The organism is Streptomyces sp. JLSY215, assembly GCF_059682825.1.
This window is the reverse complement of the sequence record NZ_CM185022.1, coordinates 1897285-2010491: the sequence shown is the minus strand read 5'-3', so window position 1 is coordinate 2010491 and position 113207 is coordinate 1897285. Positions and strand designations below refer to the sequence as shown.

Genomic DNA, 113207 nt, shown 5'->3' with positions numbered 1-113207 from the left:
CACACACGAGTAGACGGTGTGTCCGGTCACCAGCTCATGGCCCGTGCGATCGGTCGGCATGCGGGCGATTGTCGCTGGTCGGGGCGGTGACTGTCACCGGATTTACGACGCTGGGCACACGGTTGTCGGTGCCGCTGGTTACGCTGATCAGTGCGTACGCAGTTGCGTACGCAGGCGCATACGCAGCGGCGTGTGCGGCACAGGACGCAGGGAGCGGTGACGTGGCGGTACGAGCGGTCCGGGGAGCCGTCCAGCTGGAGCGGGACGACGCGGAGCACATGCGGGAACAGGTCGCCGAGCTGCTCCTCGCCATCCTGGAGCGCAACGACCTCGTGCCGGACGACCTGATAAGCGTGTGGTTCACCGCCACCCCGGATCTGCACAGCGACTTCCCGGCGGCCGCCGCGCGCGGCCTGGGGATCACCGATGTGCCGTTGATCTGCGTCCAGGAGCTGGCGGTGACCGGCGCCATGGAGCGGGTGGTGCGGGTGCTGGCCCATGTGGAGACCGGGCTGTCGAAGGCCGGGATCGCCCATGTCTACCTCGGCGCGGCGGCGGCGCTGCGGAAGGACATCGCACAGTGAGAACCGCACTCGTCATCGGAACGGGCCTGATCGGGACGTCCGCCGCGCTCGCGCTGAACGCCCGGGGCGTCCAGGTCTACCTGGAGGACCACGACCAGGCGCAGGCCCTGACGGCCGCCGCCCTGGGCGCGGGCACCGCGGAGGCGCCGCCCGGCCCGGTCGATCTGGTCATCGTGGCGGTGCCGCCCGCCCATGTCGCGACGGCGCTGGCCGACGCCATCCGGCGCGGCGCGGCCCGCGCGTACATCGACGTCGCCAGCGTCAAGGGCGGCCCGCGCCGCGCGCTGCAGGCGATGGGCTGCGACCTGACCGGCTACCTCGGCACCCACCCGATGGCCGGCAAGGAGCGCTCCGGGCCGCTGGCGGCCACCGCCGACCTCTTCGAGGGCCGGCCCTGGGTGCTCACGCCCACCCGCGACGGAGACACCGAGGTCCTCAACCTCGCCCTGGAGCTGGTGGCGCTGTGCCGGGCCGTCCCGGTGGTGATGGACGCCGACGCCCACGACCGCGCCGTCGCCCTGGTCTCGCACACCCCCCAGCTGCTCTCCAGCCTGGTCGCCGCCCGACTCAAGGGCGCCGACGAGACCGCGGTCCGGCTGTGCGGCCAGGGCATCCGCGATGTGACGCGGATCGCGGCCTCGGACCCGGCGATGTGGATCGACATCCTCTCCGCCAATCCGGGCCCGGTCGCCGATGTGCTGGCCGAGATCGCCGCCGATCTGGACGACACCGTACGGTCGCTGCGCGCCCTGGAGTCCGCCGACGAGGACAAGCGCGGCGCGGGCGCCGGGGGCATCGAGGACGTCCTGCGGCGCGGGAACGCCGGGCGCGAGCGGGTGCCGGGCAAGCACGGCGCCGCCCCGGCCGCGTACGAGACCGTCGCCGTGTACATCGGTGACCAGCCGGGCGAGCTGGCCCGGATCTTCGCCGACGCCGGCCGGGCCGGGGTCAACATCGAGGACGTCCGCATCGAGCACGCCACCGGTCAGCAGGCCGGTTTCATCCAGCTCACGGTCGAGCCGGCGACGGTGCCGGGGCTGACCGCCGAGCTGCGGGAGCGGGGCTGGTCGATCCGGCAGTGAGACCGTGGACGGGGCGGTGCGGGTGAGCCAGTAACCTTGTCCGAGGCCTCTTATCGGCCATGGACCTCCGCCCCGTGCACAGGAAAGGTGTTCGTCACCGTGGAAACCGCCACCCGGACCGCCCCGGCTGCAGTGATTGTCGCCATCGACGGCCCCGCAGGCACGGGCAAGTCCAGCACCTCCAAGGCCGTCGCCGCCAAGCTGGGGCTCGGCTACCTCGACACCGGCGCCCAGTACCGCGCGATCACGTGGTGGATGCTGACCAACGGCATCGATGTGAACGACGCCACCGCGGTCGCCGACGCCGCCGCCAAGCCGGGGATCGTCTCCGGCACGGACCCGGCCGCCCCGACCATCTCGGTCGACGGCCTGGACGCCGCGGGCCCGATCCGTACCCAGGAGGTCACCGCCGCGGTCAGCGCCGTCAGCGCGGTCCCCGAGGTGCGCGCCCGGATCACCGGCCTGCAGCGCACCATCGCCGCCGAGGCCCCCAACGGCATCGTGGTCGAGGGCCGTGACATCGGCATAACGGTCCTGCCGGACGCCGATCTCAAGGTCTTCCTCACCGCCTCCGCCGAGGCCCGCGCGGCCCGCCGCAGCGGCGAGCTCAAGGGCAAGGAGGCCACCGATCTGGCCGCCACCCGCGAGGCGCTGATGAAGCGGGACGCCGCCGACTCCTCCCGCAAGACCTCCCCGCTGGCCAAGGCCGACGACGCGGTCGAGGTGGACACCACCGAGCTGACCCTGGAGCAGGTCATCGAGTGCGTGGTCACCCTCATCGAGGGCGCGCGCGCCGAAAAGGCGGGGCTCGCCCGGTGACCGACAGCGGCAAGGCCCCGAGCCCGGCCGGTGCCGCGGTCGGCCGGCGGATCGGCATCGGCCTGATGTACGGGCTGTGGAAGCCGCGGGTGCTCGGTGCCTGGCGGGTGCCGTCCGCCGGTCCCGTGATCCTCGCCGTCAACCACTCGCACGGCATCGACGGCCCGATGCTGATGGGCACCGCACCGCGGCCGGTGCACTTCCTGATCAAGAAGGAAGCGTTCGTCGGCCCGCTGGACCCGTTCCTGCGGGGCATCGGCCAGCTGAAGGTGGACCGCAGCACCGCCGACCGCAAGGCGATCACCGACGCGCTCGGGGTGCTGGAGCGCGGCGGGGTGCTGGGGATCTTCCCCGAGGGCACCCGCGGCGAGGGCGACTTCGCGTCGCTGCGGGCCGGGCTGGCGTACTTCGCGGTGCGCTCCGGCGCCCCGGTCGTGCCCGTCGCGGTGCTCGGCAGCACCGACCGCAGGAGCCGGCTGACCCCGGCCGTACCGCCGCTGCGCGGCCGCGTCGACGTCGTCTTCGGTGACGCCTTCGAAGCGGGCGACGGGAGCGGGCGGCGCACCCGTAAGGCGCTGGACGAGGCAACCGTACGGATCCAGGAGCGGCTGACCGCCCACCTGGCACAGGCCAGGCGCCTGACCGGGCGCTGACCGAACTCGAGTAGTGGTCCGCTTACGGGCGGTCCACCGATGACCACGCGGCGGCAGCCGCACAGTGAATGCGTGAGGAACGGACTTCATGAACGACCAGATCCACACCGGCGAGGAGCACGGTGCGCTTGGCGACGCCGAGTACGCGGAGTTCATGGAGCTCGCCGCGGAAGAGGGCTTCGACCGTGAGGAGGTCGAGGGCGACATCGCCGCGGCCGGCCACGGCCCGCTGCCCGTCCTCGCCGTCATCGGCCGCCCCAATGTCGGCAAGTCGACCCTGGTGAACCGCATCATCGGCCGCCGCGAGGCGGTCGTCGAGGACAAGCCGGGCGTCACCCGCGACCGCGTCACCTACGAGGCCGACTGGAACGGCCGCCGCTTCAAGGTCGTCGACACCGGCGGCTGGGAGCAGGACGTCCTCGGCATCGACGCCTCCGTGGCGATGCAGGCCGAGTTCGCCATCGAGGCCGCCGACGCGTGCGTCTTCGTCGTGGACGCCAAGGTCGGCGCGACCGACACCGACGAGGCCGTCGTCAAGCTGCTGCGCCGCTCCGGCAAGCCGGTGGTGCTGGTCGCCAACAAGGTCGACGGCCCGTCGGGTGAGGCCGACGCCGCCATGCTGTGGTCGCTGGGCCTCGGCGAGCCGCACCCGATCTCCGCGCTGCACGGCCGCGGCACCGGCGACATGCTCGACGCCGCGCTCGACGCGCTGCCCGAGGCGCCCGCGCAGACCTTCGGCGCGGCCCTCGGCGGCCCCCGCCGGATCGCGCTGATCGGCCGCCCGAACGTCGGCAAGTCGTCGCTGCTGAACAAGGTCGCCGGCGAGGAGCGGGTGGTCGTCAACGAGATCGCCGGCACCACCCGCGACCCGGTCGACGAGATGATCGAACTCGGCGGCAAGACCTGGAAGTTCGTCGACACCGCCGGTATCCGCCGCCGGGTGCACCTCCAGGAAGGCGCCGACTACTACGCCTCGCTGCGCACCGCGGCCGCCGTGGAGAAGGCCGAGGTCGCGGTCGTCCTGATCGACGCCAGCGAGTCCATCAGCGTCCAGGACCAGCGGATCATCACGATGGCCGTGGAGGCCGGGCGCGCCCTGGTCATCGCGTACAACAAGTGGGACACCCTCGACGAGGAGCGCCGCTTCTACCTGGAGCGGGAGATCGAGCGGGATCTCGTCCAGATCCCGTGGGCGATGCGGGTCAATGTCTCCGCGCGCACCGGCCGTCACATGGAGAAGCTGGTCCCGGCCATCGAGACCGCGCTGGCCGGCTGGGAGACCCGCATCCCCACCGGGCGGCTGAACGCCTTCCTCGGCGAGATCGTGGCCTCCCACCCGCACCCGATCCGCGGCGGCAAGCAGCCCCGCATCCTCTTCGGCACCCAGGCCGGCACGAAGCCCCCGCGCTTCGTCCTCTTCGCCTCCGGTTTCCTGGAGGCCGGCTACCGCCGCTTCGTCGAGCGGCGGCTGCGCGAGGAGTTCGGCTTCGACGGGACGCCGATCCACATCTCGGTGCGGGTGCGCGAGAAGCGCGGCACCAAGAAGAAGTAGCGGTGGCGGCGGCCGGCCGGGGGCTCAGCGCCCCTGCGACCGGGCGTCCCGCTGTCCCGGTGGCAGCGCCGCCGGGACATGCCCCCGCGGGTGGTAGGGCTGCCGCCCCACGACTTCCCACTGGCCGGTCGATGCCGTCGTCCGGCCCCAGCTCCCGTTGCCGCGCAGCGATTCCGGGATCTCCGGCTCGTCCGTACGGTCCCCGGGCAGCGCTCTGAAGGAGCGGCGGTACTCGGCGTACAGCGCGTCATAGATCGGCGTGGCCGAGGCGCGGTCAACGGTGCGCGTCGCCCCGGGCTCGTGCGACGGGCGCATGCCGGGGATCGGGTGGGGGTACTGGGCGCGAGGGGAGGGGTCGTATGCGTGCACGTATCTGCCAACGACCCTGATGCCCGCGGGATGCGGCTTTCGGCCGGAAATGGCTGATCGCGGGGGCAATACCGCCCATCGGGCGGTGCCGCTCCCGCGATCGGCGCAATCGTGTGGCTCAGGTGCCGGCCAGCGGCATCGCCGCGGCGACCAGGACGCCCCGCGCGGCGGCCCGCTCCAGCGCCTCGCGCATCAGGTCCTCCCGCGGCTGGTGACCGATGGAGCCCACCGGCGCGGCGTACATCAGCACGGTCTGCGCCTTGTTGGCGGCCGCCCGCCAGCCCTCGGAGACGGCCAGCGGCTGATGGGCCTGCCACCAGGCGGACTGGCTGCCGGCGGCGCCCGGCTGGAGGACGGCGTGCAGCTTGCCCATGGCGAGCAGCGCGGACCAGCCCGGGTTCGGGGCGGGGAGTTCGTTCATGTCCCGCACATCGCCGAAGCCCTGCTCCCGCAGCAGCGGGAGGAAGTCGTCGCCCGGGGCCGTCGAGCCGGGGCGGGCGATCGGGCCGTTGGGCTCGACGACCAGGGCCGGGCGGAGCTCGCCCTCGACCAGCACCAGGCCGCAGGTGATCCCCAGGGTCGCCTGGCGTTCGCCGGCGGGGGCAGGGGCGCCTGCCGCGGGGGCCGCCGCGGGGGTGTGGGCGGCGGCGTCCTCACCGATGATGGAACGCACGGCTCCCTGGAGCTGCTCCTCCGCCACCGGGACGACCTGCGAGGGGATGCAGGTCGCGTGCGCGAACGCGAGGACCGCGGTCTCCTTGCCCACGAACAGGACGGTGCTGGTGTGCTCCTGCTCGCTGTCGCCGGGGGTGCGGCAAGAGGTGCAGTCGTAGCTGCCGGGGGCGTCGCCACCGGCCAGCAGGCGGTCGGCTTCTTCGTCGCCGATCTCGGCGCGAACGTCGTCGCTGACGTCGAGCATGCGCGGCACGGGTGGCTCCTCGATCTCTGAGCGGTTGCCGGGGGGTCTCCCGGCTCGTACATGGACAACGGGTGACCTGCGGCCGGAGTCACGCGCGGACGGGAACAGAATCGAACCGACCCACGCACACGAGCGAACGGCGGGGAGCCTTCGCACCGCGGTCGCCCGCGGCCGGATCCCACGGTGACGATGCGGCAGATGGCCGCTTTCCCTACGCCGGACCGGGTGGCGTCGGCGGCCCCCGGGCGCGGCACGCGGCTCCGCGGCGGGCGGCTGCCTAACGTGACCGGCTATGTCCGACGACTTCCCGGCGCCCCGGCGCCGCGGCGCCGCCCTCACGGGTGTGCTCGCCGCGGCGGCCGCAGCCCTGGTGCTGTGCCTGCCCGGTGACGCATCCGCCGCGCCGCGCGACGAGGGCTGGGACGACGGGGGAGCCGTCGACTACGCCTGCGCCGGTGACCAATGGCCGTGGGGCTGCGTCGCCAAGTGCGAGAGCGGCGGCAACTGGCGGGCCAACACCGGCAACGGCTACTACGGCGGCCTGCAGTTCGGGCAGCGGACCTGGAAGGGCTACGGCGGCCTGGACTACGCGCGGCGCGCCGACCTCGCCACCCGCGACGAGCAGATCGCGGTCGCCGAAAAGGTCCTCGTGTCCCAGGGCTGGGGCGCCTGGCCCGTCTGCTCCCGGCGCTACGGGCTCATCGGGAAGTCGTACGTCCCGCGCCCCGATCCTCTCGACCCGGACCTCCCGGACGACATGTACCCCCCGATCGCCCGCCTCCTCGCGGGGCGGCCGCCCAGCGGCCCCGATCGCTGACGGGGATGCAATCCGGGGCCGGAAGGTTCCCTGACGTTGCTACCGATGACCTAACTTTTTCGGAACAACTTGGCGAAAGCCCCCAACCCGCAACCCCTTTTTGCGGTCCTACCGTTCGGCAGACGGATGCATGACGCCGCCGGGGGGCGCGCGGCATGGTCCATGGGCAGCTCAGGCATGACCGGAAGACCAGGGGACACGGGGACGGATGCACATCTCATTCCTGATTCACAACGCGTACGGGATCGGGGGGACGATCCGGACGACGTTCAACCTGGCCCGCACGCTCGCCGAACGGCACGACGTCGAGATCGTCTCCGTACTGCGGCACCGTGACACCCCGGTCTTCGGCCTCGGCCCCGGTGTCGCCCTGCGGCATCTCGTCGACATCAGGGAGACCGCCCCCGGCTACGACGGCGCCGACCCCGCCCACCGGCGCCCCGCCAAGGTCTTCCCCGCCGCCGAGGGCCGCTACGCCCAGTACAGCGAGCTCACCGACCGCCGGATCGCCCAGCATCTGCGCCGTATCGAGGCGGACGTGGTGGTCGGCACCCGGCCCGGACTGAACGTCCACATCGCCCGGCAGGCCCGCCGTGGCCCGGTGCGCATCGGGCAGGAGCATCTGACCCTGGACACCCACTCCCGGGAGCTCAAGCTGGCGCTGCGCGGCGCCTATCCGCGCCTGGACGCGGTCACCACCGTCACCGAGGCCGACGCCCGCGCCTACCGCCGGGCGCTGCGGCTGCCCGGCGTCCGCATCGAGGCGGTGCCCAACAGCGTGCCCGAGCCCGGCCTGCAGCCCGCCGACGGCAGCGGCAAATGGGTCGTCGCGGCCGGCCGGCTCGCCCCCGTCAAGCGCTATGACGTCCTGATCCGCGCCTTCGCCGAGGTCGTCGCCCGGCGCCCCGACTGGCGGCTGCGGATCTACGGCGGCGGCGCCGAGAAGGCCGCGCTGCGCGCCCTGATCGAGGAACTCGGCCTGTACAACCACGTCTTCCTGATGGGGCCCGCCAACCCCCTGGAGCCCGAGTGGGCCAAGGGCTCCATCGCCGCGGTCTCCTCCAGCCTCGAATCCTTCGGCATGACGATCGTGGAGGCGATGCGCTGCGGCCTGCCGGTGGTCGCCACCGACTGCCCGCACGGCCCCGGCGAGATCATCGAGGACGGGGTGGACGGCAGGCTGGTGCCGGTCGGCGATCCGCAGGCGCTGGCCGCCTCGCTGCTGGACCTGATCAACGACGACGACGCCCGCAAGCGCATGGGCCGTGCCGCGCTCGCCGCGTCCGGCCGCTTCGACCCCGCCACGGTCGCCGGACGCTACGAAACGCTCTTCGACGAGCTGCTCGCCCGCCGTCGCGGCAACCGCCTGCGCGGCACCTGGCACCGCGCCCGCGGGACGCTGCTCAGCGGCGCGTACGCCACCAAGGACGCGGCGCGTGCCGTGATGGGAGGGGTACGGACGGCATGAACGCCTCGACGCGGCCGGCCGCGACCGGAACGACGGCGCACACCACAGCGCACACCACGGCACACGCCACGACGGCCGTGACGGGTCCGGCGACGAAACCCACGAAGAAACCCACGAAGAAACCGACGAAGAAACCGACGAAGAAACCGATGAAGAAGGAGCGCTCGGCCATCGATCAGGAACCCGAGGTTCCGGAAGCCGTCCCGGACCGTGGCCGACGGCCCGCCCCGGTGGAGCTGCGGGCCGACTGCATCGCCGATTCCGCGGGCGGCCTCACCTTCGACCTGAACGCCCCCGCGGACACCCACACGTCCTGGAACGCCGCGCTGGTGCTGCGGCTGCGCGGCGGCGACGGCGCGGACGACGAGGTGCGCCTGCCGCTCGGGCCGAACGGCTCCGGGCGGCTGCGCGCCGTTCTGCCCAGCACCGTCGCGCTCGCCGAGGGCCGCTGGAACGCCTACGCGGACCTGGGCGACGGCCGCGACCCGCGGCGCCTGCTGCCGGGCGTCAACGACCTGCGCTCCCTGGTGGACCGCCGCCCGCTGGCCGGCATCGGCCGGCTCGGCGTGCGCATCCCCTACGCCACCAAGTACGGCAACCTCGCGCTGCGCAGCTGGCTGCGCGGCCCGCACGCCGAAGCCGGCGACATCCTGGTGACGCCGGACGGCATGACGGTCTCCGGCCGCCTCTACGGTGCCTCCCCGGCGGCCGGCGCCCAGGCCGAGGCCCGCGCCCGGCGCTCCCCGCGGTCCCCGGGCGCCGCCCCGGCCACGGTCACCGTCCCGCTGGCCGTCGAGGGCCCGGACTTCACCTTCACGCTGCCGTACGAGGAGCTGGCCGGCAGCTGGCGGCGCGGCAGCGAGCCGTGGGACCTGTGGCTGCGCCCCGCCGAGGGCGCCCGGCCGGTGCGCATCGCCCGCCTCCTGGACGACGTACCGGACAAGAAGCAGGTCTTCAGCTATCCGGCGCTCCCGGTGCAGGCCGCCGCCGCGCAGGTCCGGGTCGGCCCGTACTACACCCTCGACAACGACCTGGCGATACGGGTCGCGGGCCCGAAGGAGGACTCCTGACGTACGGCGCCTGACGTATGGCGCCTTACGTACGGAGCCTTACGTACGGAGCCTGAACGTGCGGAGCCTGACGCACGTCGTCCCGCGTACGGCGCCCGGCACCTGACGCCCCGCGTACGGCGGCTACCGTGAGCGGATGGAGCGCAGCGAGCGGGAACGGGCGGCCGGGCGGGGGCAGTTGCTGACCATCGGGGAGCTGGCGCGCCGCGCCGGGGTGACGGTCAAGACCGTGCGGCACTACTCCGAGGAGGGGCTGCTGCCGGACGCCGGGCGCAGCGGCGGCGGCCATCGCCGCTACGCCCCCGAGGCGCTGGAGCGGCTGCACCGCATCCGGGATCTGCGGGCCTTCGGACTGTCGCTGCCCGCCGTCGCCGACGCCCTCGCCGGCGGTTCCCTGGAGGCCGCCCTGGCCGAACGGCTCGCGGATCTGGGCGGCCGGCTGGCCGCGCTGCGCTGGCGGGAGGCCGCCCTGCGCGCCGTCACCGAGGCCCCGGCGGCCGAACGCCCGGCGCTGCTGCGCCTGCTGGGCGCCGTGCCGCAGCCGCCGACCAGCGAGGCGCTGGTCCGCTTCTGGCGCCGTCTGCTGCCCCGCGAGCTGCCGTCGTCCCTGCTGGCCGGCATCCTCGACGAGGCGGTGCCCGCCCCGCCCGCCGACCCCGAGCCGGCTCAGGCGGTCGGCTATGCCCGGCTGTACGCCGTGGCGTCCCTGGCCCGGATGAGCGCGGTCGAGCGCTGCGACCGGGTCCGGGCGGCGGCCGCGCTCCCGGGCCGTACGGACCCCGTCGTCCTCTACCGGGGCCTGGGCGAGGCCTATGCGCTCGCCGCCGTGGCGGCCGGCGCCGGTCGCCCGCCCGCGCCCGGCGCCGAGCTGGACGCCTTCGTGGCGGCGCATGCCCGCGCCTGGGGAGAGCGGGACTGCGACGCCTTCCGCGCCGGGCTGCGCGCGACCGTACGGGCGGGCGAGGACCCGCGGATGGCGGCGTACTGGCGTCATGTGGACGAGGTGACCGGCGGCGGGTACCCGACGATGGGGACCGCGCACGCCTGGCTGGTCGGCGCCCTCGGGGCGGCGGGCTGATCCGGCCCCGGCCCCGGCCGCCGCGCCTCGCGCAGAGCCGGGGAGGGTGAGGAGGGCAAGGAGGGCGGGGAGGGCGGGGAGGGCGGGGAAACGACGCACCGCCCCGCGGCGCCCGGCCCGGCCCGGCGGCGGGGCGATGTGCGGGAAATGTGTGTGGAGTGTGTCTCGTCGGTCGATTTCCCGGCGGCCGGTGAAAAGCGTCGGGTACACGGAATCGCCGTCCGGTGCGGCGGGAATTCAGGACGCCGGCCGATGCGCCGCGGCATGGTGACCGCCCCCGATTTCCCGTCGATCGAGGCGGAATTCCGGCCGCTTTGTTTTCCACCCGGATGCACCATCACCCGGCACGTACGGGTGACGGACGTTACTGCAAACGCGGCGCCCTTCGCTGTGACACAAGTGTGACCAATGAAGTACCGGGCGGACACCGGGATGTGCGCCGGACGGGCCTTCCGCCCTTCGGTGCGGACGCCTACGGTGGCTGTCATGGCACCTCTACCTGATCTTCCGAACGAACCCCAGGACGACATCGAGGCCTATGTCGGCCTCGCCCGGCAGGACGCCGAGGAGCGGGCCCGGGAGCGCGGCTGGAGCACCGTCCGGTCCCTGGCGCCGGGCACGATCATCACGATGGAATACGTCGTCGGCCGGCTCAATTTCGAGGTCAAGGACGGCCAGGTGCAGCGCAGCTGGCAGGGCTGACGGAGCGTCTCCACGACGAAGGCCCCGGCCGCTCGGAGGAGCGGCCGGGGCCTTTCGTTGCGGGAGCGCGGGTGTGCGTACCGGCCCCGCGGCCCGGGGAGCGGTCAGCCGGCCGCGTTGCGGCCGCGCCCGGAGGTCGGGCTCAGCGGTGCGGTGCGCGGGACGCGGTCGGCGTGCGGCGGCCGCCGGCTGCCCGCGGGCGTGACCGGGGAACGCTCGGAACGGATGGTGTACGGGCGCGCGGGGTGATGCGGCCAACCGTCCTGGGGGCGGGTGGCGGAGTGACCGCCCGTACCGGCGGCCGCTCCGATGGCCTCGCGTACGAGCACCTCGCCCTCGGGGGCGACGCGCTGCCGGGAGACCCCGGGGGCCAGCGTGCCGACCGGCAGCGGACCGCGCAGGGAATCGGGGCGCAGCCGCAGCCACAGCCGCAGGATGATGCCCATGAGGCGGTCCTCCACCCAGGTGACCCCGGGCTCCAGCCACGGCATCGCCAGCAGCACCAGCAGGCCCGCGGCCCAGCCGAGCAGCACATCGCTGACCCAGTGCGTACCGAGGTAGACCGTGGTCATGCCGACGCCCAGCGCCCCCAGCGCGGCGATCACCGACAGGGTGCGCCGGCGCAGCGGAGTGGTCGCCAGATAGGCCAGGACGCCCCAGGTGACGACGGCGTTCGCGGTGTGACCCGACGGGAATATATCGCCGCCCAGGTACATCTCGTTGGCGCCGACCGTCGTCGCGTAGTGCGGGCCGAGCCGGCCCATACCGAGCTTGGCGGCGCCCACCGTGATGTTCAGCAGCAGCAGCGAGGCGCCCAGCACCAGCAGCGGGTGGAGGTTGCGCTGGCGCCAGCAGCGCCAGCCCAGCCAGGCCGCGACCGCCACCGCGGTCGGGCCGCGCTGGCCCAGGACCACGAAGTAGTCGAGGAAGGCATGGATCTCCGGCCACTGCTTGTAGGGCCGGAAGAACATGACCTGCCAGTCGAAGGTGACCAGCCATGAAGAAACCAGCACTGCGACCACGATCGCGATGTACACCGCCAGCGTGCCGCCGAACAGCCACAGGCGGGTCCGGGTCATCTGGGGTGGTTGAACGCGGTCGGTCGGGCGCTCCTCCATCTGGTCGAGCTTGTCATCGGTACGCACTCAATCGACGTTACCGCGTGTGATGTAGGCGCTTGGTCAAACTGTGCGCTTTGTAATGACGATGTGATGTGGAATGGGTCTCAAGCGGAGCGGCGGAGCCGGGATTTCGAAGCGAATTCGGCGCGTTTCCGATTCACCTCCGGGCGCTCGCGTGTCGTCACTACGCGTGCTTATCTGTTTTTCTCCGGAGGAGTTTATCGCCGATTTCCCCGGACGTCGCGGGAAGTTTCCCTTCCGCGGACTTCACGGAGGAAGATCTTCCGGTCCCTTCCGCGGCCGTTCCCCTGCTCACGGCGGACCGGATCCGTTCAGCCAGAACGCCCCGTAGACCGCCGACCCCGCTGCGACCAGCGCGACGACCGGCCAGGACCGCACCGGCCGCCATTTCGCCAGCCCCGCCGCCAGTGGCAGCAGCAGCGGGTAGGCGGGCATCATCAGCCGCGGCTTGGAGCCGAAGTAGCCCTTGGCGGTCAGCGCCAGCAGCAGGACGACCCCGCCGTAGACGGCCAACGGCACCGGCTGGCCCCGCCGCACGCCGCGCACATACAGCCAGATCACCAGCGCGACACCGGCCAGCAGGCCGAGCCCGGCGAAGGGCGGCAGCTGCCACAGGAAGCGGGCGAAGGCGTAACCGCCGTCGAAGCCGTTGCCCCAGCCGCCCTGGACGTCCAGATAGCCGGTGAAGCTGCCCTGCCGCGCGCCCACCCACAGGAAGTAGCCGCACCAGCCCAGCGGCGCGAGCACCACGCCCGCCGCCATGCCCGGGTGGGCACGCAGCGTCGTGCGCAGCCGTACCCCGCCGGCCCGCTCGTTGCGCACCGTCACCGCGGCGGCGACCCAGACGGCCGCGACGACCGCGGCGCCCACCGGCCGGGTCAGCCCGGCCAGCGACGCCAGCGCGCCCGCCCACACCCAGCGGCCGGTCAGCACGGCGTACACGCCCCAGGCCGCGAGCGCGGTGAACAGCGACTCCGAGTACGCCATCGACTGCACGATGCCGACCGGCAGCGCCGCCCACAGCGCGGCCAGCGCCACGCCGGCCCGAGGGCCGTGCAGCCGCTCACCGGTCGCGTACAGCGCCCAGGCCGCGGCCAGCGACGCCGACCAGGCCACCGCCAGGCCCGCATTGGCGGCCGACAGCGGGGTGACGGCCGAAAGGCCCCGCTCCAGCCAGGGCAGCAGCGGAAAGAACGCCAGGTTGGAGTGCACATCGCCGTTGGGCAGATGGACCGCGTAGCCGTAGCCCTGCTCCGCGACCCGGGTGTACCAGAGCGAGTCCCAGCGGGCCGTCAGCAGCGTGTGCCAGTCCTTGCCGTTCGCCGCCGACCAGACGGCGAGCACGGCCACCCCCAGCAGCCGGACCGCCGCATACGCCGCGAGCGCGGGCGCGGCGCGGCGCAGCGCGGCCTGTAAGGCGGCGGTGCGGGTCCGGCCGGGAACTGCGGCGGAGGCAAGATCGTTCATTCGGACGATTATCGACGATGGTGCAGGTGGCCGAAGAACGACCATCGGCGGCGGGTGGGCAAACGCCGGGGGAACGCCGGGCGCTGCGATGAGCGTCTCACCGTGAGGTGGGCCACGCGGCACGCTGGGCGACTCGCGTAGTCTGACGTCTCAACTCGCCCGTGCCGCCGGTTTCCCCGGGGCGTTTTTCGCGCCCTGATCCACGGCCGCGAGAGCATGACAGGAGGAACTGCATGTCCGGGACGACCGCGTCCGGCAGTGAACGGACGGCTGGTGTTACCCGGCTTTCACGCGACGGAGCAAACCGCTGGACCGTGCTGATCGTGCTCTGCGTCAGCCTGCTCTTCGTCGCGCTGGACACCACGATCCTTTACGTGGCGGTGCCCTCCGTGACCGAGGACCTGCGGCCGGGCCCGGTGGAACTCCTGTGGATCGTCGATGTCTATCCGCTGATAGCGGCGTCCTTGCTGATCCTCTTCGGCACGCTCGGCGACCGCGTCGGCCGCCGGCGCATCCTCCTCCTCGGCTACGGGCTCTTCGGCCTGGCCTCCGCCGCCGCGGCGCTGGCGCCCAACCCGCAGATCCTGATGGCGGCCCGCGCGCTGCTCGGCATCGGCGGCGCGATGATCATGCCCGCGACGCTGTCGATCCTGCGGCAGGTCTTTCCCGACCGGCGTGAACGCGCGGTCGCCATCGGCGTCTGGAGCGCGGTGGCCGCCGTCGGTGCCGCCGTCGGCCCGGTCCTGGGCGGCTTCCTCGTCGAGAACTTCTGGTGGGGCTCGGTCTTCCTCATCAACATCCCGATGATGGCCGCCATGCTGCTGATAGGGCGCTGGCTGCTGCCGGAGTCACGGGGTGAGCGCAACGGCCCCTGGGACGTGGTCGGCGCGGTCATCGCGGCCTTCGGTGTGCTGGGCATCGTCCTCGGCGTCAAGCGCATCGGCGGCGGCACGGCCGTGCTGAGCGCGACCACGCTCGGCCCGATCCTGGTCGGTGCCCTGCTGCTGATCCTCTTCGTCCGCCGCCAGCGCCGCCGCGAGCATCCGCTGATCGACATGCGGCTCTTCGCCCGCCCCGCGTTCGGCACCTCCGTCGCCTGCATCGTGCTGGCCATGCTCGCCCTGGTGGGCCTGCAGCTGATCGCCGTCCAGTACCTCCAGCTCGTGCTCGGGCTGACCCCCTTGCAGACCGGCGTGCGGATGCTGCCGCTGGTGTTCTCCGCGATGGCCGCCGGCCTCACCGGCTCGAAGCTGCTGCAGGCGCTCGGCCCGCGCGCCATGGTCGCGCTCGGCTTCACCCTGACCGCCGTCGCCGTGCTGTGCCTGACGATGATGAGCGACCACGACCGCCCCTGGCTGCTCTCCCTCGGCTTCGTCCTGCTCGGCTTCGGCTTCCAGTCCACGCTGTTCGGCGCGTACGAATCGATGCTCAGCGAGGCGCCCGCCGAGCAGTCGGGCGGTGCCGCCGCCCTCGGGGAGACCTCCTACCAGCTCGGTGCGGGCATCGGCGTCGCCCTGCTCGGCAGCGTCATGAACGCCGCCTACGCGCCCGGCCTCGGCCGTGTCGACGGCGTGCCCGCCCGCGCCTCCGCCGCGGCCTCGCATTCGCTCGGCGAGGCGTACAAGGTGGCCGCCGGCCTCGGCCACTCCGCCCGGTCCGCGCTGCGCGAGGCCGCCCGCGACTCCTTCGTCCACGGGCTGCACGTCACCCTCGTCGCCAGCGCCGTACTGTTGCTGATCGGGGCCGGGATCGCGCTGCGCCTGCCCCGCCGGGCCGCGGAGTCCACCGAGCGCGCCGAGGGCGAGACCGCCGCGGCCGAGCAGGCGACGGGCCCCGGCTGCGACAGCGCACCGGCTCCCGCCGGCTCCACCGGCTGACCGGCCGGGCGGCTCCCGCGCCCCGCACCCCCGCCACACGGCGCCGACCCTTGCTGGGCGGCGCCGTGAGCCGTACCGTCGGACAGGCCATAACTACCACTGCTAGTTTTACGCGCGAGCGCTGAACCTGCCGGAGGCCCCGCATGTCCGCACCGCTGTCCTCGAAGCTCCCGCCGTTCGACCCCGCCGACCCGCTGGGCATCGACGATCTGCTCACCGACGAGGACCGTGCCGTCCGCGGCACCGTCCGGCAGTGGGCCGCCGACCGCGTCCTGCCGCACATCGCCGACTGGTACGAACGCGGCGAACTGCCCGGCATCCGCGACCTCGCCCGCGAACTGGGCTCCCTCGGCGCGCTGGGCATGTCCCTGACCGGCTACGGCTGCGCGGGCGCCTCCCCGGTCCAGTACGGCCTGGCCTGCCTGGAGCTGGAGGCCGCCGACTCCGGCATCCGCTCGCTGGTCTCCGTCCAGGGCTCGCTCGCCATGTACGCGATCTGGCGCTTCGGGTCCGAGGAGCAGAAGCAGCGGTGGCTGCCGCGGATGGCGGCCGGCGAGGTCATCGGCTGCTTCGGCCTGACCGAGCCGGACCACGGCTCGGACCCCGCGAGCATGCGGACGTACGCCAAGCGGGACGGCGGGGACTGGGTGCTCAACGGGCGCAAGATGTGGATCACCAACGGCTCGGTGGCCGGGGTCGCCGTGGTCTGGGCCCAGACCGACGACGGCATCCGCGGGTTCGCCGTCCCCACCGACACTCCCGGCTTCTCGGCGCCCGAGATCAAGCACAAGTGGTCCCTGCGCGCCTCGGTCACCAGCGAGCTCGTCATGGACGACGTACGGCTGCCGGCCGATGCCGTACTGCCGGAGGCCAAGGGCCTCGGCGGCCCGCTGCGCTGCCTCAGCCACGCCCGTTACGGGATCGTCTGGGGCTCGATGGGTGCCGCGCGGGCCTGTTTCGAGGCGGCCCTCGACTACGCCCGCACCCGCGAGCAGTTCGGCAGGCCCATCGGCGGCTTCCAGCTCACCCAGGCCAAGCTGGCCGATATGGCGGTGGAGCTGCACAAGGGGATTCTGCTGGCCCATCACCTGGGGCTGCGGATGGAGGCGGGGCGGCTGCGCCCCGAGCAGATCAGCTTCGGCAAGCTCAACAACGTCCGGGAGGCCATCGAGATCTGCCGCACCGCCAGGACGATCCTGGGCGCCAACGGGATCTCGCTGGAGTACCCCGTGATGCGGCATGCGACCAATCTCGAATCGGTGCTGACCTACGAGGGCACCGTCGAGATGCACCAGCTGGTACTGGGCAAGGCGCTCACCGGGCTGGATGCGTTCCGGTAGGCCGGGGGGTGTCCCCTGGGGGGTCGTCGAACGCATCCCCTAAGGGGCGCGAAGGCCCCCTGCGGGGCCACAACGCGGTGGTGCCGGGGAATGTTCCCGTTTCCCGGCACCACCCGCGTTCCCGGCACCATCGCGTTCCCGGTGCCGCCGAGTACGCGGATACGCGGACAGCGGGAGTACGGACCCAGGGCGCGGGAGCGCGGGCCCCGGGAGCGCGGCCCCTGGGCCCACGGGAGCACGGACCTCGGACGGGAGCACGGACCTGGGGCCCCCGGCGCGCGGACCCCAGGGGCGCCGGGCGCGCGGACCCCCGGCCGGAACACGCCACCCGCTCAGCTCTGGCTGCTGTATTTCCCGGGGGGCAACCCCCGGACCCCCGGCCGGAACACGCCACCCGCTCAGCTCTGGTTGAAGAACCCCCCGTTGCGGTGGTTGTCCTGCCCCCCGCTGACCACCTTGTAGTCGGGCGGGGTGAGCAGGAACACCCGGGTGGCGACCCGGTCGATCGAACCGCGCAGGCCGAAGATCAGGCCGGCCGCGAAGTCCACCACGCGCTTGGCGTCACCCGGTTCCATGGCCGTCAGGTTGACGATGACCGGGACGCCGGACCGGAAGAGCTCGCCGATGCCGCGGGCGTCGCCGAAGCCTTCCGGGGTGACGGTGGCGATACGGGTGCCCTGGTCGTGTGCGGTCCGGTCGGCCACCCGGACCCGGGGATCGGTCACCCAGGCGTCGCCGGCCGGGGCGGCGGACCCAGGTCCCTCGGCGTAGTCGTCGTCGTAGTAGCGCTCGTCATCGTTGTCGTCGACGAGGCCAAGCCAGGCACTCGCCTTGCGCACCGATCCCATTGACGCCTCCTCTCACCCGCGGTGGTGTTCCGTCTTTCCGTGTTCCGCCCCCTATCGTCGTGCATGATGCGGAGGGTGTGCCAAGTGGATAGCCGCCGCACGGGGGGTTCGTGACACATCTGGTGCAAAGAGGGTGGCGTGTCGTCAGTTCCCGCGCCCCTAAAAGGAACTGACAGTGCGATGGGCATCACGGTCGGTACCCGCCGGTGATGTCGACAAGTAGTCACAGGAAGCCGAATCCAACCCTTGGGTCGGTTCTGGCATAGGACCAGGGCAGATGTTCGCGACGCCCAGGGGTGCCCGCGATATAGACCGATCATCGGGTGACTGACCCACGGGAGGGTCGTTGACACGGATGCAGATTGACGTCTGCATCCCGAAAGATCCCTTCCGAAAGATCAGGACGTGGAAACTCAGACCACGGAAGCCAGGTCACAGCGCTTCCGCACGGCGTTCACGGCCACCGTCGTGGCACCCCGCACCATCCGCGCCAAGCTCATCCGCATCCTCACCGTGTCCCTGGTGATACTCCTGGCGCTGCTGGGCTTCTCCGCGGCCCGGCAGGTGGGCGACTACGGCAACGCCGGCGCCACCGCCGAGGACGCCCATCTCTCCGAGGCCCTCCAGGGCTTCATCCATGAACACCAGAAGGAACGCGGCCTGACCACCGGCTATGTCGGCGGTGTCCGGGAGTTCCGCGGCCGTATGCACGCCCAGCGGAAGCTCACCGACGCCGCGCGCAAGAAGGTGGACCGCGAGCTGGCGGGCCATCATGACAGCGCCGCCGACGCCGTACGCGGCGCCCTGGGGCGGGCCAACGCCCTCCAGGGCATCCGCGCCGCCGCCGACAACGGCTCCGGCGAGGTCACCCGGACGTACAACTACTACACCGACACCAACGTCGCCCTGAACCGCCTCGGCCTGGGCCTCGTCGAGGTCCGCGACGGCGTACTGCGCTCCGACTACCAGGCGCTCCAAGTCCTGGGCAGCGCGAAGGAGTTCATGGGCCAGGAGCGCGCCATCGTGCTCGGCTCGCTGCACTCCGGACGGTTCCACGGCGACGACTACACCCGCTTCATGACCGCCCGGTCCGGACGGCTCTCCGCCCTGGACACCTACCCCCAGTGGGCCGACGCCCGGCAGCGGCGCGAGCTCGACAGCGCGCTGCGGACCCCGGCCGCCCAGCAGGTCTTCGGATACGAGAAGGAGATCGTGGCCGGTCGCGGCCGGCTGCCCCGCGCCGGTGAGGTGCCGCCGACCGCCTGGTACGACGCGGCGACCGCCACCCTCAACGGGCTGCGCACCGTGCAGAAGGACCTGGGCAAGGACATCACGGACCGTGCGCACGTCCTCCAGGGCGAGGCCACCCGCACCCTGGTGCTCTTCGGGCTGCTGGCCCTCGGCTCGGTCCTGGCCCTCGGCGGGCTCGCGGTCGGCGCCGCCCGCTCGGTCTCCGGACCGCTGGGCGCCCTCACCCGGCAGGCCCGCGAGGCGGCCACGACCCGGCTGCCCGCCGCCGTCGCCCGGGTCCAGGCCGAGTCCGGCCGGCCCGAACCACTCGGCCCGCTCGCCGTCCCGCGGGGCGCCGGCACCGAGGTCCGCATGATGGCCGACGCCTTCGACCAGATGCAGAAGGTGGCCTACGACCTCGCCACCGAGCAGGCCGTACTGCGCCGCAACGCCACCGAGTCGCTGGTCAACCTCGGCCGCCGCAACCAGAACCTGGTACGCCGTCAGATCAGCTTCATCAACAAGCTGGAGCACGAGGACGCCGACCCCGCCACCCTCGCCAACCTCTTCGAGCTGGACCACCTCGCCACCCGGATGCGCCGTAACGCCGAGAGCCTGCTGGTCCTCGCCGGCGAGGCGAGCCCGCGGACCTGGGCCACCCCGCTGTCCGTCACCGACGTCATCCGCGCGGCGCTCTCCGAGGTCGAGGAGTACCGCCGGGTCAAGCTGCGCCGGGTCGACGCCGGCTTCGTCAGCGGCACGGTCGTCTCCGAGATCGCCCACCTGCTCGCCGAGCTGGTCGAGAACGCGCTGAGCTTCTCGCCGCCGGACACCGATGTGGAGATCGAGGGCCGCCGCACCAGCGCGGGCTATCTCGTCGCGATCGTCGACCACGGCACCGGTATGGGCACCCAGGCGATGGCCGAGGCCAATGTCCGGCTCTCCGGCAGCGCCAGCTTCATGGCCGAACCCACCCGGTTCCTCGGCCACTTCGTCGTCGGCGCGCTGGCCCGGAAGTGCGGCATCGAGGTACGGCTCGGCGAGGCGCCGGCCGCCGGCACCGTCGCCCGGGTGCTCATCCCCGCCACCCTCCTGGCGGACTCGGCCGCGGCACCGGCCGTACCCCAGGTGCCGGACGTACGGAAGGCACCGGAGGCGGCGCGGCAGAACGCCGGAGAGAAGGGCGCAGGAGAGAAGGACACCGGAGAGAAGGGGGAGTCCGCGGTGGCCGACGGGCAGGCCGGGCAGGCCGGGAAGGCCGACGGGGCGGGTGCGGCGGCGCAGGGGGAGCGGGCCGAGCGGCCCGCCGAGACCCCGCCGCGCCCCCGGGAGGCCCGTGACGCCGGACAGGGGGCGCCCGCCGGACCGCGCGGCTCCTCCGCCGCCCGTACCCGCAACGGTCTGGTCAAGCGTGCCAAGCGCAGCTCCATCCAGTCCGCGGTGAACGAGGCCGCGCCGTCCCGCTGGCAGCAGGAGGCCGCCCCGACGCCGGACCGCAGCCCCGACGAGGTGTCCGGGATGCTCGCCACGCTCCGCAGCGCTCATATGCGCGGCGGAATCAGCGTGGAGAAGGAGAAGGAGAAGGAAAAGGAAAAGGAGAAGGAAAAGGAGCGGGAGCGGCAAAGGGAGAAGGAGCAGGCGCGGGCCAACGCGCAGGGCGCGGAACCGGCGGGGGCCGCACGGAAGGGTGAGCAGAAGTGAGCGTCGATCTCCACAACGATTCCCAGACCTTCAACTGGCTGCTGGCCAACTTCGTCCGCAAGACGGACGGGGTGCGCGACGCCGTGGCGGTCTCCTCGGACGGTCTGCTGATCGCGGTGTCGGAGGGCCTGGGCCGTACCGACGCCGACCATCTGGCGGCCGTGGTCTCCGGGCTTTCGAGCCTGGCGCGCAGCGCCTCGCGCCGGTACGAGTTCGACGGCGTCAAGCTCATCATGATCGAAATGGGCCGCGGCTTTCTGCTGGTCTCCGCGATCCGGGACGGCAGCTGCCTGGGCGTGCTCGCCGACAGCACCGGCGAACTGGGCCTGGTCGGCTACGAGATGGCGGTGCTCGCCGAGCGGGCCGGGGATCTGCTCAACCCGGCGCTGATCGCGGATCTGCGGCAGGTTCTGCCGCGATGAGCGAGGAAGCCGATGAGGACGCGCTGTTCGTCCGGCCGTTCATCATGACCGGTGGCCGGGCGGAGCCGATGCACGACGGACTGCGTCTGGAGACGCTGGTGGTGGCGGTGCCCGATGCGCCGCTCGCCTCGCTGGAGTTCGAGCGCCGCCGGATCGTCACGCTGTGCGCGCAGCCGACGATGGTCGCCGAGGTCGCGCAGGGGATCGGGGTGCCGCTGGGCGTGGCCAAGGTCCTCATCGCCGATCTCGTCGTCGGCGGACTGCTGGTGTGTCAACAACCCACGGAGCTGCCGCTCCATGTCCTGGAGAGGATCAGGGACCATGTCCGGGCGCTCTGACAAAGCCGCACCGCTCGCCGTGAAGATCGTGATCAGCGGCGGTCTCGGTGTCGGCAAGACCACGTTCATCGGCGCGATCTCGGAGATCGAACCGCTCGACACCGAGGCCGCCATCACCCAGGTCTCCGTCGGGGTGGACTCGCTGGTCGGCGTGGAGAACAAGACCACCACGACCGTCGCGCTGGACTTCGGCCGGATCACCCTCGACCCGACGATCGTCCTCTACCTCTTCGGTACGCCGGGCCAGGACCGCTTCTCGTTCCTGTGGGACGACCTGGTCGAGGGCGGGCTGGGGGCCATCGTGCTGGTCGACACCCGGCGGATCGAGGACTCCTTCCCGGCGCTGGACTACTTCGAGGAGCGCGCCACGCCGTTCGTCCTGGCCGTCAACCGCTTCGACGGGGCCCAGCACTTCGAGCTGGCGGAGGTCCGGGAGGCGCTGGGGATCGACGCCGGGGTGCCGGCGATCGCCTGCGACGCCCGCGACCGCTCCTCGGTGCGGGACGTGCTGGCCGCGCTGATGGACCAGGTCGTACGGCGGCACACGGTCGGCGGCCCGGCGAAGGCGAAGGCGGGGGCGACGGCCCGGTGACGTCACGGGGCGGGCGGGCCGTGCCGGAACGGGCCGCCCGCCCCGCGCTCACCTGATCTCCGGCGGACTGATCCGCGACTCCTTGACCGCCGACGCGCCGGTGCCCCACTTCTTCAGGATCCGGTCGTAACTCCCGTCCTTCTTCAGCCGGTTGACCGCCGCCTGGACGGCGGGCGCCAGCGGCGTCCCCTTCTTGAACGCGAAGCCGACGTCCAGCCGCTTGAACTCATTGAGGAACCGCAGCCCCGGCTGCTGCTTCACCGCATAGCGCAGCCCGTTGATGGTGCTCATCACCACATCCGTCCGGCCCTGTTGCAGCGAGATCCACAGCGCACCCGATTCGGCGTACGTCTTCACGTCGTACGGCTTCCTGCCCGCCTCCTCGCACAGGTGCCGGTTCTCCTCCAGCGTCGCCTCGAAGGTGGTGCCGGCGCCGGTGGCGACCGTCAGCCCGCACAGCTGCCGCAGCGAGGTCACCTTCTTCAGCGGGCTGTCCTTGCGGGCCGCGAAGCCCTGGCCGTCGTTGATGTAGGTGACGAAGTCGATGGTCCGGCGGCGCTCGTCGGTGACACCGAAGTTGCCGGTGCCCAGGTCGTACTTGCCGCTGCCGAGGGCCGGCAGGATCGCTTCAAAGCTCGCCACCTCGCGCCGCAGCCGGATGCCGAGGACCTTCGCGACGGCGTCGGCGAAGTCGACGTCCTGGCCGACCAGGGTCTTCCCGTCGGGCAGATAGGTGGTGCCGGGCGGGGTGCCGACGCTGGTGGCGAGGGTGAGGGTGCCGCGCCTGCGGACCTCGGCGGGCAGCAGCCGGGCGGCGGCCGGGTCCTTCTTGATGCCCGACACCACGTCCGTGGTGGGGATCTTGGCGGCCGCAGGTCCCGCCTTGCCGTCGGCCGGCGGTTCGCCCGAGCCGCAGGCGGTGAGCGCCAGGACCGCGGTGGCCAGGAGGGCGGCGGCGCGCAGGGCGGCGGTGCGGGGCGTGGTGGTGGTCATGGGCGCGAGCCCTCCAGATGCGCTGGGTGTTCCGGATGCGTCAGATGCTTGGTGAGTTCCTCCAGCAGGGGACGGGCTGGGGGAGGGCCTGTGACGGTGGTGGGCCGCACCGTCGGGCCGCCGGCCGGCCGGGGCGCGGTGGTCACCGGGCGCCCTCCGTGGCGAGCGGCGGCCGTGCGGGCGCGGGCGCGGCCGGCCACGGCAGCGGGTCGGGCAGCTCCGCGCGCAGCTGCGGCAGCACCTCGGCGGCCGTCAGCCGCAGGACGTCGGCCTTGCGGTCGAAGGGCAGCCCGGCGCTCTCCACGGAGAAGAACTGCAGCGCATGCCCGTAGGCGTCGTGCTGCTGGAGGATCTTGTCGGCGATCCGCCCGGGGGAGCCGACGAGCACCGGGCCGTGGTCGGCGGCGTCGTCCAGGGTCCGGAACGGGGTGTTGTTCCCGGGCACATCGCGGGCGGCGACGGCCGTTTCGTAGTACGGCGCGAAGTCACGGCGGGCGGTGCGGTCGTCGGCGGCGGCGTAGAGGATCCCGCCGGAGGCGACCAGGGCCGCCGAGGGATCGTGCCCGTACTCCTCCCAGCGTGCCCGGTAGTGGTCCAGCAGCCTGGCGTAATTGGCCACCGGCTGGATGACGTTGGCGGAGAAGACCGGATCGCCCCACAGCGCGGCCAGCTCCACCGAGCGTTCGCTGGTGGCGCTGCCGTGCCAGATGGTGGGCGGCTGCTGGTACGGGCGGGGGAGTGCGGTCACCTCCTCCAGCGGCGGCCGGAAGCGGCCGGACCACGTCACCTTCTCCTCGCTCCACAGCCGCCGCAGCAGCTCGTAGTTCTCCTCCTGCAGCGCGTACTGGTCCGAGGCGTCGCGGCCGAAGAGATGCCAGGGTTCGGGGGCGTTGCCCTTGCCGATGGTCAGTTCGAGGCGGCCGGCGGAGAGCTGGTCGACGGTGGCGTAGTCCTCGGCGACCCGAACCGGATCGAGGGTGGAGAGCACCGTGACGGTGGTGAACAGCCGGATGCGATGGGTACGGGCGGCGATCGCGCCCAGCACCGCCGGCGGCGAGCTGGACAGGAACGGCGCGCCGTGCCGCTCCCCGACGCCGAAGGCATCGAACCCCAACTCCTCGGCCAGTACGGCGAGTTCGACCACCTCACGGAGGCGTTCGGAGGGGGACGGAAGGCGCCCGGACAGCGCATCCGGGACATTGTCGATCAAGGTCATGACGCCGAAGCGCATACCGCGCCCTTCTCTGAGCGGGGAGGGAACCGCGCGGGCGGCACCCGGGAGGGAGCCCGTGCGGGAAAGGGGAAGGGGGAAGGGGGAAGGGGGAAGGGGGAAGGGGGAAGGGGAAAGGCAAAGGTGACAGGCGAGGGGAGGGGTGTGCGTCCGCACGGCGGCGCACGGTGTGAAGGCGCGGTGACAGGAGGAAGAACCGCGAAACGGCCCGGCCTCAGGGGCGACGGGCTTCAGGGCAGGGCGTCAGCTCAACAGGACGACGACCACACGCGACCGAAGTCGATGTGGTCGCGGGTGACCAGCCGCTGCCATGAGTACATGGACACAAGTGGAACAGGCATCCGTTTCCGCGTCAACTGTCTCCCGGTGCGCCGTTCACAGTGTGGACGGCCTTGACAACCGGCCGTGTCGACCCCATAGCCTCAAGGGCCGGTTCGTGCTGAGGGGCGCGGCCCGGCGGCGTTCCGCGGAACGCGCTCCGCCTGTGTGAAGGCGCTCAACTCCCGTGTTCGATCACTGAATCCACGGAGCCTTCGCATGTCCTTGGCAGACTCAGCCTCCGACACCCTCGCCGAGCCGGCCCCGCCCCCGGCCCCCACCCCACCAGGCCGTACGAGCCCCACGGACGCCGACGGGGCGGTGCGCATCGTGCCCCGCCGCCGCACCGGCCAGTGGGCCGCGGCCGCCGCCGTCCTCGTCCTGCTCGCCCTGGCGGCCCTCTCCGTGATCCGCAACGACGCCTTCCAATGGGACGTCGTCGCCGACTACTTCCTGACCGCCGCGGTACTGCGCGGCCTCGGCCTGACGCTGTGGCTGACCGGGCTCGTGATGGTGCTGGGCTTCGCGCTGGGCACCGTGCTCGCCACCATGCGGCTGTCCGCCAACCCCGTGCTGCGCGGCGTCAGCTGGGGCTATGTCTGGCTGTTCCGGTCGATGCCGATCCTGGTGCAGCTGCTGTTCTGGTTCAACATCGGGGCGCTGTACCCGACGGTCCTCGGCATCAAGACCGTCAATCTCCTCGGCCCGGTCGCCATCGCCGTCATCGGCCTCACCCTGCACGAGGCCGCCTATGCCGCCGAGGTCGTCCGCGGCGGCATCCTCTCCGTCGACAAGGGCCAGCTGGAGGCCGCCCAGTCGCTGGGCCTGGGCGCCTGGCGGCGGCTGCGGCGGATCGTGCTGCCGCAGGCGATGCGGGCGATCGTCCCGCCGGCCGGAAACATGCTGATCGGCACCCTCAAGGGCACCTCCATCGTCAGCGTCATCGCCGTCCAGGACCTGCTCTACTCCGTCCAGCTCGTCTACCACCGCACCTACCAGGTCATCCCGCTGCTGCTGGTCGCCACCCTCTGGTACGTCGCCGTCACCTCGGTCCTCGGCATCGGCCAGTACTACGTCGAGCGGCACTACGCCCGCGGGACGGCCGGTGCCCGATGAGCCGTGCCGCGCGCCCCTCCGTGGTGATCGTCGGCGCCGGGCCGCGGGGCACCGGACTGCTCGGCCGGATCGCCGCCAACGTCCCCGAGCTCTACCGCGACCGGCCCCTCGACCTGCACGTCGTCGACCCGTACCCGCCCGGCGGCGGCCGCATCTGGCGGCATGACCAGTCGCCGCTGCTGTGGATGAACTCCACCGCGGAGGACGTCACCATGTTCACCGACGAGAGCGTGGAACAGGCGGGCCCGGTATGGCCCGGCCCCTCGCTCGCGCAGTGGGCCCAGGCGGTACGGACCGGCGAGATCCGCCTCCCGCCCGGGGCCGGGGACACCCCCGCCGCACCCGGCCTCGCCGACGCCGTCGCCGCGCTGGGACCGCGGGACTTCCCCGGCCGCCGGCTGCAGAGCGCGTACCTGGGCTGGGTGTACGAGCGGTCGGTGGCCGCGCTGCCGCCGGGGATCGCCGTACACGAGCACCGCGACACGGCCGTACGGATCACCGGGCCGCGCGACGGCCGCCAGGAGGTATGGCTGCGGGGCCGCCCGACGCCGCTCGCGGCCGACCTGGTGGTCCTCACCCTGGGCCATCTGGAGTCCGAACTCACACCGCAGGAAAAGGAGTTGGGTGACTTCGCGGGGCGTCACAGCCTGACGTACCTGCCGCCCGCCTTCACCGCCGACGCCGATCTGAGCGCGCTGCGCCCCGGCGAGCCCGTCCTCGTCCGCGGCTTCGGGCTGGCCTTCATCGACCTGATGGTCCTGCTGACCGAGGGGCGCGGCGGCAGCTACACGACCGCCGCCGACGGCACACCGGTCTACCGGCCGTCGGGACGCGAACCGGTCCTGTACGTCGGGTCGCGGCGCGGCGTCCCGTACCACTCCAAGATCGGATACGAACTCGACGGCGAACGGCCGCCGGTGCCGCGCTTCTTCGGGCCGGAGCAGGTCGATGCGCTGCTCGCCCGGTCCGGGGAGCTGGACTTCCGCCGCGACGTCTGGCCGCTGATCGACAAGGAACTGGGCTTCGCCCACTACCACCGGCTGTTCACCGCCCACCCCGATCGCACCCGGATGCACTGGCCGGACTTCGAGGAGAAGTACGCCGCCGCCGACCCCGGCAGCGCCGAGCTCCAGGCCCTGGCGAGCGCCGCCGTCCCGGACCCCGCCGACCGCCTCGACCTCGAAGCCCTCGACCATCCGCTGGCCGGCGTCCGCTACCGGGACGGCGAGGCCCTGCAAGAGGGGCTGCGCGGCTACATCGAGGCCGACCTGGCCCGCCGCCACGACCCCGCACACAGCCCCGACCTGGCGGTCTTCCTCGCGCTGCTGTCCGTCTACGGCCAGCTGATCCGGATCGGCGACCGCGGGCCCTGGTGGCACGGCTTCTTCAGCTATCTCGCCTCCGGCCCGCCGGGACCACGGCTGCGGCAGCTGCTGGCGCTGTCCCGCGCCGGGGTGGTGCGCTTCCTCGGCGCGGACACCACCGTCACCGCCGATGGGCGGCGCGGGGTGTTCCGCGCCGGGAGCGCCGGCGTGCCGGGGGAGTCCGTCGAGGCCCGTGCTCTGGTGGAGGCCCGGCTGCCGGAGCCGACCGTCGCGCACACCCGCGACGCGCTGCTGCGCGGCCTGTACGCCCACGGCGCGGCCGTGACGACCGGCGGGCTGCTGGCCGTGGACCCCGCCGACGCCCGGATCCTGGACCGCTCCGGCCGCCGCCCGCACCCGCGCCGCTTCGCCCTCGGCCCGCACACCGACGCCCGCTCCGCCGGCGCCTTCGCCCGCCCCCGTACCAACGCCCCCGCCTTCCGGCAGAACGACGCCACCGCGCGCGCCCTGCTCACCTTCCTCCGGGACGGCACCGCCGAGCCGGCGTCCGCCCCCGTATCCGCCCAGGGAGCCACCCGATGAGCACACACGGCGCAATGGTCGAGGTCCGCTCGGTCCGCAAGAGCTTCGGCCCGCTGGAGGTGCTCAAGGGGGTGGACCTGGACGTCCGCAGCGGCGAGGTCACGGTCGTCCTCGGCCCGTCCGGCTCCGGGAAGTCCACCCTGCTGCGCGCCATCAACCACCTGGAGAAGGTCGACAGCGGCACGGTCAGCGTCGACGGCGCGCTGGTCGGCTACAAGCGCTCCGGCGACAAGCTCCACGAGCTGCGGGAACGCGACATCCTCAAGCAGCGCACCCAGATCGGCTTCGTCTTCCAGAACTTCCACCTCTTCCCGCATCTGACGGTCCTGGAGAACCTCACCGAGGCACCGGTCTCCGCGCTCGGCCGCCCGAAGAAGGACGCCGTGGCGACCGCCGAGAAGCTGCTGCAACGCGTCGGGCTCGCCGACAAGGCCGACGCCTACCCCCGCCGGCTCTCCGGCGGCCAGCAGCAGCGCGTCGCCATCGCCCGCGCGCTCGCCCTGGAGCCCAAGCTGCTGCTCTTCGACGAGCCGACCTCGGCGCTGGACCCGGAGCTGGTCGGCGAAGTCCTCGACGTCATCAAGGACTTGGCGCACCAGGGCACCACCATGATCGTCGTCACCCATGAGATCGGCTTCGCCCGCGAGGTCGCCGACACCGTCGTCTTCATGGACGGCGGACGCATCGTCGAACAGGGCCCGCCCGGCCAGGTCCTCGACAGCCCGCGCCATGAGCGCACCAAGTCCTTTCTCTCCAAGGTCCTTTGACCACGGTCCTTTGACCAAGGCCCCTTGGGCGACCCGACCCGACCTGGCTCATTCCCCTCCGACCCGACCCGACCCGACCCGTCCTGACCCTGAGGAGTCCCACGGTGAACAGCCGTCGCCCCCTCCCGCTCGCCGTCGCGCTGGACACCCCCGCCCCGTCCCACGGCCCCTTCGACGCCGCGCACTACGTCGCCCTCGCCCGCCTCGCCGAGCGCGGCGGCCTCGACTTCCTCACCCTCGGCGACGGCTTCGCCCGGCCCGGACCCGACGCGCTCGCCGTACTGGCCCGCGTCGCCCCCGCCACCCGGCACATCGGCCTGGTCCCGACCGTCACCACCACCCACACCGAGCCGTTCCACGTCTCCACCGCCGTCGCCACCCTCGACTGGGTCAGCCGCGGCCGGGCCGGCTGGCACGTCGAGGTCTCCACCACCGAGGCCGAGGCCGCGCTGACCGGCCGCCGCCGGGCCGCGCCGCCCGCCGAGGCCTGGCGGGAGGCCGGCGAGGTCGCCGATGTGGCCGCCCGGCTGTGGGACAGCTGGGAGGACGACGCCGAGATCCGCGACCGGACCACCGGCCGCTTCCTCGACCGCGACAAGCTGCACCACGTCGACTTCACCGGCACCGCCTTCACCGTCCGCGGCCCCTCCATCGTCCCCAGGCCGCCCCAGGGCCGGGCCGTCATCGTCGTCGACGCCACAGGTGCCGGCGACGCGGACGACGGCGCGGACGGGACCGACGCCGCCGGCGAGGCCGTACGGGAGGTGGCCGCGGCGCACGCCGATGTCGCCCTCGTACGGGCCGAGGACCCGGTCACCGCCGCCGCGGCCCGCGCCGCACTGCGCGAGCGGGCCCGGCTGATCGTGCTCGCCTCGCTGCCGGTCACGCCGGCCTCCTCTGGCGACGCCGCCGGGCTCGCCGACCTGATCGGCGACTGGCACGCGGCCGGCGCCGCCGACGGCTTCCATCTGCGCCCCGCCGACCCCGCCCGCGCCCTCCCCCTGATCGTCGACGGCACCGTCCCGCTGCTGCGCCGACGCGGCCTGCTGCGCCGCTCCTACACCGGCACCACACTGCGCGACCACCTCGGCCTGCCGCGCCCCGCCGGCCGCTACGCCCCCGCCCGAGAGGCCTCGTGATGAGAACGGCCCGCAGCGGACCGCACCGCAAACAGATCCATCTGGCCGCCCACTTCCCCGGCGTCAACAACACCACCGTCTGGGCCGACGCGCCCGCCCGCCCGGCCACCACCCCGGCGGCAGAGGCCCCGCCCCACCCCGCCCTCGGCAGCCAAATAGCCTTCTCCTCCTTCGAGCACCTCGCCCGCACCGCCGAGCGCGGCCTGTTCGACTTCTTCTTCCTGGCCGAGGGGCTGCGGCTGCGCGAACACAAGGGCCGCATCCACGACCTCGATGTGGCCGGCCGCCCCGAGTCGATCACCGTGCTCTCCGCGCTGGCGGCCGTCACCGAACGCCTGGGCCTGGCCGCCACCGTCAACGCCACCTTCAACGAGCCCTATGAACTCGCCCGCCGCCTCGCCTCCCTCGACCACCTCAGCGGCGGCCGCGCGGCCTGGAACGTCGTCACCACCTCGGACGCCTTCACCGGCGAGAACTTCCGCCGCGGCGGCTACCTCGACCGCGCCGACCGGTACACCCGGGCCGCCGAATTCCTCGGACTGGCACGGGAGTTGTGGGATTCCTGGCCGGACGGCGGCGCGCCCCGCACGGTCGACCACCGCGGCGAGCACTTCACCGTCCGGGGCGAGTTCACCGTCCAGCGCAGCCCCCAGGGGCACCCCGTCGTCATCCAGGCCGGGGACTCGCCCGAGGGACGGGAGTTCGCCGCCGCCCGCGCCGATGTCGTCTTCACCCGGCACAGCGGCCTGGAGGCGGGCCGCGCCTTCTACGCCGACGTCAAGGGCCGGCTCGCCGCGTACGGCAGACGGCCCGAAGACCTCAAGATCATGCCGGGCGTCACCTTCGTCCTCGGCGACACCGCGGCCGAGGCCCAGGAACGGGCCGCGGAGATCCGCCGCCGGCAGGTCTCCCCGCAGAACGCCCTGCTCGCCCTGGAACAGATCTGGGGCGTCGACCTGTCCTCCTACGACCCCGACGGGCCACTGCCCGACATCGACCCGGACCCGGACAGTGAACTGGCACAGGGCCGGGTCAAGATCGCCGACCCCAAGGCGGTCGCCGACCGATGGCGGGCCCTCTCGCGCGCCAAGGGCCTGTCGATCCGGGAGACCGTGATCGAGACCACCGGGCGCCAGTCGTTCATCGGGACACCGGAGGCCGTCGCGGCGGAAATGACCGAATTCGTGGAGAGGGACGCGGCCGACGGCTTCATCCTCGTCCCGCATCTGACGCCCGGCGGTCTCGACCCGTTCATCGACCGTGTCGTCCCGCTCCTCCAGGAGCGCGGGGTCTTCCGCACGGCGTACGACGGCCGGACGCTCCGCTCCCACCTGGGACTACCGGAGCCGACGCGCCCGGCAGGGCAGGACGCACGGTCATGAGCACCCCGCTCCGGTGAACGGAACCGCCGCGCGTGCCGGTCCGTCCCACCTCCGACCGAGGGGGTCAACCCACCGCCCCGGCAGCCGCAAGAAGGCTGCCGGGGCGGTGTGCCGGGTGCGGCGCCCGCCACCGGGGCGCGGCCGACATATTTCCGAGGCCCTCTTGCGCTGCGGGGGCGGTGCCCCCGACACTCCGGACCAGCGCTTGTCAGGGGCACGCTGAAAACAGCACCGTGCGGATTGCCGCGTTCCCCTCGGCTGCGCCTCACCGGGCCGCCCACAGGCGGCCCATCCATCCCCCTCGGAGGAATCACGTGAGGAACGAGCGCACCACCCCACGCAGCGGCGTAGCGAGACGCACCCGGCTGATCGCCGCGGCGTCCGGACTGGTCGCCGTCGGTGCCATCGCCGTCCCGACCGCCGCCAGCGCCCAGAACACCGCCCCCGCAAGGACGTTCAGCGCCACGCAGCTCTCCGCCGCCGGCAGCGCGGTACGCGCCGCGGATGTCCCCGGCACCGCCTGGTCCGTCGACCAGAAGACCCACACCCTTGTGGTCACCGCCGACCGCACCGTCTCCCGGGCCGAGATCGCCCGGATCGAGCGGGCCGCGGGCAGCAACGCGGGCGCACTGCGCATCGAGCGCATCTCCAGCACCCTGCGGAAGTTCATCTCCGGCGGCGACGCCATCTACGCACCCAGCTGGCGCTGCTCGCTCGGCTTCAACGTCCGCAGCGGGAGCACGTATTACTTCCTGACGGCCGGGCACTGCACCGAGGGCAAGCCGCCCTACTACACCAACTCCTCGCACAGCACGAGCATCGGGCCGACCACCGGCACCAGCTTCCCGGGCAACGACTACGGCATCGTGAAGTACACCAACACCTCCGTCGCGCACCCGGGGACGGTCGGCAGCCAGGACATCACCAGCGCCGGCACCCCGACCGTCGGCCAGTCGGTCACCCGCCGCGGCTCCACGACCGGCATCCACAGCGGCACGGTCACCGGCCTGAACGCCACCGTCAACTACGGCGGCGGCGACATCGTCTCCGGCCTCATCAAGACCACCGTCTGCGCCGAGCCCGGCGACAGCGGCGGCCCCCTCTACTCCGGCACCAAGGCGCTGGGCCTCACCTCCGGCGGCAGCGGCGACTGCACCTCCGGCGGGACGACGTTCTTCCAGCCCGTGACCGAGGCGCTGAGCGCATACGGCGTGAGCGTGTACTGAGCGCCTGAACGAGGAGTGACCGGCCGGGGCCGATCGGGTCCGGCCGGGCTCCGTTGAGGGCCCCTGTCCGCCGGCGGACAGGGGCCCGACCGCGCTCGGGGACCTTTTCGACCACCCGCCGATCCGGGCATACCATGGCAATCAAGCGCCATTCGGACGGTGTACGCGGGTGCGCGAGGGTGCGTGACCGTGGATCGCGGTGCATGACGGTGCACGGCCGTGGATGCGGACGCCGGAACGGCTGGCGGAGGGCTTACGGCGCATGTCAGGGGGCCGTGATGGTCGCAGAACTGGTGACGGCCGGGGTCGCGCTGGCCTGCACGGGGGTCGTGTATCTCATGGCCGCGGCGCGCGTGGTCAAGCAGTACGAGCGGGGTGTGGTGCTGCGGCTCGGGCGGCTGGTCTCCGATGTGCGGCAGCCGGGATTCACCATGATCGTTCCGGGCGTCGACCGGATGCGCAAGGTCAACATGCAGATCATCACGATGCCGGTGCCCGCCCAGGAAGGCATCACCCGCGACAACGTCACGGTCCGGGTCGACGCGGTGGTCTACTTCAAGGTCGTCGACGCCGCCGACGCGGTCATCCGGGTCGAGGACTACCGCTTCGCGGTCTCGCAGATGGCGCAGACCTCGCTGCGGTCGATCATCGGCAAGAGCGAACTGGACGATCTGCTCTCCAATCGCGAGAAGCTCAACCAGGGGCTGGAGCTGATGATGGACAGCCCGGCCATCGGCTGGGGAGTGACCGTCGACCGGGTGGAGATCAAGGACGTCTCGCTGCCGGAGACGATGAAGCGGTCGATGGCCCGCCAGGCGGAGGCCACCCGCGACCGCCGCGCCCGGGTGATCAACGCCGACGCCGAGCTGCAGGCCTCGAAGAAGCTGGCCGAGGCGGCCGCGGCGATGTCCGACCAGCCCGCGGCGCTGCAGCTGCGGCTGCTGCAGACGGTGGTGGCGGTCGCCGCCGAGAAGAACTCCACCCTGGTGCTGCCGTTCCCGGTGGAGCTGCTGCGCTTCCTGGAGCGCTCCGGCCTCCAGGCGCAGGCGCAGACCGCACAGGCCGAGGCGCGGACGGCGCAGGCCGAGGCGGAGCTGCAGGACCACACCGAGCGGGCGACGGCGGAGCGGGCGACGGCCGTGGAGCCCGACGGCGTCGCCGACATGGCGGAGGGCGCGCTGCCCGCGGAGCTGGCGGATCTGCCGGACCTCGGGGGAACCGGCGGCCTGGACGCGGCACGGGGCTCCGAGCGCGGATGACCGCCGACGGCGGCAACCGGCCGCATCCGTAACCGGCCGCAACCACAACCGGCTGCATCCGTGGTCGAGCGCGCCCGCGGTCGAGCGCGTCCGTGGTCGAGCGCGCCCGCGGTCGAGCGCGTCCGCAGTCGTGCGCGTCCGCAGTCGGGGCTCACCCGCTGCCGCCCGGCGAGGACCGTATACAAGGACCGCCGGGCAGGGGGCCGCGGGCGGGCGCCGACAGGCACCGACGGGCACCGACGGGCGCCGACCGGCACCGGCAGGGACCGATTCCGGCCAGACGCCGCCTGCCGTACCGATATCCGCCGGTCCGTACCGGGGGACTCCGATATGCGGAAAGCGACGCGACCGGCGTGACCGCCATGTGATGGAACCGTGAACTCCCGTATGTGAGACCGGAACTCGGTCTTGTGCGCGAGGGAGAGGGATGGGGATACTCGGCCCCGCACGTTGACATGGACGCGACTCCCCGGAGCGCTGCTACGAAGTGCTGCTTCGCCGGGCCGGCCGTTCGTGTCCCGATTCCTCATACTCTCGGGCCCGCGTATCCCCCCACGGAACGGGCCCGTCCCCCCCACGGGAGGCACTGAGTTGAAGCACCGACGCATACCCAACCGGCGGGCGGTCCTGGCAGGCGCGGGAGCGCTGGCCCTCGCCGCCACCGCCACCGTCACCCTCGCCAACGCCAACGCGGCCCCCGCCCCGGCCATCCCGAAGGCGGCCGAGCTGACCTCCGGCGCGGCGACCGCCCTGGCGTCCCAGCTCAAGAGCGGCACGGCCGGTGCGTACTACGACGCCCAGGCCAAGAAGCTCGTGGTCAACGTCGTGGACGAGGCGGCGGCCAAGGCCGTACGGGCGAAGGGGGCCGAGGCCAGACTCGTCAAGCACACGCTCGCCCAGCTCGACGCGGCCCGGCAGACGCTGAAGTCGAAGGCGACCATCCCCGGCACCGCCTGGGGCGTCGACCCGGTCAGCAACAAAGTCGTGGTGACCGCGGACCGCACGGTCAAGGGCGGCAAGCTCGACCGGCTCACCCAGGTCACCAAGAGCCTCGGCGACAAGGTCGAACTCCGCCACAGCAAGGGTGAGTTCAAGCCCTTCATCGGCGGCGGCGACGCGATCTGGGGCAGCGGCGCCCGCTGCTCGCTCGGCTTCAACGTCGTCAAGGACGGCCAGCCGTACTTCCTGACGGCCGGGCACTGCGGCAACGCCGTCAAGAGCTGGTCCGACCAGCAGGGCGGCTCGGAGATCGCGACCACCGAGGACTCGAAGTTCCCCGGTGACGACTACTCCATCGCCAAGTACACCGGCGACACCGCGCACCCCAGCGAGGTGGACCTCTACAACGGCAGCACCCAGAAGATCACCAAGGCCGCGGACGCCACGGTCGGCGAGAAGGTGCAGCGCAGCGGAAGCACCACCCAGGTCCACGACGGCACGGTCAAGGCGCTGAACGCCAGCGTCAACTACCAGGAGGGCACGGTCGACGGTCTGATCCAGACGGACGTCTGCGCCGAGCCCGGCGACAGCGGCGGCGCCCTCTTCGACGGCGAGTCCGCGCTCGGCCTCACCTCCGGCGGCAGCGGCGACTGCTCCGGCGGCGGCGAGACCTTCTTCCAGCCGGTCCCGGAGGCCCTGCAGGCCTACGGCGCGCAGATCGGCTGACCGGTACGGGCTTGCAGGGAACGGCGGAACCGGCCGGCCCCGGACGCGCTCGGCGTCCGGGGCCGGTGTGACGAGGTCCCCGGGCGCCGCCGTCCGGCGCCCGGGGACCCGGTCCATACGGTCAGAAGCGGAACACCGCGTCCTGACCACCGTTCATCGTGCACGAGTTGGCGTAGGTGTAGGTGTACGACACCCGGTGGCCCTGCCAGACACCGTCCGCGGTGACCACGACCGGGTCCCACTCCTTGGTGCACACGCGCTCCGTCGCCGCGCCGGTCACGGCCGAGAAGTCGCCGTACACCGAACGCAGTTGGCTACAGGCGCCTCTCGGGTCGGGGTGGCTGCCGGTCGCCCGTGGCGCGCAGCTGAGGCTGACCGCGCGCTCCACCGTGGCCGTCGCGCGGCTCTCGCCCCGGCCGACGGTGAGCACCAGCTCCGTCGGGGCGTACAGCCCGCCGGACCGCACGGGCTGCGCCGGAGCCGTGGCCGCCTGCGCGGTGGTGGCCAGTGTGCCGAGAACCAGCGCCGCGCCGATGGCGATCGCTCCAGAGATGTACCGCATGACGAACACTCCCTTGCTCGTAGGTGCAGATGCCGGACGGGAGTCTGGCCCCAACCGCGCCCCGGCCGCACCTCCGGCGATTGCTTTGAGTCGATAGATGAAAGCGGTGGGTAATGGCGCGAACGAATGCGGCGGAGTTGTGACGACGATGTAACGGGATGATGTGCGGCCAGCGGGGATGCCGTACCCGCGGCCGCGGGCGAAAGGCGGCCGGGCGCGCTCGGAAGGGAGGAATCCGGCCGCCGACCGGTCGTTCGGGCGGGTGTCGATCTCCGCCCGATTGGCCGAAGAGGGGGGCCGGAGGCCCTCTCCGTCTGGGTTTCCGGCCGGTTTCGGGGCGGGGTCCGGGTTCGGTTTCGGGTTCGGGTTCGGGGTCGGCTCGGGGGTGCTACTCCGTGCGGCCGTCCAGCTCCGGCAGTCCCGCCGTCAGCGCCCGCATCCCGCGGGTCACCAGCTCCGCCGGCCCCTGCGGCCCGTCCTCGGGCTCATCGCCCGCGGCCCACTCCTCCACCGCGACCCGCATCGCGGTGTTCGCGGCCGCCGCGGCCAGCCGTACGGACAGCGGACCGGCGTCCGTCAGCCGCGCCAGGACCGGGATCAGGGCCTCCTCGGAGTCGTGGTGCACCCGGTGCCAGACCGCGCGCAGCGCCGGGTCGCCGGGCATCGCCCGCAGCAGCCCCCGGGTCACGTACAGCGCCTCCGTCGCCGGTGCGTCGGCGGGGGTCAGGGCCCGGCGCGCGGCCCGTTCCAGCGCCTCGCGCACCGGCGGCGCGTCCGGTCCGGTGGCGGGCGCGGCCAGATCGTCGATCCACTGCCGTACGCCGACGGCGAGCAGCGGCGCCACCGCGTCCTCCTTGGTGCGGAAGTAGCGGTAGAAGGTGCGCAGCGCGACGCCGGACGTGCGGGCGATCTCGTCGGCGGTGACCGCGGCGCCCCGCTCGGCGAACAGGGCGGCGGCGGTGCGGGCGATCTCCAGCTGGGTCTCGGCCTTGCGCCGCTCGGTCAGCGAGGGGCGGGCGGCGGTGGCGGGGCGGGGCGCGGTCGGCATGGGGCCAGCTTACGGAGTGGGGTGTCAGAAAGGCGTGACGCGCGAAGGTGGCACATCGTGCCATGTAGGCGTACGGTGCGGCTGAACCTCACGAATGGAGCAGCACCATGAACCGCTTTGACGGACGCCGCGTACTGATCACCGGAGCCGGCTCGGGCATCGGCCAGGCCGCCGTTCACCGGATCCTGGCCGAGGGCGGCCGGGTCGTGGCGGTGGACATCGACGAGGCGGGCCTCAAGCTCACCGCCGACCGCGCCGCCGCGGACGGCGTCGCCGACCGCCTGGTGACCGCGCCGCTGGACATCGCCGACGAGGCGGCGGTCCGGGCCGGTGTCGCCGCCGCCGTCTCCGGTCTCGGCGGCCTGGACGTCCTGGTCAACGCGGCCGGCATCCTGCGCTCCTCGCACACCCACGAGACCAGCCTGGACTTCTTCAACAAGATCATCGCGGTCAATCTGACCGGCACCTTCCTGATGATCCGTGAGGCGCTGCCCGCCCTCCTGGAGGGCGACTCCCCGGTGGTGGTCAACTTCAGCTCCACCTCGGCCTCGTTCGCGCACCCGTACATGTCGGCGTACGCGGCGAGCAAGGGCGGCATCCAGTCGATGACGCACGCCATCGCGAGCGAGTACAGCAAGCAGGGGCTGCGCGCGGTGTGCGTGGCGCCCGGCTCCATCGCCAGCAACATGACCAGCGGCCGCGGCCCGGGGCTGCCCGAGGACGCCGACATGAGCCTGTTCACCAAGCTCGCCCCGGCCATCGGCCAGGGCTTCGCGGGCCCGGAGACCGTCGCGGGTGTCATCGCGATGCTGGCCTCGCAGGACGGCGCGTTCATCACCGGCACGGAGATCCGCATCGACGGCGGCACCCACATGTGAGCCGGCTGAAACCTCCGCGGAGGTGACCGGGTGCCGGCGGGAAGGGCGCGGTGCCCGCGCGTGTGGCGTCGGGAGGGGCGCAGCACGTGCGGGTGCCGTGCCCTTCCCGGGTGCGCGGGGCGCGCGGCGCTGTCCGCCGGGCACGCGGCCGCCCGGCGCACGGCCGCCCCGGGCTCAGGCGGGCCGCCGCGCCCCGCCGCTGTCCGTGCTGTTGCTGTTGCTGTTGCCGGTGCCGTTGCCGCCGTTCCCGCCGTCGTCCTTCGTGCGGAGCATCGCGAGCACCATGGTGACCACGACGCCGCCCACCGCCCAGGCGGCCGGCACCAGCAGCGGCCCGGTCGTCGCATGGCCCGGGAAGTACGCGACGGAGCGCGCCGCCCAGGTGCCCGCGCCCGGTGGCAGCGCGGGGCCGATCGACCGCCAGAACGGTGGCAGCAGCGGGTACGGATAGGCGCCGCCCGCGCTCGGGTTGCCGAACACCACGATCACCAGGATCGCCAGGCCGATGCCGATGATGCCCAGCAGCGCCTGGAAGGCCAGCGTGGTGGCCCCGACGGCGAAGACGATCAAGGCGCCCAGCCCCCACAACTCGGCGATGCCGCCGGGCAGCGCGCCGAGGACCGGGCCGACGACGATCGCACCGGCCAGCCCGGCGACGACCGCATAGACCGCCAGCGCGGCCAGCCGGATGACCGCCCGCGCCCCGTTGGCGGGGCGGGCGCCGTGGCTGATGGCGAGGATCGCGGCGCACAGATAGCCGCCGACGCACCAGCCCACGACAAGGTAGAAGGACGTCAGACTGCGGGCGTCACCGCCGGCGGCCGGGACGATGTCCACCGTCCGCACGGTGCGCCGCTGTGACTTCTCCGCCGCCCGGACGACCACCTCGACGGCCTGGGAGAGCGAGGCACCGCCGCCGCTCGCCACCAGCAGCCGGTCACGGGTGCCGCGCGGATCGACGATCAGCGCGGCATCGATCGTCCGGTCCGCGATCCCCCGGCGCGCCTCCCGCTCCGAGGCCACCGTGCGCGGATCGAGCGGCGACCCGGGCAGCCGGTCGAGCTGCGCCACCACCCGCCCGCCGGCCTGCGCGGGGGCGACCACGCCGAGCGGCACATCCGTCGGCCGGGGGTGGTGGAAGGCGCCCGCGTACGACGTGATGAACGCGACCATCAGCCCCAGAACGCCGACCACCAGCAGCGCGGCCCGGGTCGTCACCGCGCTTTTGACCTCCTCGAGGAAGGTCATGCGGGTACGGGTGCCGTCGTCCGTGGTGGCCATGGCCCATATCTTCCGGGCGGTGGCGGGGGTGCGCAGATCGGACGGGGCCGATCGACGGAAGGCCGGGGCGGGGGACCGGGGCGGCGGGGACCGGGGTGACGGCGCGCCGTGCGGGCATATGTTCGTACGAATGTTCGAGTTACGCGTTATGGTGGAGGAAGAAACCAGGGGTACTCAGGATTAGCCGGGGGGCAGATGAGGCGCAGGAGGTGTAGATGCCCGGGTTCACGCATCTGCACACCGCTTCGGGGTTCTCCCTGCGCTACGGCGCCTCCCACCCCGAGCGGCTCGCCGAGCGGGCCGCCGAACGCGGGATGGACGCCCTCGCGCTGACCGACCGGGACGGCCTCTCCGGGGCCGTACGGTTCGCCAAGGCCGCCGCCGGGGCCGGTGTCCGCCCCCTGTTCGGCACCGAACTCGCCGTGGCGGAACGCGAGCCGGCGCGCGCAGCCGGCGCCGCCACCGCCCGCCGCCGTACCCCGGTGCGCGGCGGCGCCTTCGTCGACGAGTCCGGCGCCCGTGTCGTCTTCCTCGCCCGCGACGGCGCAGCCGGCTGGGCCGCCCTGTGCCGGCTGATTTCCGCCGCCCATGCCGGCCGCCGGGAGCGGCCCACGGTCCCCTGGGACGCCCTGGAATCGGCCACCGACGGTCTGACCGTCCTGCTCGGCCCGGACTCCGAGGTCGGCCGGGCGCTGACCGCCGGCCGCCCGGACCGCGCCGCCCGCCTCCTCGCCCCCTGGCGCGAGCTGTACGGCGACGCGCTGCGCCTGGAGGTCGTCGACCACGGCCGTCCCGGCAGCGGCCCCGGCTCCCCGCGGCTGGCCGCCCGCACCCTCGGCTTCGCCGTCGATCGGGGCATCCGCGCCGTCCTGACCAACGCGGTCCGCTACGCCGACCCCGGCCAGGGCCCGGTCGCCGACGTCCTGGACTCCGCCCGCCGCCTGGTCCCGGTCGACCGGCGCCGGCCCGAGGCCCGGGACGGCGGCGAGCGCTGGCTCAAGGGCGCCGCCGAGATGGGCCACGCCGCCGAGCGGATCGCCGAGGCGGCCGGGTTCCGCCGTGACCTCGCCCACCGGCTGCTCGCCGTGACCGAGGAGACCGCCGGCGAGTGCCTGGTCGACCCCCAGGACGACATCGGGCTCGGCCGCATCCACTTCCCCGAGCCCCGCCTGGTCGGCGCCGACCGCCGCACCGCCGCCCGGGTGCTGCGCTCCCGCTGCGCCGGCGCGATGGTGCTGCGCGGCTACGACCGCGACCGCGCGCGCTGGGAGCGGCTGCACGACGAACTCCGCACCATCGAACGGCTCGGCTACCCCTCGTACTTCCTGACGGTCGCCCGGGTCGTGGACGACGTACGGGAGATGGGCATCCGGGTCGCGGCCCGCGGGTCCGGCGCCGGGTCCCTGGTCAACCACCTCCTGGGCATCGCGCACGCCGACCCCGTCGAGCACGGGCTGCTGATGGAGCGCTTCCTGTCCGAGCGGCGGGCGGCGTTGCCGGACATCGACATCGACGTGGAGTCCGCCCGCCGGCTGGAGGTCTACCGCGCGATCTTCGACCGGTTCGGGGAGGAGCGGGTCGCGGCCGTCTCGATGCCCGAGACCTACCGCGTGCGCCATGCCGTACGGGACGTGGGCGCCGCGATGGGCATGGACCCGGCGCGGGTGGACCGCCTGGCCAAGGCCTTCCCGCACATCCGCGCCCGCGACGCACGGGCCGCGCTGGCCGAACTCCCCGAACTGCGCGGCGTACAGGAGGCCGGCGGCGAGCGGCTGTGGCAGCTGGTCGAGGCGCTGGACGCGCTGCCGCGCGGCATCGCCATGCACCCGTGCGGGGTGCTGCTCTCCGACGCCACGCTGCTGGACCGTACGCCCGTCGTGCCCACCGGCGGCGAGGTGTCCCGCGGCCTCCCGGGGGCGGGCGGGGGTGCCTCCGGCGGCGGCCTCGCGATGTCGCAGTTCGACAAGGAGGACGTGGAGGAGATGGGGCTGCTCAAGCTCGATGTCCTGGGCGTGCGGATGCAGTCCGCGATGGCGCATGCGGTCGCCGAGATCGGCCGGGCCACCGGACGCCGCATCGACCTCGACGACCCCGCGCAGGTGCCGCCCGGCGACCGGGCCACCTACGACCTGATCCGCTCCACCGAGACGCTCGGCTGCTTCCAGATCGAATCGCCCGGCCAGCGCGACCTGGTCGGCCGGCTCCAGCCCGCCACCTTCCACGACCTGGTCGTCGACATCTCCCTCTTCCGGCCGGGGCCGGTCGCCGCCGATATGGTGCGGCCCTTCATCGAGGCCCGGCACGGCCGGAAGGCGGTCCGCTATCCGCACCCCGACCTGGAGGAACCGCTGCGCGAGACGTACGGGGTGGTGGTGTTCCACGAGCAGATCATCGAGACGCTGCGGATCATGACGGGCTGCGCCCGGGACGAGGCGGACGAGAAGCGGCGGGCGCTGTCGCATCCGGAACTCCAGGGGCGGGTGCGCGCCTGGTTCGCGCAGCGGGCCGAGCGGCGCGGCTACCCCTCCGACGTGATCGCGCACACCTGGGAGATCGTCGAGGCCTTCGGCGCGTACGGCTTCTGCAAGGCCCATGCGGTCGCCTTCGCGGTGCCCACCTACCAGTCCGCCTGGCTCAAGGCCCACCACCCCGCGGCCTTCTACGCCGGGCTGCTCACCCACGACCCCGGGATGTACCCGAAGCGGCTGCTGCTCGCGGACGCCCGGCGGCGCGGGGTACCGGTGCTGCCGCTGGATGTGAACCGGTCGGCGGTCGCCCATCGAATCGAACTGGTGTCCGGTGCGGGGGGTTCCCGTGGCGTCTGGGGGCTGCGGCTCGCGCTCTGCGACGTCCACGGGATGAGCGAGGCCGAGGCGCGGCGGATCGAGGCCGGGCGGCCCTACCGCTCGCTCCAGGACCTGTGGCAGCGGGCCCGGCCGTCCCGCCCGGTGGCCGAACGCCTCGCCCGGGTCGGCGCGCTGGACTCCTTCGGCGCCAACCGGCGCGATCTGCTGCTGCACATCGCCGAGCTGCAGCACCGTCAACGGAGCGCTCCCGGAGGACAGTTGACGCTGCATACGGATCAGGAGGCGCACACCGATCCGGTCGAGCCCGCGGGGCTGCCCGACCTGAGCGATGTGGAACGGCTCAGCGCCGAGCTGGGCGTCCTCGGCATGGACGCCTCCCGCCATCTGATGGCCGACCACCGGGAGTTCCTCACGGAGCTGGGTGCCCTGCCGGCCCGGCTGCTGCGCGGTGCCCGGCACGGCGAGACGGTGCTGGTCGCCGGGGCCAAGGCGGCCACCCAGACCCCGCCGATCCGCTCCGGCCGCCGCGTCATCTTCACCACCCTCGACGACACCACCGGGCTGGTCGACTGCGCCTTCTTCGAGGACAGTCACGAGGCGTGTGCGCACACCGTCTTCCACTCCTGGCTGCTGCTGGTCCGCGGGACGGTCCAGCGCCGCGGGCCGCGCAGCCTCAGCGTGGTCGGCGCGGCCGCCTGGAACCTCGCCGAACTGGCCGAACTGCGCCGCGAGGGCGGCCTGAAGGCGGTCACCGCGCGGCTGGCCGCGGGCCCGGACCGCCCGGCCGCGGCGCCCGCGGAGGAACCGGGAAGGGAACCCGGGCCGGACGCCGCCCCGTCCCCCGCCCCCGGCCGCACCATCCGCCTGGAGACCGGCTACGAAATGCACCCGTGGGCCGACCTCCAGCCGGCCGGCGAACGCGCCGCCACCGGCCGCAAGCTGTGGCACTCCAGCCCGGGGAGCGCGGGATGAACACCACATCGCCCGCCGTGCCCCCGGGCCCTCCCGGTGCAAGCACGCTCCACGTCCGCTTCCGGACCGCCGACGCCACCCCCGTCGGCGCCGGCCGGTACGAGCAACTGCTCCGACTCCTCGCGCAGTTCACGCCGGTGATCGAGGCGCTGCCGCCGGACGCCGCGCTGGTCGACGTCCGTGGGGCGCTGCGCTATTTCGACCGGGACGCGGCGGGCATCGCCGAGCTGATCCGGCTGCGCGCGCTGGCGTGGTACGGCATGCGGTGCACGATCGGCATCGGCGCCAACCCGCTGCTCGCGCGGATGGCGGCCCAGGGCGCGCCGCCCGGCGAGATCCGGTCCGCCCCCTCGGACGGCGCCTCCGTCGCCTCCTTCCTCGCCCGCCGCCCGGCCTCGGCGCTGTACGGCGTCGGGCCCGCGACCGCGCGCACCCTGTGCGCGTACGGACTCGACAGCATCGAACGGATCGCCGCCGCGCCGCCCGCCACGCTCCAGCGGATCCTCGGCGCGAAGACCGGCCGCGCGGTGTACGAGCGGGCCCGCGGCATCGACCCGACGCCGGTGACGCCCAACGCCCCGTCCCGCTCGATCGGCGCCGAACACCGCTTCGTGCACGACGAACTGGACCCCGTACGCCGCCGCCGCGCCCTGCTCTCGCTCGCCGACGACCTCGGGGCGCGGATGCGCGCGGGCGGGCGGGTGGCCCGTGCCCTCACCCTCACCGTCCGCTACGCCGACGGCTCCACCACGACCCGCACCCGCCGGCTGGCCGAACCGACCGCGCACGGCCCCGCGCTCACCGCGGCGGCCTATGCGCTGCACGCCGCGCTCGGCCTGCAGCGGGCGCGCGTGCGGTCCCTGGCGCTGCGGGCGGAGGATCTGTGCCGGGCCGAACGCGCCGCGCGCCAGCTGACGTTCGACCCCGTCGACGACAAGGCGCACCGCATCGAGGCGGCCGTCGACCGAGCCAGGGCGCGCTTCGGGACCGGCGCCGTACACCCGGCGGCGAAGCTCGGCGGCGGCGCCGGGCCGGGAGCCGGCGCCGGACCCGGCCGCGGGGCCCGGTGGGCGTAGGGCTCCTCAGCCGCCGTAGAGCAGCTCCGTGTACCGCGGACCGTAGTGAGCCTCCAGCTCCTCCAGTGGTATCTCCGTGGCCTCGAGCTGCTTCACCATCCGGGCTCGCGGGGGCAGGGCATCCGGCTCCCAGGTCTCCGGCTTCCACAGATCGGACCGGAGAAAGGCCTTCGAGCAGTGGTAGAAGAGCTCCTCGATCTCGACCAGCAGCGCCAGCCGCGGGCGGTGGCCCTTGACCGTCAGCTCGTCGAAGAACGGCGCGTCCCGCAGCAGCCGGGCGCGGCCGTTGATCCGCAGGGTGTCGCCGCGCCCCGGAAGGACGTAGAGCAGCCCGACCTGCGGATTGGCCAGGACGTTCAGGAACCCGTCCACGCGTCTGTTGCCGGGGCGGTCCGGGATCACCAGTGTCGTGTCGTCCAGGACATGGGTGAACCCGGCCGGGTCGCCCTTGGGCGAGACATCGCACCGGCCCTGCGCGTCCGAGGTGGCGATCAGGCAGAAGGGTGACCGCGCCAGCCACTGCCGGTCGAGGGCGTGCAGCCGATGCCGGGTCTTGTGCGCGGCGTGTGCGCTCGGTTCGCCGACCAGATCCCGCAGCTCGGCCGCGGACGTCACCTCCGTGAGCTGTGCGGTGTCCGTGCCCTGTGGCTGCCGAGCCGTCCCCATCACCGTCTCCCCTCGTCACGCGCGGTCGCCCGTGGTCGCCCGCATCGTCTTCGACCCTACGGGACATCTCTGACAATCGGCCCGGCCGCGACGCCCGGGGCCGCCCTGCGTCGGAACGTCGCATACCTGTACGTCCGGTGAAGGTTGCGTGTCGCTTCCTTCACCGTCGTGCGACTGGTCCATTCTGCTTACCCAGCCGTAACTTACTAGACAGTCAACTGCGTTGGCCCTTGCGATCCGGATCGCAGGTGAACGGCTCACCGAGCACTTCGGAGTCCCCTCACCCCGCAAGGAGCATCGTATGAAGCTGCGCTGGTCACGAACGCTGGCCCTGTTGCCCGCCCTTGCCCTGGCACTCGGCGTCACCACCGCCCCCGCATCCGCAGCAACCGCCCCCGCACCCGCCGCCGCGGCCGGCAGCGGCTGGAACAACTTCTCCTGCAAACCCTCCGCCGCGCACCCCCGCCCGGTGGTCCTCGTGCACGGCACGTTCGGCAACTCCGTCGACAACTGGCTGGGCCTCGCGCCCTATCTGGTCGCCCGTGGCTACTGCGTCTTCTCCCTCGACTACGGCCGGCTGCCCGGCGTCCCGCTCTTCTACGGCCTCGGGCCGGTCGACGCGTCCGCCCGGCAGCTCGCCGCCTACGTCGACCGGGTGCTGGCCGCCACCGGTGCGCCCAAGGCGGATCTCGTCGGCCACTCCCAGGGCGGCATGATGCCGCGCGTCTACCTCAAGTTCCACGGCGGCGCGGACAAGGTGAACACGCTGGTCGGCCTGGCCCCCGACAACCACGGCACCGACCTGAACGGCCTGACCCGCCTCCTGGACCACTTCCCCGACGCCAAGAAGTACCTCGGCGAACTGACCCCCGGTCTGACCGACCAGATCGCCGGCTCCGACACCCTCAACCGCCTCAACGAGGGCGGCGACACCGTCCCGGGCGTGCACTACACGGTCATCGCGACGAAGTACGACGAGGTCGTCACGCCGTACCGCTCGGGCTTCCTCGACGGCCCCGATGTCCGCAACGTCGTGCTCCAGGACCTGTGTCCCGTGGACCTGTCCGAGCACGTGGCCATCGGCACCGTCGACCGCATCGCCTTCCACGAAACGGCCAACGCCCTCGACCCCGCCCACGCCACCCCGACGACCTGCGCATCGGCCTTCTGACCCGGGCCGGCGCACCGCATCCACCACTGCCGCCCGGCCGGGAAGCCGCCCGCGGACTCCTCCCGGGAGGCGCGGGCCCCGCCACGGGAGCCGATCGCCGCCCTCGGCGGAGCCCAGGCGCCGGGTTCGCCCGCCTGCCCGGCGCCGAAGCCCTGCCGTACGGGGCGGCGCGGCGGCCGGAGCCCGGCCGTCGGGTCAACCGGCCGGCGACGCCCCCTCGGCGGCGCCCAGCACCGCATCCGTGCACCGCTCCGCCAAGCCTGCACGGGCACCGTCGCCCGCCCGCCCGCTGGAGCCCGTACGTCCGACTGCTGCGCCGGCTCAGCCGCTGACCCGCCGCCCCGTTCCCCCGCGCACCCGGCGCAGCGTCAGAAAGGAGAACGCGGCCACCGCCAGCAGAACGGGAATCAGCAGCAGCCGTCCCGAGAACGCGAGCACCACCGTCGTCAGCACGGCACTGGCGGCCACGCCGCAGCACAGGGGAGTGCGGCGCGGCAGCAGCACCAGCGCGGCGGCCAGACCGGCCAGCGTCACGGCCGCCAGGCAGGTGGCGGTCGCCTCCATCAGCACGGGAAGACCGGCGCCGCCCCACCGGGCCGCCGCCGCCACGAGCACGGCGGCGATGCCCAGCACCGCGAGCGAGCGGCGCGGCACCTCGCCCGGCCCGCCGCCCTCGGCCAGCCAGCGGGGCGCCGCCCCGTCCCGGCCGAGCGCGGCACCGAGCCGGGAGGCGCCGGCCAGATAGGAGTTGACCGCCCCGAAGGTGAGGAAGAGCGCCGCCGCCGCGGCGACGGGGCGGGCCGCGACGCCCACGCTCTGCGCCAGCAGATCGGTCAGCGGGGTGTCGGTACCGGCCGCGGCCGGACCCAGCGCGCCGATCGTGGCGAGGGCCAGACCGAGGTAGAGCACGCCGACGACGGCGAGGGTGTTACGGGTCACCCGCGGCAGGTCCCGCCCGGGGTCGGCGAATTCGCCCGACAGATGGCTCGCCGCCTCCCACCCCGCGAACGCGAAGAACAGCACCGAGGCCGCCGAGCCGACCGACGTCCAGCCACCGGGCATGAAGGGGGTGAAGTGCGCGGCGGTGACGTGCGGGGCGGCCGCCGCCACCGCGCACAACAGCACCGCCGCCAGCACACCGCCGAGCATCAGCTGCACCCGCCCCGACATCCGCAGCCCGAACGCATTGGACGCCAGCGCCCCGGCCAGCACCAGCCCGCCGACCGCCGCCGCGCCCGCCTGGCCCCAACCGGCCGCGTCGGCCACGTACTTCCCGCCGATCCAGGCCGCCGAGACCACCCCGATGGGCACCGCCCCGTAGAACCACCACCCCACGACGGCCGCCGCCCGCGGCCCGATCGCCCGGTGGACGAAGGTGGCCACGCCCCCGCCGTCGGGGAACCGTACGCCGAGCGCCGCGAAGGAGGCGGCCACCGGCACACACATGGCCAGCAGGACGGCCCAGGCCAGGACCGAGGCGGGGCCCGCCGCGTCGGCGGCCAGGGACGGCAGGGTCAGCACACCGGGGCCGAGCACGGCACCCGCGCACAGCGCGGTACCGCCACCGACGCCCAGCCGCCGTACATCCGGCCGTGCAGAAACGGGAAGGGTTGTCTTTTGTGCGGTCACAGTTGCCGAACGTAACCGTCAACATGATCGACTTGGCTTCTCGTCGAACGAAATTCGGTGCAGCCCGCACCATGGACACCATGGACGACATTGATTCGGCGATTGTCCGCGAACTGCAGCGCGATGCACGGCAGACCAACCGCGAACTGGCCCGCAAGCTGAACATCGCCCCCTCCACCTGCCTGGAGCGGGTCCGCGCGCTCCGCGCCCGCGGCGTGATCACCGGCTACCGCGCGACGGTGGACCTGCGCGCCCTCAACCGCCCCGTACAGGCCCTGCTCAGCATCCGCATCCGCCCGCTGAACCGCGAACTCATCGAGCGCTTCAAGGCGTTCCTGGTCTCCCTGCCCGAGGTGCTCAACGTCTATGTCGTGGCGGGCGGCGACGACTTCCAGGTCCATGTCGCCGTACCGGACGTCGACCGGCTGCACGGGCTGCTGATGGACGAGATCTTCAAGCGCCGCGAGGTGGTCGACTGCCGTAGCTCGGTGATCTATCAGCATGTCGCCAACGACATCATCGGGCCGCTGCCGCCCCAGGGTCCGGGCGGGGCATGACGGTGCGGCGCCGCCCCCTGCGAGGTGGGGCGGGGGCGGCGCCGCGGGGCGCCGGGGACCGTCGCAGTGGGCCCCGGCGCGCGTGCCGCCGGCCGGCGGACCGGCGGCACGGGATCAGCCGCGCCGGGCTGCCTTGCGGCGGGTGGTGGCGAACAGGAGCGCGGCGCCCGCGGCCAGGACGGCGGCGCCGCCGATCGCGACCGGCGCGGTCGAGGCGTCCCCGCCGGTCTCGGCCAGCCGCGTGCCGTCGGCCGGGCGGGCGGCGCCGTCGGGGTGCGCACCACCGGGGTGCGTGCCACCGCCCTGGGCGCCACTGCTCTGGGCACCACTGCCCTGGGCGGCGTCGCCCGGCGCGTGGCCGTCCGACGGGGCCGCGTCGGTGTGCGCGGCGCCCGCGCCATGGCCGTGATGGCTCATGTCCATCGACGACTTGTCCGCCCCGGCCGCGATCTGGGAGTCCGTCGGCGCGGACGCGGTCGGCGCGGGTGCGGCGGCGGAACCGGCCCCGCGCCCGCTGTCCTTCCCGAACACCACGTCGGAGCAGGTGTAGAACGCCTCCGGGCTGTCCGAGCGCTGCCAGATGCTGTAGATCAGATGACGCCCGGACCGCTGCGGCACCTTCCCGTCGAAGACGTACTCGCCGTTCGTCAGCGTCGGGTCGGTCACCTTCACGAACGGCTTGGCCTCCAGGTCCGACCACTTCAGCGGCTTGGTCGGGTCATAGCCTGCCTTGGTGAGGTACAGCTCGAAGGAGCCCTTGTGCGGGGCGGTGGCCTTGTAGTGGAAGGTGCGGTTGCCGGCCCGCATCGCGGACGACGGCCAGTCGGCACGCGGCAGATCCAGCCCCTTGTACTTGTCGTCGCCGCCGCTGCACAGCTTCCCGTCCGGGATCTTCGTCTTCGACCGGCCGCCGGCGTTGCCGTCCCGCACCGCGTTCCAGTCGTAGAAGGCCTGTGCGCCACTTGCCTGCACGGCGGCCTTGCACGCCGCGGACTTGGGGCTCTCGGGCCCCTCCGCGTAGCACGCCGAGACGCGGCTGACGGGGTCCGACATCGAACCGTGCGCCGCGGCCGGAGTCGCGCTCACGACGGTGAGCGCGAGCGGCGCGAGGCCGGCCAGCGCGATCCCGGTGGCCTTGCGACTGGCCTTGCGACGGGCCGTGGGACGGGCCGTGCGACGAGCGGTCATCGTGGGGGTCTCCTTCATCAGGTACGTCGAGCGGGGAGGGCGGCAAGACGGGCCGTGGGGGGTCGGGACACATACCCTGCGCCGTCCCCCGGTGTACGGCGCAGACGGCACGCAGCCCCGCCTTGCGAGAAGCACGCTAGCCCCGCTGAACAGCGAATTTGAGGGCCGAAGGCCGATCCTGGAGATCCTTATGGTCGCTTTAAGGAAGGGCTAAGCGGGGGCACAGGAAGGCTCCCCCAAACCGGGCATCCTGAGCCGGAGTTGCCTGAGCTGGAGTTGCCCCACTGTCCGTCCGGGTCTCCTCCTGCGCCCCCTTTGCGTACTTGCATGCCTCCCCCCGCACACCGCACGGTGGTGCGCATGCTGCTCTGGCACTTGGTGCCCGGAGGGGAAGGGCGGTGAGGACGTGACCACGTTGACGCCATGGGCACGGGAGACGTTTGCCAACCTGGCCGGTCCGCTGGTCGAAGCCATCCCTGCATGCCTGGCACGAGCACACGATAGGGCGCGGAACGGCCATCAGGGCGTGCACACTCAAACGCTTGAGGCATACGGACACGGTCTGCACGCTGTCCAGTTCGAGGAACTGTCCACCGGCCTCGAGCATCTGGCCGGTGCCACGGCCGTACGCCTCCAGGGCCGAACCGTCATGATCGTCGCTGATCATGTGATCTACCCGATCCGCTACGCCAAGACGGACGTGCCGGTCACCGCCGCGCGATTGCGCCGTGCAGCCGGCCTGCGCGCCGATCTGATCCGCCGCCACGGACCGGATCCCATGCAGGGCGAACTGGACCTGGGCCTCGAAGACATCGAAGAGCCAGAGGTGCACCGCGACTTGGGGCAACTACCTCCCGACGTCGGACTGGTACTCGTCGCCTACGCCTGCTCCATGGACCGAGGGGTGATGCGGCTCGAGTGGGGCACCGCGGAACTCCGCCGCGAGGACCGATACCTGATCTGGCACCATCACGAGCCGCTGCACGTCCCCGATCAGCGCCATTCCGCCTGAGCCGGTGCCCGATGCCACGACTGCCACGACGCATCTTCGCCGGCGGCCGACTCGGAGGCCCCGGAGCCGGCCTGTCCGAACCGCCCCTGCGGCGCCCCGGTCACCGCAATACACGTTCGATCCGAGTCCGCTCCGGCCGCTGCCGCCGATTGGTTGCGACGGCCGGACGGAGGCGCTGGTGTACGCCTCCGTCCGGCGTTGTCGGTACCGCGCTGCCATGCCGCGCCGCTTGTCACCCGTCGCGCGCCGGTTGCGTCATGCTCCACGCCTGCCATCATTCGCGGACTTGCCAATCATCGCCCATGCTGGTAATAGGGCGCCCTTGGCTTCAGGAACTGGTCGTCCTGAGAGGGGACCGGGCCGGGGCACCGGAGAGGTAGTGAGTCATGCGCACACGACGACTGCTCGGCCTCGCTCTTGCCACCGCAACCCTCGCTGGCGTGAGCGCCATTGGTGCCGCCGCCCAGGCAGCGACATCCCCGACCCTCACGCAACAGGAGTGCACGGCTCAGGGTGGAACGGTCAGAAGTACCCCCTACGCCGGATACTCATGCGTGCTGCCCGACGGGAGCACGGTAAGGATCAGCTGATCGCGGTCGGTGGAGCGGCTTTGAACTGGAGTCGCTTCGGCGCGAGTGATCAGGGCCCATTCCGCCGGCCCGCGGATCGGGCAGGCTTGAACCGGCAGAGAACTGCCTGCCCGGGGAGGAGGTGTGGTCGCCTGCCCATCGGCAGATGCTAGCCGTCCAAAGCGCTGTGGCTGCCCCTTTGTCTGCCTTCGCTGTATGCGCTGCCCGTGTACCAGTCGTCGTCATGGACGGGCTTGACGCGGCAACGGCTGTGGAACCCGAGAACGCTCTCCGGGTGGCGACAGCCTCTCGGTCCCCGGATGCGTCGCGTATCGGCTGAAGGGTCCACTCTGTGGGCGGCGTTGCGTCGGCCGTCCAGGGATGGTCCAGGCCGCCAGGTGTGGACCACCGCGTCAGGAGTTCGGCCAACCGGGCGCCACGGCATGCGGCATGTGAGGACTCAAGGGCACGGCGGACTGTGGGGACCACGGGCGTGCACCGCTGTTGATGTCCGCTGTGGATGTTCGCTGTTGGTGCCAGGTGTTCGTGTCAGGTGTGGATGTGGGTGTGGGGGTCAGGCGGACCGAGGCACGATGGTCACCGCTCGGTAGTCGTACCCGTCCTGTTGGAAGCCCGGGGCTTCCCATGTGAGGTCGACCTGCTGTCCGGGCGACAGCGTGCGGAAGCCGGGCATCCGGATGTCGGAGAAGTGGCCGAAGCAGCCGCCCGGTGTCTCGGGGGAGTCGAGCACGCCCCACCCTTCCTCGTCGTGCCACTCGCGGACGGTCGCAGTTGCCATGGGGAAAGGCTACGGGCCGCCCGCTCGGCCCGGCGTTGTCAGTGCGTCCTGTCACCATCGGGACATGAGCATCGAGCAGCCCGCCGACCGGCCCGAACCTCCCCTGCCCGCCGCCGACGCCGCCTACTGGGAAGCCGCCGCCGAGCGCTTCGACGACGAGCCCGACCACGGCCTGCGCGATCCCGGGGTGCGTGCCGCCTGGGCCGCCCGGCTGCGGTCCTGGCTGCCGTCCGGGCCCGCCCGGATACTCGACCTCGGCTGCGGGACGGGAAGCCTGGCGCTGCTCGCCGCCGAGCAGGGGCACCGGGTCACCGGAATCGACCGCTCGCCCGCCATGATCGCGCGGGCGCGCGCCAAGCTCGCGGGGCGCGCGGACGGCCTCCTGGTCGGGGATGCCGCCGAACCTCCCGTGGGGGAGCGGCGGTTCGATGCGGTCCTGGTGCGGCATCTTCTGTGGGCGTTGCCCGATCCGGCGGCCGCCTTGCGCCGTTGGGCCGGGCTGCTCGTGCCCGGAGGGCGTCTGGTGCTGGTCGAGGGCCGCTGGGGGGAGGTCGATCCGATGGGGATAGCCGCCGACGAACTGACCCGCCTCGTGGCCCCGTTGGCCGGCCGTACGCGGCTGGAGCGGCTGTCCCGCGACGCCGCCCTGTGGGGCAAGGAGGTGACGGACGAGCGGTATGCGCTGATCGTCGAGGCTTTGCCGTGAGGGGTTCCGGTCCGTGGGGTGGCCGCCGTGGATGGTGTGCCCCAGATGCGGATTTACCTCTCCTTTTCCTAGGTCAGGCCGGTGATTTGCCATCGCTTTTCCGTAATACGGCGCCCGTGTGGCTCATTCCGGACGGTCGTCCTACGCTATAGGTGGCCTCTGCAACTATCTGGGCGTACGGTGACGGCCGCGGGTCGCCGCCCCGATGCGCAGGCCCGCCGCCCAGGCAAGGAGAGGAGCCGCGCGCATGTGCGGAATCACCGGATGGATCTCCTACGACCATGATCTGACCACCCAGCGCCCCACGCTCGAAGCGATGACCGCGACCATGGCCTGCCGCGGCCCGGACGCCGCCGGCATCTGGCTCGACACGACCGCCGCGTTCGGCCACCGCCGCCTCGCCGTCATCGACCTCGACGGCGGCAAGCAGCCCATGGCCGTCGAGCGCGACGGCCGCACCGTGCTCGTCACCACCTACAGCGGCGAGGTCTACAACTACCGTGAGCTGCGTGCCGAGTTGACGCAGCTGGGGCACACCTTCCGCACCAGCAGCGACACCGAGGTCGTCCTGCACGCCTACCTCGAATGGGGCGAGGCGTTCGCCGAGCGTCTCAACGGCATGTACGCCTTCGCCCTCTGGGACCCGCGTACCGAACGCCTCCTGCTGATACGCGACCGGATGGGCATCAAGCCGCTCTACTACCACCCCACCCCCGACGGCGTGCTCTTCGGCTCCGAGCCCAAGGCCATCCTCGCCCACCCCTCCGTACGGCCCACCGTCGACGCCGAGGGCCTCGCCGAGCTGATCACCTTCACCAAGACTCCCGGCCATGCCGTCTACAAGGGCATGCACGAGGTGCGCCCCGGCCATATCGTCCGGGTGGGCCGCGGCGGCGTCACGGTCAAGCGCTACTGGTCCCTCGAGGCCCGCGAGCACACCGACGGCCTCGACACCACCGTCGCCCGGATCCGCGAACTCCTCGACGACATCGTCGCCCGCCAGCTGATCGCCGATGTGCCGCTGTGCACCCTGCTCTCCGGCGGCCTGGACTCGTCCGCCATCACCGCGCTCGCCGCCAAGGCGCTGGCCGCCCAGGGCGGCGGCCCGGTGCGCTCCTTCGCCGTCGACTTCACCGGCTACACCGAGAACTTCACCCCCGACGATCTGCGCGGCACCCCCGACGGGCCGTACGCGCACGCCCTGGCCGAGCACGTACGCTCCGACCACCGCGACATCGTCCTGGACACCGCCGCCCTGATGGACCCCGGACACCGCGCCGCCGTCCTGGCCGCCCGTGACCTGCCCAACGGCTTCGGCGACGGCGACACCTCCCTCTACCTCCTCTTCAAGGCCGTCCGCGAACGCTCCACGGTCGCCCTCTCCGGGGAGTCCGCCGACGAGGTCTTTGGCGGCTACCGCTGGTTCCACGACCCCGAGTCCGTGCACGCCGACACCTTCCCCTGGATCGCCGCGGGCCTGTCGGAACGCTTCGCAGGCGGCAAGGCCTCCCGCCAGGCACTGCTGGACCGGGCCCTGCTCACCAAGCTCGACCTGCGCGGATACCAGGACCGCCGCTACCGCGAGGCGCTCGCCGAAGTCCCCTACCTGGACAGCGACACCGGACTCCAGCGCCGGATGCGCGAGATCAGCTACCTCCATCTGACCCGCTTCGTGCAGATACTCCTCGACCGCAAGGACCGGGCCAGCATGGCCGTGGGACTGGAGGTCCGCGTCCCCTTCTGCGACCACCGCCTCGTCGACTACGTCTTCAACACCCCTTGGTCCATGAAGACGTTCGACGGCCGCGAGAAGTCCCTGCTGCGCGCCGCCACCCGCGACGTCCTGCCCGACCTGGTCGCCGACCGGGTCAAGAGCCCCTACCCCAGCACCCAGGACCCGCGCTACAAGGAGGCGCTGCGCGACGAGTTGCGGAATCTGAGCGGCGACCGCAACGCCCCCGTACGCCCCCTGCTGGACTCCGGCGCCCTCGCGGAGGCCACCGCCGCCGGCGCCACCAATGACGTCCGTGCGGGCGCCGAACTCGTCCTCGGCATGAACACCTGGCTGCGGACGACGGGCACCACCCTCGAGCTGTAGCCCCGGGCAGCCGTCCCGAAAGGCTACCGCCGCGAATCCGGCACGGCGGCCGCTCCTGGCGCACAATGGGTCCCCCGCCCCACCATCAGCACCAGGAGCGCCACCGTGTCCCCGCAGACCCTCACGATCACCATCGATCCGGACGCGGCCGACGCGCCATTCGAGCAGGTACGCACCCGGATCGCCGATCTGGCCCGGGACGGCGGCCTCCCGGTCGGCTACAAACTCCCCACCGTCCGCGGACTCGCCGAAGACCTCGGCCTCGCCGCCAACACCGTCGCCAAGGCCTACCGCGCCCTGGAGTCCGACGGCGTGATCGAGACCCGCGGCCGCAACGGCAGCTTCATCGCGGCGGCCGGCGACGCCGCGGACAAGGAGATCGCCGGGGCCGCCGAGACCTACGCGCGCCGCGCCAAGCGCCTCGGCCTGGACCGCGCCGCCGCCCTCGCCGCCGTCCAGGACGCGCTGTCCGCGACCTACGGTCCGCAGGCCTGACCCGACGGCATCCGCCCGCCCCGGCCCGAAGGAGTCCCCGCATGCCCGGCCCACAGGCCCTCGTCCGCCGCCCCGGCCCACGCATCGCCGAAGGCCTGGTCACCCATATCGACCGTCGGCCGGTGGATCCCGCACGCGCCCTGAGCCAGTGGGAGGGGTACGTCCGGGCGCTGCACGACCACGGCTGGCGGACCACCGAGGTGGCACCCGCCGACGACTGCCCGGACGCGGTGTTCATCGAGGACACCATGGTCGTCTTCCGCGGGGCCGCGCTGATCGCCCGCCCCGGCGCGGAACCCCGCCGCCCCGAGACCCCCGCCGCCCGCGCTGCGGCCGAGGCGCTGGGCTGCACGGTCACCGAGATCCGGGCCCCCGGCACGCTCGACGGCGGCGACATCCTGAAGATCGGCGACACCGTCTACGTCGGCCGCGGCGGCCGCACCAACGCCGAGGGGGTACGCCAGCTCCGCGCCGCCTTCGAGCCGTTGGGCGCCCGCGTCATCGCCGTACCGGTCAGCCGCGTCCTGCATCTGAAGTCCGCGGTCACGGCCCTGCCGGACGGCACCGTCATCGGCTACCCGCCGCTGGTCGACGACCCCGCCGTCTTCCCGGCCTTCCGCCCCGTCCCCGAGGAGGCCGGCGCCCATGTCGTCCTCCTGGGCGGCGACACGCTCCTGATGGCCGCCTCCGCCCCCAGGACCGCGGAACTCCTCGCCGGCCTGGGATACCGGCCGGTCCCCGTGGACATCGGCGAATTCGAGAAACTGGAGGGCTGCGTGACCTGCCTGTCGGTGCGCCTGCGCGACCTTCCCGCGTAACCCGCGGCCGGTACGCAACGGGGCACCCCCGGCGCCGCCCGACCGCGTGCGGCGGAACGGGGCACCGGACCGGTCAGGAATGAACAGGAATGAAGAAGCGCGGTCACCGGGCCGCGCCTAATCTGACCGGCATGGACCGGCGACGGACGCCCGGTGGCCACCGCCACCGTGCCCGGAGGCGACATCCCCGAGCCGCTCGAGATGCCCACCGGGCCGGACCGCACCGGGCGACACCGACAAGGACCGCGCAGGCGGCCCCGCCCCACCGAGGGAGACACGATGAGCAAGTCGACGAGGACGGATCCGCGGACGGATCCGCAGCCGGCCGCGGCGCACCCCGCCGACAGCCACGATCTGATCCGCGTACACGGCGCCCGTGAGAACAACCTCAAGGACGTCAGCATCGAGATCCCCAAGCGCCGGCTGACGGTGTTCACCGGCGTCTCCGGCTCGGGCAAGAGCTCGCTGGTGTTCGACACGATCGCCGCGGAGTCGCAGCGGCTGATCAACGAGACCTACAGCGCGTTCGTCCAGGGCTTCATGCCGACGCTGGCCCGGCCCGAGGTCGACGTGCTCGACGGGCTGACCACCGCGATCATCGTCGACCAGCAGCGGATGGGCGCCGACCCCCGCTCCACCGTCGGCACCGCCACCGACGCCAACGCCATGCTGCGCATCCTCTTCAGCCGGCTCGGCACGCCGCATGTCGGCCCGCCCGGCGCGTTCGCCTTCAACGTCCCCTCGGTCTCGGCGTCCGGCGCGATCAAGGTGGAGCGCGGCGCCAAGAAGGCGGAGAAGGTCAGCTTCAAGAAGGTCGGCGGCATGTGTCCGCGCTGCGAGGGCCGGGGTGCGGTCTCCGAGCTCGACCTGACGCAGCTGTACGACGACACCAAGTCGATCAACGAGGGCGCCTTCACCGTTCCCGGCTACACCGGAGGCGGCTGGAACTCCCGGCTGTACGCGGAGTCCGGCTTCTTCGACCCGGACAAGCCGATCCGCAGGTTCACGAAGAAGGAACTGCACGACCTGCTGCACCGCGAGCCGACCCGGATGAAGATCGCGGGCATCAACATGACCTACGAGGGTCTGATCCCGCGCCTCCAGAAGTCGATGCTGTCCAAGGACAAGGAGGCGATGCAGCCGCACATCCGGGCGTTCGTGGAGCGCGCGGTCGCCTTCGCCACCTGCCCCGACTGCGACGGCACCCGCCTCGCCGAGCACGCCCGGTCCTCGAAGATCAAGAAGATCTCCATCGCCGACGCCTGCGCGATGCAGATCAGCGACCTGGCCGACTGGGTCCGCGGCCTCGACGAACCGTCGGTGGCGCCGCTGCTCGCCGCCCTTCACCACACCCTCGACTCGTTCGTGGAGATCGGTCTCGGCTACCTCTCGCTCGACCGGCCGGCGGGCACGCTGTCGGGCGGCGAGGCCCAGCGCGTCAAGATGATCCGCCACCTCGGCTCCTCGCTCACCGACACCACCTACGTCTTCGACGAGCCCACCATCGGCCTGCACCCGCACGACATCCAGCGGATGAACGACCTGCTGTTGCGGCTGCGGGACAAGGGCAACACCGTGCTCGTCGTGGAGCACAAGCCGGAGACGATCGCGATCGCCGACCACGTCGTCGACCTCGGCCCCGGCGCCGGTACGGCGGGCGGCACCGTCTGCTTCGAGGGCACCGTCGAGGGGCTGCGGACCGGCGGCACCCTCACCGGCCGCCACTTCGACGACCGGGCCACCCTCAAGGAGACGGTGCGCAAGCCCACCGGGGCGCTGGAGATCCGCGGCGCGACGACGCACAACCTGCGGGGCGTCGACGTCGACATCCCGCTCGGCGTGCTCGCCGTCGTCACCGGCGTCGCCGGTTCCGGCAAGAGCTCGCTGGTGCACGGGTCGCTGGCCGATGGCAGCGCACCGGACGGGGCGCCCGTGGTGTCGATCGACCAGAGCGCGATCCGCGGCTCCAGGCGGAGCAACCCGGCGACGTACACCGGGCTGCTCGACCCCATCCGCAAGGCGTTCGCCAAGGCCAACGGCGTGAAGCCGGCGCTGTTCAGCGCCAACTCCGAGGGCGCCTGCCCCACTTGCAACGGCGCCGGCGTCCTCTACACCGACCTGGCGATGATGGCCGGCGTCGCCACCACCTGTGAGGACTGCGACGGCAAGCGGTTCCAGTCGGCGGTCCTCGAATACCGCCTCGGCGGCCGCGACATCAGCGAGGTGCTCGCGATGTCGGTGACCGAGGCCGAGGAGTTCTTCGGCGACGGTGAGGCGCGGATGCCGGCCGCGCACCGCATCCTGGTCCGGCTCGCCGACGTCGGGCTCGGCTACCTCACCCTCGGCCAGCCGCTCACCACGCTGTCCGGCGGCGAACGGCAGCGGCTCAAGCTGGCCACCCACATGACCGAGAAGGGCGGCGTCTACCTCCTCGACGAGCCGACCGCCGGGCTCCATCTCGCCGACGTCGAGCAGCTGCTCGGTCTGCTCGACCGGCTCGTCGACGCGGGCAAGTCGGTCATCGTCATCGAGCACCACCAGGCGGTCATGGCGCATGCCGACTGGATCATCGACCTCGGACCGGGCGCCGGCCACGACGGCGGCCGGATCGTCTTCGAGGGCACCCCCGCCGACCTCGTCGCGGCCCGTTCCACCCTCACCGGCGAGCACCTCGCGGCCTACGTCGGGGCCTGACCGCGTCCCCCACCCGCGGTACGCAGGGAGAGTTCCGGGCCGGTCGGGCGGCAGCGCCGCGTTCCCACCGGCCCGGGGCCGCCTACCGGCCCTCGTCCCACGGCTTGCCGAGCCAGCCCTCATGGCTTTTGACCAGGGCGGCCAGGGCCGCGGTGACCCGCGGGTCCCAGCCCTCGGCCGCGGTGCTCACGGCGAAGTCCTCCCCGCCGCCGCCCCAGGTCAGCACCTCTTTCCCGGACGCCCTCCAGCGGATGGTGCGCGGCATCCGGGCGATGTCACCGCTGCCGCCGACGATGCTGCCGACGGCGATGGCCACCCACAGCGGAAACAGCAGCCACCACACGTACCACCAGAACAGATTGCCCTTGAAGCCGATGGCGTCCGGGCCGCCCGCCTGCTGGACGACCCAGCGCGATCTGCCGTGCCCGCCGCTCATCGCCCGGTCGTGAGTGATCAGCGCCAGGGATTCACCGGCGCCGGCCAGCACCTCGAAGACCGCGCTCTTCCCCTTCGTCGCCGACCTGGTCACGACGCGCGCCAGCAGCTGCCGGCGGGAGGTGTCCGTCCACAGGAGGAAGGCACGGGCGCCTTCCTTGCGCGCCGCGAGATAGGCGTCGCTGCCACCGGAGGACAGATCGCGCTCCAGATAGGCCAATGCCGACGGCCCTCCGTCACCGCCCGCCCCGGCCGCAGGGGCCGGTGCGGTGGAGCCGCTGATGCGTATCTTCCACCAGTGGCCCTCATCGTTTCCCGGCTCCGCCGATGTCCCGGTTTTCCGGCCCGCCCGCTGGAGCCATACCGTGGTGCTCAATCCGTTCCCCTCGTCGTACCGAGCCGTGCCGCGCCGTGCCGGGCAGTACCGAGCCGTGCCGCAGGCCCGTCGGTGTCCGGGAGCGGACTCTACCGACGCGGCCGGGCGCGATCACTTCGCGGCGGCGCCCTGGCCGGGCGGCGTCAGAGATACAGCCCCGCCTCCTTGCCCGCGTCCTGGGCCGGGACCGACGCGGGCCGGGTGCCGCGGCGCAGGGCGTACAGCTCGGCGAGGGAGGCGCCGTCGCGGCCGATGCCCTCTTCCGTGCCGAGCCAGTTGACCGCTTCCGTACGGGTCAGCGGGCCGACCTCGATACGGGCCAGACAGCGGCCGGGCCGGACCACCGCCGGGTGCATCCGCTCCAGGTCCTCGTTGGTGGTGACGCCGACGAGGACGTTGCGGCCCTGGCCGAGGAGACCGTCCGTCAGATTGAGCAGCCGGGACAGCGCCTGGCCCGCGGTGTGCTTGGCCTCGCCGCGGATCAGTTCGTCGCAGTCCTCCAGGAGCAGCAGCCGCCAGCGGCTCCGGCCGGTGCTGTCGTCCTCGCCGATGGCGATGTCCATGAGGTAGCCGACGTCGTTGAAGAGCCGCTCGGGGTCGAGGACGCAGTCCACCTGGCACCAGTCGCGCCAGGAGCGGGCCAGCGTGCGCAGCGCGGAGGTCTTGCCCGTGCCGGGCGGGCCGTGCAGCAGCAGGAGGCGGCCGGCGATCTCCTCGGGTGCGACCTTCATCAGCGCGTCCATCGCCGAGGCCACCGGCGCGGTGTAGTTGGGGCGGATCTCCTCCCAGGTGCCCGCCGTGATCTGCCGGGAGGTGCGGTACGGCCCGCGGCGCGGCGAGAAGTACCAGAAGCCCATCGCGACATCGTCCGGCTGCGGCTCCGGCTCGTCCTCCGCGCCGTCCGCCGACTGCCCCAGCACCTTCTCCGTCAGCTCGTCGGTGACGGCGGTGACCGCGATGTCCGCGCCGCGGTTCCAGCGGGAGATCAGCAGCGTGTAGCCGTCGCCCTCGGCGAGGGTCGCGCTGCGGTCGTCCTCGCGCGCCGAGCGCAGCACCCGCGCACCGGGCGGCAGCAGGCTGGCCCCCGGCTTCACCCGTTCCACCGAGCGGCTGCGGGCGTACGGCTGCTCGCCGTTGGCGAAGCGTCCCAGGAACAGCGCATCGACGACATCGGACGGGGAATCGCTGTCGTCCATGGTCAGACGGATCGCGAGGGACTTCTCGGCGGCGGACGGCGGCACGGCGGACGGCTGCACGTGATCGGCACACATGCCGCCATGATCCGCCAGACCGGCCCGCCGCGTACATGGAATAACCCGGCTGCTCCTGTCCGGTGTGCGGCGTCTTGGCCGAGAGCGTCCATGGGTGGCCGTGTTCGTCACGGCTGCGGTGGTGGCCCCGTGCTCGGGCGGGGCGCCCACAGACGGCGCAATGGCGGCGCTGCGCGGCGGCCGTCCGGACACTGTGAGGACGTGTCCGCCGGGAAGGAGCCGGGTCAGTGGAGCCGCCGAGCGGAACCGCGATGACGGTGATCATGGTGTGCCTCACCGTGGCCACCGGAGTACTCGACGCCGTCAGCTTTCTGGCGCTCGGTCATGTCTTCACCGCGACCCAGACCGGCAATCTGCTCTTCCTCGGCTTCGGTATCGCGCGGCAGGGCGGCCTGTCGGTCGTGACGACCGTGGTCTCGCTCGGTGCCTTCGCCCTCGGCGCGGCGCTCGGGGCGCGCGTGGAATCGACGCTGGCGGACCGGCGGCGGCCGTGGTTCCCGCTCGCGCTCGTCACCGAGGCCGCGCTGCTGGCCGCCGCGGCGGTGACCGCCTGGCAGCCCGGCACGACCGGGGACCTGACCCTCGGTCAGCGCTGCGCGGTCGTCGGTCTGATGGCGGTGGCGATGGGCATGCGGAACGTCACCGCCATACGGCTCGCTGTCCCCGACCTCACCACCACCGTGGAGACCCGGGCGATGACGGCGCTGGTCAGCGGGTCCGTGCTCGGCCGCGACAGAAGGCTGGGCTATGGCACGCACGCCGTCCCGCGCCGGCTGATGTCCGTCGGGTCGATGTTCGCGGGCGGCCTCCTCGGCGCCTGGCTGATCGGCCTGGGGACCCGTCCGTCGCTGGTGCTCCTGCTCGTCGCGGTGTCGGTCGCGGCCACCGCGCTGCTGGTGCCGGGGCTCGCGCGACGGCAGAACGGCGAGGAGTGAGCGACCGGCCCCGGGGCCCGGGGCCGGTCGACGGCGGACGGGGGATTACGGGACGAGCTTCAGCAGCTTGTTGGGCGATCCGGCGCCCGGATCGGTCACGACGCCCGCGGTGGCGCCGTTGGTCAGCGCCGTGGCGACCTGCGCCGGGGTGGCCGTCGGGTGCCCGGCCAGGTAGACGGCGACCGCACCGGTCACATGCGGGGTGGCCATCGAGGTGCCGGAGATGGTGTTGGTGGCGGTGTCGTTGGTGTTCCAGGCGCTGGTGATGGAGCTGCCGGGCGCGAAGAGGTCGATGCGGGAGCCGTAGTTGGAGTAGGAGGCGCGGGCGTCGGTGGCGGTGGTCGCGCCGACCGTGAGGGCCTCCGGGACCCGTGCGGGGGAGTAGTTCTGGGCGTTGGCCCCGGAATTGCCGGCGGCGATGGAGTACGTCACCCCGCTCGCGATGGAGTTCTGTACGGCCTTGTCCAGGGCCGCGTCCGCGCCACCGCCCAGCGACACATTCGCCACCGAGGGGCCCTTGTGGTTCTTGGTGACCCAGTCGATGCCCGCGACGACCTGGGCCGTGGTCCCGGAACCGGAGTTGTTCAGCACCCGCACCGCCACGATCTTCGCCTTCTTGGCGACGCCGTACGACGTGCCCGCCGCGTTCGCCGCGACATGGGTGCCGTGGCCGTTGCCGTCCTGCGCCACGTTGTCGTTGTCGACGGCGTCGTAGCCGTTGACCGCGCGTCCGCCGAAGTCCTGGTGGGAGATGCGGACGCCGGTGTCGATGACGTAGACGGTGGCGCCGCCGCCCGCGCTGTCGGGGTAGCTGTACTTCTTGTCGAGCGGCAGCTTGGCCTGGTCGATCCGGTCCAGGCCCCAGGACGGCGGGTTGGTCTGGGTGCCCAGGGCGTGCAGGGTGCGGTCCTGGAAGACCTGGTCGACGGCCGGGTCGGCGGCCAGTCGCCGTGCCTGGTCCGCGGTGAGGCGGGCCGCATAGCCGTTGAGCGCCGCGGTGTAGGTCCGCCGTACGGTGCCGCCGTACCCGGATATCAGGCTTCTGCCGTCCGCCGAGGCGGCCTTGAGGCCGGAGCCGCGCTTGAGTGTGACGAGGTAGCTGCCGTGCACCGCGTCCGCGGCGCCGGCGCCGACGACGGTGCCCCGGGCGGGCGCCGCATGGGCGGGGAAGGAAAGGGCACCGAGGGCCGCGACCGCCGTCGTCGCGGTGAGCGCCGCGGCGATCCGCAGCGTGGCCGAACGCCGCGGGGCGGCCGGGCCGGTGGTGGTACGGGGTGTGGTGGAACGCATCACTGCCATCGCGAGGGAGTCCTCCTCATCGGTGGCGCGCCGTGGTGCGCGCGCGGGGGGACGTACGGGGTCGTACGCCTTGGGCGGTGTCTGGGGATTTCTTGACCCGTTGTTGACCGTCCGTCAAAGAGGTTCGCGGGTCATGCGGGTGGACATCAAGACTTCTGCCGAGATGTCATGCGCGCGACACAGATGTCATGCGCCCGACACGGATGTCATGCGCCCGACATGGTGCGGCCATGGCGCGCCACGATCCGGCGCCGTGCGGCGCGACCGGGCAGGGGTCCGGCGAGGCCGGTGCGAATGGCGATATCTACGGCGAATCCGGTACGACTTTTCCCGAGCTTTGGCATGGACACTTCCGGTTACCCGCGGGTCCTGCTACCACGAATAAGGCAGAGATCCTGCTATGGGAGGTTCTATGAGACTGTCCCGACCGGCGGCCCTGGTGTCCGCCTTCCTTGTCACCACGGCGCTCGCGCTCACCGGCGCGAGCGCCGCCGCGTCCGCCCAACTCCCGCTCGCCACCGGCTATGTGGCCCTCGGCGACTCCTACTCCGCAGGCGTCGGAGCCGGCAGCTACGACAGTGGCAGCGGCTCCTGCAAGCGCAGCACCAAGGCCTACCCGGCCCTCTGGGCCGCCGCGCACTCGCCCTCGTCCTTCTCCTTCGCGGCCTGTTCCGGGGCCCGAACGGGTGATGTTCTCAACGGTCAGCTCGGCCCGCTCAACAGCTCCACCGCGCTGGTGAGCATCACCATCGGCGGCAACGACGCAGGCTTCGCCGACACCATGACGACCTGTGCGCTCCAGGGTGAGAGCGCCTGCCTGGCTCGCGTCGCCAAGGCCCGGCAGTACGTCGACAACACCCTGCCCGGTCAGCTCGACGGGGTGTACAACGCGATCAGCCAGAAGGCCCCGTCCGCGCGCGTCGTGGTCCTGGGCTATCCGCACTTCTACAAACTCAACGGCAGCTGCGTCGCCGGCCTCTCGGAGAAGTCCCGGGCCGCCATAAACGCCGCGGCCGACGACATCAACGGCGTCACCGCCAAGCGCGCCGCCGACCACGGCTTCACCTTCTCCGACGTCAACTCCACCTTCACCGGCCACGAACTGTGCTCCGGCAGCCCCTGGCTGCACAGCGTGACCTATCCCGTCGACGAGTCCTACCACCCCACCGCCGCCGGTCAGTCCAGCGGCTATCTCCCGGTGTTCGCCTCCGCTGCGTAACCGTCCGTACACGTGACGCCGAGGGGGAACCGCCCACCCGGGTCCTCCTCGTGCGTCCCGCAGGCCCGTCAGATGGCCTCCGATGGCCCGACGGGCAGTCAACTTGCCCTGATGGGTGCCCTGTAGGCGTCATTACGTATGGTGTTCGTCAACGTCAAGGCGAGACAGGTGAATCCGTTGACCGGTCTGCACGCGCGTCCTCCAAGAGAGATAGGGTTACCCTGCCCGTGCCGGGTGCCCTCGTCAGGGTGGGGAGAGTCATGGAACAGATAACAGTGCGGAGCAGGGCAAGAGTCCCTGCGATCAGTTGCGGAAGCGTCGCGTCCAGTACGCGTCTGGACCGCCATCTCGCGGTGCTGGGTGGCCCTGCCATACCGCAGCGCGAGACGGAGGGCGCGACGTCGCTGATGCGGGAGCTCACGGCCCGTGATCACTCCCGCACGAGGAAGAGCCGTGGTGCCAGGGTGTCGCTGTTCGCGCCGCTGCGCAGGCTGCGGCGTTCGCTGTTCGGCGGACACGGCTGACGCGTCCCTGAAGCGAGACCTCGGGCGACCACACCGTCCCGGCACAGCGTTGCGATTCACCACCCGTCAGGTACTGACCCGTCAGATCCTGATCCGTCAGGTACGGACCCGTCGGTTCCCGCGGGCGTCGCAGCGTGTCGGTGTGCTCGCCCAGGCACGCACCACCCGGCTCTTCCGCCACCACCCGTTCTTGTGACGGGTGGTTTTTTGTTGCTGTCTCCTTGCCGGCCTAGGGCCTGCCGCACGCCGAGCGGCGGACGCTGAGCGGGATCAGCAGGGCGAGGAGTACGGCCGACCGGAGCAGGGTTGCGGCGACGCGGTGCTGGAGGGGCCAGGCGGCGTCGCCGGCCGCCGCAGGCGCATTGCCGAACAGGTCGCGGCAGGCGGCGACGACCGAGCTGATCGGGTTCCAGTCGGCCAGGAAGCGCAGCCGGCCGGGCATGCCCTCGGTGGGCACATAGGTGTGGGAGACCATCGGCAGCATGAAGGTCAGGCTCGCGAGCTGGGCGGCCGTTTCCTCGTTCTTCGCCGGCAGGCCAGGTAGTACCCGAGCCACGCCGTCACCCAGCGGAAGAGCAGCAGCCCGAACGCACCCAGCGCCGCCCCCAGTCCCTCGCGGATCCGCCGGCCGACGGCCAGCCCGACCAGCGCCAGCGGTACCAGCCCGGCGGCGGCCACCAGGACATCGCAGACCGTCCCTCCGACGGGCACCGCGAGGCGGCTGATCGGCAGCGTACGGAAGCGGTCCATGACGCCGCGCCCCTGATCCTGGGCGGTGGAGGGCGTTCGAGGAGCTCATCGGCCCGGCGCACGGCCGCGGCGCCGAGCAGCCGGTGGAGCCGGCCGAACAGCCGGAGGTTCTCCCGGCCCGTCAGATCCCCGTCGACGGAGGCGTACTGGCCGGCGAGGCCGATGGCGCGGCGGACCGCGTGCGGTGCGCGGACGACGTCGTGGCCGGCGACGCGGGCGGTGCCGGCGGTGGGTGTGCTGAGCGTGGTCAGGATCCGCACGGCCGTGGTCTTGCCCGCGCCGTTGGGGCCGAGCAGTCCGCAGACGCTGCCCGCCGGTACCGCGAGATCGAGCCCGCGCAGCGCACGGACCTCGCCGAAGCGCTTCTCCAGACCTTCACTATGTACAGCGTACGTAGAAGGCGTAACGGCACCGTCGTACCGCACTACGTACGGTGTACGTAACTAGGATGGTGGCGAGGTGATCGATCCATGGCAGCAAGCGGCCGCGCGGCCGGACCCGAAGTGATCTGGGCGCGCCCCGAGCGCACCGGCCGTGGCCCCCGGCCCGCCTTCACCCGCGACGAAATCGCCGAGGCGGCCGTGCGGATCGCCGATGAGTCGGGGCCGGCGGCGGTCTCCATGCGGCGCGTGGCGACGGCGGTCGGCTGCGCCACGATGTCGCTCTACAACTACGTCCCGGGCAAGGGCGACCTCGTCGATCTGATGGTCGACCGGGTCAGCGGCGAGTACGAGCTGCCCGCCCGGCCGTCCGGCGACTGGCGCGCGGACATGCTCCAACTCGCCCGCCAGGGACGGGGCATGATGCGCCGTCATCCCTGGCTTCCGGGCGCCGTGCTGTCCCACAACTTCCTCGGCCCCAACGCCCTGCGCTACATGGAGTTCTGCCTCGCCGCGCTGGAGAGCTCGGGACTGGACGACGGGCTCAGGATGGAGCTCGTCTCCATGGTCAACGGCACGGTGATCACGATGGCCTCGTCCGAGCAGGCGGCCGCCGAGCGGGCCAAGGAGTCCGGGCACACCGTCGAAGCGCACCGGGCGGCGCAGGCCGGGTATCTCGCGGCGGTGGTCGCCGGCGGGCGGTACCCGCTGGTGGCACGGGCATTCGCGCAGAGCGCGCCGCTCGCGGATCCGGAGGCGGTCTTCGACCGGGTGATCGACCGGGTGCTGGCTGCCTATGCGGGGCGGACGGCGGACGGCGGGCCGGGGGCAGCGGCTCCGGAGTGACGCCGCCACCCGCCGCATCGAACCACGTTTTCGCAGGTCAACGGCGATTTCGGCGGCCGGGTGATAGCGTCGGGGCATGACTCCGGAAGAGCTTGCCCAGCTCGCGCATCTGCGCCGGGCACGGGATCTGATCGACCGGGAGTACGCCCAGCCGCTCGATGTCCCGACGATGGCCCGCCATGCGCTGATGTCGCCGGCGCACTTCTCGCGACGGTTCCGGGCGGCCTATGGGGAGACGCCGTACAGCTATCTCATGACCCGCCGGATCGAGCGGGCGATGACGCTGCTGCGCGGGGGGATGAGCGTGACCGACGCGTGCATGGCGGTCGGCTGTACCTCGCTCGGCTCGTTCAGCTCGCGGTTCACCGAGATCGTGGGGGAGACGCCGAGCGCCTACCGCAGCCGGGAGCACCCCGCCGTGGCGGCGATGCCCGCGTGCGTGGCGAAGGTGTACACCCGCCCGGCGAGAAATCCACCGAGCAGGATTCGAGAAGCGGGCGGCGACGCCGCTGTCTAACGTTGACGGCATGACCATTGCACTCCAGTACTGCCACATCACCGTCAACGACGTGGACGAGTCGATCGCCTTCTACGGCGGCGCGCTCGGCCTCGAAACGCGCAACGACGTCGCGTCCGGCGAACACCGCTGGGTCACCCTCGGCAGCGCGACCCAGCCGGGCCTCGAGATCGTGATCTCGGAACCGCACGCCGGCCGCTCCCAGGCCGACGGGGACGCCCTCCAGGAACTGCTCACCAAGGGCGTCCTGCCGATGACCGTCTTCAGCACCGACGATCTCGACGCCACCTTCGAGCGGGTGCGGGCATCCGGCGCCGAGGTGCTGCAGGAGCCCATCGACCAGCCCTGGGGGCCGCGCGACTGCGCCTTCCGCGACCCGTCGGGCAACATGGTGCGGATCCAGCAGGCGTCGAAGGAGTAGCGCGCCCCAGGGGCGGCCCGGCCGCCCTCACAGGAGGGCGAACTGGCCCTCCGGGCCCTCCTCGTGATGGTCGAGGACGGAGGCCGGGCGGTGCGCGTCGGCCGGCGCCGGGAGGATGCCCGCCTCCCGTAGCCCGGCCGCCGTGATGACCGGCCCGCCCGCCGTCCGCTCCCTCAACTCTGCGCATTCCGGGCCGAGTTCGGACAGCAGCGCCAGTACGGTGATCAGCTCCAGCAGCTCCGACGTCCACTCCTGCGGCCAGGCCGTGGTGCGCACCGCCGCCAGCGAACCCGCCTCCGGCGGATCCACCGGAGCCGTCCTCTCGGCGAACCACGCCTGAAGGACCCGTACGCCGCCCGCAGGGAAGTCCCAGGCGCCCGGCGGCACCGGCGAGATCCGGCCGTCGCCGAGCAGCAGCGCCTCCTCGGCGGCGTCGTAGCCGAGGGCGTCCGGCAGGCCGCGGGTGGGCAGCGCGGAGCGTACATAGGGGCGGCGGCCGCCCGGCATCCGCGGCCGCTCGCCGGGGTGCGACCCGTGCGCGCCCCAGGTGTGCAGCCACAGCAGACGCTCGCCGAGGGCGACGCCGGCGTCCCAGACGGCCGGGTCGGCGGTGAGCGGGACGCGCGTGCCGTCGGGGGAGTGGCGGGCGCTCGCGGTGATCCAGGCGAGCAGGCCGGCCGGGCGGACCGGGCGGTCCAGGCGGCGGGCGAGGAGGCCGAGCAGGCCGGGCGCGAGGTTCGGTTCGGTGCCGCCGGGGCGCCGGTAGAGGGGATGGATCCGGCCGGGCCGGCCGGCCGGTGCGTGCCCGTCCGGCAGCAGGGCGGAGCAGACCACGGCGGGGCCCGGCACCTGCGGCAGCTGTCCCGGTTCGACCGCGAACAGCTGCCGCTCGTCCGCCACCCGCCACAGCTCCGGACGCGCCGCGTCGATCAGCCGGTGGTCGGGCAGCAGCCACTGCCGGTCGAAGGGGCCGTGCAGGATCCGTACCGGCTCGGGGCACGGGCCGCTCGCCCGGTACAGCCGCCCGGTGGACGTGGCCTGGCCCGGCAGCTGGCCGACGGCGGAGTGCAGATGCCGGGACCGGGACGGCCGGAACAGCCGCTCGCGGGCGGCCGCGTCCTCGGCCGCCACCAGGGCGTTCCACCGGGCGCGCAGCATCGCCGGATCCGGCGAGCGCACCCAGGAACGGCCCAGCCGCAGCGGCGGCACGGACCACGGCATCAGTTCGGACAGCAGTGGCGCGGTCGGCCGTGGCGCGTCCTGCTTCGCCGTCACGCGGAGCCCCTCCCGGACCGTTCGGTTGACCCCGGCATGGTATCCACGGGCGCCGGCACCCCGGGGCGGGCCGCCCGGTCCGCGCTCGCACCCTTCCGCTTACTGATCTTGGAGCGGTACCGTCCCGCCGTACGCCCGACGGCATCGCGCGGACCTGGCTGCGCGCTGCGCGCCGGGACCTGCTCAGGGGAGGACCGTATGACGGACACCGCCTCCCCCGCGCCGCAACGGCGCGGGGCGACCCCCATCCCCGCGCGGGCCGCCGCGCGGCTGGACCGGCTGCCGCCGTCCCGCTGGCACCGCCGGCTCACCCTCGTCGTCGGCATCGGCGCCTTCTTCGACCTCTACGAGATCTTCCTCGGCGGAGTGCTCGCCGCGGTCCTCGCCGCACAGTGGGACCTGGGGCACCTCGCGAAGTCAGGGGTGATCGCGGCCGGGTTCCTCGGCATGTTCGTCGGCGCGAACGTGCTGTCCGTGCTCGCCGACCGCTTCGGACGGCGCCGGATGTTCCTGGTCAATCTGGCGGCGTATTCGGCGTTCTCGCTGCTGTGCGCCTTCGCCCCCAACCTGCAGTGGCTGCTGGCGCTGCGCTTTCTCTCCGGGCTGGGGCTGGGCGCCGAACTCGTCCTCGTGGACACCTATCTCGCGGAATTCCTGCCCCGGGCGGTCCGCGGCCGCTATATCGCCCATGCGTACACCTTCGGGTTCATCGGTGTGCCGGTCGCGGCGCTGCTGGGTGCCCGGCTGGTGGCCGGGCACCAGCTCTGGGGGATCGACGGCTGGCGCTGGCTGCTGGTCGCGGGTGCGCTCGGGGCCGCCTTCATCCAGCTCATGCGGCGCCGACTGCCGGAATCCCCCAGGTGGTTGACCGTGCACGGCCGGGAGGAGGAGGCCGCCGCGATCGTGACCGCCATCGAGGAACGGGTGGCGCGCGAGCGGGGCACCAGCCTCCCCTCCGTACCGGAGGCCGAGACCCTCCCGGAGCGGAAGGTGCCGCTGCGGGAGATGTTCCGCGGCGACTTCCGGCGGCGCACCCTGATGTGGTGGATCTTCCAGGTGCTGCAGACCGTCGGCTATTACGGCTTCGGTTCGCTGGCGCCGGTGGTGCTGACGGCGAAGGGCCACACCGTCACCGCCTCGCTGCTGTACGCGGCGCTGAGCTTCTGCGGCTATCCGATCGGCTCCGCGCTGTCCGTCCCGCTCATCGACCGCATCGAGCGCCGGACCCTGATCATCGCCTCGGCGCTCGGCATGGCGGCGTGCGGCCTCGCCTTCGGCTTCGCGGCCGCCACCTGGGCGATCGTCACCTTCGGCGTGCTGCTGACGGTGTGCAGCAACGTCTTCTCCAACGCCTTCCACGTCTACCAGACGGAGATCTTCCCGACCGGCCTGCGCAGCAGTGCCATCGGCATTGCGTACTCGCTGTCCCGGCTCACCTCGGTGGTGCTGCCGTTCGTCGCGCTGACGGTGCTGGACGATCTCGGCGCGACGGCGGTGTTCGGCGGGTCGGCGGTGCTGATGGTGTTGTTGTGCCTGGATGTTGCGCTGCTGGGGCCGCGGAGCACGGGGCGGAGCCTGGAGCGGATCTGAGGCCGGGGAGCGGGCCGGTGATCCGGGGCCGGGGCGGTCGTGCGGCCGTACGGTCAGTGCGCGTCCAGCGTGACCGTGAACGAGAACCGGTCCCCGCGGTAGTGGATCCGGGCGACGTCGACCACCCGCCCGGCCTCGTCGTACGTGATGCCCGTGTAGTGCAGGATCGGGCTGAGCAGCGGCACCTGGAGGAGGCGGGCGGTTTCCGGGTCCGCCAGGCGGGCCTCGACGGTGTCGGTGATGCGGCTGATGCGTACGCCCACCGCGTCCCGCACCACCTTGGTCATCGGCCAGCGCTCCAGGTCCGCGGGGTCGATCAGCGCGGCGACCTCGGGGCGGACGTAGTTGCGGGCGTGGTTGGTCGGTTCGTCCGTCTTCTCGTCGCCGCGGAGCCGGCGGAACCCGGCGACCTCCGTCAGGTCCGGGAAGTACTCGGACAGCTCGGCGGGCACCGGCAGCGGCCCGTGTTCCAGCAGCTGGGTGCGCATCCCGGACTGCTGGGCCACGATCGCGTCCACCGAGCCCAGCAGCCGCACCGGCGCGCCCCGCTGCGCGCCGGGCTCGATGAACGTGCCGCGGCGCCGGTGCCGGCTGATCAGGCCCTCCGTCTCCAGTTCCTTGAGGGCCTGGCGCATGGTCAGCACGCTCACGCCGTAGTGGGCGGCGAGGGCGTCCTCGGTGGGCAGCCGGAGCGGCGCCTCGGGGGAGCGGCCGAGTATGGAGGCGCGCAGCGACTGCGAGACCTGGTACCACAGCGGCAGCTTGCGGTTCAGGGCGAGCGAGTCGGGAGCGAAGGTGGTCACAGGGCGTTCCCCGGTCTTACGGGCGGACGGCTTACGGGCGGACGGGCGGCCCGGCGCTCACGGGCGGAAGTGGCGCTGGAGACCCTGCCACACGTCGTCGTATCCGCGCTGCAGATGCCCGGCGTCCCGGGCCTGTTCGGTGAGCGTCAGCGGCCAGCGGGTCTCGAACATGAAGGCCAGACCGTCGTCGATCTTCTGCGGGCGCAGCTCGGCGGCGCTGGCGCGGTCGAAGGTCTCGCGGTCCGGGCCGTGCGCGGACATCATGTTGTGCAGCGAGCCGCCGCCGGGGACGAAACCCCCTTCTCCGGCCGCCTTCGCGTCGTAGGCGCCCTCGATCAGGCCCATGTACTCGGTCATCACATTGCGGTGGAAGTACGGCGGCCGGAAGGTGTCCTCGCCCACCAGCCAGCGCGGCGCGAAGACCACGAAGTCCACGCCGGCCAGCCCCGGGGTGTCGGAGGGGGAGGTGAGGACGGTGAAGATCGACGGGTCGGGGTGGTCGTAGCTGATGGACCCGAGGACATTGAAGCGGTGCAGGTCGTAGACGTACGGGACGTGGTTGCCGTGCCAGGCGACCACGTCCAGCGGGGAGTGGTCGTAGGTCGCCGTCCAGAGGTTGCCGCAGAATTTGTTGACGACCTCGACGGGGCCCTCGACGTCCTCGTAGGCGGCGACCGGGGCGAGGAAGTCCCGCGCGTTGGCCAGGCCGTTGGCGCCGATCGGGCCGAGGTCGGGGAGCTGGAAGGGCCGGCCGTAGTTCTCGCAGACATAGCCGCGGGCGGTGGCATCGAGCAGCTCGACGCGGAAGCGCACGCCGCGCGGGATCAGCGCCACATGGCCCGGCTCGGCGCGCAGCAGGCCCAGTTCGGTACGCAGCAGCAGCCCGCCGCGCTCGGGCACGATCAGCAGCTCGCCGTCCGCGTCGCTGAACACCCGGTCGGTCATGGGGGAGTTGGCGTAGTAGAGGTGGACGGCCATGCCGGTGCGCTGGGTGGCGTCGCCGTTGCCGCCCAGCGTCCACAGGCCGTCGAGGAAGTCGACGGGGCCGGTGGGCTCGGGGAGCGGGTTCCAGCGCAGCCGGTTGGGGTCCGCCGCGCAGTCGGTGAACGGCGCGGAGCGCAGGGCGCCCCGCTCGGCGCGGACGAACGGCGGGTGCGCCGCCGAGGGGCGGATGCGGTAGAGCCAGGAGCGGTGGTTGTGGCTGCGCGGTTCGGTGAACGCCGATCCGCTGAGCTGCTCGGCGTACAGGCCCAGCGGCGCGAGCTGCGGGGAGTTGCGGCCCACCGGCAGCGCGCCGGCGACGGCCTCCGAGCTGTGCTCGTTGCCGAACCCGGAGACGTAGGAGAGCCCCTCGGCGGTCTTTCGCGCCTGCTCGCTGCCCGTACCTGTCATTGCGCGCTCCCGCCCATCGGTAACCCGTACAAGACCCACACCTGTGCCGGACCGGATCCCGTACGGATCGAATCCTATGCAAGACCTTAGGATTGCCGTCGCGGCCGCGCCCGTCAACGGAGACCTTCGGCCGCGCTGGCCGGATTCCGGCGTTTGCGGACTCCCTGCGCGGACGCCGGGCAGGATGTCCGGGTGCAGCAGCCGAACCCGCTCCGACGCGTCCCCGTCCAGCAGCGCAGCGCCCAGCGCCTGGCGCGCATCCTCGATGCCTGCGCGGAACTCCTGGAGGAGACCGGGTACGAGGACCTCAGCACGCGCGCCGTGGCCGGCCGCGCCGACGTCCCGATCGGCTCGGTCTACCGCTTCTTCCCCAACAAACGCGCCATGGCCGAGGCGCTCGCCCGGCGCAATCTCGACGCCTACGCGGACCGCATCAGCGCCCGGCTGACCGCTCCCGCCGACGAGCGGCTGGAATGGCGCCGTGCGATGGACGTGGTGGTCGACGAATACCTCGCCATGAAACGCACGGTGTCCGGCTTCGCCCTGGTGGAGTTCACCGTCCCCGCCCCGCACGCCGCCCGCCGGGCCAACTACGAGGTCGCCGACCGGCTGCTGGCGCTGCTGGCCGGCCCGCTCGGCCTGGACGCCGCCGAGGAACGGCTGCGGATCGCCTTCCTCGTCGGCGTCGAGACCGCCGACGCGCTGCTCCAGCTGGCCTTCCGCACGGATCCGGCCGGTGACCCGGCGATCGTGGCGGAGTGCAAGGTGTTGTTGCGGGCGTATCTGGCTCGGTACCTGGACGGTGCCGCGGGCTAGGCCCCACGTTGTCGGCTTCCCCGCCGTGGGGGTTTCTCTGGGTGCGCCTGCGGCGGGCGGTGCCGCTTGCGCGGGGCTGTTCGGCTGCGGGGCCGGGCCTCCGGACTCCGTCCTGCGGCCCGGCCCCTCCCCGTTGGGGGTAGGGAGGAGGGCGGTGGGGGTGTACGTCGGTGGTCGGGTGTGCCTGGTGGACACGACCACCTGCACCTGAACACGAGACGTCCGCCCCTACCGGCCTTTCCCACCCACCCACGGGAGGGGACGGCCCGTAGCGGCGGAGCCGTGTAGGGCCGTCACCGCACCCGACAAACCCACGCCCGCCGCAGGCGCAACGGCGACAAGCCCGCCACGGCGGGACGGCCGACAACGTGCGGGCCAAAACAAAACGCCGCGTTGAGCAGGCGTTTTGCTCGTATTGCTCGCGTGTCAAGGTCTTGTTAACAAAAGTTTGCGGGACCTAACGTCGCCTGGGCCGCCACCCCCCGGCAGTTGTTCAAGGGCGAACGTGAGGTACCCCCAATGCTGACAATCCTCGGATTTGTCATGATCGCCAGCTTCCTGGTGCTGATCATGATGAAGAAGATGTCACCGATGGCAGCGCTTGTGCTCATCCCCGCGCTGTTCTGCGTCCTGGTCGGCCAGGGCGCGCACCTGGGCGATTACGTCCTCAAGGGCATCGGCGACCTGGCCCCGACGGCCGCGATGCTGATGTTCGCCATCATCTACTTCGGGGTGATGATCGATGTCGGGCTCTTCGACCCGGTCGTCCGCGGCATCCTGAGGTTCTGCAAGGCCGACCCGCTGCGGGTGGTCGTCGGTACGGCGCTGCTCGCCGCGATCGTCTCGCTCGACGGCGACGGCTCCACCACGTTCATGATCACCGTCTCCGCGCTCTACCCGCTCTACAAGCGGCTGAAGATGAGCCTGGTGGTCATGACCGGTGTCGCCGCCACCGCCAACGGCGTGATGAACACCCTCCCCTGGGGCGGCCCGACCGCCCGCGCCGCCACCGCACTCAAGCTCGACGCCGGCGACATCTTCGTCCCGATGATCCCCGCGCTGGCCGTCGGCCTGGTCGCCGTCTTCGTCCTCGCGTACGTCCTCGGGCGGCGCGAGCGCACGCGGCTGGGGGTGCTGACGCTCGGCGACGTCCGCGTGGTGACCGAGGAGGCCGAGGCGAAGGAGACCGAGCGGGTGCTGGCCGGCGCGGGCGGCGGTCCGGTTGTCACCCGGCGTACGGTCCCGGCCGGCGGCGCGGACGGCGGCTCCGGGGAGCGGGCGGAGGACGTCGACCTCCAGGGCCTCGACCCCCTGCGTCCCACCCTGCGTCCCAAGCTCTACTGGTTCAACGCCGCGCTCACCGTCGCGCTGCTCACCCTGCTCATCCTGCAGACGCTGCCGATTCCGGTCCTCTTCCTCCTCGGTGCGGCCATCGCCCTCACCGTCAACTTCCCGCAGATGAAGGACCAGAAGGCCCGCATCGCCGCGCACGCCGAGAACGTCCTGAACGTCTCCGGCATGGTCTTCGCCGCCGCCGTCTTCACAGGCGTCCTCACCGGCACCGGCATGGTCGAGCACATGGCCCGCTGGCTGGTCGCCGGCATCCCCGACGCGCTCGGCCCGCACATGGGCATCGTCACCGGCGTCCTCAGCATCCCGCTGACGTACTTCATGTCCAACGACGGCTTCTACTTCGGCATCGTCCCGATCCTCGCCGAGGCCGGAGCCGCGCACGGTGTCGCCCCCATCGAGATCGCCCGCGCCTCCCTCGTCGGCCAGGCGCTGCACATGTCCAGTCCGCTGGTTCCGGCCGTCTACGTCCTCGTCGGCATGGCCAAGGTCGAATTCGGCGACCACACCAAATTCACCGTGAAGTGGGCCGCGCTGACCTCGCTGGTGGTGCTGGGCGCCGGGTTGCTGTTCGGCATCATCTAGGCGGCCGGACCGGGGGAGGGTGGCAGGGGCGCCCGCCGTACGTCATGCCCGGCCGGTCAGGGCGGTGCGCGCGGTGCGTACCTCGTCGATGGCCTGGAGATGCCCGCCCTCCTCCGCGCAGCGCTCGGCCCGGTCCAGGAGGCGGGCGCTGCCGGCCGGGTCGGGGGCGTGCCGTACGCGGGCCAGGGCGATCAGGGCGAAGGCGAGGGCCGTGGCCCCGAAGGGTTCGGCCAGTTCGACGGCGGCGCGGGCCAGGCGTTCCGCGTCGTCCCGCTCGCCGAGCAGGAGGTGCAGTTCGGCTAGGTTGGCGCGCTCGAAGGCGGTGGCCGTGGGCCGGCCGGCCTGCTCGGCCAGTGCCAGGGCGCGGCGTCCGTACTCCAGCGCCTGCCGGTGCCGGCCCGCCCGGCGCGCGTTCTCGCGCAGCACGGACAGCACGGTGGCCAGCAGCGCCGGGTCACCGGACTCCTCGGCCGGCGCCAGGGCGCGTTCGGCGGGGCCCGCCGCCTCGGCGGAGCGGCCGGACAGGCCCAGGCAGACGGTCTGCTGGGCGAGCGAACGGGCCAGCAGCACCGGCCGGTCGGCCCCCCGTGCGGCCTCCGCGGACCGCTGCGCCGCCCGCGCGGCCGCCAGCGCCTCGTCGTACCGGCCCGCGTACGACAGCACCGCGGAGCGCGCCATCCGGTGTGCCGCCCGCACCTCGTCGGGGGTCCCCGGCCCCGGCGGATGGGCGCCCAGCACGGTGAGCGCCTCCTCGCCCGCGCGGCTGCGGCACAGCACCTCCGCCAGCCGGGCCGCGGCCAGGACGCAGGCATCGCCCCGGCCCTGGCGCTCGTACGAGGCCAGGGCCTCCCGCAGCACGCCGAGCGCTTCCCCGGAGCGTCCCGAACGGTCCAGGGCCAGCGCCCAGTCCAGCCGCACCCGCGCCGCATCCGCCTCGGGGGCCGCCCCCTCGTCGGGCGTCACCCGGGCAGCGGTCTCCTGCGCCCGGGACAGCGCGTCGCGCACCTGGCCGCGCAGCTGCCGCAGGCGCTCGCGGGGCGGGCCGGCCCAGGCCGCGTACCGGTCCTCCGGGAGCAGTTCGCCGCTCAGCGCCTCCAGCGCGGCCGCCAGCCCGGGGGCCGCGCCGTCGGCCAGGGCCTGCCGGGCGAGGGTGCCGGCGTGGTCGGTGTCGACCCACACCGCGCCGGGCGCCAGCCGCAGCAGCGCGCCGTCGCCGGTCAGATACGAGGAGACGGCGCGAGGCCGCCGTTCCGGCTCCAGCGCGTGCCGGGCGGCGTGCAGCGCGACCCGCAGGCTGCGCAGCGCCGCGGGGAGTTCGGCGTGCGGCCAGCACACGGCCATCAGCTGCTCGCGGTGCAGCTGATGGCCCGGCGCGATCGCGAGCAGCTTCACCAGCGTCCGGGCGCTGGGCCGGGACCAGCGCTCCGCGAGCGGCGCGCCGCCGTCGCGTTCCAGCCGGAACCCGCCGAGGAGGCGAATGCGCAGCAGTGGGGGATTCATCAGGCCGGACACTCTAACCGGTCGCGTTCCAGGGGCTGTTACCGGTGAATTACTGGCCGGAAACGCTCGTCCGTCGGAGCACGTCACGGGCCGTTCGCCGAAGTGATCGCGTCAATGTGGCCGGGGGCGCGGGGCAAGGACGGGGCGGGCGTTGACGCTGTGCCGCGCGCTGCGAAGGATGTGCCCGTGCGCACGGGTGCGACCAGCGGCGATGCGCCGCGCGATCACCACCCGATCACCGCTCGATCACCGCTCGGACCGCCCTTCCGGCCCGCTCCCGGGCCTTCTCCCGGGCCCGCTCCCGGACCCTCTTTCGACGATCCCTCAGGAGGAAGCGTGAAGCGCTCCCACGCCCTTGCCGTCTCCGTTCTCGTCCTCGTCTCCGGTACGGCCGTGGCGGCCCACGCGGCCGACGGCACCCCGCCCGCCGGGCGGCATGTCTCCGCGGCCGCGTCCTGGTGCGAGGAGAAGGGCGGGGTGGCACAGACCCGGGTCCCGTACTTCACCGGCTCCGGGAACGTCATCACCCCGCTGGGCGGCGAGCGGGAGATGTGCCTGTTCACCGCGAAGGACGGCAGCCAGATCATGATCGCGGCGGACACCCTGGCCGCCGACAAGCCGACCCTGGCCGCGCTGGCCTACGTCCGTAAGCCCACCGGCCCCAGCAGCCCCGGAAATCCCTCCATCGCCTACTGCCAGGGCATCAACGGCACCGCGATGTTCGGCAACCGGCCCACGGACGGCGGCGGCTGGGGCCTGAAGGGCGAGACGAAGCCGGACAAGGTGATGTCCGCCTGCATGTTCGGCGACGGGTCGGTGATCGATGCCTGGGGGCTGAAGTACCACCAGGGCGGAGTGATCCGCGGCGCCGATCTGACCGAGAAGTTCCGCGCCCGGATCCCCGGCGCGTGACCGGGCGGGCGACACCGCGGGCGGCCGTGACCGGGGCGCGGGCCCGGGTGATGATGGCCGGGTGACGCGCTCCGCTCCCGCCGGGAGTGGCGCCCCTCAAACTAGCGCCGCTAGTTTGAGGGGCGCGGCACACCGCCGCGCGGACTCTCGGGAGGACGGCTTGATGAAGGCACACGACGGGATGTACATCGGCGGCGTATGGCGGCCCGCGGTGGGAGGCGACACCATCGAGGTGCGCAACCCCGCCGACGAGCAGGTGATCGCGACCGTCCCGGCCGGCACCGCCGAGGACGTGGACGCCGCCGTCCGCGCCGCCCGCGCCGCGCTGCCCGGCTGGCGCGCCACCGCCCCCGCCGAGCGCGCCGCCCGGCTGACCGCGCTGCGCGACCGGCTCGCCGAGCGCGCCGGGGAGATCGCCGAGACCATCACCGCCGAGCTGGGCTCAACGCGTACCTTCAGCACGCGGGTGCAGGCCGGTCTCCCGGTCGCGGTGGTGGGCTCGTACGCCGAACTGGCCGCCTCGTACGCCTTCGAGGAGAAGCTCGGCAACTCCACCGTGCTGCACGAGCCGGTCGGCGTGGTCGGCGCGATCACCCCCTGGAACTACCCGCTGCACCAGATCACCAACAAGGTCGCCCCGGCGCTCGCCGCGGGCTGCACGGTCGTGCTCAAGCCCGCCGAGGACACCCCGCTCACCGCCCAGCTCTTCGCCGAGTGCGTGGACGCGGCGGGCATCCCGGCGGGTGTCTTCAACCTCGTCACCGGCCTCGGGACGGTCGCGGGCCAGGCGCTGGCCGAGCACGAGGGCGTGGACCTGGTCTCCTTCACCGGCTCGACGGCCGTCGGCAAGAAGATCGGTGCGATCGCGGGCGGCGCGGTCAAGCGCGTGGCGCTGGAGCTCGGCGGCAAGTCCGCCAATGTCATCCTGCCGGGCGCGGACCTCGCCAAGGCCGTCGAGGTCAACGTCGCCGATGTCATCCGCAACTCCGGCCAGTCCTGCAACGCGCTGACCCGGATGCTGGTCCACGCCGACCAGTACGACGAGGCGGTGGCGCTCACCGCCCAGGCCGTGGCCGCCTACGTCCCCGGCGACCCGCGGGACGAGGCCAGCCGGCTCGGCCCGCTCGTCAACGCCAAGCAGCGCGACCGGGTCCGTGGCTTCATCGCCCAGGGGGTGGCGGACGGCGCGCGCCTGGTGGCGGGCGGCGCGGAGGCCCCCGAGGGCCTTGAGGCGGGCTACTACGTCCGCCCGACGGTGTTCGCGGACGTGACGCCGGAGATGACCATCGCGCAGGAGGAGATCTTCGGCCCGGTCATCTCGATCCTCAAGTACGAGGACGAGGAGGAGGCCGTACGGATCGCCAACGGCACGGTCTACGGTCTGGCCGGCGCGGTATGGGCCGCCGACCAGGAGACCGCGGTCGCCTTCGCCCGCCGGCTGGACACCGGGCAGGTCGACATCAACGGCGGCCGCTTCAACCTGCTGGCGCCGTTCGGCGGTTACAAGCAGTCCGGCGTGGGCCGCGAGCTGGGCCCGCACGGTCTGACCGAGTACCTCCAGACCAAGTCCCTGCAGCTGTGAGACCGGGCCGCCGCCCGCCCCGTCCGTCCCGTACCTCCCGATAGAGGAGACCGCACCGTGGTCCGCGCCGCCGTACTGCCCGCCGTCAACGCCCCACTGGAGATCACCGAGATCGAGCTGCCCGCACCGGGTCCGGGCCAGGTCCGGATCCGGCTCGCCGCGGCCGGGGTCTGCCACTCCGACCTGTCGCTGTCCAACGGGACGCTGAAGCAGCCCGCGCCCGCCGTCCTGGGACACGAGGGCGCGGGCACCGTCACCGCCGTCGGCGAGGGCGTCACCGACGTCGCGGCCGGGGACCAGGTCGTACTGAACTGGGCGCCGTCCTGCGGCGGATGCCACTTCTGCGGCCTGGCGGAGCCCTGGCTGTGCGTCAACGCGGGCGCGGCCGCCGCGAAGCCGTACGCGCGGCGGGCGGACGGCACCGATCTCTACCCGGGCCTGGGCACGGCCGTGTTCGCCGAGGAGACGGTGGTGCCCGCGCGGGCCGCGCTGCCGCTGCCGGACGGCGTGCCGCTGGCCGATGCCGCGCTGCTGGGCTGCGCGGTGCTCACCGGCTGGGGCGCCGTCCACCACAGCGCGCGGGTGCGGGCGGGGGAGTCGGTGGCGGTCCTGGGCGTCGGCGGGGTGGGCCTGGCCACCCTGCAGGCGGCGCGGATCGCGGGTGCGGGCCCGATCGTGGCCGTGGACGTCTCCCCGGCGAAGGAGGAACTGGCGCGGGCGGCCGGGGCCACCGAGTTCGTGGTGGCCGGTGACGACACGGCCAAGACGATCCGCAAGCTCACCGGGGGCGTCGGCGCCGATGTCGCGGTGGAGTGCGTGGGCCGCGCCGACACCATCCGCACGGCCTGGTCCGCCACCCGCCGCGGCGGCCGCACCACGGTCGTCGGCATCGGCGGCCAGGACCAGCAGGTCACCTTCTCCGCCCTGGAGATCTTCTACTTCGGCCGTACCCTCTCCGGCTGTGTCTACGGCAACAGCGACCCGGCCCGCGACCTCCCGGTCATCGCCGAACACGTCCGCTCCGGCGCCCTCGACCTCTCCGCGCTGGTCACCGACCGGATCGGACTCGACGGCATCCCGGCCGCGTTCGAGGCGATGGTGGCGGGGAAGAGCGGGCGGGCGCTGGTGGTGTTCTAGGCGGACGGACCGGGGCGGGGCCGGGGGCGCGGTGAGCGCCGCCGGCCCCGCGCGCCGGGGCGGCCGGAAACTCGTAGTGCGCGGTCCGCTGACGCCGTACCTCCGGTCGGTACGTTCGCCCGGCATCACCGGCGCCGGGCCGGGCGGCGGGGCCCGCTCAGCCCGTGACCCTGCGCAGCCGCGGGAACGCCGGTGCCGCCACCAGGAAGACCAGCGAGACCAGGACGAACGGCCAGGTGAAGATGTGGCCGCCGGACGGTGCGAAGACGGCCGCCAGGGCCGGACTCAGCGCGGTCGCGGCCGCCGCGCCGACGACCGCATAGGCCAGGCTCCAGCCGTCCGCGACGAGGAACACCCCGCACAGCGCCATCGCGACGAGTACGGCGTTGTAGCCCATCGTGCCCTCGGCCACCTGCTCGGCGGGTGCGCCGAGGGCCCAGGCGGTCAGGATGCCGACGGCGCTGCCGACGCAGGCCAGGGCGGCCGCCCGGCGGGAGGCGAGGAAGATCCCGAGCAGGAAGATCAGGCCGATGTGCCACTGCGGGATGAAGAAGATCTGGCCGATATCGGCGAAGAAGGCGTGCCAGAGGTCGGTGAAGGTGAGGGCCGTGGGCCCGGCGGCGGGCTGCGAGAGGGCGGCCGGGCCCGCGTCCTGGTGCCAGACGCGCTGGAAGCCGGGTGCGGCGATGGTCATCGCGCTGGCCGTGATGCAGAACGGCAGGGTGAAGGCGGGCAGTTCCCAGGTGGCCAGGATGCGGACGGCGGCCGCGGTGAGCACGGTGACCGCCGCGCTGCCGGCCAGCGCGAGCAGCGCGGTGGACGGATGCCCGGCGCCGAGGAAGACCGCGCAGCCGACCGCCACCAGGCAGGCGTTGAACCCTTCGAGGCCGGCGGTGATCCGGTCGTGGTCCACGCCCAGGATGCGGGCGGTGGCGGTTCCGACGGCCGTGCCTATCAGCCCGTACAGGCCGAATTCCCAGCCCGCCGCGAACAGCGCGACCGAGAACACCACACCGGCCGGCGCGCTGGGCAGGAAATCGACCTGCGCCTGACCGCGCAGCACCTCGATGACGAATCGTCCGTACCGGGTCCGGAAAGGGCCGTTCAGAGCCATACCCGACGCGTGCACGCAGCCTCCCGCTTACGCACATATGGCCTCTGTCCGCCAGAGGCGGGCGCACTTTACCGCTCTTGCCGGGGATGCGGCGGAGGTGTCCATTCCTCGGGTGACCCGCGCGGATCCCTGCGCACCTGTACGGGTCCGGGTGGCTTCGTCAGGCGTCGCCCGGGGCGCCGTCCGGCGGCAGGAGCTGCGGGTGCTGCAGCGCCAGACCGTCCACCAGCGCGCGCAGACCGGTCTCGAAGGCACCCTCGTCGACCTGGCGTTGGTGCTCGGCCAGGAGATGGGCCTGGCCCAGATGCGGGTAGTCGGCGGGGTCGTACGCGCTCGGGTCGGCCACGAAACCGCGGGCGAACGAGCCCAGGGCGGAGCCGGCCACGAAGTAGCGGACCATCGCGCAGATCCGGGTGGCCTGGGCCGGCGGCCAGCCCGCCTCGACCATGCCGCCGAAGGCCGCGTCGGCCATCTTCAGCCCGGCCGGGCGGCGGCCGGGGCCCTGCGCGAGGAACGGCACGATGTGCGGATGCGCGGCGAGCGCGGCGCGGTAGGAACGGGCCCAGTCCAGCAGCCCGTCCCGCCAGTCGCCGCCCGCCGCGAACGCCGATACGTCGACCTCGGCGATGACCGTGTCGGCGACCGCGTCGAGGATCTCGTCCTTGGTGGTGAAGTGGTTGTAGAGGGAGGGTCCGCTCACGCCCAGCTCCGCCGCCAGACGCCGGGTGGAGAGCGCCGGCAGGCCTTCCGCGTCGATGAGCGCCAGCGCCGTGGTGACGATGCGTTCGCGGCTCAGCAGGGGCTTGCGGGGTCGGGCCATGACGCACATAGTAAGGGCCGTCGGAAGAAAACTAGCACTGGTAATTAACCAGCTGATCAACTGTTCTCGTCGACAGGGAGCCCTCGATGGACCTGAAGCTCAGCGCGGAGCAGACGGCGGTGCGCCGCCTCGCCAAGGACTTCACCGAGCGCGAGATCATTCCGCACGCCACCGCCTGGGACCGCGCGGAAGCGGTCGACCGCGGCATCGTCAGGAAGCTCGGCGAGGTCGGATTCCTGGGACTCACCGTCCCCGAGGAGTACGGCGGCTGCGGCGGCGACCATCTCTCCTACGCCCTGGTCACCGAGGAACTGGGGCGCGGCGACTCCTCCGTGCGCGGCATCGTCTCGGTCTCCCTCGGTCTGGTGGCCAAGACCATCGCCTCCTGGGGCGACGAACGCCAGAAGCGGGAGTGGCTGCCGCGGCTGACGTCCGGCGAGGCGGTGGGCTGCTTCGGGCTCACCGAGCCGGGCACCGGATCCGACGCGGGCAATCTGGCCACCCGGGCCGTCCGCGACGACGACGGTGACTATGTCATCGACGGCGCCAAGATGTTCATCACCAACGGCACCTGGGCCGATCTCGTGCTGCTCTTCGCCCGCACCGGCGACGCGCCCGGACACCAGGGCGTCAGTGCCTTCCTCGTACCGGCCGACACCCCCGGGCTGGCGCGCCGGGAGATCCACGGAAAGCTGGGACTGCGCGGCCAGGCCACCGCCGAACTGACCCTGGACGGCGTGCGGGTCCCCGCCACGGCCCTGCTCGGCCCCGAGGGCAAGGGCTTCTCGGTGGCGATGTCCGCGCTGGCCAAGGGGCGGATGTCGGTCGCCGCCGGATGCGTGGGCATCGCGCAGGCCGCCCTGGAGGCCGCGCTGGGCTACGCGGGGGAGCGCGAGCAGTTCGGCAAGCCGATCGCCCGGCATCAGCTGGTGCAGGAGCTGATCAGCGATATCGCGGTGGATGTGGATGCGGCGCGCCTGCTGACCTGGCGGGTGGCCGATCTGATCGACCGCGGTGAGCCGTTCGCCACCGAGGCCTCGAAGGCCAAGCTGTTCGCCTCCGAGGCCGCGGTACGCGCCGCCAACAACGCCCTCCAGGTCTTCGGCGGATACGGTTACATCGATGAGTACCCGGTGGGCAAGCTGCTGCGGGACGCCCGGGTGATGACCCTCTACGAGGGCACCAGCCAGATACAGAAACTGCTCATCGGGCGGGCGCTGACGGGCGTCTCGGCCTTCTGACCGCGCCGCCGCGCGGCATCCGGCCCGCGCCGCACCGGCCCCCTAAGCGCTTGCTCAGTGACGCGGTATGGTGTTCGATCCGTCAGGGGAACGTCCCTGACGGATCGAGGAGCGGGGTACGGGATGGGTGCTGCGGCGGAACGGGCGGACGCGGAGAACGCCGTGGGCGCCGAATGGGACGGGGTGACCCCGGACGCCGCGCGACGGCTGGTCGGCGCGGCCGTCGAGGCGTTCGCCGAGCGCGGCTACCACGCCACCACCACCCGCGACATCGCCGGCCGGGCCGGGATGAGCCCCGCCGCGCTCTACATCCACTACAAGACCAAGGAAGAGCTGCTCTACCGCATCAGCGGCATCGGCCACGAAAAGGCGCTGCGCATCATGGGCGCCGCCGCCGAGGCGCCGGGCAGCGCCACCGACCGGCTCGCCGACGCGGTCCGCACCTTCGCCCGCTGGCACGCCGAGCACCACACCACCGCCCGGGTCATCCAGTACGAACTCCAGGCGCTGAGCGCCGAGCACTACGCCGAGATCGCCGATCTGCGCCGCCGGACCGACCGGCTGCTGCGCGGCATCATCCAGGACGGCGCCGACAGCGGGGAGTTCCGTGCCGACGACGTCCCGGGCACCACGCTGGCCGTGCTGTCGCTCTGCGTGGACGTCGCCCGCTGGTTCTCGGCGGACGGCCCGCGCACCCCCGACGAGGTCGGCGCGCTCTACGCCGGCCTCGTCCTGCGGATGGTGGGGGCCCAGGAGCGCCCCGCTACAGATAGAACCGGCTGACCGACTCCGCGACGCACACGGGCTTGTCGCCGCCCTCGCGCTCGATCGTGACGAGCGTGGTGAGCTGCACCCCGCCCTTCACCTCGGCCACCTCCGCGATCTTCGCCGTGGCGCGCAGCCGCGAGCCGACCGGGACGGTGGCGGGGAAGCGCACCTTGTTGGTGCCGTAGTTGATGCCCATCGTCACGTTGTCGACCCGCATCAGCCGCGGTACGAGGGTGGGCAGCAGCGAGAGCGTCAGATAGCCGTGCGCGATGGTCGTGCCGAACGGGCCGGCCGCGGCCTTCTCCTGGTCCACATGGATCCACTGGTGATCGCCGGTGGCGTCCGCGAACAGATCGATCCGCTTCTGGTCGATCTCCAGCCAGTCGCTGGGGCCCAGCTCCTCGCCGACCGCCGCCCGCAGTTCGTCGACCGACGCAAACACTCGGGGCTCTGCCATCTCCGTCTGCCTCCTCGGTATGTCCCGCTCGGTATTTCCTGCCCGACAAGCAGTTACTAAGCGCTTGCTCATTGCCTGGTGAGCATGCAGAGTGCGGGCACCCACTGTCAACGCCTGCGGAAACGTTGCGCCGGGTGTGCGGGCTGGGGCCTGTCCGATGGGTCAGGGTCGGACAGGCCCTAGGGTTGAGAGGTGCCTCAGCTTCCGTACAAGGTTCATGAGCTCTCCGTCGGCCAGCTCTCCGCGCGCAGCGGCGCGGCGGTCTCCGCGCTGCACTTCTACGAGTCCAAGGGGCTGATCAGCAGCACCAGGACGGCCGGCAACCAGCGCCGCTACTCCCGCGATGCGCTGCGCCGGGTCGCCTTCGTCCGGGCGGCGCAGCGGGTCGGTATCCCGCTCGCGGTGATCCGCGACGCGCTGGCCGAGCTGCCGGACGAGCGCACGCCCAACCGCGCCGACTGGGCCCGGCTCTCCGAGGTCTGGCGCACCGAGCTGGACGAGCGCATCAGCCAGCTCGTCGAACTGCGCGACCGGCTCACCGGCTGCATTGGCTGCGGCTGTCTCTCGCTGGAGAAGTGCGCGCTGTCCAATCCCTACGACAACCTCGGCGCGCAGGGTCCCGGCGCCCGACGGCTGCGGGTCGACCGGACGGTCAAGGACCGGGCGGGCACGGACCCGGCAGCGGCGGGCACGGACCCGGCGGCGAAGGACCTGGCGGAGGTGCCCGCGGGCGGCGAGGACGGCGGGGCCTGCACGCCCGGCGACCGCGACCGCGACGGCGTCTGCGGCTGAGCGCGCGCCCGCCCCGCAGGGGGGCGGGCGCGACGGTGCTCACCAGAGCGACGGTTTGCGGCCGGCCCAGGGGCGGGCCCGCTCGAGCTGCGCGGAGAGGGAGATCAAGGTGGCCTCCTCGCCGTACCGGCCGCCGAGCATCACGCCGATCGGCAGCCCCGCGGCGTTCCAGTGCAGCGGGAGGCTGACCGCGGGCTGGCCGGTGGCGTTGTAGAGCGCGGTGAACGGGGTGTACGCGCCGATGGCGGCGAACTCGGCCTGCGGGTGGGCGTCGTTGCGCAGCGCGCCCACCGGCAGCGGCGGCCCGGCCAGCGTCGGCGAGAGGATCGCGTCGTACCCGCCGGGGGCCATCAGTCCGTCCGCGATGGTCTGCGCCAGCGCCCGGAACGCATACAGCGCGCCCGCGAAGTCGCTGCCGGAGACCTCCTTGCCCCGTGCGCGCAGATAGCGGGTGAGCGGCATCAGCAGCTCCTCGCCCTCGGCGGGCACCGGGCGGTTCGCGGCCACCACCGACCAGACGCGGGTGAAGGCGATGAGGATGCCGTCGTCGCCCGGCAGCGTCACCTCGTCCACCTCATGGCCGAGTTCGCCCAGCAGGGCGGCCGTGCGGTCGGTGGCGGTGCGGCAGTCGGGATCGACGGTGATGCCCGGTATCGGGGCGCCGGTCAGGCGGGCGATCCGTAGCCGTCCGGGGTCGCGCCGGGCGTGCGCGGCGAAGGTCTCGCCGGGCGGCAGCGCCGGCGCCGTGTACGGGTCGCCGGGCATCTCGCCCGCCAGGACGTCCAGCAGCGTGGCCGCGTCGGCGACCGTACGGGCCAGCGGTCCCGAGGTGCTCAGGCCCGTCACATCGTGCAGCAGCGGGCCGGCGCTGATCCGGCCGCGGCTGGGCTTGATGCCGTACAGCCCGCAGACCGACGCCGGGATGCGGATCGAGCCGCCGCCGTCGCTGGCGTGCGCGAGGGGCGCCAGGCCGCCGGCGACCGCCGCGCCCGCGCCGCCGCTGGAGCCGCCCGCCGAGCGCTCCAGGTCCCACGGGGTACGGGCGGGCGGCGCGAGGCCGTTCTCGGTGTAGCAGGGCAGCCCGAATTCGGGGGTGTTGGTCTTGCCGAGCAGGATCGTGCCGGCCGCCCGCAGCTTCTCGGCCACATGGTCGTCGACGGTGGGGACGTACCCGGCCAGCGCCCGTGAGCCCATCGTGCAGCGCACGCCCGCCACGTTGTTGAGGTCCTTGACCGGCACCGGAACGCCGTGCAGCGCCGGGAGTTCGCGGCCTTCCCGGCGGGCCGCGGCGGCCTCGCTCTCGGCGTCCGCGGCCTGCTTGCGGGCGATCTCCGGCGTACGGGTGAGGAAGGCGCCGAGGGTGTCGTCCAGCCGGTCGATCCGCGCCAGGTAGTGCTCGGTGAGCTCGACGGGTGAGATCTCGCCGGAGCTGATTCCCGCGGCTTGTTCGAGCGCGGTCAGATCGTGGAGTTCGGCCATGGACATCCACCTCTCCTGCGGCGTCCGCGCCGCCCTGCTGCGGCACGGACGTACGGGCCGCCGACGTTACCGGCCGGTCGCCGGATCAACAGGTGTTTCAGGTCGAAGTGGCGCGTACCGGCCGTGGCGGAACGGCACCCCGGCCCGCTGCCGGACGGGCACCGGGCGGGGGCGTGGGAGACGCGGCGGCGGGCGGGACCGGCCTCCGGTGTCAGCCGCCGGGCAGGACTTGGGTGAACTCCTGGGCGGCCAGGACGAGTTCGGCGCTGGAGGCGGCGGGGCGGCCGTCGGGGAGCCGGAGGGTGTCCTCGAGGCCGATGCGGGTGTCCAGGCCCAGCTCACGGGCCAGCCGCAGCACCGTCCAGGCGCCGTCGTCCACGCCGTGCAGCAGCACCGGGCGGCCGTGTCCGGCGTCCGTCACCTCGGCGAGCAGCCGGTGTGCCGTGCGGCGCGCGCCGCCGGCGTCCGGGTCGAACACCTCGACCAGGACCCGCAGCACCCGCGGCGCCAGGGGCGAGCGGGCGAAGCGGGCCGCGGCCTCGGTGCCCGACCACAGGCCGGCCTCGATGCCGATGCCGCGCTCCAGCAGGGCGGCGGCGACGGTATCGGCGCCCGGCTCGTGCCAGTTGACGGAGGCGTGGTCCGGCAGCACCGTCCACGACCCGATCCGCTCCGCCCGGCGCCCGGGGTCCGGCTCGGCCCAGGCGCCGGTCGTCACACCGACCGGGACGTCCACCACGGCCCGTATCGCCTCCAGGACCGGTCCCACCACGCGCGGCGAGAGGGAATCCTGGCCGCAGGGGGTCTTGGGGTGGACGTGGACGTCGACCGCACCGGCCGCCACCGCCTGCCGGGCGGCCTCGGCGAGCGCGGCCGGTGAGAGCGGAACCGCGGCCGAATCGGCGGCGGTTCGGGCGCCGTTGAGGCATACCTGAAGCATGTCTTCATGGTGACACGGGGGTCCGACAACGCCCGGGGAAGATGACGCGCCGGGGCGCACTCACGCCGCCGCGAACGCCCCCGCCCAGCCGGCCGCCGCCGTCAGCGCCTCCGGCGTGAGCACCGAGGCGGGGGCGAGTACGCCGCACTCCCGGCAGGCGGGGCCGGAGGAGGGGCAGTTGGCGGCGGACGGCAGCCAGGCGAAGCGCGTCCCGCCGCACACCGGGCAGTCCCGGCGCGGCCGTCCCGACTCCATCGCCGCGATCATGCTGCGCAGCACCACCGCGAGCCGGGCCGCCGGATGCCGCTGCGGTGACTCGCACGGCACGATGTCGCAGCCGCCCCAGGTGCGCCGGTGCCAGTCGTCGATCGCGCCGGGCTGCCGGATGCCGTCGTGCTTCTCCTTGCGGCGCCGGTCGGCGAACTCCCGCTCGTAGGCCAGCCAGAGGGTGCGTGCCTCCTCCAGCTCCGCGAGCGCGGCCACCAGCCGCTCGGGGTCGGGGCTGCGGTCCTGCGCGGCGATCCCGGCCCGGGTGCACAGATGGTGCCAGGTGGCGCGATGCCCGTAGGGGGCGAAGCGCTCCAGGCATTTGCGCAGCGCCGTACGCCGCTGGGTCGCCACGAGCCGTGGATTGCGGACCTGTTCTGCGAGTGCTCTGAAACCGGCCACCTTCGTCCCTACCCTCCGCGCGGAGAACCTGACTGGACACGGAAGGGACGTAGCCGATCACCACCTGGATCCCTCGAATTTTCGTGCGGTTCGCCCCGGCCCGGCCGGTCCCGTCGCCCCGTTGTCTGTGGGGAATTCGAAAAGGTGACTGTTGTTCACCTTCCGGCCACGCGTAACCGCCGGTAACGTCCCGCCCAGCCTCCGCCGGGCTCTTGAGGAGCCCGGCGGACCCCCATCGAGGAGCAGGGATGCAACGACGTACCGGAAGGCTCAGGGCTGCCGCCGCGGCAGCCCTGTTCGCCTTGGGTGCCACGCTCTTGGCACCACCCCCCACCGCGGCCGCGGCCGCCTCGAACGATGCCAACGACTACTGCCAGGGGCAGTGCGCCGACATCCTGCCGCCCGGCGCCACCGGCAACGCCACCTTGATGCAGATCCTCGGCAACAAGCTGTTCGGCACCCACCCTCCGCACTCCACCGACCAGTTGGGCCCCTACGGCGCGCTGGCCGGCGGCTATCAGAACCTCACGGACGACACGCTCACCAACTTCTTCAACGACGCCTCCTTCGGCGTCCCCCAGGACCAGGTCGGCAAGGTCTCCACCCCCCGCGACGATGTGACCATCACCCGCGACAAGAAGACCGGCGTCCCGCACATCAAGGGCACCACCCGCTACGGCACCGAATTCGGCGCCGGCTACGCCGCGGGCCAGGACCGCCTGTGGCTGATGGACCTCTTCCGGCACATCGGCCGCGGCGAGCTGACCTCCTTCGCCGGCGGCGCGCCCGCCAACCAGGGCCTGGAGCAGCAGTTCTTCCCCCAGGCGCCGTACACCGAGAAGGACCTCCAGGAGCAGGTCGACGCCATCCGGAACAACAACGGAGCGCGCGGCAAGCAGGCGATGCAGGACGCCCAGGCGTATGTCGACGGCATCAACGCCTACCGGGAGCAGTCCAAGAACGGGCGCTACTTCCCCGGCGAGTACGTCCTGACCGGACACGTCAACGCGATCACCAACGCCGGTGAGATCAAGCCCTTCAAGCTCACCGACCTGATAGCCCTGGCCTCCGTCGTCGGCGGGCTCTTCGGCAACGGCGGCGGCGGCGAGGTCCCCTCCGCCCTCGCACTGCTCTCCGCCCAGCAGAAGTACGGCGTGGAGAAGGGCACCGAGGTCTGGGAGTCCTTCCGCGAGCGCAACGACCCCGAGGCCGCCAAGACCCTGCACGACGGCCAGAGCTTCCCCTACGCCGTCAAGCCCGCCAAGGCCAAGGGCACCGCACTGCCCGACCGCGGCTCGGTCACCTCCGAACCGCTGGTCTTCGACCGCACGGGCGCCGCGGCCCTCAAGAAGGGCGAGCGGACGCCGCAGGACCCGGTCGAGGCCCCGAAGAAGTACAAGAAGCTGGAAGGCCTCTTCAAGGACGGGGTACTGCCCAAGGGCAGCTTCAACCCCACCCAGCACCGCGGTATGTCCAACGCCCTGCTGGTCTCCGGCAAGCACACCGCCAGCGGGAACCCGGTCGCCGTCTTCGGCCCGCAGACCGGCTACTTCGCGCCCCAGCTGCTGATGCTCCAGGAGATCCAGGGACCGGGCATCAGCGCCCGCGGCGCCTCCTTCGCGGGCGTCGGGATGTACGTCCAGCTGGGCCGCGGCCAGGACTACGCCTGGAGCGCCACCTCCGCGGGCCAGGACATCACCGACACCTACGCCGTCGACCTGTGCAACGCGGACGGCTCCCGGCCCACCAAGGACTCGACGTCGTACCGCTACCACGGCGCGTGCGTCCCCATGGAGAAGCTGGAGCGCACCAACTCCTGGAAGCCCACCATCGCCGACCCGACGGCGGCCGGCTCGTACCGGATGCAGGTCTTCCGGACCAAGTGGGGAATCGTCACCCACCGCGCCACGGTCAAGGGCAGGCCCGTCGCCTACACGGCGCTGCGCACCACCTACCGGCACGAGGCCGACTCCATCATCGGCTTCCAGATGCTCAACGACCCCTCGTACGTCCGCGATGCCGCGACGTTCAAGAAGGCCGCCCAGCACATCGGTTACGCCTTCAACTGGTTCTACGCCGATTCCCGCGACATCGCGTACTACAACAGCGGCCTCAACCCCGTCCGCAACCCGGACGTCGATCCCGCGCTGCCCGTCAAGGCGGAGCAGGCCTACGCGTGGAAGGGCTACGACCCCGCCACCAATACCACCGACCACACCCCGCCCGCCCAGCACCCGCAGTCCGTCAACCAGGACTACTACATCTCCTGGAACAACAAGCAGGCCAAGGACTACGACTCGGCCGGCTTCGGCAACGGCACGGTGCACCGCGCCAATCTGCTGGACGACCGGGTGCGCGCGCTGACCGAGGAGGGCGGCGTCACCCGGGCGTCGCTGACCAGGGCGATGGCGGAGGCCGCGGTCACCGACCTGCGCGGCGAGGACGTGCTGCCCGAGATGCTGCGGGTGCTGCGCAGCAAGCCGATCACCGACCCCGCGCTCAAGAAGGCGGTGCAGCAGCTGGAGGCCTGGCGCAAGGACGGCGCCCAGCGCCGCGAGACCACCGCGGGCTCCCACACCTACGCCCACTCCGACGCCGTACGGCTGATGGACGCCTGGTGGCCGCAGATGATCGAGGCCGTCTTCAAGCCGGGCCTGGGCGGCGACCTCTACAGCGCCCTGACCGCCAACCTGGCCATCGACGAGTCCCCGTCGGCCGGCCACGGCCCCACCGGGGCGCACGCCGGATCCGCCTTCCAGTACGGCTGGTGGAGCTACGCGGACAAGGATCTGCGCTCGGTGCTCGGCGACAAGGTCAAGGGCCCGCTCGCCGAGCGGTACTGCGGCAACGGCAAGCTGTCGGCGTGCCGCGACACCCTGCTGGAGACCCTGCGGCAGGCCAACTCCAGGACGGCCGAGCAGGTCTACCCGGGCGATGGCAGCTGCAAGGCCGGCGACCAGTGGTGCGCGGATGCGATCATCCACCGCGCGGTGGGCGGTCTGACCCACGACACCATCAGCTGGCAGAACCGGCCGACCTACCAGCAGGTGGTGGAATTCCCCGCACACCGGTAGGACCCGCACCCGGAAAACAGCGGTAATCGGAACGCGGAATAACGCCGAAGGCCCCGGGCACTCGCCCGGGGCCTTCGCTGCGGTGTCACCGCGCGGGCCACCGCCCTTTACCGTCCCTTCAGCTGCTTCGCATAACGGCCGTTGGCCGGCAGCCAGCTGAAGACGATGGCGAGCAAGGCGGTGAGCATCGCGACCGTGCTCGTCAGCAGCAGGGTGTCCGGCGGGTAATCCCCGGCGATCAGGATGTGCAGCAGGAGCACCACCGGACACGTGAGGGTGATGAGCACGCGGGCCCAGGTCGCCGCCTTGCGGGCGCACAGCGCGAAGATGAGCAGCAGCGCCCCGACCACCACGGCGGCAACGGCACGGGCCACCAGGGTGTCGTGCCGCTCGTCGACGAACGCGCCCCAGAGCCGGCCGCCCAGAAGCTCGTCCGCCGAGGTCCCGGACGGCAGTCCGGCAGCGGCCGGATCGCTTGCGAGGGCGTCCTTCAGGTTCTCCTCGGCGAGATTCTTTCCGCTGCCGAAGACGAATATCGCGCCGACGAATGCCGACACCGCCGAGAGCGCCGAAACCACCAGCAGGGCGGTCAGCGTGCCGGGCCGCTTCACCGCCCGGGTCATCGGCGGGGTTCCGCTCAGCGGTGGCGCGACCGGGGAATGGCTCACGAGCTCAACTCTCCTTGCAGAGATGATGGGTTGACCTGGATTGCGATGACCTTTGCACGGGTACCGGGAGCGCATCCAGCATTTTCCGGAAGAAATCCCCAGATAATCCCGGCTGGCCTCCGGATCAGTTTTGAACGGGGGCTATGCTGCTCAGCTGTGAATTAAAGGGGAATGGGAAAGCGAGAAGGGGCGCATGTCCTTAGAGGGGCCGTTGCAGTATCCGCCGGAGCTGCTCGATACCACCATGGACCAGCTGCGCACGTTGATCATGGTCCGCGAGGAGGGCACCGCGCTCGGTGCCGCCCGCCGGCTGGGCCGCGAACAGTCCAGCGTGCAAAAGCAGCTGGACACGATGAACCGCACCTTCGCCGCGCTGTGCGGCGAGGAGCTGGTGCTCAAACAGGGGCGGGGGCGCGACGCCCTGTTCACCGCGACCGGCGAGGCGCTCGTCGACCTGGCGCGGCGCACGCTCGGTGACTGGTCGGACGGTGTGCACGACGCTCGCCGCCGCCTGGGCCGGACGCTGTCCGTCGGCACCACCCGCTACACCCTCGGCTTCCTCCTGGACGCCGTGGAACGCGTCAGCGAGGAGTACGAGCGCGACAACGTCGACCTCAAGGTCACCCATGTCCGCACCGGCGACCTGTTCACCAAACTCCGCTCCAAGGAGCTGGATGTGGTCTGCGGCAGCATCGTGGTGACGGAGGGCCAGGAGAAGGAGCAGCTCGCACCGTACGAGGTGATGGAGTGGCGCCGCAGCGGCCTGTCCCTGCTGACGAACCTGCCGCCCGAACGCCTCCCCGGCGTCGCCTTCGGCGCCCGCGACCTGCCCGCGCTGCCGCTGGTGATCTCCGCACGCGGCCTCATCGGCCGCTTCCTGACCTCCTGGTACGGCCCCGACTACCGCCAGAAGCTGACCGTCGCCGCGGAGATAGAGGCCGCCCACTACGGCTTCGAGCTGCTGCGCTCGGGGGTGGTCAGCGGCGCGATGCTGGTCACCCGCGGCATCGGCGAGGCGGCGGCGGACGGCCGGCTCCCGGAGGCCGGGGGGCTGCGGACGCTGGACGTCGTCGGCGATGTGGGGCCCAGGACCGAGGTGCTGGTCGGGGTCTTCACCCGGCGCGGCGAGCGGGACTCGTACGGCCCCGGCCATCCCCTCAACCGCCTCTGGGAGGCGCTGTCCTGGGAGAGCGAACGGTGGTGGCTCAGGCCCTGAGCGCACCCCGGCCGAACAGCTCCGTCAGCCGGGCCGCGAAGCCGACGCCGTCCTCCACATAGCCCGAGTGCCCTCCCGGCAGCTCCGTGACGTCCAGCCCCAGCCGGGCGGCCAGCGCGGCGCCCGTACGGCCGGGCATCTGCGCGGCCGACTCGCGCCCCACCCCGATCAGCAGCCGGTCGCCCGCCGTGCGCAGGGCGTCGGTATCGGGCTCGTACGAGGTGACCTCGATCAGCTCGTGCTCCAGGAAGAACGGTTCGGTGGCCGCCAGCCGCTCCAGCAACTCCCGTATGGCAGCGGGGAGTTCCGACAGTGGCGGCATCTCCCAGGAGTCGTCCACCAGCCCGACGCCCGTCAGGAACTGCCGCATCGCCACCTTGGTCCCCTGCCGCCGGTAGGTGACCTGGACGTCCGCGAACAGCCGCCGGTAGGCCGCCGCGTCCGGCAGCAGTCCGATCACCGGCGGTTCATGGGCGAGGACGGTGGTGACCCGGTCCGGGTGCCGGGCGAGCAGGTCCAGCGCCACCACGGCGCCGGAGCTGCTGCCGTAGACCAGCGCGGGCTCCCCGGACAGCTCGCCGATCAGCCGGTGGATGTCGTCGCTGTGCTCGGCGACCCGGGGTGTGCTGCCGGGCGCGTCGAGCGGGCTGCGGGAGTGGCCGCGGCGGTCCGGCGTCACCACCGTGAAGTGCTCCGCGAGCGGGTCCACGATCTGGTGGAAGACCCCGGCGTCCCCGGCGCCCCCGTGGATCAGTACGAGCACCGGCCCGTGGCCGCGCACTTCGTAGTGGATCCGAGCGCCGGGCACCTCGAGGGCGCCGGTCCTGGACGTGGCCATGGTGAACCTCCGGGAGTCGTGGGGCCGGGAATCGGCCCGCTGTCACAGTGGCGTACGCCGCCGACAGTCCACCGACAGCCCGCCGACAGCGGGCCGTCGGCTCAGCTCAGCTCGCGGTCCCGGGTCTCCGGCAGCGCCAGCACGCACACCAGCGAGACGACCGCCATGGCGCTGACGTACCAGCCCACCGATGCCGAACCGAACGCCGACTGCAGGCGGGTGGCGACCAGCGGTGCCACCGCGCCGCCCAGGACACCGCCCAGGTTGTACGCCAGCGAGGCGCCCGAGTAGCGCACCGTCGTGCCGAACAGCTCCGGCAGATACGCACCCATCGGGCCGTAGACCACCCCCATGCAGAACAGCGCGCCGCCGATGCCCAGCGCGATCAGCGCCGGCTGTCCGGTGTCCAGCAGGGGGAAGAGGACCGGCCCCCACACGACCGACAGGCCGCATCCCGCGAGGACCAGGGTGCGGCGGCCGGCGGCGTCGGAGCGGGTGGCGGCCAGCCAGGTGCCGGCCGCCAGGAAGAGGCAGGCGACGAGGGAGAGGGCCAGCATGGTGTTACGGGAGATGCCGAGGGTGCCGGTGGCGTACGCGAGGCAGTAAGTCGTCGCGGTGTAGAAGAGCCCGTACGCGACGATCATGCCGCCCGCGCCCAGCAGCAGTGCGCGCGGATGCCGGCGGAAGACCTCCAGGGCGGGCGCCTTGGCGGCCTCCTGGGCGTCCATCACCTTGGCGAACACCGGCGTCTCACTGATCTTCAGCCGTACGAACAGCCCCACGCCGACCAGCAGGAACGACAGCAGGAACGGCACCCGCCAGCCCCAGGAGCGGAACGATGCGTCGTCCAGCACGGCGGACAGTAGCCAGAACACCCCGGTCGCCGCGAAGAACCCCACGGACGGCCCCAGTTGCGGGAAGGCCGCATACAGTCCCCGGCGCTTCTTCGGCGCATGCTCGACGGCCAGCAGCGCGGCCCCGCCCCATTCGCCGCCCAGGCCGATGCCCTGCAGGAAGCGCAGCGCGATCAGCAGCAGCGGCGCCCAGATGCCGAGCGTGCCGTATCCCGGGAGCAGTCCGACGAAGGCCGTGGACAGGCCCATCAGCAGCAGCGACGCGACCAGTACGGACTTGCGCCCCACCCGGTCCCCGAAGTGCCCGAAGACCAGCGAGCCGAGCGGCCGCGCGGCGAAGGCCACCGCGTAGGTGGAGAAGGAGGCGAGAGTGGCGTTGACCGGGGCGAGGGTCGGAAAGAACGCCTGGTTGAGGACGAGGGCGGCGGCCGTCCCGTAGATGTAGAAGTCGTAGAACTCGATGGCCGTCCCGATGAACGAAGCCACCGCCACCCGGCGCAGGCTCTCCCCGCCGCCCCGGTCCGCTTCCTCCGCCGCATCCGGCGCCGTCGTCTTCGCTGTTTTCGCTGTATTCGCGTCGTTCTGCACGAGCGGCACTCTCATGGTCGGTGTAGGGGGCAGTCAATAGCCGGACCGGCGGGTCTCGTTGCATGAGACACGCGGGCGGCCGGGGGTAGGGGAAACCCGACCGGGGATCGTCGACCCAGCCGTCATGACCTGCGCCCGCCCCGCGACTGCAATGGCAGGGTGAGTATTTCCCGTTCTCTCCAGTTCCTCGGGTGGTCGGCCGCCGCAGCGTGGGCCGCGTACTTCCCGCTGTTCTCGTCGTCGGAGACCCACCGGCTGTGGGGGCTGAGCGCCGCGATCGGCTACCTCTGCGCGGCGGTTGCCGCCCGCTGCCTGCCGCGTACGGGCGCCGGGGCGAGGGTGCCCGCGCTGATCGCGCTCGCCGCGGCCGTCGTCCTTCCCCTGCTGTACCTCGTGCTGACCGGGTCGGGGCAGAGCGAGGTCGGGGTGATCGAGCGTTCCGGGGCGCTGCTGCTGGAGCGGGGCACCCCGTATCTGACACACCCTCATGACGTCGGGGACTACACGCCGTACCTCCCCGGCATGGCGTTGTTCGGCATACCCCGAGCGCTGCTGGGCGCGAACGTGCTGGGCGACGCCCGCATCTGGTGCGCGGCGGCGTTCTTCGGCTGTCTGTGGGCCGGCCGCAGGGTGCTGCGCGGACACGGCAGCGGCTCGGGGTACCCGGCGGCCGTTCTGGCGCTGACCGCCTCGCCCGTCGTGGCGCTGCCGCTGTGCGTGAGCGGTGTGGACCTCCCGCTGACCGGACTGTGCTGCCTGGCCCTGGCCTCGGCCGCCCGCGGACGTCCCCTCCTCGCGGGGGCGGCGCTCGCGGCCGCCTGCGCCCTCAAGTGGACGGCGTGGCCCGCGATTCCGGTGGCCGTGGTGCTGCTGGCCGGCTGTCACGGCAGGCGGGCGGCCGTCCGGTGCGCGGCCGCCGCGGCGGGTGGTGCGGCCCTGGCGATTGCGCCCTGGGCCCTCCGTTCTCCTGGCGTCATGCTCCAGCAGGTCCTGGCCTTCCCCACCGGGCGGGCCGAGGTGGCGACGCCCGCCCGCAGCCCGCTCCCGGGCCGGCTGCTCGTGCAGTACGTACCCGGTGGCTGGTACCTGGCGGTGGGACTGCTGGCGTGCGGGGCGCTCGCGGTCGCCGTATCGCTCCTGCGGCGTCCGCCGGCCGGCGCCGTGCCGGCCGCCGACCGGCTCGCGCTCGGCCTGTGCCTGGCTTTCGTGCTGGCGCCCGCCGGCCGGTTCGGCTATCTCGCGCTGCCCCTGGTGCTGGTGGTGTGGACGCGGGCGGCGGCCGGCCCCCGACCGGTGCGGGCGTCCCGGCCCGCCGGGCCGCCCGGCGGCCGCACGGGCCGGACCCTCGTCATCACCAACGACTTCCCGCCCCGCCAGGGCGGCATAGAGACCTTCGTGCACGCCATGGCCACCCGCCTGCCGGCCGAGGACGTCGTCGTCTACACCTCCAGCGAGCCGGGGGCCGCGGCGTACGACGCCACCCTGCCGTTCCCGGTGATCCGCGACCCCGCCCGGATGCTGCTGCCGACGCCTCGCATCACCCGGCAGGCGAGGGCGACCGCCCGGGCCCACGGCTGCGACCGGGTCTGGTTCGGTGCCGCGGCGCCGCTCGCGTACATGGCGCCCGCGCTGCGACGCAGCGGGATACAGCGGATCGTGGCCACCACACACGGCCACGAGATCTGGTGGGCGCGCCTGCCCGGCGCCCGCCGGATCCTGCGGCGGATCGGCGAGAGCGTCGATGTCGTCACCTATCTGGGTCCCTACACCCGCGACCGCATCGCTCCCGCGCTGGGCCCGCGTGCGACGCTGCGCCGGCTGGTGCCGGGGGTCGATGTCGAGGACTTCCGCCCCCGGGCAACCGGAGCGGCGGTCATCCCCGGGGTTCCCGGGGACAAGCGGATCATCCTCTGCGTCTCCCGGCTGGTCGCCCGCAAGGGCCAGGACACCCTCATCCGCGCGCTCCCGCTGATCCAACAGGAGGTGCCGGAGGCGGTGTTGGTGGTGGTGGGGAAGGGCCCCCACGAGCGGCGGCTGCACCGGCTCGCCCGTACCTGCCCGGCAGGATCCGTCATCTTCACCGGAGGCGTCGGCCACGCCCGGACCGCGGACCACTATGCCGCCGCCGAGGTCTTCGCCATGCCGTGCCGTACCCGCAAGGGCGGGCTGGAGGCGGAGGGCCTGGGCATTGTCTTCCTGGAGGCGGCGGCGAGCGGGCTGCCGGTGATCGTGGGGGACTCCGGCGGGGCACCCGATGCCGTCCGCGACGGGGAGACGGGGCAGGTGGTCGACGGCCGGGACGTGCGGCAGGTGGCCGAGGCGGTGCTGCGGATGCTGCGGTCGCCGCGGAGGGCGGCCGAGATGGGCGCGGCCGGCCGGCGGTGGGTGGGGGAGCGGTGGAGCTGGGAGGCCTCCGCCCGCAGGCTGGCGCGGCTGCTCACCCCGCGCGGGGGCGGCGCGCTCACGGGGACGACGCCGCGTCGCGCAGATGCGCCAGCACCGCAAGAACCCGCCGGTTCCCTTCCGTCGGGTCGAGGTCGAGCTTCATGAAGATGTTGCCGGAGTGCTTGACGACGGATGCCTCGGTGACGGTCAGCCGCTGGGCGATCGTCTGGTTGTTCAGGCCCTGTGCCATCAGCGCCAGAACCTCGCGTTCGCGCGGCGTGAGGCGGCTCAGCGAGCGGTCCTGGCTCTGCTGGGCGAGCAGTACCCGGACCACCTCCGGGTCGATCACGGTCTGACCGTCCGCCACCCGCCGCAGTGCGTCCAGGAATTCACGGACCTCGCCGATCCGGTCCTTGAGCAGATAACCGAGGCCACCGCTTCCGGCTCTGCCGCCGCCGAGCAGCTGGGTCGCATAGGCGGTGGCCACGTACTGGGAGAGGACGAGCACCGGGAGCCGGCCGTGCCGGGCGCGCAGGGCCAGCGCCGCCTTCAGGCCCTCGTTGCGGTGGCCGGGCGGCATCCGTACGTCGGTGATCACCAGGTCGGGGAGGCCGGCGTCCACCGCACGGGCCAGCTCCTCGGCGTCACCGACCGCGGCGGTGACGGTGTGGCCGTTGCGGGTCAGCAGCTCGACGAGTCCGGCCCGCAGCAGCACGGAATCCTCGGCCAGGACTATCCGGAACACGGCACCTCCGCGCGGAGCTGGGTGGGACCGCCCACCGGACTGGACACCACGAGCCTGCCTCCCCATATCGCCATCCGGTCCGCCAGTCCCTGCAGGCCGGTGCCCGCGGCGGGGACCGCGCCGCCCTTCCCATTGTCGGTGATCAGCAGGCGCAGCGCGCCTCCCTCGATCCGGGCGACGATGGTGACGGCGGTGGCGTCGCTGTGCTTGACCGCGTTCGCCAGCGCCTCGGTCACGGTGAAGTAGGCGACGCTCTCCACACCGTCGGGCAGCCGGTGCGGCAGATCGATGTCCACGGTGACCGGGATCGGGCTGCGCAGCGCGACCTCGGCGACGGCGGCGGCCAGACCGTGGTCGGTCAGCACCTGGGGGTGGATGCCGCGGACGAGGTCGCGCAGCTGGGTCAGGGCGGCCCGGACCTCGCCGCGGGCCCGGGAGACCAGTTCCGTGGTGGGGGAGTTGCTCTCGCGCAGCTCCATTTCGGCCATGCCCAGGGTCATGTTGAGGGCGACCAGCTGCTGCTGCGCCCCGTCGTGCAGATCGCGTTCGATACGGCGCCGCTCGGCCTCGAAGGCATCGGCCAGCCGGGCGCGGGAGCGGGTGAGTTCGATGACCCGGCTGCCCGCCTCGTCCTCCCGGGGCGACAGCAGCAACTCCGCCGTCCTGACCTGCGCTCCGGCCAGCAGGCCGGCGGCGTACGCGGACAGCGCGAGCCCGATGACGCCCACGGCGGGGCCCAGCAGCGCCTCCAGCGGCCCGCTGACCGGCTCGCCGGGAATGATCATCACGGGCTCGGGGGCGAGCGCCCAGGCGATGACCGGGACCGCCGTCAGGGCGGCGGCCAGGCACAGCAGCATCACGACACCGCATCCGGCGGCGGCGAACACGGCCCCGAACACCACGGTGTAGCCCAGCTCCCGCCACGTGGCCCGCTCCCGCAGCCGGCTGCCCGCCCAGGAGACCGGGCCCCGTGCGGCGAGCACACCGTGCGGGCCGGGGAGCGGCACCGGCTCGACCAGCCGCAGCCGGCGCCGCTCCAGGGCACCGACGGGGATGCCGTACAGGGCGGCTGCCGTCAGGACCGCGATCCCCACCCCGACGAACGACAGCGCCATGCCCGCGAACACCAGGAGCACCAGCGCGATCAGCGCCGCGTAACCGAGCAGCGCCCCGCTGGCCAGATAGGCCCAGCACCGCCACGGCCACGCCGAGAGCAGGAAGCGCAGCGGGCGCTGCCGCAGCGCCCGCCACACCGTGACCGCACGCCGGTCCGTCATACCGTGCATCCCCCCTGGCCGGACCGCCGCCGTGGGCCGCCCAGCCGCCCCTACTCGTAGCGCAGATACCGCCGTCGCATCGTACGGAACCGGCGCAGCCCGGCCTGCCAGGCGGCCACCACCTCGTCGGGGCCCGCGCCCGCGTCGATCATCGTGCGGACCGTCGACGAGCCGGTCAGCCGGTCGATGCCGTTGTCCGGCCGCCAGGCGAAGCCGGGCCACACCCGCTTGGCCGTCACCAGCAGGCCGATGCCGGTCCGTACGGCGTCGAAGGCGGCGCGGTCGTGGACGTGCAGCTGGACGCCGCCGATGGTCTTTCCCTGGAACTTGGAGAAGGTGGGGGCGAAGTAGGCCTCCCTGAAGTGCACGCCGGGCAGGCCCAGTCCGTTGGCGGCCGCGGCCCACCGGGCGTCGATGCCGTCGGCGCCCAGCAGCTCGAACGGCCTGGTGGTGCCGCGTCCTTCGGAGAGGTTGGTGCCCTCGAAGAGGCAGGTGCCCGCGTAGACGAGGGCGGTGTCGGCGGTGGGCATGTTGGGGCTCGGCGGCACCCACGGCAGTCCGGTCGCGTCGAAGAAGTCCGCGCGGCGCCAGCCCGTCATCTCCACGGTCTCCAGCTCCACCGGCCGCCCGGCGGCCTGCGGGACGAACTCGCCGTTGAACAGCAGCGCCAGTTCCAGCGCCGTCATCCCGTGCGCCTGCGAGATCGGCTCCCGGCCCACGAAGGAGGCGTACTTCTTGTCCAGCACGGGTCCGGTGGCGGCCCGCCCGGTGACGGGATTGGGCCGGTCCAGCACCACGAACCGCTTGCCGGCGAGGACGGCCGCGACCATGCAGTCGTAGAGCGTCCAGATGTAGGTGTAGAAGCGCGCGCCGACGTCCTGGATGTCGAAGACGACGGTGTCCACGCCGGATTCGGTGAAGACGGCGGCGAGTTCCCGCCCGCTCTTGTTGTACGTGTCGTAGACCGGCAGTCCGGTGGCCGGATCGTCGTAGCGGCCCTCCGAGCCGCCCGCCTGGGCGGTGCCGCGGAAGCCGTGTTCGGGGCCGAAGACGGCGGTCAGGCGGACCCGGTGGTCGGCGTGCATGACGTCCACGATGTGCCGGACATCCGGTGTCACGCCGGTGGGGTTGGTGACGACGCCGACCCGGTGGCCGTCCAGGATGCGGTAGCCGTCGGCCAGGATCCGGTCGAATCCGGTGCGTACCCGGCGGCGGTCGCCGGGGGGCCCGGCCGCTTCGGCGGGGCCCGCGGTCGCGGTCACCGCTGCCGCGACCGCTCCCGTTGCCGCCAGCCGGCCCAGAACACGTCTCGACAGAGCCATGCGCACACCTCCGTGATCGGTAAAGGGACCCGAGGTTCGTGTCGTGGGCACGCTAACGCGCGCGGGACCGCTGCGGAATGAGCGCGGCCGTGACGAGGGGGCACCTCCCGCCCGGGCGTGGCCGAGAGTGCGGGACGGCTCTTCCGCTGGGACATACCGACTGGTTAGTCTGCCGTGGAGGGGCACCTCCGCCCATGAGGGCACCCGGCACCCCCGCCGGAGCACCGTCGAGGGCGGAGCAGGGGCCGGGAGCGGCGGAGAGCCGAGTCAGCGCGACCGAGGGAGACACAGCGTGGCAGCCGTACGGGACGAGGCCGTGGTCGTGACCGGAGCGGGCGGGGGGATCGGCGCCGCGCTGGCCCGCCGGTTCGCCGCCGAGGGCGCCCGCGTGGTCGTCAACGACCTGGACGAGGCCAAGGCGAAGACCACCGCCTCGGAGATCGGGGCGATCGCCGTCCCCGGTGACGCCTCCGGCATCGTGCCGGCCGCCCGCGAAGCGCTCGGCGGCGCCGTCGACATCTTCTGTGCCAACGCCGGCGTCGGCACCGGCGGCGGACCCGAGGCGCCCGAGGACGCCTGGGAGCTGGCCTGGGACGTCAATGTGATGGCCCATGTCCGGGCCGCGCGCGAGCTGCTGCCCGAGTGGCTGGAGCGCGGCAGCGGCCGCTTCGTCTCCACGGTGTCCGCCGCGGGCCTGCTCACCATGGTCGACGCGGCGCCCTACAGCGTCACCAAGCACGGCGCGTACGCCTTCGCCGAGTGGCTGTCGCTGACCTACCGCCACCGCGGCATCGACGTCCACGCGATCTGCCCGCAGGGCGTACGGACCGACATGCTGGCCGGCACCGGGGCCGCCGGGGAGCTCGTCCTGACGCCCACCGCCATCGAACCCGAAGCCGTCGCCGAGGCGCTCTTCGCGGCCATGGCCGAGAACCGCTTCCTGGTCCTGCCGCACCCCGAGACCGGCGACCACTACATCGCACGGGCCACCGACCCCGACCGCTGGCTGGGCGGCATGAACCATCTGCAGCGGAAGCTGGAGCAGCGACGGGGCGGTGAGGGCTGACCGCCGGGCGTAGGGAAGTCTTACGCACGGATTCACGGACGCACGGGTTCCACAGACGTACGGATGCACGGACGATCAGGAAGGCAGGGCCGCACCCCGATGACCTCCTACCAGGACAAGCCGTGGCTGGCACAGCTCAACGACGCCCAGCGCGCCCCCGTCCAGCCGCCGCCCTCGACGCTGAGCGCCTTCCGGGCGGCGGTGCGCCGCGCCCCGGACCGCACGGCGCTCGCCTACTTCGACGGGCGGCTGTCCTACGCCGAGACCGACGCGCTCTCCGACGGCATCGCCGCCCACCTCGCCGGCCGCGGCCTCGGGCGCGGCGACCGGGTCGCGGTGATGCTCCAGAACACCCCGCACTTCGTGCTCGCGCTGCTCGGGGCCTGGAAGGCGGGCGGCGTGGTGGTGCCCGTCAACCCCATGTACAAATCGGGCGAGCTGCGGCACATCCTCGACGACGCCGAGGTCACCGCCGTCATCTGCGCCGACCGCACCTGGGACGCCTTTCTCCGGGACACCGCCGCCGAGGCGCCGTCCGTACGGATCGCGCTCACCGCCGACGAGACCGGGCTGCAGACCCGCGACGACACCCGGGTACTGCGCCCCGGGCTCCCGGGCCCGCGCGAGGGCGCCGACGATCTGCTGACCGTCGCCCGCACCACCGGCCCGATCAGGGCGGTGCCGGCCGACCCGGACCTGGCCGCCGACGACATCGCCCTGATCAGCTACACCTCGGGCACCAGCGGCACGCCCAAGGGCGCCACCAACACCCACGGCAACATCACCTTCAACGCCGAACGCCAGCGCACCGGACTGGGACTGCCCGAAGGCGCCACCTACTTCGCGCTCGCGCCCCTCTTCCACATCACCGGCATGGTCTGCGAACTGGCCGCCGGCATCGCCAACACCGGCACCCTCGCGCTCGCCTACCGCTTCGAGGCGGGCGTCGTCCTGGACGCCTTCCTCGAACACCGCCCGGCCTACACGGTCGGCCCCTCCACCGCGTACATGGCGCTGATGGCCCACCCGGACGCCGACCGCGACCACTTCGCGTCCTTCCACGCGATGTCCTCGGGCGGCGCGCCGCTGCCGCCCGCCCTGGTGGAGAAATTCCGGGCCGACTTCGGCCCCTACATCCACAACGGCTACGGCCTCACCGAGTGCACCGCGCCCTGCGCCAGCGTCCCGCCGGGGCGCCGGGCGCCCGTCGACAAGGTCTCCGGGACCCTCGCCGTCGGCGTCCCCGGCCCCGACACCGTCGTGCGGATCATCGACGAGAACGGCGCCGATGTGCCGTTCGGCGAGCAGGGCGAGATCGCGGTCACCGGCCCCCAGGTCGTCCCCGGCTACTGGCGGCGCCCGGAGGCCACCGCCGAGGCCCTCCCGGACGGCGAACTGCGCACCGGCGACATCGGCTTCATGGACACCGACGGCTGGCTCTATGTCGTCGACCGCAAAAAGGACATGATCAACGCTTCCGGCTTCAAGGTGTGGCCGCGCGAGGTCGAGGACGTCCTCTACACCCACCCGGCGGTGCGCGAGGCGGCCGTCGTCGGCATACCGGACGCCTACCGCGGCGAGTCGGTGAAGGCCTATGTCAGCCTGCGCCCGGGGGCCGCCGCCGAGCCCGCCGAACTGGCCGCCCACTGCAAGGAGCGGCTGGCGGCGTACAAATATCCCCGCGTGGTGGAGATCCTGCCCGAGCTTCCGAAGACCGCGAGTGGCAAGATCCTCCGACGGGAGCTGCGCCACCGCGCATAACCCCGCGGCAGCCGCGGAGCACAACAGGCGCATACGCACGAAGGAACAGGTGAGGGCGATGGCCGGCACGAAGGACGGCAACGGCAGCGGTACCGGCAACGGCACGGGCCCCGGCGGCACGAAGCCGGTGGCGCAACGACTGCTGGCCACCGCCACCAGGCTCTTCGCGGAGCGCGGCTACGACCGCACCTCCGTCCAGGAGATCGTCGACGCGGCGGGCGTCACCAAGGGCGCCCTCTACCACTACTTCGGCTCCAAGGACGATCTGCTGCACGAGGTCTACGGCCGGGTGCTGCGCCTCCAGCAGGAACGGCTCGACCACTTCGCGGACGCGGACGCGCCGGTCGAACAGCGGCTGCGGGACGCCGCCGCCGATGTCGTCGTCACCACCATCGAGAACCTCGACGACACCAAGATCTTCTTCCGCTCGATGCACCACCTCAGCCCCGAGAAGGACAAGCAGGTACGGGCCGAACGGCGGCGCTACCACGAGCGGTTCCGGGCCCTGATCGAGGAGGGGCAGCGCACGGGGGTCTTCGCCGCGGACATCCCGGCCGACCTGGTCGTGGACTACCACTTCGGGTCGGTGCACCACCTCGGCACGTGGTACCGGGAGGACGGGCCGCTCAGCCCGCAGCAGGTGGCCGACCGGCTGGCCGACCTCCTGCTGCGCGCGCTGCGCCCGTAACGCCGTTACCCGCTCACCGTCACAGGTACTTCTTCAGCTCCCGCCGCGCCAGCGACCGCTGGTGCACCTCGTCGGGCCCGTCGGCCAGGCGCAGCGTCCGCGCCCCGGCCCACAGCTCGGCCAGCGGGAAGTCCTGGCTGACGCCGCCCGCGCCGTGCAGCTGGACCGCTTGGTCGAGGATGTTCACGACCGTGCGCGGAGTGGCGATCTTGATGGCCTGGATCTCGGTGTGCGCGCCCTTGTTGCCGACGGTGTCCATCAGCCATGCGGTCTTCAGCACCAGCAGCCGCAGCTGCTCCACCGCCACCCGGGCGTCCGCGATCCACTCCTGCACCACGCCCTGCTGGGCGAGCGGCTTGCCGAACGCCGTACGCGACACCGCGCGCCGGCACATCAGCTCGATGGCCCGCTCGGCCATCCCGATCAGCCGCATGCAGTGATGGATCCGGCCGGGCCCCAGCCGCGCCTGCGCGATGCCGAAACCGCCGCCCTCCTCGCCGATCAGATTCCCCGCCGGCACCCGCACATCGTCGAAGACCACCTCGGCGTGCCCGCCGTGCCAGTGGTCCTCGTAGCCGTAGACCTGCATCGCCCGCTTGACCTGGAGGCCCGGCGTATCGCGCGGCACCAGCACCATCGACTGCTGGCGGCGGATGTCGGCACCGTCAGGGTCCGTCTTGCCCATCACGATGAAGATCTGGCACAGCGGGTTCATCGCCCCGGAGATGTACCACTTGCGCCCGTTGATGACGTACTCGTCACCGTCCCGCTCGATACGCGTCTCGATGTTCGTCGCGTCCGACGAGGCCACCTCCGGCTCCGTCATCGCGAACGCCGACCGGATCTCGCCCGCCAGCAGCGGATGCAGCCACTGCTTCTTCTGCTCCTCGCTGCCGAACTGCGCCAGCACCTCCATGTTGCCGGTGTCCGGCGCCGCGCAGTTCAGCGCGGTGGGCGCCAACTGCGGGCTGCGGCCGGTGATTTCGGCCAGCGGCGCGTACTGGAGATTGGTCAGTCCCGCCCCGTGCTCCGCGTCCGGAAGGAACAGGTTCCACAGCCCCCGCGCGCGGGCCTCGGCCTTCAGCTCCTCCACTATCGCCGGGGTCTCCCACGGCGAGGCGAGCTCGGCCCGCTGCTCGTGCATGGTCCGCTCGGCCGGATGGACGCGCTCGTCCATGAATGCCAGCAGCCGCTCACGCAGCTCTTCCGTGCGGGCGTCGAATGCGAAGTCCATGGGTGCCTCAGCCTTCCTTGAGGGTGGTGAGTCCGTGGTCGATGAAGACGGGCACGAGCTCGCCGATCCGGTCGAAGCCCGCGCCGACCGTCTGGCCGAGCGTGAAGCGGTAGTGGATGCCCTCGAGGATCACGGCGAGCTTGAACCAGGCGAAGGCGGTGTACCAGGCGATGGCGGAGGTGTCCCGGCCGGAGCGGGCGGCGTAGCGCTCGATCAACTCGGCGGGGGCGGGGTGGCCCGCGGCGCCGCTGGTGGTGCTGACCGGCGACTCGGGCAGCTGCAGGTCCTGGCTGTACATCACCAGCAGGCCGAGGTCGGTCAGCGGATCGCCGAGCGTGGACATCTCCCAGTCCAGCACCGCCTTGATGCTGTCGTCGGCGCCTACGAGCACATTGTCGAGGCGGTAGTCGCCGTGGACGACGGTGGGCGCGGGGGAGGCGGGCAGCGACCGGCCCAGCGCCTCGTGCAGCGCGTCGATCCCCGGCAGCTCGCGGTTCTTCGACGCACTCAGCTGCTTGCCCCAGCGCCGCAGCTGACGCTCCAGGAAACCCTCAGGACGGCCGAAGTCGCCCAGTCCGACCGCCTCCGGCTGTACGGCGTGCAGATCGACGAGCGTGTCGACCAGCGACAGCACCACGTCACGGGTGCGCCGCGCACCGAGCGGCGCGAGCTGCGCCGCCGTGCGGTACGGCGTGCCCTCCACCAGCTCCATCACATAGAACGGCGCGCCGATCACCGACTCGTCCTCGCACAGCAGCAGCGCCTCGGGCACCGGCACCGGCGTCTCGTGGAGCGCGCTGATGACCCGGTGCTCGCGCCGCATGTCGTGCGCGGTGGCCAGCACATGGCCGAGCGGCGGCCGGCGCACGACCCAGGAGGAGGCGCCGTCGGTGACGCGGTAGGTGAGATTGGACCGCCCGCCCTCGATCAGCTGCGCGCGCAGCGGCCCGCCGGTCAGCCCCGGCCGCTCCCGGTCCAGCCGCTCGCGCAATCGGGCGAGGTCGAGGCCGGGGGGTTCCTCCCGGGCCGCGTCCTGCGGGGGAGGGGTGCCCTTGGTCATCGTTGTCCTCCGTACGGCATGACGGTCGATACGGTCCATCGCTGCCCCGATCATGCCGACTAGTCGGTATGGAGTCCAGTGCCGGTGTGTGGGGCGTCCGTCACGCGGCGCACAGGTGCCCGCTGCGCCCGGCCCGTCACGCGGCGCACAGGTGCCCGTTGCGCCCGGCCCGTCACGCGTGGCAGGCCGGCGGGATCCCGCCGTTCATCGCCGCCATATCGCCGAACCCGGCCAGCGGATCCAGCGGCGCACCCGGCTCGCCGCCCGCCAGCTCCACATATGCGCGGTGCAGATTCGCCACCAGCCGCTCGCTCTCGGCCAGCGCCGCGAACGGCCCGAGATCCGCCTCCTTGGCCACCTCCAGCGGCGTACGCCCGGCCGCCCACCCGTCCCGCGCCAGCCGGTCGACGAACCGCAGATAGCGCTCCACCTCGTCGTACACCTCGGGTCCGGTCACCCGGCCGTGCCCCGGCACGACCGTCACCGCGTCCAGCGAACGCAGCAGGTCCAGCGCGCGCAGCGACCCGGCCAGCGAGCCCATGAAGATGAAGGGGGTGCCGCCGTGGAAGACCAGGTCCCCGGTGAACACCACGCGCTGCGCGGGCAGCCAGACGATGGTGTCGCCGGGGGTGTGCGCGACGCCCGGGTGCAGCAGCCGCACCTCGATGTCGCCGACGTGCAGGGTCAGTGTGTCGGTGAAGGTCACCGTGGGCGCGGTCAGATGGATGTCGCCGTACTCCACCCCGGGCCACACCGCATGCAGCTGGCGCCCGGCGGCGAGCAGTTCGCGGCGGCAGGCGGCGTGCCCGATGACGGTCGCCTCGGGGGTGAAGACGCTGTTGCCGTAGGTGTGGTCGCCGTGGTGGTGGGTGTTGACCACCGTGCGCGGAGTGGGCGCGCCGCTCCCGGCGATCCGCCGGCGCAGCAGCCGCGCCCGGCGCTCGGTGGCGGCGGTGTCGACGACGAGGGTGGCGTCCCCGTCGGTGACGAAGCCGGCGTTGTTCAGACACCAGCCGCCGTCCGGCTGGATGAAGGCGTGCACACCGGCAGCCAGTTCGGTGAGATAGGGCTCCATGGACTTCCCTCAGGGTGATGGGCGGGACGGGTGATGGACGGGCCGGGCGAGGGGCGGAACGGGGGACGGGCGGAGTGGGCGGCGTGCGGGCCGAGCGGCGGACGGTGTACCTGACGTAGAGTCAATTTCCTTCCCTTTGCGCAGAGTGGGAGTGGTACGTACCCACTCACGGCCCGCATCCCGCACCCTCCTGCCTACAGCAGCACCCCCGCCGCGCCGAACGCCGCCAGCACCGCCGTGCAGCCGGCCAGCAGCAGCGCGAGCCAGGGCCGCAGGTCCGGTGGGCGGCCGGTGGCCAGGGCGCGTACCCGGTGGTGGGCCACCGCCACGAAGACGAGCCACACCAGCGCGATCAGCGCCGCCAGAACGGCCTCCATCGCCCCCGGGGCCCGGCTCCGCGCCAGCCGGCGGCCGGCCAGCAGGGCGACGACCGTGCAGGACAGCGTCGTCCGCCGCCAGGCCAGCCGGGTGCGTTCCGGCTGGAGCCCGGGGTCCCGGTCGGGCTCCGGCGGCCGGGCCCGCGCGCCCCGCTGTGCGTCGCCCATCGCTACACGGTCCAGCCCAGTACGACGAGGACGACGATGGCGGCCGCCAGTACCGCCACGCCCAGGGCCAGTACGGTCGGGAAGCGGCTGAGCGGCAGATCCTCGCCGCGGCGCATCGCCCGTTCGCAGCGGACCCAGTGGTTGACCGCCCGCAGGGCACACAGCGCGCCCGCCACCAGCAGCACGACGGTGCAGGTCAGCCGCAGCCCCTGATGCAGCCGGGGCAGGAACTGGTCCACCGCGAAGCCGCCGCCCACCAGCGCCAGGCCGGTACGCAGCCAGGCCAGGAAGGTGCGCTCATTGGCCAGCGAGAAGCGGTAGTCGGGGGTGGTGCCCTCCTCGCGGACCCGGGCGGGCGACAGCCACAGCCGTACGGCCGTGCCGAGCGACCGGAGCCCGTCGGAGAGGATCATGATCAGAACCCTAACGGCCGGGGCCGTCCGGGGAGGCGGAGTCCCGTCGGGCGGTCAGTTCCCGGTACGCGGCGAGCCCGTCCGGCGTCCACGGCCACTCCGTCAGCCGCCGGGTCAGCTCCTCCTCCGTCATGAAGGTGTGCCAGTCGACCTCCGACTCCTGCGGCGCGACCGGCCCCGTCCAGCGCACCTGGTAGACCGCCGACCACCAGGTGTGCTCCGCCGTCTCGTACAGGAACTTCAGCAGCGGCTCCGGCTGCGGCAGCCCCCGCACGCCCAGCTCCTCCTCCGCCTCGCGCAGCGCCGCCTGGTCGTAGGTCTCCCCGGCGCCGACCACCCCGCCCACGAACATGTCGTAGTGCGCGGGGAAGACGAGCTTCTGCGGGGTGCGGCGGTGCACGAAGATCCGGTCCTCGGCGTCCCGGACCAGGATGAAGGTCGCGCGGGTGCGCATCCGGCGGGCGTAGGTCTCGCCGCGCGGGGCCTGCCCCACGACCTCGTCGTTCTCGTCCACGACATCGAGGATCTCGTCGGCGTCGAGCGGCCGCTGATCCGCGTCCGTCCGCTGATCGTGATCGGTGGGCTGATCGTGATCGGTCATGGGGCCATGCAATCACCAGGGGCCGGGGCCGGTCGCGCCGGGGAGACCGGCCCCGCCGCCGCTCACTGACCCATGACGTACTTCACCGTCGGGCCGGTGGTCCAGCCGCCGTCCACCGCCAGCTCGGCGCCGGTGACGTACGACGCGGCGTCGGAGAGCAGGAAGACCACGGAGCCGGCGATCTCGTGCGGCTCGCCGACCCGGCCCATCGGGGTGTTGGGGTAGTTCCCCTCGCCCTTCTGGATGCCGACCTGGGCGGTCATCGGGGTGTACGTCATGCCCGGGTGCACGGAGTTCACCCGGATGCGGTCGGTGCCCAGCTCCACCGCGGCGACCTTGGACAGACCGCGTACGCCCCACTTGGAGGCGCCGTAGCCGCCGGTCATCGCCAGGCCCATCAGCCCGGCGGCGGAGGAGATGTTCACGATGGAGCCCGCGCCGCGCTCCTTCATGGCGGGGATGACGGTCTTCATGCCGATGAAGACACCGGTCAGGTTCACGTCGAGGACCTTGCGGAAGAAGTCGACGGAGATCGTCTCCAGCGGCGCTCCGGTCGATATGCCGGCGTTGTTGACCAGGCCGTCGATACCGCCGAACTCGGCCACGGCGTAGTCGGCGACCCGCTGCCAGTCCTCCTCGGAGGTGACGTCGTGGGTCAGGAAGCGGGCCCGCTCGCCGAGCCGGGCCGCGGTCGCCGCGCCCTCCTCCTGGAGGACGTCGGTGAGGACGACGTTGGCGCCGGCCGCGACGGCCTGCTCGGCGGCCGCCGCGCCCAGGCCGCGGGCGCCGCCGGTGATGATGACGGTCTTGCCGGCCAGGCTTGCCGCCGGGGCGGAGGTGGCTTCGGTCATGGGGGAACTCCTAGGGATTGGGGGTGGTGGTGCCCGGGGCGGCCGCGAGCAGGAACGCCACGGTGGTCCCGGTGAGATCGGCGAGGAACAGCTCCTCGCCGATGAGGGGGGCGACGCCCTCCAGGTAGTGCCGCGCCCGGTCGGCCATGGCCGCGCCGATGAGGGTCAGGGCGAGATCCAGCCGCTCCAGGCGCAGCGCCTCGGGCAGCCCGGCCGCCGCGAGGGCGTCCTCCATGCGGCCGATCAGCCGCCAGTAGGCGGTGCCGTCCAGCGTCGGATGCGGGATCCGGGTGCGTACCCCGCTCTCGTGGCTGAGCTGGGCGGAGATCCGCAGACAGCGCCGCCCGCGGTCGTCGCGCAGCTCGGTCGCCTCCGCGGTGAGCAGGGCGCCGACCAGCTCGGTCAGCGTCCCGCCGGCGCTCTCCACGGCGGTCAGCAGCGGCGCCAGGGCCGCTTCCGTACGGTCCAGCCGCCCCGCCATCACGGCGTCCAGCAGCCCGGCGCGCGAACCGAAGTGGTACTGCACGGCCGAGGGGTTGCCCTGGCCGGCGAGCCTGACGATGTCGCGCATCTGGGCGCCGTCCACGCCCTGCGCCGCAAAGATCTCCTCGGCGGCGCGGATCAGCTTGTCCCGGGTCTCGGGTCCTGAGGTCCTGGCCATGATTTCACTGTAATGCTGGCCATTATTAAAAAGCCAGCACCCGGCAATGACCGAAGAACACCGGAGCCACCCCGCGAGCGTGGCCTCCGCCCCCAGGACCTGTCCGGCGGCATTCAGGGGTATCTCGGGGGACCGCTCGGGGTGATCCCTGATGGCTCCCGACGCCGGACCGGGCAGAGTGACCGACGGTTCACCGTTTCCTGGCTCTGCAACCACCACCTCCGGGAGCAGTTCAATGCGCCGACGCCCTACCGCACCGCGCCTTCCACCGCGGCGACTGAACCACCAGGAACGACCGCACAGCCAGCCAACCAATCACCGCACTTCACAGAGACCCCCAACGCGCGCCCGACCCGCTACGCACGCCCCCACCGTCTTCCCCCACCCCCAACGGGAAGGGGCCGGGCCGCAGGACGAAGTCCGGAGGCCCGGCCCCGCAGCCGAACAGCCCCGCGCAAGCGGCACCGCCCGCCGCAGGCGCAACGGCGACAAACCCCAACGTCGGCTCAGGCAAAGCGCAGCGGAGGGGCCGCAGGCGCACCCAGAGCAACCCCAATGGCGGGCAAGCCGAACACGTCGGCCCAGGCAAAGCGCAGCGAAGGGGCCGCAGGCGCACCCAGAGCAACCCCAATGGCGGGCAAGCCGAACACGTCGGCCCAGGCAAAGCGCAGCGAAGGGGCCGCAGGCGCACCCAGAGCAACCCCAATGGCGGGCAAGCCGAACACGTCGGCCCAGGCAAAGCGCAGCGGAGGGGCCGCAGGCGCACCCAGAGCAACCCCAATGGCGGGCAAGCCGAACACGTCGGCCCAGGCAAAGCGCAGCGGAGGGGCCGCAGGCGCACCCAGAGCAACCCCAATGGCGGGCAAGCCGAACACGTCGGCCCAGGCAAAGCGCAGCGGAGGGGCCGCAGGCGCACCCAGAGAAACCCCAACGGCGGGCAAGCCGAACACGTCGGCCCAGGCAAAGCGCAGCGAAGGGGTCACAGCGGACGGCGCCCCCGCCAACAAGGCGGGGGCGCCTAGCGCGGCTCGAGCTCCCGTACGGGGTCGGGCTTGCCCGCCCCCGGCGGCATCGCCGGATGGCTGCCGATCAGCACGATGCCCGCGATCACGGCCGCTATCCCCGCCGCCTCCCACGCCAGCGCCCCCGTCGTCACCCGCAGCTGGTCGCCGAGAAAGCCCACCCCGCAGGCGATCCCCGCCAGCGGCTGGGCGGCGGTCAGTGCGGGCAGCGACATCCGCAGCGGTGCGGTCTCGAAGGCGCTCTGCACCATCACGAGCGCCATCACGCCGAGGACGACGATGGCGTACGGCTGCCAGCTGCCCAGCAGGCCGGCCCAGCCGCCCTGCCCGAAGCGTTCGCCGCTGATCCGGGTCAGCGCGTCCTGCAGGCCGTACAGCAGCCCCGCCGCGACGCCCAGCAGCGCCGCCTCCAGGCTCACATGCACCCGCTCGCGTTTGGCGACGGCCGCCAGCACCAGGGCGGTGCCCAGCACTATGCCCATGATCAGCCACTGGGCGGGCCGCCCCGCCTCGCTGGTGCCGCCGTGCGGCTGCCCGGCCACGATGAACGCCGTCACCCCGCCCGCCAGCAGCCACAGCCCCGCCCAGCCGCTGCGGCCGAGCCGCTGTCCGCTCAGCCGCCGGGCCAGCGCCATCGCGAACAGCAGATTCGTCGCCAGCAGCGGCTCCACCAGAGTGATGTCGCCCATCCCCAGGGCCAGCGCGCCCAGCGCCATACCCACGATGAACAGCGCGATACCGGCCACCCAGCGCGGCATCCGCACCAGGTCCAGCAGCAGCCGCAGGGAGAGGAAGTCCTTGGGCGGGGCGTGTTGCGCCGCCTCCTGCTGGAGGACGAAGCCCAGTCCCAGACAGCAGGCCGCCCCAAGGGCGAGCAGAATCACCGTCACGTCGCACACCTCGTATCGCGCGGGGCGGGGGATTGCGCCTGAGGACAGTCGTCCGGTGGCGGCCCGGGGTGGCCCTCAA

The 113207-nt window shown here is 72.7% G+C and carries 102 protein-coding genes and 2 pseudogenes (1 of these 104 running past the window's edge); 57 read left to right on the top strand and 47 right to left on the bottom strand.

Annotation, left to right across the window (positions count from 1 at the left end):
• A protein-coding gene (locus AC5677_RS09040) for a nucleotidyltransferase domain-containing protein (protein WP_497194503.1) crosses the window boundary here: on the bottom strand, nt 1-60 show its 5' end (the start). Its footprint begins 645 nt before the window's first position; only the first 60 of its 705 coding nucleotides appear in the window; its start codon is at nt 58-60; its stop codon lies off the left edge, out of view.
• A 161-nt stretch (nt 61-221) separates the two neighbouring features.
• Here AC5677_RS09040 and aroH point away from each other — a divergent pair, with 161 nt between their 5' ends.
• The 5 genes from aroH (at nt 222) to der (ending at nt 4690) form a co-directional block, all read left to right on the top strand.
• Nucleotides 222-584 (top strand): chorismate mutase, encoded by a 363-nt coding sequence (gene aroH / locus AC5677_RS09035; RefSeq protein WP_497194502.1) that lies wholly within the window; start codon nt 222-224, stop codon nt 582-584.
• Nucleotides 581-1666 carry a prephenate dehydrogenase gene (locus AC5677_RS09030; protein ID WP_497194501.1) on the top strand — a complete coding sequence of 362 codons (1086 nt, stop codon included), beginning with the start codon at nt 581-583 and terminating at the stop codon, nt 1664-1666. The genes aroH and AC5677_RS09030 overlap by 4 nt, the downstream gene beginning before the upstream one ends.
• A 99-nt stretch (nt 1667-1765) precedes the next feature.
• Nucleotides 1766-2485: a (d)CMP kinase gene (gene cmk / locus AC5677_RS09025; protein WP_497194500.1), complete on the top strand. Its 720-nt coding sequence runs from the start codon at nt 1766-1768 to the stop codon at nt 2483-2485.
• Nucleotides 2482-3138, top strand: a complete 657-nt coding sequence (locus tag AC5677_RS09020; protein WP_497194499.1) for a lysophospholipid acyltransferase family protein — start codon at nt 2482-2484, stop codon at nt 3136-3138. Before cmk ends, AC5677_RS09020 begins: the two co-directional genes overlap by 4 nt.
• Nucleotides 3139-3226: 88 nt before the next feature.
• Nucleotides 3227-4690 carry a ribosome biogenesis GTPase Der gene (gene der / locus AC5677_RS09015; protein WP_497194498.1) on the top strand — a complete coding sequence of 488 codons (1464 nt, stop codon included), beginning with the start codon at nt 3227-3229 and terminating at the stop codon, nt 4688-4690.
• A gap of 24 nt (nt 4691-4714) precedes the next feature.
• Here the strand turns inward: der and AC5677_RS09010 are convergent, their stop codons facing one another.
• Complete coding sequence (locus AC5677_RS09010) at nt 4715-5059, bottom strand: hypothetical protein (protein WP_497194497.1); 345 nt, start codon at nt 5057-5059, stop codon at nt 4715-4717.
• A 118-nt stretch (nt 5060-5177) separates the two neighbouring features.
• A complete protein-coding gene (locus AC5677_RS09005; protein WP_497194496.1) occupies nt 5178-5987 on the bottom strand; it encodes a DUF8842 C-terminal domain-containing protein in 810 nt (269 codons plus the stop codon).
• 283 nt (nt 5988-6270) lie between these two features.
• Between AC5677_RS09005 and AC5677_RS09000 the strand changes: the two genes are divergently transcribed.
• The 5 genes from AC5677_RS09000 to AC5677_RS08980 all read left to right on the top strand — a co-directional run bounded on the left by AC5677_RS09000 (nt 6271) and on the right by AC5677_RS08980 (nt 11113).
• Complete coding sequence (locus tag AC5677_RS09000) at nt 6271-6795, top strand: transglycosylase family protein (protein ID WP_497194495.1); 525 nt, start codon at nt 6271-6273, stop codon at nt 6793-6795.
• 208 nt (nt 6796-7003) lie between these two features.
• The gene (locus AC5677_RS08995; protein WP_497194494.1) at nt 7004-8263 is read left to right on the top strand and encodes a glycosyltransferase family 4 protein; all 1260 of its coding nucleotides are present in this window, start codon (nt 7004-7006) and stop codon (nt 8261-8263) included.
• A 149-nt stretch (nt 8264-8412) separates the two neighbouring features.
• Nucleotides 8413-9333: a hypothetical protein gene (locus AC5677_RS08990; protein ID WP_497196546.1), complete on the top strand. Its 921-nt coding sequence runs from the start codon at nt 8413-8415 to the stop codon at nt 9331-9333.
• Nucleotides 9334-9469: 136 nt separating this feature from the next.
• Nucleotides 9470-10411: a MerR family transcriptional regulator gene (locus AC5677_RS08985; protein WP_497194493.1), complete on the top strand. Its 942-nt coding sequence runs from the start codon at nt 9470-9472 to the stop codon at nt 10409-10411.
• Nucleotides 10412-10897: 486 nt separating this feature from the next.
• Nucleotides 10898-11113: an I78 family peptidase inhibitor gene (locus AC5677_RS08980; RefSeq protein WP_497194492.1), complete on the top strand. Its 216-nt coding sequence runs from the start codon at nt 10898-10900 to the stop codon at nt 11111-11113.
• A gap of 104 nt (nt 11114-11217) precedes the next feature.
• On the opposite strand, the gene AC5677_RS08975 is transcribed toward AC5677_RS08980, so the two are convergent.
• Together AC5677_RS08975 and AC5677_RS08970 are read right to left on the bottom strand one after the other, a co-directional pair.
• Nucleotides 11218-12258, bottom strand: coding sequence for a phosphatase PAP2 family protein (locus tag AC5677_RS08975; protein WP_497194491.1), 1041 nt, complete (start codon nt 12256-12258; stop codon nt 11218-11220).
• 288 nt (nt 12259-12546) lie between these two features.
• Nucleotides 12547-13722, bottom strand: a complete 1176-nt coding sequence (locus tag AC5677_RS08970; protein ID WP_497194490.1) for a putative hexosyltransferase — start codon at nt 13720-13722, stop codon at nt 12547-12549.
• 233 nt (nt 13723-13955) lie between these two features.
• On the opposite strand from AC5677_RS08970, the gene AC5677_RS08965 reads away from it, so the two are divergent.
• Nucleotides 13956-15599 (top strand): MFS transporter, encoded by a 1644-nt coding sequence (locus tag AC5677_RS08965; RefSeq protein WP_497194489.1) that lies wholly within the window; start codon nt 13956-13958, stop codon nt 15597-15599.
• Nucleotides 15600-15742: 143 nt separating this feature from the next.
• The gene (locus AC5677_RS08960; RefSeq protein ID WP_497194488.1) at nt 15743-16939 is read left to right on the top strand and encodes an acyl-CoA dehydrogenase family protein; all 1197 of its coding nucleotides are present in this window, start codon (nt 15743-15745) and stop codon (nt 16937-16939) included.
• Nucleotides 16940-17337: 398 nt separating this feature from the next.
• Here the strand turns inward: AC5677_RS08960 and AC5677_RS08955 are convergent, their stop codons facing one another.
• Nucleotides 17338-17787, bottom strand: a complete 450-nt coding sequence (locus tag AC5677_RS08955) for a cell division protein SepF (protein ID WP_497194487.1) — start codon at nt 17785-17787, stop codon at nt 17338-17340.
• Between the two features lie 405 nt (nt 17788-18192).
• Between AC5677_RS08955 and AC5677_RS08950 the strand changes: the two genes are divergently transcribed.
• From AC5677_RS08950 to AC5677_RS08935, 4 genes are read left to right on the top strand one after another with little or no spacing between them, the layout of a single operon-like run.
• The gene (locus AC5677_RS08950; RefSeq protein ID WP_497194486.1) at nt 18193-20718 is read left to right on the top strand and encodes a sensor histidine kinase; all 2526 of its coding nucleotides are present in this window, start codon (nt 18193-18195) and stop codon (nt 20716-20718) included.
• On the top strand, nt 20715-21140 hold the full coding sequence (locus tag AC5677_RS08945) for a roadblock/LC7 domain-containing protein (RefSeq protein WP_497194485.1): 426 nt from the start codon (nt 20715-20717) through the stop codon (nt 21138-21140). The genes AC5677_RS08950 and AC5677_RS08945 overlap by 4 nt, the downstream gene beginning before the upstream one ends.
• Nucleotides 21137-21478: a DUF742 domain-containing protein gene (locus AC5677_RS08940; protein WP_497194484.1), complete on the top strand. Its 342-nt coding sequence runs from the start codon at nt 21137-21139 to the stop codon at nt 21476-21478. The genes AC5677_RS08945 and AC5677_RS08940 overlap by 4 nt, the downstream gene beginning before the upstream one ends.
• Complete coding sequence (locus AC5677_RS08935) at nt 21462-22070, top strand: GTP-binding protein (RefSeq protein ID WP_497194483.1); 609 nt, start codon at nt 21462-21464, stop codon at nt 22068-22070. The genes AC5677_RS08940 and AC5677_RS08935 overlap by 17 nt, the downstream gene beginning before the upstream one ends.
• A 48-nt stretch (nt 22071-22118) precedes the next feature.
• Here the strand turns inward: AC5677_RS08935 and AC5677_RS08930 are convergent, their stop codons facing one another.
• On the bottom strand, nt 22119-23063 hold the full coding sequence (locus AC5677_RS08930) for an ABC transporter substrate-binding protein (protein ID WP_497194482.1): 945 nt from the start codon (nt 23061-23063) through the stop codon (nt 22119-22121).
• Between the two features lie 142 nt (nt 23064-23205).
• Nucleotides 23206-24294, bottom strand: a complete 1089-nt coding sequence (locus AC5677_RS08925) for an LLM class flavin-dependent oxidoreductase (RefSeq protein ID WP_497194481.1) — start codon at nt 24292-24294, stop codon at nt 23206-23208.
• A gap of 537 nt (nt 24295-24831) precedes the next feature.
• Between AC5677_RS08925 and AC5677_RS08920 the strand changes: the two genes are divergently transcribed.
• From AC5677_RS08920 to AC5677_RS08885, 8 genes are all read left to right on the top strand, one after another.
• Complete coding sequence (locus AC5677_RS08920; protein ID WP_497194480.1) at nt 24832-25728, top strand: amino acid ABC transporter permease; 897 nt, start codon at nt 24832-24834, stop codon at nt 25726-25728.
• Complete coding sequence (locus AC5677_RS08915) at nt 25725-27635, top strand: FAD/NAD(P)-binding protein (protein WP_497194479.1); 1911 nt, start codon at nt 25725-25727, stop codon at nt 27633-27635. Before AC5677_RS08920 ends, AC5677_RS08915 begins: the two co-directional genes overlap by 4 nt.
• The gene (locus tag AC5677_RS08910) at nt 27632-28402 is read left to right on the top strand and encodes an amino acid ABC transporter ATP-binding protein (RefSeq protein WP_497194478.1); all 771 of its coding nucleotides are present in this window, start codon (nt 27632-27634) and stop codon (nt 28400-28402) included. The genes AC5677_RS08915 and AC5677_RS08910 overlap by 4 nt, the downstream gene beginning before the upstream one ends.
• 104 nt (nt 28403-28506) lie before the next feature.
• Entirely contained in the window at nt 28507-29541 is a 1035-nt protein-coding gene (locus tag AC5677_RS08905) for an LLM class flavin-dependent oxidoreductase (protein WP_497194477.1), read from the top strand.
• Nucleotides 29541-30923, top strand: a complete 1383-nt coding sequence (locus AC5677_RS08900) for an NtaA/DmoA family FMN-dependent monooxygenase (protein ID WP_497194476.1) — start codon at nt 29541-29543, stop codon at nt 30921-30923. Before AC5677_RS08905 ends, AC5677_RS08900 begins: the two co-directional genes overlap by 1 nt.
• Nucleotides 30924-31237: 314 nt before the next feature.
• A complete protein-coding gene (locus AC5677_RS08895) occupies nt 31238-32149 on the top strand; it encodes a S1 family peptidase (protein WP_497194475.1) in 912 nt (303 codons plus the stop codon).
• 278 nt (nt 32150-32427) lie between these two features.
• The gene (locus tag AC5677_RS08890; RefSeq protein WP_497194474.1) at nt 32428-33408 is read left to right on the top strand and encodes a slipin family protein; all 981 of its coding nucleotides are present in this window, start codon (nt 32428-32430) and stop codon (nt 33406-33408) included.
• Nucleotides 33409-33999: 591 nt separating this feature from the next.
• Nucleotides 34000-35073 carry a S1 family peptidase gene (locus tag AC5677_RS08885; RefSeq protein WP_497194473.1) on the top strand — a complete coding sequence of 358 codons (1074 nt, stop codon included), beginning with the start codon at nt 34000-34002 and terminating at the stop codon, nt 35071-35073.
• 121 nt (nt 35074-35194) lie between these two features.
• Here AC5677_RS08885 and AC5677_RS08880 read toward each other — a convergent pair whose 3' ends face one another.
• Together AC5677_RS08880 and AC5677_RS08875 are read right to left on the bottom strand one after the other, a co-directional pair.
• On the bottom strand, nt 35195-35635 hold the full coding sequence (locus tag AC5677_RS08880) for a subtilase-type protease inhibitor (protein ID WP_497194472.1): 441 nt from the start codon (nt 35633-35635) through the stop codon (nt 35195-35197).
• Nucleotides 35636-36023: 388 nt separating this feature from the next.
• Nucleotides 36024-36683, bottom strand: coding sequence for a TetR/AcrR family transcriptional regulator (locus tag AC5677_RS08875; protein WP_497194471.1), 660 nt, complete (start codon nt 36681-36683; stop codon nt 36024-36026).
• Nucleotides 36684-36790: 107 nt separating this feature from the next.
• Between AC5677_RS08875 and AC5677_RS08870 the strand changes: the two genes are divergently transcribed.
• On the top strand, nt 36791-37561 hold the full coding sequence (locus tag AC5677_RS08870; protein ID WP_497194470.1) for an SDR family NAD(P)-dependent oxidoreductase: 771 nt from the start codon (nt 36791-36793) through the stop codon (nt 37559-37561).
• 174 nt (nt 37562-37735) lie between these two features.
• On the opposite strand, the gene AC5677_RS08865 is transcribed toward AC5677_RS08870, so the two are convergent.
• Nucleotides 37736-38842, bottom strand: coding sequence for a DUF3533 domain-containing protein (locus AC5677_RS08865; RefSeq protein ID WP_497194469.1), 1107 nt, complete (start codon nt 38840-38842; stop codon nt 37736-37738).
• A 215-nt stretch (nt 38843-39057) separates the two neighbouring features.
• Between AC5677_RS08865 and AC5677_RS08860 the strand changes: the two genes are divergently transcribed.
• Complete coding sequence (locus tag AC5677_RS08860; protein WP_497194468.1) at nt 39058-42621, top strand: DNA polymerase III subunit alpha; 3564 nt, start codon at nt 39058-39060, stop codon at nt 42619-42621.
• Entirely contained in the window at nt 42618-43697 is a 1080-nt protein-coding gene (locus tag AC5677_RS08855; protein WP_497194467.1) for a DNA polymerase Y family protein, read from the top strand. Before AC5677_RS08860 ends, AC5677_RS08855 begins: the two co-directional genes overlap by 4 nt.
• A 6-nt stretch (nt 43698-43703) precedes the next feature.
• Here the strand turns inward: AC5677_RS08855 and AC5677_RS08850 are convergent, their stop codons facing one another.
• Nucleotides 43704-44363 carry a pyridoxamine 5'-phosphate oxidase family protein gene (locus AC5677_RS08850; protein WP_497194466.1) on the bottom strand — a complete coding sequence of 220 codons (660 nt, stop codon included), beginning with the start codon at nt 44361-44363 and terminating at the stop codon, nt 43704-43706.
• 301 nt (nt 44364-44664) lie between these two features.
• On the opposite strand from AC5677_RS08850, the gene AC5677_RS08845 reads away from it, so the two are divergent.
• Nucleotides 44665-45534, top strand: a complete 870-nt coding sequence (locus tag AC5677_RS08845) for an esterase/lipase family protein (RefSeq protein ID WP_497194465.1) — start codon at nt 44665-44667, stop codon at nt 45532-45534.
• 321 nt (nt 45535-45855) lie between these two features.
• On the opposite strand, the gene AC5677_RS08840 is transcribed toward AC5677_RS08845, so the two are convergent.
• Nucleotides 45856-47163 carry an APC family permease gene (locus AC5677_RS08840; RefSeq protein ID WP_497194464.1) on the bottom strand — a complete coding sequence of 436 codons (1308 nt, stop codon included), beginning with the start codon at nt 47161-47163 and terminating at the stop codon, nt 45856-45858.
• Nucleotides 47164-47243: 80 nt separating this feature from the next.
• On the opposite strand from AC5677_RS08840, the gene AC5677_RS08835 reads away from it, so the two are divergent.
• Entirely contained in the window at nt 47244-47720 is a 477-nt protein-coding gene (locus tag AC5677_RS08835; protein WP_497194463.1) for an Lrp/AsnC family transcriptional regulator, read from the top strand.
• A gap of 114 nt (nt 47721-47834) precedes the next feature.
• On the opposite strand, the gene AC5677_RS08830 is transcribed toward AC5677_RS08835, so the two are convergent.
• Nucleotides 47835-48908 carry a lytic polysaccharide monooxygenase auxiliary activity family 9 protein gene (locus AC5677_RS08830; RefSeq protein WP_497194462.1) on the bottom strand — a complete coding sequence of 358 codons (1074 nt, stop codon included), beginning with the start codon at nt 48906-48908 and terminating at the stop codon, nt 47835-47837.
• 406 nt (nt 48909-49314) lie between these two features.
• On the opposite strand from AC5677_RS08830, the gene AC5677_RS08825 reads away from it, so the two are divergent.
• The gene (locus AC5677_RS08825) at nt 49315-49920 is read left to right on the top strand and encodes a hypothetical protein (protein ID WP_497194461.1); all 606 of its coding nucleotides are present in this window, start codon (nt 49315-49317) and stop codon (nt 49918-49920) included.
• A gap of 1143 nt (nt 49921-51063) precedes the next feature.
• On the opposite strand, the gene AC5677_RS08820 is transcribed toward AC5677_RS08825, so the two are convergent.
• On the bottom strand, nt 51064-51288 hold the full coding sequence (locus AC5677_RS08820) for a cold-shock protein (RefSeq protein WP_497194460.1): 225 nt from the start codon (nt 51286-51288) through the stop codon (nt 51064-51066).
• Between the two features lie 64 nt (nt 51289-51352).
• Here AC5677_RS08820 and AC5677_RS08815 point away from each other — a divergent pair, with 64 nt between their 5' ends.
• The 5 genes from AC5677_RS08815 (at nt 51353) to AC5677_RS08795 (ending at nt 58099) form a co-directional block, all read left to right on the top strand.
• On the top strand, nt 51353-51994 hold the full coding sequence (locus AC5677_RS08815) for a class I SAM-dependent methyltransferase (protein ID WP_497194459.1): 642 nt from the start codon (nt 51353-51355) through the stop codon (nt 51992-51994).
• A 247-nt stretch (nt 51995-52241) separates the two neighbouring features.
• Nucleotides 52242-54092, top strand: coding sequence for an asparagine synthase (glutamine-hydrolyzing) (asnB, locus tag AC5677_RS08810; RefSeq protein ID WP_497194458.1), 1851 nt, complete (start codon nt 52242-52244; stop codon nt 54090-54092).
• A gap of 105 nt (nt 54093-54197) precedes the next feature.
• Nucleotides 54198-54587 carry a GntR family transcriptional regulator gene (locus AC5677_RS08805; protein WP_497194457.1) on the top strand — a complete coding sequence of 130 codons (390 nt, stop codon included), beginning with the start codon at nt 54198-54200 and terminating at the stop codon, nt 54585-54587.
• 41 nt (nt 54588-54628) lie between these two features.
• Nucleotides 54629-55405 (top strand): dimethylargininase, encoded by a 777-nt coding sequence (gene ddaH / locus AC5677_RS08800; protein WP_497194456.1) that lies wholly within the window; start codon nt 54629-54631, stop codon nt 55403-55405.
• 279 nt (nt 55406-55684) lie between these two features.
• The gene (locus tag AC5677_RS08795; protein ID WP_497194455.1) at nt 55685-58099 is read left to right on the top strand and encodes an ATP-binding cassette domain-containing protein; all 2415 of its coding nucleotides are present in this window, start codon (nt 55685-55687) and stop codon (nt 58097-58099) included.
• Nucleotides 58100-58181: 82 nt separating this feature from the next.
• On the opposite strand, the gene AC5677_RS08790 is transcribed toward AC5677_RS08795, so the two are convergent.
• Together AC5677_RS08790 and AC5677_RS08785 are read right to left on the bottom strand one after the other, a co-directional pair.
• Nucleotides 58182-58910 carry a hypothetical protein gene (locus tag AC5677_RS08790; protein WP_497194454.1) on the bottom strand — a complete coding sequence of 243 codons (729 nt, stop codon included), beginning with the start codon at nt 58908-58910 and terminating at the stop codon, nt 58182-58184.
• 143 nt (nt 58911-59053) lie between these two features.
• Entirely contained in the window at nt 59054-60181 is a 1128-nt protein-coding gene (locus tag AC5677_RS08785) for a DUF5925 domain-containing protein (protein WP_497194453.1), read from the bottom strand.
• 227 nt (nt 60182-60408) lie between these two features.
• On the opposite strand from AC5677_RS08785, the gene AC5677_RS08780 reads away from it, so the two are divergent.
• A complete protein-coding gene (locus tag AC5677_RS08780; protein ID WP_497194452.1) occupies nt 60409-61116 on the top strand; it encodes a YoaK family protein in 708 nt (235 codons plus the stop codon).
• Between the two features lie 45 nt (nt 61117-61161).
• Here AC5677_RS08780 and AC5677_RS08775 read toward each other — a convergent pair whose 3' ends face one another.
• Complete coding sequence (locus AC5677_RS08775; protein WP_497194451.1) at nt 61162-62415, bottom strand: S8 family peptidase; 1254 nt, start codon at nt 62413-62415, stop codon at nt 61162-61164.
• 412 nt (nt 62416-62827) lie between these two features.
• On the opposite strand from AC5677_RS08775, the gene AC5677_RS08770 reads away from it, so the two are divergent.
• Both AC5677_RS08770 and AC5677_RS08765 read left to right on the top strand, forming a co-directional pair.
• Nucleotides 62828-63634, top strand: a complete 807-nt coding sequence (locus tag AC5677_RS08770) for an SGNH/GDSL hydrolase family protein (protein ID WP_497194450.1) — start codon at nt 62828-62830, stop codon at nt 63632-63634.
• Nucleotides 63635-63894: 260 nt separating this feature from the next.
• On the top strand, nt 63895-64158 hold the full coding sequence (locus AC5677_RS08765; protein ID WP_497194449.1) for a hypothetical protein: 264 nt from the start codon (nt 63895-63897) through the stop codon (nt 64156-64158).
• 229 nt (nt 64159-64387) lie between these two features.
• On the opposite strand, the gene AC5677_RS08760 is transcribed toward AC5677_RS08765, so the two are convergent.
• The 3 genes and pseudogenes from AC5677_RS08760 to AC5677_RS08750 all read right to left on the bottom strand — a co-directional run.
• Nucleotides 64388-64714 carry a hypothetical protein gene (locus AC5677_RS08760; protein WP_497194448.1) on the bottom strand — a complete coding sequence of 109 codons (327 nt, stop codon included), beginning with the start codon at nt 64712-64714 and terminating at the stop codon, nt 64388-64390.
• Nucleotides 64648-64908 carry a hypothetical protein gene (locus AC5677_RS08755; RefSeq protein WP_497196968.1) on the bottom strand — a complete coding sequence of 87 codons (261 nt, stop codon included), beginning with the start codon at nt 64906-64908 and terminating at the stop codon, nt 64648-64650. The genes AC5677_RS08760 and AC5677_RS08755 overlap by 67 nt, the downstream gene beginning before the upstream one ends.
• A gap of 32 nt (nt 64909-64940) precedes the next feature.
• Nucleotides 64941-65333, bottom strand: a pseudogene (locus tag AC5677_RS08750) (ATP-binding cassette domain-containing protein); the annotation flags it as partial.
• A 45-nt stretch (nt 65334-65378) separates the two neighbouring features.
• On the opposite strand from AC5677_RS08750, the gene AC5677_RS08745 reads away from it, so the two are divergent.
• The 3 genes from AC5677_RS08745 to AC5677_RS08735 all read left to right on the top strand — a co-directional run bounded on the left by AC5677_RS08745 (nt 65379) and on the right by AC5677_RS08735 (nt 67072).
• The gene (locus tag AC5677_RS08745; protein WP_497194447.1) at nt 65379-66134 is read left to right on the top strand and encodes a TetR/AcrR family transcriptional regulator; all 756 of its coding nucleotides are present in this window, start codon (nt 65379-65381) and stop codon (nt 66132-66134) included.
• A 76-nt stretch (nt 66135-66210) separates the two neighbouring features.
• The gene (locus AC5677_RS08740; RefSeq protein ID WP_497194446.1) at nt 66211-66651 is read left to right on the top strand and encodes a helix-turn-helix transcriptional regulator; all 441 of its coding nucleotides are present in this window, start codon (nt 66211-66213) and stop codon (nt 66649-66651) included.
• A 10-nt stretch (nt 66652-66661) separates the two neighbouring features.
• Entirely contained in the window at nt 66662-67072 is a 411-nt protein-coding gene (locus AC5677_RS08735; RefSeq protein ID WP_497194445.1) for a VOC family protein, read from the top strand.
• A 27-nt stretch (nt 67073-67099) separates the two neighbouring features.
• Here the strand turns inward: AC5677_RS08735 and AC5677_RS08730 are convergent, their stop codons facing one another.
• Nucleotides 67100-68347 (bottom strand): type ISP restriction/modification enzyme, encoded by a 1248-nt coding sequence (locus AC5677_RS08730; protein WP_497194444.1) that lies wholly within the window; start codon nt 68345-68347, stop codon nt 67100-67102.
• A 198-nt stretch (nt 68348-68545) separates the two neighbouring features.
• Here AC5677_RS08730 and AC5677_RS08725 point away from each other — a divergent pair, with 198 nt between their 5' ends.
• A complete protein-coding gene (locus AC5677_RS08725) occupies nt 68546-69937 on the top strand; it encodes an MFS transporter (RefSeq protein WP_497194443.1) in 1392 nt (463 codons plus the stop codon).
• A 53-nt stretch (nt 69938-69990) separates the two neighbouring features.
• Here AC5677_RS08725 and AC5677_RS08720 read toward each other — a convergent pair whose 3' ends face one another.
• Both AC5677_RS08720 and hmgA read right to left on the bottom strand, forming a co-directional pair.
• Complete coding sequence (locus tag AC5677_RS08720; RefSeq protein WP_497194442.1) at nt 69991-70740, bottom strand: GntR family transcriptional regulator; 750 nt, start codon at nt 70738-70740, stop codon at nt 69991-69993.
• Between the two features lie 57 nt (nt 70741-70797).
• Nucleotides 70798-72132: a homogentisate 1,2-dioxygenase gene (hmgA, locus tag AC5677_RS08715; RefSeq protein ID WP_497194441.1), complete on the bottom strand. Its 1335-nt coding sequence runs from the start codon at nt 72130-72132 to the stop codon at nt 70798-70800.
• A 192-nt stretch (nt 72133-72324) separates the two neighbouring features.
• Here hmgA and AC5677_RS08710 point away from each other — a divergent pair, with 192 nt between their 5' ends.
• Together AC5677_RS08710 and AC5677_RS08705 are read left to right on the top strand one after the other, a co-directional pair.
• Nucleotides 72325-72948 carry a TetR/AcrR family transcriptional regulator gene (locus tag AC5677_RS08710; protein ID WP_497194440.1) on the top strand — a complete coding sequence of 208 codons (624 nt, stop codon included), beginning with the start codon at nt 72325-72327 and terminating at the stop codon, nt 72946-72948.
• Between the two features lie 519 nt (nt 72949-73467).
• Nucleotides 73468-74883: a CitMHS family transporter gene (locus AC5677_RS08705; RefSeq protein WP_497194439.1), complete on the top strand. Its 1416-nt coding sequence runs from the start codon at nt 73468-73470 to the stop codon at nt 74881-74883.
• Between the two features lie 42 nt (nt 74884-74925).
• Here the strand turns inward: AC5677_RS08705 and AC5677_RS08700 are convergent, their stop codons facing one another.
• Nucleotides 74926-76383 carry an AfsR/SARP family transcriptional regulator gene (locus AC5677_RS08700; protein WP_497194438.1) on the bottom strand — a complete coding sequence of 486 codons (1458 nt, stop codon included), beginning with the start codon at nt 76381-76383 and terminating at the stop codon, nt 74926-74928.
• A 336-nt stretch (nt 76384-76719) separates the two neighbouring features.
• Here AC5677_RS08700 and AC5677_RS08695 point away from each other — a divergent pair, with 336 nt between their 5' ends.
• The 3 genes from AC5677_RS08695 to AC5677_RS08685 all read left to right on the top strand — a co-directional run bounded on the left by AC5677_RS08695 (nt 76720) and on the right by AC5677_RS08685 (nt 80014).
• The gene (locus tag AC5677_RS08695) at nt 76720-77295 is read left to right on the top strand and encodes a hypothetical protein (protein WP_497194437.1); all 576 of its coding nucleotides are present in this window, start codon (nt 76720-76722) and stop codon (nt 77293-77295) included.
• Between the two features lie 163 nt (nt 77296-77458).
• Nucleotides 77459-78877 carry an aldehyde dehydrogenase family protein gene (locus AC5677_RS08690; RefSeq protein ID WP_497194436.1) on the top strand — a complete coding sequence of 473 codons (1419 nt, stop codon included), beginning with the start codon at nt 77459-77461 and terminating at the stop codon, nt 78875-78877.
• Nucleotides 78878-78934: 57 nt separating this feature from the next.
• Nucleotides 78935-80014: a Zn-dependent alcohol dehydrogenase gene (locus AC5677_RS08685; RefSeq protein ID WP_497194435.1), complete on the top strand. Its 1080-nt coding sequence runs from the start codon at nt 78935-78937 to the stop codon at nt 80012-80014.
• Nucleotides 80015-80171: 157 nt separating this feature from the next.
• Here AC5677_RS08685 and AC5677_RS08680 read toward each other — a convergent pair whose 3' ends face one another.
• Together AC5677_RS08680 and AC5677_RS08675 are read right to left on the bottom strand one after the other, a co-directional pair.
• On the bottom strand, nt 80172-81128 hold the full coding sequence (locus AC5677_RS08680; protein ID WP_497194434.1) for an urea transporter: 957 nt from the start codon (nt 81126-81128) through the stop codon (nt 80172-80174).
• Nucleotides 81129-81288: 160 nt separating this feature from the next.
• Nucleotides 81289-81948, bottom strand: coding sequence for a TetR/AcrR family transcriptional regulator (locus tag AC5677_RS08675; RefSeq protein WP_497194433.1), 660 nt, complete (start codon nt 81946-81948; stop codon nt 81289-81291).
• Nucleotides 81949-82034: 86 nt separating this feature from the next.
• Here AC5677_RS08675 and AC5677_RS08670 point away from each other — a divergent pair, with 86 nt between their 5' ends.
• Together AC5677_RS08670 and AC5677_RS08665 are read left to right on the top strand one after the other, a co-directional pair.
• On the top strand, nt 82035-83189 hold the full coding sequence (locus tag AC5677_RS08670) for an acyl-CoA dehydrogenase family protein (protein WP_497194432.1): 1155 nt from the start codon (nt 82035-82037) through the stop codon (nt 83187-83189).
• Between the two features lie 123 nt (nt 83190-83312).
• Nucleotides 83313-83972, top strand: a complete 660-nt coding sequence (locus tag AC5677_RS08665) for a TetR/AcrR family transcriptional regulator (RefSeq protein ID WP_497194431.1) — start codon at nt 83313-83315, stop codon at nt 83970-83972.
• On the opposite strand, the gene AC5677_RS08660 is transcribed toward AC5677_RS08665, so the two are convergent.
• A complete protein-coding gene (locus AC5677_RS08660; protein ID WP_497194430.1) occupies nt 83953-84414 on the bottom strand; it encodes a MaoC family dehydratase in 462 nt (153 codons plus the stop codon). The genes AC5677_RS08665 and AC5677_RS08660 overlap by 20 nt on opposite strands.
• 192 nt (nt 84415-84606) lie before the next feature.
• On the opposite strand from AC5677_RS08660, the gene soxR reads away from it, so the two are divergent.
• Nucleotides 84607-85206, top strand: a complete 600-nt coding sequence (gene soxR, locus AC5677_RS08655; protein WP_497194429.1) for a redox-sensitive transcriptional activator SoxR — start codon at nt 84607-84609, stop codon at nt 85204-85206.
• Nucleotides 85207-85245: 39 nt separating this feature from the next.
• On the opposite strand, the gene AC5677_RS08650 is transcribed toward soxR, so the two are convergent.
• From AC5677_RS08650 to AC5677_RS08640, 3 genes are all read right to left on the bottom strand, one after another.
• Entirely contained in the window at nt 85246-86685 is a 1440-nt protein-coding gene (locus AC5677_RS08650; protein ID WP_497196545.1) for an amidase, read from the bottom strand.
• A gap of 211 nt (nt 86686-86896) precedes the next feature.
• The gene (locus tag AC5677_RS08645) at nt 86897-87625 is read right to left on the bottom strand and encodes a 3-keto-5-aminohexanoate cleavage protein (RefSeq protein ID WP_497194428.1); all 729 of its coding nucleotides are present in this window, start codon (nt 87623-87625) and stop codon (nt 86897-86899) included.
• 60 nt (nt 87626-87685) lie between these two features.
• Complete coding sequence (locus tag AC5677_RS08640) at nt 87686-88294, bottom strand: hypothetical protein (RefSeq protein ID WP_497194427.1); 609 nt, start codon at nt 88292-88294, stop codon at nt 87686-87688.
• Between the two features lie 248 nt (nt 88295-88542).
• Between AC5677_RS08640 and AC5677_RS08635 the strand changes: the two genes are divergently transcribed.
• A complete protein-coding gene (locus AC5677_RS08635; protein WP_497194426.1) occupies nt 88543-91368 on the top strand; it encodes a penicillin acylase family protein in 2826 nt (941 codons plus the stop codon).
• A gap of 107 nt (nt 91369-91475) precedes the next feature.
• Here the strand turns inward: AC5677_RS08635 and AC5677_RS08630 are convergent, their stop codons facing one another.
• Nucleotides 91476-92036: a hypothetical protein gene (locus AC5677_RS08630; RefSeq protein ID WP_497194425.1), complete on the bottom strand. Its 561-nt coding sequence runs from the start codon at nt 92034-92036 to the stop codon at nt 91476-91478.
• A gap of 193 nt (nt 92037-92229) precedes the next feature.
• Between AC5677_RS08630 and AC5677_RS08625 the strand changes: the two genes are divergently transcribed.
• Nucleotides 92230-93252 carry a LysR family transcriptional regulator gene (locus tag AC5677_RS08625; RefSeq protein ID WP_497194424.1) on the top strand — a complete coding sequence of 341 codons (1023 nt, stop codon included), beginning with the start codon at nt 92230-92232 and terminating at the stop codon, nt 93250-93252.
• On the opposite strand, the gene AC5677_RS08620 is transcribed toward AC5677_RS08625, so the two are convergent.
• Both AC5677_RS08620 and AC5677_RS08615 read right to left on the bottom strand, forming a co-directional pair.
• Complete coding sequence (locus tag AC5677_RS08620) at nt 93242-94090, bottom strand: alpha/beta fold hydrolase (RefSeq protein ID WP_497194423.1); 849 nt, start codon at nt 94088-94090, stop codon at nt 93242-93244. The two genes, AC5677_RS08625 and AC5677_RS08620, sit on opposite strands and share 11 nt — an antisense overlap.
• A 101-nt stretch (nt 94091-94191) precedes the next feature.
• On the bottom strand, nt 94192-95532 hold the full coding sequence (locus AC5677_RS08615) for an MFS transporter (protein WP_497194422.1): 1341 nt from the start codon (nt 95530-95532) through the stop codon (nt 94192-94194).
• Nucleotides 95533-96054: 522 nt separating this feature from the next.
• Here AC5677_RS08615 and AC5677_RS08610 point away from each other — a divergent pair.
• Both AC5677_RS08610 and AC5677_RS08605 read left to right on the top strand, forming a co-directional pair.
• A pseudogene (locus tag AC5677_RS08610) lies at nt 96055-96732 on the top strand (glycosyltransferase 87 family protein); the annotation flags it as partial.
• Nucleotides 96733-96936: 204 nt separating this feature from the next.
• On the top strand, nt 96937-98082 hold the full coding sequence (locus AC5677_RS08605; RefSeq protein WP_497196544.1) for a glycosyltransferase family 4 protein: 1146 nt from the start codon (nt 96937-96939) through the stop codon (nt 98080-98082).
• Here the strand turns inward: AC5677_RS08605 and AC5677_RS08600 are convergent.
• Genes AC5677_RS08600 through AC5677_RS08590 form a run of 3 tightly spaced genes read right to left on the bottom strand, consistent with a single transcriptional unit; the run spans nt 97994 to nt 101261 of the window.
• Nucleotides 97994-98662: a LuxR C-terminal-related transcriptional regulator gene (locus AC5677_RS08600; protein WP_497194421.1), complete on the bottom strand. Its 669-nt coding sequence runs from the start codon at nt 98660-98662 to the stop codon at nt 97994-97996. The genes AC5677_RS08605 and AC5677_RS08600 overlap by 89 nt on opposite strands.
• Nucleotides 98650-99939 carry a sensor histidine kinase gene (locus tag AC5677_RS08595; RefSeq protein ID WP_497194420.1) on the bottom strand — a complete coding sequence of 430 codons (1290 nt, stop codon included), beginning with the start codon at nt 99937-99939 and terminating at the stop codon, nt 98650-98652. The genes AC5677_RS08600 and AC5677_RS08595 overlap by 13 nt, the downstream gene beginning before the upstream one ends.
• Nucleotides 99940-99989: 50 nt before the next feature.
• Nucleotides 99990-101261 (bottom strand): exo-beta-N-acetylmuramidase NamZ family protein, encoded by a 1272-nt coding sequence (locus tag AC5677_RS08590; RefSeq protein WP_497194419.1) that lies wholly within the window; start codon nt 101259-101261, stop codon nt 99990-99992.
• A gap of 292 nt (nt 101262-101553) precedes the next feature.
• Here AC5677_RS08590 and AC5677_RS08585 point away from each other — a divergent pair, with 292 nt between their 5' ends.
• The 3 genes from AC5677_RS08585 (at nt 101554) to AC5677_RS08575 (ending at nt 104776) form a co-directional block, all read left to right on the top strand.
• The gene (locus AC5677_RS08585; protein ID WP_497194418.1) at nt 101554-102327 is read left to right on the top strand and encodes an SDR family oxidoreductase; all 774 of its coding nucleotides are present in this window, start codon (nt 101554-101556) and stop codon (nt 102325-102327) included.
• A gap of 99 nt (nt 102328-102426) precedes the next feature.
• Nucleotides 102427-104088: an AMP-binding protein gene (locus AC5677_RS08580; protein ID WP_497194417.1), complete on the top strand. Its 1662-nt coding sequence runs from the start codon at nt 102427-102429 to the stop codon at nt 104086-104088.
• A 58-nt stretch (nt 104089-104146) separates the two neighbouring features.
• Nucleotides 104147-104776 (top strand): TetR/AcrR family transcriptional regulator, encoded by a 630-nt coding sequence (locus AC5677_RS08575; RefSeq protein WP_497194416.1) that lies wholly within the window; start codon nt 104147-104149, stop codon nt 104774-104776.
• 19 nt (nt 104777-104795) lie between these two features.
• On the opposite strand, the gene AC5677_RS08570 is transcribed toward AC5677_RS08575, so the two are convergent.
• From AC5677_RS08570 to AC5677_RS08525, 10 genes are all read right to left on the bottom strand, one after another.
• Complete coding sequence (locus tag AC5677_RS08570; protein WP_497194415.1) at nt 104796-106010, bottom strand: acyl-CoA dehydrogenase family protein; 1215 nt, start codon at nt 106008-106010, stop codon at nt 104796-104798.
• A 7-nt stretch (nt 106011-106017) separates the two neighbouring features.
• Complete coding sequence (locus tag AC5677_RS08565) at nt 106018-107070, bottom strand: phosphotransferase family protein (protein WP_497194414.1); 1053 nt, start codon at nt 107068-107070, stop codon at nt 106018-106020.
• Between the two features lie 172 nt (nt 107071-107242).
• Nucleotides 107243-108145 (bottom strand): MBL fold metallo-hydrolase, encoded by a 903-nt coding sequence (locus tag AC5677_RS08560; RefSeq protein WP_497194413.1) that lies wholly within the window; start codon nt 108143-108145, stop codon nt 107243-107245.
• A 194-nt stretch (nt 108146-108339) separates the two neighbouring features.
• A complete protein-coding gene (locus tag AC5677_RS08555; RefSeq protein ID WP_497194412.1) occupies nt 108340-108690 on the bottom strand; it encodes a DUF202 domain-containing protein in 351 nt (116 codons plus the stop codon).
• Between the two features lie 2 nt (nt 108691-108692).
• Complete coding sequence (locus AC5677_RS08550; protein ID WP_497194411.1) at nt 108693-109103, bottom strand: YidH family protein; 411 nt, start codon at nt 109101-109103, stop codon at nt 108693-108695.
• A 10-nt stretch (nt 109104-109113) separates the two neighbouring features.
• Nucleotides 109114-109704, bottom strand: coding sequence for an NUDIX hydrolase (locus tag AC5677_RS08545; protein WP_497194410.1), 591 nt, complete (start codon nt 109702-109704; stop codon nt 109114-109116).
• Nucleotides 109705-109766: 62 nt separating this feature from the next.
• Entirely contained in the window at nt 109767-110555 is a 789-nt protein-coding gene (locus AC5677_RS08540; RefSeq protein WP_497194409.1) for a glucose 1-dehydrogenase, read from the bottom strand.
• Between the two features lie 10 nt (nt 110556-110565).
• The gene (locus tag AC5677_RS08535) at nt 110566-111216 is read right to left on the bottom strand and encodes a TetR/AcrR family transcriptional regulator (RefSeq protein WP_497194408.1); all 651 of its coding nucleotides are present in this window, start codon (nt 111214-111216) and stop codon (nt 110566-110568) included.
• Between the two features lie 506 nt (nt 111217-111722).
• A complete protein-coding gene (locus AC5677_RS08530) occupies nt 111723-112199 on the bottom strand; it encodes a hypothetical protein (RefSeq protein ID WP_497194407.1) in 477 nt (158 codons plus the stop codon).
• Between the two features lie 35 nt (nt 112200-112234).
• Complete coding sequence (locus AC5677_RS08525) at nt 112235-113128, bottom strand: DMT family transporter (RefSeq protein ID WP_497194406.1); 894 nt, start codon at nt 113126-113128, stop codon at nt 112235-112237.
• Nucleotides 113129-113207: the final 79 nt, after the last annotated feature.

What these genes read in the sequence shown, in the direction of transcription:
- der (WP_497194498.1), top strand. Translation starts at nt 3,227, where the DNA reads ATGAACGACCAGATCCACACCGGCGAGGAGCACGGTGCGCTTGGCGAC.
- AC5677_RS09000 (WP_497194495.1), top strand. Translation starts at nt 6,271, where the DNA reads ATGTCCGACGACTTCCCGGCGCCCCGGCGCCGCGGCGCCGCCCTCACG.
- AC5677_RS08995 (WP_497194494.1), top strand. Translation starts at nt 7,004, where the DNA reads ATGCACATCTCATTCCTGATTCACAACGCGTACGGGATCGGGGGGACG.
- AC5677_RS08990 (WP_497196546.1), top strand. Translation starts at nt 8,413, where the DNA reads ATGAAGAAGGAGCGCTCGGCCATCGATCAGGAACCCGAGGTTCCGGAA.
- AC5677_RS08985 (WP_497194493.1), top strand. Translation starts at nt 9,470, where the DNA reads ATGGAGCGCAGCGAGCGGGAACGGGCGGCCGGGCGGGGGCAGTTGCTG.
- AC5677_RS08980 (WP_497194492.1), top strand. Translation starts at nt 10,898, where the DNA reads ATGGCACCTCTACCTGATCTTCCGAACGAACCCCAGGACGACATCGAG.
- AC5677_RS08970 (WP_497194490.1), bottom strand. Translation starts at nt 13,722, where the DNA reads ATGAACGATCTTGCCTCCGCCGCAGTTCCCGGCCGGACCCGCACCGCC.
- AC5677_RS08965 (WP_497194489.1), top strand. Translation starts at nt 13,956, where the DNA reads ATGTCCGGGACGACCGCGTCCGGCAGTGAACGGACGGCTGGTGTTACC.
- AC5677_RS08960 (WP_497194488.1), top strand. Translation starts at nt 15,743, where the DNA reads ATGTCCGCACCGCTGTCCTCGAAGCTCCCGCCGTTCGACCCCGCCGAC.
- AC5677_RS08955 (WP_497194487.1), bottom strand. Translation starts at nt 17,787, where the DNA reads ATGGGATCGGTGCGCAAGGCGAGTGCCTGGCTTGGCCTCGTCGACGAC.
- AC5677_RS08940 (WP_497194484.1), top strand. Translation starts at nt 21,137, where the DNA reads ATGAGCGAGGAAGCCGATGAGGACGCGCTGTTCGTCCGGCCGTTCATC.
- AC5677_RS08935 (WP_497194483.1), top strand. Translation starts at nt 21,462, where the DNA reads ATGTCCGGGCGCTCTGACAAAGCCGCACCGCTCGCCGTGAAGATCGTG.
- AC5677_RS08930 (WP_497194482.1), bottom strand. Translation starts at nt 23,063, where the DNA reads ATGACCACCACCACGCCCCGCACCGCCGCCCTGCGCGCCGCCGCCCTC.
- AC5677_RS08925 (WP_497194481.1), bottom strand. Translation starts at nt 24,294, where the DNA reads ATGCGCTTCGGCGTCATGACCTTGATCGACAATGTCCCGGATGCGCTG.
- AC5677_RS08920 (WP_497194480.1), top strand. Translation starts at nt 24,832, where the DNA reads ATGTCCTTGGCAGACTCAGCCTCCGACACCCTCGCCGAGCCGGCCCCG.
- AC5677_RS08915 (WP_497194479.1), top strand. Translation starts at nt 25,725, where the DNA reads ATGAGCCGTGCCGCGCGCCCCTCCGTGGTGATCGTCGGCGCCGGGCCG.
- AC5677_RS08910 (WP_497194478.1), top strand. Translation starts at nt 27,632, where the DNA reads ATGAGCACACACGGCGCAATGGTCGAGGTCCGCTCGGTCCGCAAGAGC.
- AC5677_RS08900 (WP_497194476.1), top strand. Translation starts at nt 29,541, where the DNA reads ATGAGAACGGCCCGCAGCGGACCGCACCGCAAACAGATCCATCTGGCC.
- AC5677_RS08890 (WP_497194474.1), top strand. Translation starts at nt 32,428, where the DNA reads ATGGTCGCAGAACTGGTGACGGCCGGGGTCGCGCTGGCCTGCACGGGG.
- AC5677_RS08880 (WP_497194472.1), bottom strand. Translation starts at nt 35,635, where the DNA reads ATGCGGTACATCTCTGGAGCGATCGCCATCGGCGCGGCGCTGGTTCTC.
- AC5677_RS08875 (WP_497194471.1), bottom strand. Translation starts at nt 36,683, where the DNA reads ATGCCGACCGCGCCCCGCCCCGCCACCGCCGCCCGCCCCTCGCTGACC.
- AC5677_RS08870 (WP_497194470.1), top strand. Translation starts at nt 36,791, where the DNA reads ATGAACCGCTTTGACGGACGCCGCGTACTGATCACCGGAGCCGGCTCG.
- AC5677_RS08865 (WP_497194469.1), bottom strand. Translation starts at nt 38,842, where the DNA reads ATGGCCACCACGGACGACGGCACCCGTACCCGCATGACCTTCCTCGAG.
- AC5677_RS08860 (WP_497194468.1), top strand. Translation starts at nt 39,058, where the DNA reads ATGCCCGGGTTCACGCATCTGCACACCGCTTCGGGGTTCTCCCTGCGC.
- AC5677_RS08855 (WP_497194467.1), top strand. Translation starts at nt 42,618, where the DNA reads ATGAACACCACATCGCCCGCCGTGCCCCCGGGCCCTCCCGGTGCAAGC.
- AC5677_RS08850 (WP_497194466.1), bottom strand. Translation starts at nt 44,363, where the DNA reads ATGGGGACGGCTCGGCAGCCACAGGGCACGGACACCGCACAGCTCACG.
- AC5677_RS08845 (WP_497194465.1), top strand. Translation starts at nt 44,665, where the DNA reads ATGAAGCTGCGCTGGTCACGAACGCTGGCCCTGTTGCCCGCCCTTGCC.
- AC5677_RS08835 (WP_497194463.1), top strand. Translation starts at nt 47,244, where the DNA reads ATGGACGACATTGATTCGGCGATTGTCCGCGAACTGCAGCGCGATGCA.
- AC5677_RS08830 (WP_497194462.1), bottom strand. Translation starts at nt 48,908, where the DNA reads ATGACCGCTCGTCGCACGGCCCGTCCCACGGCCCGTCGCAAGGCCAGT.
- AC5677_RS08820 (WP_497194460.1), bottom strand. Translation starts at nt 51,288, where the DNA reads ATGGCAACTGCGACCGTCCGCGAGTGGCACGACGAGGAAGGGTGGGGC.
- AC5677_RS08815 (WP_497194459.1), top strand. Translation starts at nt 51,353, where the DNA reads ATGAGCATCGAGCAGCCCGCCGACCGGCCCGAACCTCCCCTGCCCGCC.
- asnB (WP_497194458.1), top strand. Translation starts at nt 52,242, where the DNA reads ATGTGCGGAATCACCGGATGGATCTCCTACGACCATGATCTGACCACC.
- ddaH (WP_497194456.1), top strand. Translation starts at nt 54,629, where the DNA reads ATGCCCGGCCCACAGGCCCTCGTCCGCCGCCCCGGCCCACGCATCGCC.
- AC5677_RS08795 (WP_497194455.1), top strand. Translation starts at nt 55,685, where the DNA reads ATGAGCAAGTCGACGAGGACGGATCCGCGGACGGATCCGCAGCCGGCC.
- AC5677_RS08785 (WP_497194453.1), bottom strand. Translation starts at nt 60,181, where the DNA reads ATGTGTGCCGATCACGTGCAGCCGTCCGCCGTGCCGCCGTCCGCCGCC.
- AC5677_RS08775 (WP_497194451.1), bottom strand. Translation starts at nt 62,415, where the DNA reads ATGGCAGTGATGCGTTCCACCACACCCCGTACCACCACCGGCCCGGCC.
- AC5677_RS08770 (WP_497194450.1), top strand. Translation starts at nt 62,828, where the DNA reads ATGAGACTGTCCCGACCGGCGGCCCTGGTGTCCGCCTTCCTTGTCACC.
- AC5677_RS08765 (WP_497194449.1), top strand. Translation starts at nt 63,895, where the DNA reads ATGGAACAGATAACAGTGCGGAGCAGGGCAAGAGTCCCTGCGATCAGT.
- AC5677_RS08755 (WP_497196968.1), bottom strand. Translation starts at nt 64,908, where the DNA reads ATGGACCGCTTCCGTACGCTGCCGATCAGCCGCCTCGCGGTGCCCGTC.
- AC5677_RS08745 (WP_497194447.1), top strand. Translation starts at nt 65,379, where the DNA reads ATGGCAGCAAGCGGCCGCGCGGCCGGACCCGAAGTGATCTGGGCGCGC.
- AC5677_RS08740 (WP_497194446.1), top strand. Translation starts at nt 66,211, where the DNA reads ATGACTCCGGAAGAGCTTGCCCAGCTCGCGCATCTGCGCCGGGCACGG.
- AC5677_RS08735 (WP_497194445.1), top strand. Translation starts at nt 66,662, where the DNA reads ATGACCATTGCACTCCAGTACTGCCACATCACCGTCAACGACGTGGAC.
- AC5677_RS08725 (WP_497194443.1), top strand. Translation starts at nt 68,546, where the DNA reads ATGACGGACACCGCCTCCCCCGCGCCGCAACGGCGCGGGGCGACCCCC.
- hmgA (WP_497194441.1), bottom strand. Translation starts at nt 72,132, where the DNA reads ATGACAGGTACGGGCAGCGAGCAGGCGCGAAAGACCGCCGAGGGGCTC.
- AC5677_RS08705 (WP_497194439.1), top strand. Translation starts at nt 73,468, where the DNA reads ATGCTGACAATCCTCGGATTTGTCATGATCGCCAGCTTCCTGGTGCTG.
- AC5677_RS08700 (WP_497194438.1), bottom strand. Translation starts at nt 76,383, where the DNA reads ATGAATCCCCCACTGCTGCGCATTCGCCTCCTCGGCGGGTTCCGGCTG.
- AC5677_RS08690 (WP_497194436.1), top strand. Translation starts at nt 77,459, where the DNA reads ATGAAGGCACACGACGGGATGTACATCGGCGGCGTATGGCGGCCCGCG.
- AC5677_RS08680 (WP_497194434.1), bottom strand. Translation starts at nt 81,128, where the DNA reads ATGGCTCTGAACGGCCCTTTCCGGACCCGGTACGGACGATTCGTCATC.
- AC5677_RS08675 (WP_497194433.1), bottom strand. Translation starts at nt 81,948, where the DNA reads ATGGCCCGACCCCGCAAGCCCCTGCTGAGCCGCGAACGCATCGTCACC.
- AC5677_RS08670 (WP_497194432.1), top strand. Translation starts at nt 82,035, where the DNA reads ATGGACCTGAAGCTCAGCGCGGAGCAGACGGCGGTGCGCCGCCTCGCC.
- AC5677_RS08665 (WP_497194431.1), top strand. Translation starts at nt 83,313, where the DNA reads ATGGGTGCTGCGGCGGAACGGGCGGACGCGGAGAACGCCGTGGGCGCC.
- AC5677_RS08660 (WP_497194430.1), bottom strand. Translation starts at nt 84,414, where the DNA reads ATGGCAGAGCCCCGAGTGTTTGCGTCGGTCGACGAACTGCGGGCGGCG.
- AC5677_RS08650 (WP_497196545.1), bottom strand. Translation starts at nt 86,685, where the DNA reads ATGGCCGAACTCCACGATCTGACCGCGCTCGAACAAGCCGCGGGAATC.
- AC5677_RS08645 (WP_497194428.1), bottom strand. Translation starts at nt 87,625, where the DNA reads ATGCTTCAGGTATGCCTCAACGGCGCCCGAACCGCCGCCGATTCGGCC.
- AC5677_RS08635 (WP_497194426.1), top strand. Translation starts at nt 88,543, where the DNA reads ATGCAACGACGTACCGGAAGGCTCAGGGCTGCCGCCGCGGCAGCCCTG.
- AC5677_RS08625 (WP_497194424.1), top strand. Translation starts at nt 92,230, where the DNA reads ATGTCCTTAGAGGGGCCGTTGCAGTATCCGCCGGAGCTGCTCGATACC.
- AC5677_RS08620 (WP_497194423.1), bottom strand. Translation starts at nt 94,090, where the DNA reads ATGGCCACGTCCAGGACCGGCGCCCTCGAGGTGCCCGGCGCTCGGATC.
- AC5677_RS08605 (WP_497196544.1), top strand. Translation starts at nt 96,937, where the DNA reads ATGGCCACCCGCCTGCCGGCCGAGGACGTCGTCGTCTACACCTCCAGC.
- AC5677_RS08595 (WP_497194420.1), bottom strand. Translation starts at nt 99,939, where the DNA reads ATGACGGACCGGCGTGCGGTCACGGTGTGGCGGGCGCTGCGGCAGCGC.
- AC5677_RS08590 (WP_497194419.1), bottom strand. Translation starts at nt 101,261, where the DNA reads ATGGCTCTGTCGAGACGTGTTCTGGGCCGGCTGGCGGCAACGGGAGCG.
- AC5677_RS08580 (WP_497194417.1), top strand. Translation starts at nt 102,427, where the DNA reads ATGACCTCCTACCAGGACAAGCCGTGGCTGGCACAGCTCAACGACGCC.
- AC5677_RS08575 (WP_497194416.1), top strand. Translation starts at nt 104,147, where the DNA reads ATGGCCGGCACGAAGGACGGCAACGGCAGCGGTACCGGCAACGGCACG.
- AC5677_RS08570 (WP_497194415.1), bottom strand. Translation starts at nt 106,010, where the DNA reads ATGGACTTCGCATTCGACGCCCGCACGGAAGAGCTGCGTGAGCGGCTG.
- AC5677_RS08565 (WP_497194414.1), bottom strand. Translation starts at nt 107,070, where the DNA reads ATGACCAAGGGCACCCCTCCCCCGCAGGACGCGGCCCGGGAGGAACCC.
- AC5677_RS08560 (WP_497194413.1), bottom strand. Translation starts at nt 108,145, where the DNA reads ATGGAGCCCTATCTCACCGAACTGGCTGCCGGTGTGCACGCCTTCATC.
- AC5677_RS08555 (WP_497194412.1), bottom strand. Translation starts at nt 108,690, where the DNA reads ATGGGCGACGCACAGCGGGGCGCGCGGGCCCGGCCGCCGGAGCCCGAC.
- AC5677_RS08550 (WP_497194411.1), bottom strand. Translation starts at nt 109,103, where the DNA reads ATGATCCTCTCCGACGGGCTCCGGTCGCTCGGCACGGCCGTACGGCTG.
- AC5677_RS08545 (WP_497194410.1), bottom strand. Translation starts at nt 109,704, where the DNA reads ATGACCGATCACGATCAGCCCACCGATCACGATCAGCGGACGGACGCG.
- AC5677_RS08540 (WP_497194409.1), bottom strand. Translation starts at nt 110,555, where the DNA reads ATGACCGAAGCCACCTCCGCCCCGGCGGCAAGCCTGGCCGGCAAGACC.
- AC5677_RS08535 (WP_497194408.1), bottom strand. Translation starts at nt 111,216, where the DNA reads ATGGCCAGGACCTCAGGACCCGAGACCCGGGACAAGCTGATCCGCGCC.